This is a genomic window from Acinetobacter lwoffii (assembly GCF_019048525.1).
Lineage (GTDB): Bacteria > Pseudomonadota > Gammaproteobacteria > Pseudomonadales > Moraxellaceae > Acinetobacter > Acinetobacter lwoffii_K.
Window position 1 is genome coordinate 576,717 of the sequence record NZ_CP077369.1, and the last position, 115,343, is coordinate 692,059.

The 115,343-nt window shown below is 43.9% G+C and carries 82 protein-coding genes, 4 tRNA genes, 3 rRNA genes and 4 pseudogenes (2 of these 93 cut by a window edge); 39 read left to right on the forward strand and 54 right to left on the reverse strand.

The annotated features are described in order from the left end of the window. From I6L24_RS02815 to I6L24_RS02840, 6 genes are all read right to left on the reverse strand, one after another. Positions 1 to 792, reverse strand: partial view of an AMP-binding protein gene (locus I6L24_RS02815; protein WP_216986393.1) — the start only. 885 nt of this gene lie to the left of the window's left edge; 792 of the gene's 1,677 nt are visible here — the first part of the coding sequence; the start codon lies at positions 790 to 792; the stop codon falls past the left edge of the window. A gap of 150 nt (positions 793 to 942) precedes the next feature. Continuing rightward, positions 943 to 3,162 carry a DNA topoisomerase IV subunit A gene (parC, locus tag I6L24_RS02820; protein WP_085064599.1) on the reverse strand — a complete coding sequence of 740 codons (2,220 nt, stop codon included), beginning with the start codon at positions 3,160 to 3,162 and terminating at the stop codon, positions 943 to 945. Positions 3,163 to 3,327: 165 nt separating this feature from the next. Then, positions 3,328 to 4,647: a niacin transporter NiaP gene (gene niaP / locus I6L24_RS02825; RefSeq protein WP_085064598.1), complete on the reverse strand. Its 1,320-nt coding sequence runs from the start codon at positions 4,645 to 4,647 to the stop codon at positions 3,328 to 3,330. Between the two features lie 129 nt (positions 4,648 to 4,776). Continuing rightward, positions 4,777 to 5,421, reverse strand: coding sequence for a trimeric intracellular cation channel family protein (locus I6L24_RS02830; protein ID WP_004732549.1), 645 nt, complete (start codon positions 5,419 to 5,421; stop codon positions 4,777 to 4,779). A gap of 61 nt (positions 5,422 to 5,482) precedes the next feature. Beyond that, a complete protein-coding gene (locus I6L24_RS02835; protein WP_004732551.1) occupies positions 5,483 to 5,947 on the reverse strand; it encodes a YchJ family protein in 465 nt (154 codons plus the stop codon). A 73-nt stretch (positions 5,948 to 6,020) separates the two neighbouring features. Beyond that, entirely contained in the window at positions 6,021 to 7,598 is a 1,578-nt protein-coding gene (locus I6L24_RS02840) for a TerC family protein (RefSeq protein ID WP_085064597.1), read from the reverse strand. A 332-nt stretch (positions 7,599 to 7,930) separates the two neighbouring features. Between I6L24_RS02840 and I6L24_RS02845 the strand changes: the two genes are divergently transcribed. Further along, on the forward strand, positions 7,931 to 8,551 hold the full coding sequence (locus I6L24_RS02845) for an LOG family protein (protein WP_004281026.1): 621 nt from the start codon (positions 7,931 to 7,933) through the stop codon (positions 8,549 to 8,551). A 66-nt stretch (positions 8,552 to 8,617) separates the two neighbouring features. Here I6L24_RS02845 and I6L24_RS02850 read toward each other — a convergent pair whose 3' ends face one another. Both I6L24_RS02850 and I6L24_RS02855 read right to left on the reverse strand, forming a co-directional pair. Then, positions 8,618 to 9,592, reverse strand: a complete 975-nt coding sequence (locus I6L24_RS02850; RefSeq protein ID WP_085064596.1) for a hypothetical protein — start codon at positions 9,590 to 9,592, stop codon at positions 8,618 to 8,620. 153 nt (positions 9,593 to 9,745) lie between these two features. Then, positions 9,746 to 11,563, reverse strand: a complete 1,818-nt coding sequence (locus I6L24_RS02855; RefSeq protein ID WP_410550257.1) for a choice-of-anchor I family protein — start codon at positions 11,561 to 11,563, stop codon at positions 9,746 to 9,748. Positions 11,564 to 11,740: 177 nt separating this feature from the next. Here I6L24_RS02855 and mdtD point away from each other — a divergent pair, with 177 nt between their 5' ends. The 4 genes from mdtD to dinB all read left to right on the forward strand — a co-directional run bounded on the left by mdtD (position 11,741) and on the right by dinB (position 16,124). Next, positions 11,741 to 13,132, forward strand: coding sequence for a multidrug transporter subunit MdtD (gene mdtD / locus I6L24_RS02860; RefSeq protein WP_216986394.1), 1,392 nt, complete (start codon positions 11,741 to 11,743; stop codon positions 13,130 to 13,132). Between the two features lie 66 nt (positions 13,133 to 13,198). Then, complete coding sequence (locus I6L24_RS02865; RefSeq protein ID WP_216986395.1) at positions 13,199 to 13,978, forward strand: glycoside hydrolase family 25 protein; 780 nt, start codon at positions 13,199 to 13,201, stop codon at positions 13,976 to 13,978. Positions 13,979 to 14,031: 53 nt separating this feature from the next. Beyond that, positions 14,032 to 15,048 (forward strand): MBL fold metallo-hydrolase, encoded by a 1,017-nt coding sequence (locus I6L24_RS02870; RefSeq protein ID WP_005101532.1) that lies wholly within the window; start codon positions 14,032 to 14,034, stop codon positions 15,046 to 15,048. A 20-nt stretch (positions 15,049 to 15,068) separates the two neighbouring features. Beyond that, positions 15,069 to 16,124 (forward strand): DNA polymerase IV, encoded by a 1,056-nt coding sequence (dinB, locus tag I6L24_RS02875; RefSeq protein WP_216986396.1) that lies wholly within the window; start codon positions 15,069 to 15,071, stop codon positions 16,122 to 16,124. 78 nt (positions 16,125 to 16,202) lie between these two features. Here dinB and I6L24_RS16720 read toward each other — a convergent pair whose 3' ends face one another. After that, the gene (locus tag I6L24_RS16720; protein ID WP_004644884.1) at positions 16,203 to 16,331 is read right to left on the reverse strand and encodes a hypothetical protein; all 129 of its coding nucleotides are present in this window, start codon (positions 16,329 to 16,331) and stop codon (positions 16,203 to 16,205) included. 15 nt (positions 16,332 to 16,346) lie between these two features. Here I6L24_RS16720 and shiA point away from each other — a divergent pair, with 15 nt between their 5' ends. Both shiA and I6L24_RS02885 read left to right on the forward strand, forming a co-directional pair. Then, positions 16,347 to 17,657 (forward strand): shikimate transporter, encoded by a 1,311-nt coding sequence (shiA, locus tag I6L24_RS02880; RefSeq protein WP_216986397.1) that lies wholly within the window; start codon positions 16,347 to 16,349, stop codon positions 17,655 to 17,657. Continuing rightward, positions 17,647 to 18,003 (forward strand): RidA family protein, encoded by a 357-nt coding sequence (locus I6L24_RS02885; protein ID WP_005101539.1) that lies wholly within the window; start codon positions 17,647 to 17,649, stop codon positions 18,001 to 18,003. Before shiA ends, I6L24_RS02885 begins: the two co-directional genes overlap by 11 nt. 53 nt (positions 18,004 to 18,056) lie before the next feature. On the opposite strand, the gene I6L24_RS02890 is transcribed toward I6L24_RS02885, so the two are convergent. From I6L24_RS02890 to def, 11 genes are all read right to left on the reverse strand, one after another. Further along, positions 18,057 to 18,605, reverse strand: coding sequence for a DUF2726 domain-containing protein (locus tag I6L24_RS02890; protein WP_004732580.1), 549 nt, complete (start codon positions 18,603 to 18,605; stop codon positions 18,057 to 18,059). Between the two features lie 398 nt (positions 18,606 to 19,003). Then, the gene (locus I6L24_RS02895; RefSeq protein ID WP_005265472.1) at positions 19,004 to 21,412 is read right to left on the reverse strand and encodes a YgiQ family radical SAM protein; all 2,409 of its coding nucleotides are present in this window, start codon (positions 21,410 to 21,412) and stop codon (positions 19,004 to 19,006) included. Between the two features lie 222 nt (positions 21,413 to 21,634). Further along, the gene (locus I6L24_RS02900) at positions 21,635 to 22,828 is read right to left on the reverse strand and encodes an MFS transporter (RefSeq protein ID WP_004644878.1); all 1,194 of its coding nucleotides are present in this window, start codon (positions 22,826 to 22,828) and stop codon (positions 21,635 to 21,637) included. 154 nt (positions 22,829 to 22,982) lie between these two features. Continuing rightward, a 5S ribosomal RNA gene (rrf, locus tag I6L24_RS02905) occupies positions 22,983 to 23,097 on the reverse strand. 177 nt (positions 23,098 to 23,274) lie between these two features. After that, positions 23,275 to 26,169 (reverse strand): 23S ribosomal RNA (locus tag I6L24_RS02910). Positions 26,170 to 26,587: 418 nt separating this feature from the next. Continuing rightward, a tRNA-Ala gene (locus I6L24_RS02915) sits at positions 26,588 to 26,663 on the reverse strand. Between the two features lie 45 nt (positions 26,664 to 26,708). After that, positions 26,709 to 26,785: transfer RNA gene (locus I6L24_RS02920), tRNA-Ile, on the reverse strand. Between the two features lie 60 nt (positions 26,786 to 26,845). Further along, a 16S ribosomal RNA gene (locus I6L24_RS02925) occupies positions 26,846 to 28,383 on the reverse strand. Together the 16S, 23S and 5S rRNA genes with 2 tRNA genes alongside form the textbook arrangement of a ribosomal RNA operon. A gap of 756 nt (positions 28,384 to 29,139) precedes the next feature. Beyond that, a complete protein-coding gene (locus I6L24_RS02930) occupies positions 29,140 to 31,170 on the reverse strand; it encodes a TonB-dependent copper receptor (protein WP_216986398.1) in 2,031 nt (676 codons plus the stop codon). A gap of 72 nt (positions 31,171 to 31,242) precedes the next feature. After that, positions 31,243 to 31,653, reverse strand: a complete 411-nt coding sequence (locus tag I6L24_RS02935; protein ID WP_216986399.1) for a DUF2946 family protein — start codon at positions 31,651 to 31,653, stop codon at positions 31,243 to 31,245. Positions 31,654 to 31,745: 92 nt separating this feature from the next. Then, positions 31,746 to 32,276, reverse strand: coding sequence for a peptide deformylase (gene def / locus I6L24_RS02940; RefSeq protein WP_004644875.1), 531 nt, complete (start codon positions 32,274 to 32,276; stop codon positions 31,746 to 31,748). 120 nt (positions 32,277 to 32,396) lie between these two features. Here def and I6L24_RS02945 point away from each other — a divergent pair, with 120 nt between their 5' ends. The 3 genes from I6L24_RS02945 to I6L24_RS02955 all read left to right on the forward strand — a co-directional run bounded on the left by I6L24_RS02945 (position 32,397) and on the right by I6L24_RS02955 (position 35,393). Next, positions 32,397 to 33,551: a LysM peptidoglycan-binding domain-containing protein gene (locus tag I6L24_RS02945; protein WP_216986400.1), complete on the forward strand. Its 1,155-nt coding sequence runs from the start codon at positions 32,397 to 32,399 to the stop codon at positions 33,549 to 33,551. Between the two features lie 91 nt (positions 33,552 to 33,642). Beyond that, on the forward strand, positions 33,643 to 34,782 hold the full coding sequence (gene dprA, locus I6L24_RS02950) for a DNA-processing protein DprA (RefSeq protein ID WP_216986401.1): 1,140 nt from the start codon (positions 33,643 to 33,645) through the stop codon (positions 34,780 to 34,782). Positions 34,783 to 34,823: 41 nt separating this feature from the next. Next, positions 34,824 to 35,393, forward strand: coding sequence for an L-threonylcarbamoyladenylate synthase (locus I6L24_RS02955; RefSeq protein ID WP_216986402.1), 570 nt, complete (start codon positions 34,824 to 34,826; stop codon positions 35,391 to 35,393). Between the two features lie 445 nt (positions 35,394 to 35,838). Here I6L24_RS02955 and I6L24_RS02960 read toward each other — a convergent pair whose 3' ends face one another. Beyond that, entirely contained in the window at positions 35,839 to 36,735 is an 897-nt protein-coding gene (locus tag I6L24_RS02960) for a DMT family transporter (protein WP_216986403.1), read from the reverse strand. Between the two features lie 190 nt (positions 36,736 to 36,925). Between I6L24_RS02960 and I6L24_RS02965 the strand changes: the two genes are divergently transcribed. The 3 genes from I6L24_RS02965 to I6L24_RS02975 all read left to right on the forward strand — a co-directional run bounded on the left by I6L24_RS02965 (position 36,926) and on the right by I6L24_RS02975 (position 39,552). Beyond that, positions 36,926 to 37,471, forward strand: a complete 546-nt coding sequence (locus I6L24_RS02965; protein WP_216986404.1) for a glutathione peroxidase — start codon at positions 36,926 to 36,928, stop codon at positions 37,469 to 37,471. A 323-nt stretch (positions 37,472 to 37,794) separates the two neighbouring features. After that, a complete protein-coding gene (locus I6L24_RS02970; protein ID WP_005108413.1) occupies positions 37,795 to 38,394 on the forward strand; it encodes a hypothetical protein in 600 nt (199 codons plus the stop codon). A 141-nt stretch (positions 38,395 to 38,535) separates the two neighbouring features. Beyond that, positions 38,536 to 39,552 (forward strand): pirin family protein, encoded by a 1,017-nt coding sequence (locus I6L24_RS02975; protein ID WP_044112397.1) that lies wholly within the window; start codon positions 38,536 to 38,538, stop codon positions 39,550 to 39,552. Positions 39,553 to 39,581: 29 nt separating this feature from the next. Here I6L24_RS02975 and I6L24_RS02980 read toward each other — a convergent pair whose 3' ends face one another. From I6L24_RS02980 to I6L24_RS03035, 12 genes are all read right to left on the reverse strand, one after another. Continuing rightward, positions 39,582 to 40,958, reverse strand: a complete 1,377-nt coding sequence (locus I6L24_RS02980; protein ID WP_216986405.1) for an NAD-dependent succinate-semialdehyde dehydrogenase — start codon at positions 40,956 to 40,958, stop codon at positions 39,582 to 39,584. A gap of 338 nt (positions 40,959 to 41,296) precedes the next feature. Continuing rightward, positions 41,297 to 42,346: a PDDEXK family nuclease gene (locus tag I6L24_RS02985; RefSeq protein WP_216986406.1), complete on the reverse strand. Its 1,050-nt coding sequence runs from the start codon at positions 42,344 to 42,346 to the stop codon at positions 41,297 to 41,299. 93 nt (positions 42,347 to 42,439) lie between these two features. After that, on the reverse strand, positions 42,440 to 42,859 hold the full coding sequence (locus I6L24_RS02990) for a F0F1 ATP synthase subunit epsilon (RefSeq protein ID WP_004280998.1): 420 nt from the start codon (positions 42,857 to 42,859) through the stop codon (positions 42,440 to 42,442). A gap of 27 nt (positions 42,860 to 42,886) precedes the next feature. After that, entirely contained in the window at positions 42,887 to 44,281 is a 1,395-nt protein-coding gene (gene atpD, locus I6L24_RS02995; protein WP_004644863.1) for a F0F1 ATP synthase subunit beta, read from the reverse strand. Between the two features lie 26 nt (positions 44,282 to 44,307). Further along, a complete protein-coding gene (gene atpG / locus I6L24_RS03000; protein WP_004644862.1) occupies positions 44,308 to 45,177 on the reverse strand; it encodes a F0F1 ATP synthase subunit gamma in 870 nt (289 codons plus the stop codon). A gap of 89 nt (positions 45,178 to 45,266) precedes the next feature. After that, positions 45,267 to 46,811, reverse strand: a complete 1,545-nt coding sequence (gene atpA / locus I6L24_RS03005; protein WP_004644861.1) for a F0F1 ATP synthase subunit alpha — start codon at positions 46,809 to 46,811, stop codon at positions 45,267 to 45,269. Positions 46,812 to 46,856: 45 nt separating this feature from the next. Continuing rightward, a complete protein-coding gene (locus I6L24_RS03010) occupies positions 46,857 to 47,393 on the reverse strand; it encodes a F0F1 ATP synthase subunit delta (RefSeq protein ID WP_004644860.1) in 537 nt (178 codons plus the stop codon). Positions 47,394 to 47,405: 12 nt separating this feature from the next. After that, complete coding sequence (locus I6L24_RS03015; RefSeq protein WP_004280990.1) at positions 47,406 to 47,876, reverse strand: F0F1 ATP synthase subunit B; 471 nt, start codon at positions 47,874 to 47,876, stop codon at positions 47,406 to 47,408. Between the two features lie 39 nt (positions 47,877 to 47,915). After that, positions 47,916 to 48,161, reverse strand: coding sequence for a F0F1 ATP synthase subunit C (atpE, locus tag I6L24_RS03020; RefSeq protein ID WP_000424060.1), 246 nt, complete (start codon positions 48,159 to 48,161; stop codon positions 47,916 to 47,918). 85 nt (positions 48,162 to 48,246) lie between these two features. Further along, positions 48,247 to 49,122 (reverse strand): F0F1 ATP synthase subunit A, encoded by an 876-nt coding sequence (atpB, locus tag I6L24_RS03025; RefSeq protein ID WP_004644859.1) that lies wholly within the window; start codon positions 49,120 to 49,122, stop codon positions 48,247 to 48,249. Positions 49,123 to 49,232: 110 nt separating this feature from the next. Then, positions 49,233 to 49,625, reverse strand: coding sequence for an ATP synthase subunit I (locus I6L24_RS03030; RefSeq protein ID WP_004280982.1), 393 nt, complete (start codon positions 49,623 to 49,625; stop codon positions 49,233 to 49,235). A 174-nt stretch (positions 49,626 to 49,799) separates the two neighbouring features. Next, a complete protein-coding gene (locus tag I6L24_RS03035) occupies positions 49,800 to 50,636 on the reverse strand; it encodes a metal ABC transporter solute-binding protein, Zn/Mn family (RefSeq protein WP_004280981.1) in 837 nt (278 codons plus the stop codon). A gap of 146 nt (positions 50,637 to 50,782) precedes the next feature. On the opposite strand from I6L24_RS03035, the gene I6L24_RS03040 reads away from it, so the two are divergent. Genes I6L24_RS03040 through znuB form a run of 3 tightly spaced genes read left to right on the forward strand, consistent with a single transcriptional unit; the run spans position 50,783 to position 52,848 of the window. Then, positions 50,783 to 51,280 carry a transcriptional repressor gene (locus I6L24_RS03040; protein ID WP_004280980.1) on the forward strand — a complete coding sequence of 166 codons (498 nt, stop codon included), beginning with the start codon at positions 50,783 to 50,785 and terminating at the stop codon, positions 51,278 to 51,280. Further along, positions 51,262 to 52,044, forward strand: coding sequence for a zinc ABC transporter ATP-binding protein ZnuC (gene znuC, locus I6L24_RS03045; protein ID WP_004644858.1), 783 nt, complete (start codon positions 51,262 to 51,264; stop codon positions 52,042 to 52,044). The genes I6L24_RS03040 and znuC overlap by 19 nt, the downstream gene beginning before the upstream one ends. A 3-nt stretch (positions 52,045 to 52,047) precedes the next feature. Continuing rightward, entirely contained in the window at positions 52,048 to 52,848 is an 801-nt protein-coding gene (znuB, locus tag I6L24_RS03050) for a zinc ABC transporter permease subunit ZnuB (RefSeq protein WP_005105129.1), read from the forward strand. A 74-nt stretch (positions 52,849 to 52,922) separates the two neighbouring features. Here the strand turns inward: znuB and I6L24_RS03055 are convergent, their stop codons facing one another. Further along, positions 52,923 to 53,543 (reverse strand): LysE family transporter, encoded by a 621-nt coding sequence (locus I6L24_RS03055; protein ID WP_121980230.1) that lies wholly within the window; start codon positions 53,541 to 53,543, stop codon positions 52,923 to 52,925. 161 nt (positions 53,544 to 53,704) lie between these two features. On the opposite strand from I6L24_RS03055, the gene I6L24_RS03060 reads away from it, so the two are divergent. Then, a complete protein-coding gene (locus tag I6L24_RS03060; RefSeq protein WP_216986407.1) occupies positions 53,705 to 54,625 on the forward strand; it encodes a Dyp-type peroxidase in 921 nt (306 codons plus the stop codon). A gap of 43 nt (positions 54,626 to 54,668) precedes the next feature. Here the strand turns inward: I6L24_RS03060 and I6L24_RS03065 are convergent, their stop codons facing one another. From I6L24_RS03065 to I6L24_RS03075, 5 genes and pseudogenes are all read right to left on the reverse strand, one after another. Beyond that, the gene (locus I6L24_RS03065) at positions 54,669 to 55,541 is read right to left on the reverse strand and encodes a hypothetical protein (RefSeq protein WP_216986408.1); all 873 of its coding nucleotides are present in this window, start codon (positions 55,539 to 55,541) and stop codon (positions 54,669 to 54,671) included. Between the two features lie 9 nt (positions 55,542 to 55,550). After that, positions 55,551 to 57,737: a LysM peptidoglycan-binding domain-containing protein gene (locus tag I6L24_RS03070; protein WP_216986409.1), complete on the reverse strand. Its 2,187-nt coding sequence runs from the start codon at positions 57,735 to 57,737 to the stop codon at positions 55,551 to 55,553. A gap of 15 nt (positions 57,738 to 57,752) precedes the next feature. After that, positions 57,753 to 58,052, reverse strand: coding sequence for a hypothetical protein (locus tag I6L24_RS16885; protein WP_458773134.1), 300 nt, complete (start codon positions 58,050 to 58,052; stop codon positions 57,753 to 57,755). 48 nt (positions 58,053 to 58,100) lie between these two features. Continuing rightward, positions 58,101 to 58,445: pseudogene (locus tag I6L24_RS16890) on the reverse strand (DUF2345 domain-containing protein); the annotation flags it as partial. Then, a complete protein-coding gene (locus tag I6L24_RS03075) occupies positions 58,411 to 60,555 on the reverse strand; it encodes a type VI secretion system Vgr family protein (protein WP_458773135.1) in 2,145 nt (714 codons plus the stop codon). The gene I6L24_RS03075 and the pseudogene I6L24_RS16890, both read right to left, overlap by 35 nt. A gap of 246 nt (positions 60,556 to 60,801) precedes the next feature. On the opposite strand from I6L24_RS03075, the gene I6L24_RS03080 reads away from it, so the two are divergent. Both I6L24_RS03080 and I6L24_RS03085 read left to right on the forward strand, forming a co-directional pair. After that, the gene (locus I6L24_RS03080; RefSeq protein WP_044112380.1) at positions 60,802 to 61,956 is read left to right on the forward strand and encodes a methionine aminotransferase; all 1,155 of its coding nucleotides are present in this window, start codon (positions 60,802 to 60,804) and stop codon (positions 61,954 to 61,956) included. A 128-nt stretch (positions 61,957 to 62,084) separates the two neighbouring features. Next, complete coding sequence (locus tag I6L24_RS03085) at positions 62,085 to 63,449, forward strand: MATE family efflux transporter (protein WP_005108395.1); 1,365 nt, start codon at positions 62,085 to 62,087, stop codon at positions 63,447 to 63,449. Positions 63,450 to 63,566: 117 nt separating this feature from the next. On the opposite strand, the gene I6L24_RS03090 is transcribed toward I6L24_RS03085, so the two are convergent. Next, a complete protein-coding gene (locus I6L24_RS03090; protein ID WP_044112379.1) occupies positions 63,567 to 64,415 on the reverse strand; it encodes an SDR family NAD(P)-dependent oxidoreductase in 849 nt (282 codons plus the stop codon). Positions 64,416 to 64,638: 223 nt separating this feature from the next. On the opposite strand from I6L24_RS03090, the gene I6L24_RS03095 reads away from it, so the two are divergent. The 3 genes from I6L24_RS03095 (at position 64,639) to phoR (ending at position 67,660) form a co-directional block, all read left to right on the forward strand. Continuing rightward, positions 64,639 to 65,316, forward strand: coding sequence for a TetR/AcrR family transcriptional regulator (locus I6L24_RS03095; RefSeq protein WP_044112378.1), 678 nt, complete (start codon positions 64,639 to 64,641; stop codon positions 65,314 to 65,316). 249 nt (positions 65,317 to 65,565) lie between these two features. Then, positions 65,566 to 66,276, forward strand: a complete 711-nt coding sequence (phoB, locus tag I6L24_RS03100; RefSeq protein WP_004280972.1) for a phosphate regulon transcriptional regulator PhoB — start codon at positions 65,566 to 65,568, stop codon at positions 66,274 to 66,276. A gap of 25 nt (positions 66,277 to 66,301) precedes the next feature. Then, positions 66,302 to 67,660, forward strand: a complete 1,359-nt coding sequence (gene phoR, locus I6L24_RS03105) for a phosphate regulon sensor histidine kinase PhoR (RefSeq protein WP_005245337.1) — start codon at positions 66,302 to 66,304, stop codon at positions 67,658 to 67,660. A 46-nt stretch (positions 67,661 to 67,706) separates the two neighbouring features. On the opposite strand, the gene I6L24_RS03110 is transcribed toward phoR, so the two are convergent. Next, positions 67,707 to 68,357, reverse strand: a complete 651-nt coding sequence (locus I6L24_RS03110) for a glutathione S-transferase family protein (RefSeq protein WP_216986410.1) — start codon at positions 68,355 to 68,357, stop codon at positions 67,707 to 67,709. 160 nt (positions 68,358 to 68,517) lie between these two features. Then, positions 68,518 to 69,465, reverse strand: coding sequence for a pirin family protein (locus I6L24_RS03115; RefSeq protein WP_044112374.1), 948 nt, complete (start codon positions 69,463 to 69,465; stop codon positions 68,518 to 68,520). Positions 69,466 to 69,961: 496 nt separating this feature from the next. Here I6L24_RS03115 and I6L24_RS03120 point away from each other — a divergent pair, with 496 nt between their 5' ends. Together I6L24_RS03120 and I6L24_RS03125 are read left to right on the forward strand one after the other, a co-directional pair. After that, positions 69,962 to 71,284, forward strand: coding sequence for a GGDEF domain-containing protein (locus I6L24_RS03120; RefSeq protein WP_044112372.1), 1,323 nt, complete (start codon positions 69,962 to 69,964; stop codon positions 71,282 to 71,284). A 190-nt stretch (positions 71,285 to 71,474) separates the two neighbouring features. After that, a complete protein-coding gene (locus tag I6L24_RS03125; RefSeq protein WP_044112370.1) occupies positions 71,475 to 72,698 on the forward strand; it encodes a GGDEF domain-containing protein in 1,224 nt (407 codons plus the stop codon). Positions 72,699 to 72,706: 8 nt separating this feature from the next. Here the strand turns inward: I6L24_RS03125 and I6L24_RS03130 are convergent, their stop codons facing one another. Both I6L24_RS03130 and guaA read right to left on the reverse strand, forming a co-directional pair. Next, the gene (locus I6L24_RS03130; RefSeq protein ID WP_004280964.1) at positions 72,707 to 73,639 is read right to left on the reverse strand and encodes a restriction endonuclease; all 933 of its coding nucleotides are present in this window, start codon (positions 73,637 to 73,639) and stop codon (positions 72,707 to 72,709) included. 159 nt (positions 73,640 to 73,798) lie between these two features. Continuing rightward, positions 73,799 to 75,367 (reverse strand): glutamine-hydrolyzing GMP synthase, encoded by a 1,569-nt coding sequence (guaA, locus tag I6L24_RS03135; protein WP_005245345.1) that lies wholly within the window; start codon positions 75,365 to 75,367, stop codon positions 73,799 to 73,801. Positions 75,368 to 75,711: 344 nt separating this feature from the next. On the opposite strand from guaA, the gene I6L24_RS03140 reads away from it, so the two are divergent. Continuing rightward, positions 75,712 to 76,350 carry a DedA family protein gene (locus tag I6L24_RS03140; RefSeq protein ID WP_004644839.1) on the forward strand — a complete coding sequence of 213 codons (639 nt, stop codon included), beginning with the start codon at positions 75,712 to 75,714 and terminating at the stop codon, positions 76,348 to 76,350. 38 nt (positions 76,351 to 76,388) lie between these two features. Here the strand turns inward: I6L24_RS03140 and I6L24_RS03145 are convergent, their stop codons facing one another. The 5 genes from I6L24_RS03145 to I6L24_RS03165 all read right to left on the reverse strand — a co-directional run bounded on the left by I6L24_RS03145 (position 76,389) and on the right by I6L24_RS03165 (position 79,229). After that, on the reverse strand, positions 76,389 to 76,982 hold the full coding sequence (locus tag I6L24_RS03145; protein ID WP_004732653.1) for a hypothetical protein: 594 nt from the start codon (positions 76,980 to 76,982) through the stop codon (positions 76,389 to 76,391). A gap of 198 nt (positions 76,983 to 77,180) precedes the next feature. Further along, positions 77,181 to 77,573: a hypothetical protein gene (locus tag I6L24_RS03150; RefSeq protein WP_005105109.1), complete on the reverse strand. Its 393-nt coding sequence runs from the start codon at positions 77,571 to 77,573 to the stop codon at positions 77,181 to 77,183. 13 nt (positions 77,574 to 77,586) lie between these two features. Beyond that, a complete protein-coding gene (locus I6L24_RS03155; protein WP_004280959.1) occupies positions 77,587 to 78,423 on the reverse strand; it encodes a ParA family protein in 837 nt (278 codons plus the stop codon). A gap of 95 nt (positions 78,424 to 78,518) precedes the next feature. Then, a complete protein-coding gene (locus tag I6L24_RS03160; RefSeq protein WP_004644835.1) occupies positions 78,519 to 78,911 on the reverse strand; it encodes a SirB2 family protein in 393 nt (130 codons plus the stop codon). A 9-nt stretch (positions 78,912 to 78,920) separates the two neighbouring features. Continuing rightward, a complete protein-coding gene (locus I6L24_RS03165; RefSeq protein ID WP_004644834.1) occupies positions 78,921 to 79,229 on the reverse strand; it encodes a BolA family protein in 309 nt (102 codons plus the stop codon). 233 nt (positions 79,230 to 79,462) lie between these two features. Here I6L24_RS03165 and I6L24_RS03170 point away from each other — a divergent pair. Continuing rightward, positions 79,463 to 79,535 (forward strand) — tRNA-Gly (locus I6L24_RS03170). A gap of 48 nt (positions 79,536 to 79,583) precedes the next feature. Then, positions 79,584 to 79,659 (forward strand) — tRNA-Gly (locus I6L24_RS03175). A 391-nt stretch (positions 79,660 to 80,050) separates the two neighbouring features. Here I6L24_RS03175 and I6L24_RS03180 read toward each other — a convergent pair. Beyond that, positions 80,051 to 80,257, reverse strand: a complete 207-nt coding sequence (locus tag I6L24_RS03180) for a helix-turn-helix domain-containing protein (RefSeq protein ID WP_004280956.1) — start codon at positions 80,255 to 80,257, stop codon at positions 80,051 to 80,053. A gap of 110 nt (positions 80,258 to 80,367) precedes the next feature. Between I6L24_RS03180 and I6L24_RS03185 the strand changes: the two genes are divergently transcribed. The 12 genes and pseudogenes from I6L24_RS03185 to I6L24_RS03240 all read left to right on the forward strand — a co-directional run. After that, a complete protein-coding gene (locus I6L24_RS03185; protein WP_001054887.1) occupies positions 80,368 to 80,583 on the forward strand; it encodes a hypothetical protein in 216 nt (71 codons plus the stop codon). 13 nt (positions 80,584 to 80,596) lie between these two features. Further along, positions 80,597 to 81,781 carry a site-specific integrase gene (locus tag I6L24_RS03190; RefSeq protein WP_004883936.1) on the forward strand — a complete coding sequence of 395 codons (1,185 nt, stop codon included), beginning with the start codon at positions 80,597 to 80,599 and terminating at the stop codon, positions 81,779 to 81,781. Further along, on the forward strand, positions 81,771 to 82,019 hold the full coding sequence (locus tag I6L24_RS03195; RefSeq protein WP_001084944.1) for a hypothetical protein: 249 nt from the start codon (positions 81,771 to 81,773) through the stop codon (positions 82,017 to 82,019). The genes I6L24_RS03190 and I6L24_RS03195 overlap by 11 nt, the downstream gene beginning before the upstream one ends. A gap of 68 nt (positions 82,020 to 82,087) precedes the next feature. Then, entirely contained in the window at positions 82,088 to 82,630 is a 543-nt protein-coding gene (locus I6L24_RS03200; RefSeq protein ID WP_004883937.1) for a DUF1376 domain-containing protein, read from the forward strand. Positions 82,631 to 82,640: 10 nt separating this feature from the next. Further along, on the forward strand, positions 82,641 to 83,387 hold the full coding sequence (locus tag I6L24_RS03205; protein ID WP_002058176.1) for an ATP-binding protein: 747 nt from the start codon (positions 82,641 to 82,643) through the stop codon (positions 83,385 to 83,387). A 281-nt stretch (positions 83,388 to 83,668) separates the two neighbouring features. Then, positions 83,669 to 84,877 (forward strand): FMNH2-dependent alkanesulfonate monooxygenase, encoded by a 1,209-nt coding sequence (gene ssuD, locus I6L24_RS03210; RefSeq protein WP_004883940.1) that lies wholly within the window; start codon positions 83,669 to 83,671, stop codon positions 84,875 to 84,877. A 582-nt stretch (positions 84,878 to 85,459) separates the two neighbouring features. Further along, complete coding sequence (locus I6L24_RS03215) at positions 85,460 to 86,029, forward strand: hypothetical protein (protein WP_004280952.1); 570 nt, start codon at positions 85,460 to 85,462, stop codon at positions 86,027 to 86,029. 214 nt (positions 86,030 to 86,243) lie between these two features. Further along, positions 86,244 to 87,833, forward strand: a complete 1,590-nt coding sequence (locus I6L24_RS03220) for a Dyp-type peroxidase (protein WP_044112365.1) — start codon at positions 86,244 to 86,246, stop codon at positions 87,831 to 87,833. Positions 87,834 to 87,913: 80 nt separating this feature from the next. After that, entirely contained in the window at positions 87,914 to 89,068 is a 1,155-nt protein-coding gene (locus I6L24_RS03225; RefSeq protein WP_216986411.1) for a catalase family protein, read from the forward strand. A 268-nt stretch (positions 89,069 to 89,336) separates the two neighbouring features. Beyond that, a pseudogene (locus I6L24_RS03230) lies at positions 89,337 to 89,567 on the forward strand (transposase domain-containing protein); the annotation flags it as partial. Between the two features lie 58 nt (positions 89,568 to 89,625). Beyond that, a pseudogene (locus tag I6L24_RS03235) lies at positions 89,626 to 89,712 on the forward strand (hypothetical protein); the annotation flags it as partial. 31 nt (positions 89,713 to 89,743) lie between these two features. Continuing rightward, positions 89,744 to 89,905: pseudogene (locus tag I6L24_RS03240) on the forward strand (transposase domain-containing protein); the annotation flags it as partial. 195 nt (positions 89,906 to 90,100) lie between these two features. Here I6L24_RS03240 and I6L24_RS03245 read toward each other — a convergent pair. The 4 genes from I6L24_RS03245 to I6L24_RS16530 all read right to left on the reverse strand — a co-directional run. After that, positions 90,101 to 91,291, reverse strand: a complete 1,191-nt coding sequence (locus I6L24_RS03245) for an HlyD family efflux transporter periplasmic adaptor subunit (protein WP_044112084.1) — start codon at positions 91,289 to 91,291, stop codon at positions 90,101 to 90,103. Further along, positions 91,291 to 93,423, reverse strand: a complete 2,133-nt coding sequence (locus tag I6L24_RS03250) for a type I secretion system permease/ATPase (protein ID WP_000106054.1) — start codon at positions 93,421 to 93,423, stop codon at positions 91,291 to 91,293. Before I6L24_RS03250 ends, I6L24_RS03245 begins: the two co-directional genes overlap by 1 nt. Continuing rightward, positions 93,420 to 94,877 carry a TolC family protein gene (locus tag I6L24_RS03255; protein WP_025469530.1) on the reverse strand — a complete coding sequence of 486 codons (1,458 nt, stop codon included), beginning with the start codon at positions 94,875 to 94,877 and terminating at the stop codon, positions 93,420 to 93,422. The genes I6L24_RS03250 and I6L24_RS03255 overlap by 4 nt, the downstream gene beginning before the upstream one ends. Positions 94,878 to 95,091: 214 nt before the next feature. Beyond that, positions 95,092 to 115,343, reverse strand: partial view of a VCBS domain-containing protein gene (locus I6L24_RS16530; RefSeq protein ID WP_228733338.1) — the 3' portion only. The gene runs 5,926 nt beyond the window's last position; 20,252 of the gene's 26,178 nt are visible here — the last part of the coding sequence; its start codon lies off the right edge, out of view — the gene reads right to left on this strand; it ends in the stop codon at positions 95,092 to 95,094.

Genomic DNA, 115,343 nt, shown 5'->3' on the forward strand with positions numbered 1-115,343 from the left:
AAGCGGCAAAGCACAGAAAATACGGTCATCTGGCTGACCATCTTGCGCACCAAATTTACTCTGGAAGATCCCGTCACACTGCAACATGTTCGCAACTAGGTTACGATGTGTCAGTTCAGCACCTTTAGATACACCCGTCGTACCACCTGTGTACTGAAGAACTGCTGTATCGCTAAGGGTCAATTCAGGGCGTTTATAGTTGCTTGGATTAACTTTAGATAACGCCGTATTAAATCTCACATGGCCTGGAATATCCCAAGCTGGAATTTGCTTGCGTACAGAACGCAATACAAAATTTACCAGTGTTCCTTTCAAGGCACCCAGCATGTCACCGACAGAAGCTACTACGACATGCTTCACTGGTGTTTTACCAATAATTGCTTGATAAACAGAAGCAAAGTTCTCAATAATCACCAGCACTTCAGCGCCAGAGTCATTCAATTGATGCTCAAGTTCACGCGATGTGTAGAGTGGATTCACGTTGACCAGTACCAAACCTGCGCGGAACACCCCAAGTGCCACAACCGGATACTGAAGAACGTTTGGCATCATCACTGCCACACGTGAACCTTTTGCCAACCCCAAGCTTTGTAGATAAGTTGCAAACTTACGGCTCGCCTCTTCCAGTTCATTGAAAGTCATGGCCTTATCCATAAAGATAAAGGCATCACGCGAGCCGAATTTTTGGAAATTACGCTCAAAAACATCTACTAGAGAAGTATTTTCTGCTGGTAATTCTACTGTTTCTGGAATCCCTGTTTTTTGGTATTCAGCAAACCAAATTTTTTCCATAATGGCCATCTCTCCAATCATAATCCTTAGTATTTCAACTGTTTTTTTCAATATCACACGCCATTTTTAGACTTGTATATGTGCAATATTGCATCCATCTTGTTGAATCGTTGTTCATATATAACGTATTTCACAGGATGGATGCTAGTCTTATCTTTGAATCAACAGTTTATTTGCTTTTTGATATCCGCGTGGTAAAAGCTGTCCTTTCGCACCGCGCTTGCCGATATATTTGCGCAAATCATCCCCTTTTAATTTTAACTGCTGTTGTCCTGCAAGCACTTGAATTATTTCATCAAGCTTCAATATTGTCATGGACAAAATTTGATCACCATCTTCAAGTTGTATCAATTTATTTCCTTTACCTTTGTTCAATACAGGTAATTCTGCTAAATCGACAATCAACAGGCGTCCTGCCGAACTGAGCAGTGCAACATGCGTGGCATCATCGAGTGGCTGCAGGTTCATGACCTCTGCCCCTTCAGATAAATTCAGGAAAGCTTTCCCGGCTTTGGCACTGGTATCCAGCTGCTTGGCCTGGGTTTTAAAGCCATAGCCTTTGTTGCTTGCTGCTAGAATTTCAGTTTCATCCTCTGCCACCAGAACCTGTTTAAAACCTACCCCACTGCCAGGAGACAGTTTTGAACTGAGCGGCTCACCGAGACCACGTGCAGATGGCAATGTGTTGATGGCCAAGGCATAGCTACGGCCAGTGTCATCTAATACATAAACGCGTTGATTGGATTTGCCCTGTGCATGACTCAAGTACTGATCACCGGCACGGAAATTCAGATTTTCTGCATCGACTTCATGACCTTTGGCACAGCGAATCCAGCCAGCTTCTGATAACACTACTGTCACCGGATCGGCCGGCAACATTTCAGTTTCATTGATCGCAGCAGCTTCAGCACGTTGTACGATTGGCGAACGGCGATCATCACCAAATTTCTTGGCATCGTCTTTCAGCTCAGAAATAATTAGGCTTTTTAAAGATTCCGGATTGGCCAGTTGTTCACGAATCACTGCCGCTTTCGCTTCCAGTTCTTCCTGTTCGCGGCGCATTTCCATTTCTTCAAGCTTGGCCAGATGGCGTAATTTTAGTTCCAGAATCGCTTCGGCCTGAATCTCGTCAATATTAAAACGCTGCATCAGTACCGGCTTTGGCTGATCTTCTTCACGGATAATCTGAATCACTTCATCAATATTCAGATAAGCAATGATCAGACCACCGAGAATATGCAGACGTTTTTCGATCTTGTTCAGATGATATTGTAGACGACGCGTTACAGTGGTTTTACGGATCTCAATCCATTCCAGCAAAATACGACGAATCGATTTCACCTGTGGACGACCATCCGCACCAATCATGTTCATGTTGACGCGGTAGCTGGATTCCAGATCAGTCGTAGCAAATAAGTGACTCATCACCGATTCGGCATCAATACGATTCGAACGCAATACAATCACTAAACGGGTTGGATTGGCATGATCCGATTCATCCCGTACATCACTGACCAATGGCAGTTTTTTGGCCTGCATCTGATCGGCAATCTGAGTGATAATTTTGGAACCTGAGACCTGATATGGCAATTCAGTGATAATAATTTCGTTTTTATCGACGCTATAGACCGCACGCATGCGGTAGCTGCCACGACCTGTGGTCTGAATTTTTAACAGTTCAGCAGGCGGGGTGATAATTTCAGCTTTGGTCGGCAAGTCTGGCGCAGGAATATATTCTGCGATTTTTTCATCGGTCAGGTTCGGATTACGAATCAGGGCAATGGTACCTTTGACTACTTCACGCAAATTATGCGGCGGAATGTCAGTAGCCATACCAACTGCAATGCCAGTGGTACCATTGAGCAAGATATTCGGTACACGTGCTGGCAAGTTCACCGGTTCTTTCATCGAACCATCAAAGTTGTCCTGCCATTCACAGGTACCCTGACCTAGCTCAGACAGCAACAGTTCACTGTACTGGGAAAGCTTGGCTTCGGTATAACGCATCGCTGCGAAAGACTTCGGATCATCCGGAGAACCCCAGTTGCCCTGTCCTTCAATAAACGGGTAACGATAACTAAAGGGCTGCGCCATCAGCACCATGGCTTCATAACAGGCTGAGTCACCATGTGGATGGTATTTACCCAGTACGTCACCGACCGTACGTGCCGATTTCTTCGGTTTGCTGGTCCATTTCAGGCCCAGCTCACTCATGGCATAGACAATCCGGCGCTGTACCGGTTTCAGGCCATCGCTAATATGAGGGAGTGCCCGATCCATAATCACGTACATGGCGTAATTTAGATAAGCTTGTTCGGTAAATTCTGCTACGGAACGGTTTTCTGTCGCATGATGCGCAAGGCTTGTCATAACAACCTATAGTCCTAAATAATTCGTTTTTGTATCAATGTTTCTTATGCTAAGTCGTGGCTGTAGATGACACAAGGGCATCAAATCGTTCAGCGCGACAATTTGTGTCTTATGGCCTAAAAATATCCACTTTATAGGCCCTAAGCAACTAAAAAATCATTCTGTTTATAAGCCCATCGATTCCAGGGTCTTGCCTTTGGTTTCTTCACCCAGGACCAGAATCACAATCGCAACAGCGACCAGAACCGCAGTAAACATGGTAAAGACATAGCTGAAACCATTGGGCATGCCCATCAGATGGGTTACGGCAAAGGGTGCTGCGATGCCGCCAATCCGGCCAACAGCACCGGCCCAGCCTGAACCAAAGGCACGGATATTGGTCGGATATTGTTCCGGGGTATAAGTATAGAGCACGCCCCAGGCGCCCAGATTAAAGAAGGACATCAGACAGCCCCAAATCACGATTTCAGTAACACTACCCGACTGACCAAAGAAATAGGCAGAAATCGCGCACATGCCAATAAAGCCGGCCAAAGTCGGCTTACGACCGAGTTTTTCGACCAGCCATGCCGCCACCAGATAACCGGGCAACTGCGCCAGAATCATAATCAGCACATATTCAAAAGACTGGACAATGCTATAGCCTTCTTTGACCAGTAAACTTGGCAACCAGGTAAAGATGCCATAATAGGAAAAGATAATACCGAACCAGATCAGCCAGAGCATAAGCGTACGGCGCGCAAAGATACCCGACCATAACTGGGAAAATGAAATATTCTGCTTCTCTGCGACCGGTTTCACTTCAAAAATTTCATAGACTTGAACGCCACATTGACGCTCAATCTTTTTGACCAGTGCCGAAGCTTCCTCTATACGACCACGGTTAATCAGGAATGGAATAGATTCCGGTACCATTTTCCAGATTACAATGGCATACAGCGCAGGCAGGCCACCAATCATGAAAGCAGTTTGCCAGCCAAAATCAGGAATGACAAAACGAGATACCAAGGCAGCAACTAACCAGCCCAGTCCCCAGAAGCTTTCCAGCAACACAATAAAACGGCCACGCACATGTGCAGGAATATATTCACTGACCAGCGTTACGGCCACGGGTAACTGACCACCCAAGCCTAAACCGACAATAAAACGGAATACCAGCAGCCAGGTCAGATTCGGTGCAAAAGCGCAGGCTGCCGTGGCCAAGCTATAAATGACCAGAGTCGCAGCAAAGACTGTTTTACGGCCAAAACGGTCTGCCAGGCCACCTGAACAAATCGCCCCGATTGCCATGCCGACAAAACCGATCGACACTACCCAGCTTTTCTGATCGGCAGTCATCTGCCAGTCTTCAGCCATTTTTGCCAGGATAAAGGAAATCAATCCGGTATCCATGGCATCAAACATCCAGCCCAGCCCAATCACCACCAGCAAGGTATAGTGAAACTTACCAATCGGTAAGCGTTGTATGCGAGAAACTAAATCCATAACAAAAATCTCTGATCAGGTGGAACGGGAGATGCTGCTTTCTCAACAGGTGGGCTACTTTATATTTTTTATACTACGAATTGTGCCAAATACGGTTATTTTTATTACCGCATGCAACAAGATTAACCCTCAGGATTCGTCTTTGGAGGATGCCGAGTGTTCATCATCTTCTTTATAAATGAATTTTGGCATTTCCAGACCAAAATAGATGGCGATCAGACGTAAGCTAAAACCAAAAATCAGGGTAGAAATAATCGTCAGGTCCTGCGACAAGCCATAGTGGCTACAGAGCCAGTAAAAAATTACTGAAACAAAGGCAATACTGGCATACAGTTCACGACGGAATACCAGCGGTACGTCATTACATAAAATATCACGCAAAATCCCGCCAGACACACCGGTCAAGACACCCGCGACGGCGCTGACCACAAAACCATGTCCCATTTCCAGAGCAATCTGGCAGCCAATAATGGTAAAACCAATGAGGCCCAAGGCATCCAGGACCAGGAAGACATTACGTAACTGTCGCATCCATTTGGCAATCAGGATGGTGACGAAAGCAGCGCAACAGGTCAGCACCAGATATTCGGGGTGTTTGACCCAGGTTAAAGGATAATGTCCCAGCAGAACATCACGAACCGACCCACCACCCAGTGCCGTAACACAGGCAATGATCATGACACCAAACCAGTCCATGCTGCGCCGGCCAGCGGACAGTGCCCCGGTCATCGCTTCAGCGGTAATTGCAATAATATAGATGACGGTTAGTAACATCGCCCTGCTTCCACCTGAGGCTTTGAGATGGCGCTTATTCTAAGCTAAATCTATGTGAAAGTTATAAAAATCCGGCACAACATTGCTTAAATTTTTTCCCCGAGCCACAAATGCAAACCTGTTTCATGCTGAGTTTCTGCTCCGTGGTCGGGTCCAGAAAATACCAATGGCCTTCAAATTTTACAAAATGCGAAGCTTCATGATGCACTTGTGCCTGCTTGCCAGCATGAAAATGCGCCTTAAACTCGACTAAGGCATGATTTTTATCTAATTTTTCATTGGCTTGAACAATCTCAAGCTTTAACCACTGATTGGCTTTGCTCCAATCACTAATGGCTTGCAAATCCAGAGCCTGCTGCTGACCCAGCGCAGTCGTGGTTTTAATGTAATCGATTTCATGCTTGGCAAAGGCACTATAACGGGAACGCATCAGTTGCTGCGCAGTCTCTGCGACCTGTTGTCCAGTATGTAAGGGCTGACAACAGCTATGATATTCACCTTGTCCGCATGGACATGCTTCTGACATTTCAGTTCCATAAAAATAGCCCGACAATGCGGGCTATTTTAGCAAACTTTACCAACCTAACGCTGACTATAGTTTAGTCCTGCGCAGGAAGCTGCGGAATGATATGCACTTTATCAATCTTATGACCGTCCATGGTCACCACCTCAAAGATATGCCCGTCTGCTTCAAACTTTTCACCGCTGTGCGGTAAACGTGCCATATGGAACAATACATAACCAGATAAAGTCGAATATTCTTCGGTTTCATTCACCAAATCACGATCCAGCAGCAACGAAACATGACGGATATCAGTAGAACCATCCAGAATCAGGCTACCATCTTCCAGGCTTTCTGCGGCGGCTTGCAGTTCATCTTCATCAGGGAATTCACCAGCAATCGCTTCCAGTACATCAATTGGGGTGGCAATCCCTTCAATTGAGCCATATTCATTCAGCACAATTGCCATCTGTAAGGGTGCTTGACGCAATTGATCCATCACCATCAAGACCTGGGCATTTTCATGCACGATGACTGGCTCACGTAAATGCTTTTCAAAATCCAGCACCCCGGTTTCAATGTATTCGTTGAGGACTTTATGGGTCAGTACCACACCGGCAATATTATCCAGTTCACCCCGGGCGATAATCAGACGCGAGTGGCTCATCTGCAATAACTGTTCTTTGATACTGTCAGCGTCATTGTCCAGATCAATCCATTCCAGTTCAGGACGTGGCGTCATTACCGACTTGACCGGACGTTCAGACAGACCCAGTACCCCCTGCACCATGACACTATGATAGATGCCATTGTCATCATTAAAGACTTCATCGGCAAAGGCACGCGTGGCCAGAACATCTTCCGGTTCAGACGAGTCATTGTCCTGAGCAGGTTTACCACCCAGCATCCGCATTACGGCAGAAGCAGTACGGTAGCGCATGTCGGTGGTGGTCACCATTTTTTCCTGATTGCGTTTCATGGTCTGGTTAATAAATTCGACAATCACCGAGAAGCCAATTGCAGCATACAGGTAACCTTTCGGAATATGGAAACCGAAGCCTTCGACCACCAGCGAGAAGCCGATCATCATCAGGAAGCCCAGACACAGAATCACCACGGTCGGATGTCTGTTGACGAAATCCATCAGAGCTTTGGATGCCCAGAGCATAATCCCGATGGCAATAATCACGGCAATCATCATCACTGACAGGTCTTTGACCATACCAACCGCAGTAATCACGCTGTCTAATGAGAATACGGCGTCCAGCACCACGATCTGGACAATCACCATCCAGAATACCGCATGGACCGGATTTTCTTCTTTGATGACGGGTTTGGCTTCCAGACGCTCATGCAGTTCCATGGTGCCTTTAAACAGCAGGAACACCCCACCAAACAATAGAATCAGATCGCGGCCCGAGAAGGCATGATCAAAGATGTGGAATAGTGGATCGGTGAGGGTCACCACCCAGGCAATCGAGGCCAGCAAGATCAAACGCATCAGCAGGGCCAGCATTAAGCCGACAATCCGCGCGGTATTACGTTGTTCCGGGGGCAGTTTTTCCGCCAAAATGGCAATAAAAACCAGATTGTCGATCCCGAGTACAATCTCAAGAACAATTAACGTGAGTAAACCGACCCAGGCTGAAGGGTCTGACATCCATTCAAAGATCATACGCTTGGCTCCTGAAGCTCAGGACTGCAGCATGGAATCACCTGACGCTGTGACACAGCAAAACAGAATTTTTTATATTGAATAAGATCAATTATTTGGCGTAGATTTATAAAGTTAAACGGCCAACTACCACTACCCATCGTCGTTCTATTGTTGTGAAACCAATTTTCAGTATAGCAAGATCAATTTGAAATTCACCCTTTTTCATGGCTGTTTATCGATGAATTTTGCCTGGCTGTAATGCAGTGAAAATGCAGCTGCTCACAGAATTGTCATATTTATTAATTAAGCTAGAGTCACAAGAAAGAAAAATGATAAGGTGAAGAAAATAAATGCAAAGCGTAATTCAAATGACAGATTATTTTAAAGAAAACTCCCCAAAAACAACTCGCCCTCTAGTGGCACTCTATTGTGGTTCACGTGCAGGCAACAAACCGGTTTATTTAGAAAAAGCCATTCATCTCTCGCAAGGACTGGCAGAACATGGTTTCGGGCTGGTTTATGGTGGCGCCAGTATTGGCTTGATGGGACAGGTCGCGGATGCCATGATCCAGCACGGCGGTGAAGCCGTTGGGGTGATTCCCGAATTTATGCTGGATTATGAAATTGCCCATAACCAGCTCACTGAATTACATGTGGTGACCAGCATGCATCAACGCAAGGCTATGATGGCCGAGCGGGCCTGTGCCTTTGTGGCATTACCGGGTGGACTGGGCACGTTTGAGGAAATTCTGGAAATTGCCACTTGGGGTCAGCTAAACCAGCACCAGAAACCGATGATGCTCTATAACGTGAATGGCTTCTATGATGCCTTGATTGCGCAGCTGGACCGCGCCGTTGAAGATGGTTTTTTACCGCCACAGCATCGTGCCAAACTGATCATTTGCGAACACGAAGAAGAAATTTATACAACTTTAACCAATTTAGGCCATCCGCAAAGATTTGTGGTTTAAACCGTTCCAATTAAGAAAAAAGCGAGCACCTGGCTCGCTTTTTTATTGGATTTTTAATATCAGGACTTATTGACCATAATTCGTCACAAAGTCATAAAACATCGGCAAAGTTGTTGCCAGAATGACCGACATGGCCAGACCGAACATCAGTTTCATGGCATCTGCACTGACATTACGTGAAGTACGATGTTTGTTGACTTCATCCAGAATCATCGACATGGCAAATTCACGACCGGCCAGTAATCCCAGGAATACCCAGGTGGTACTCATTGGAATGTTGCTCCACTCTTTAAAAACTAACAGGATAATGGCATACATGAAGTCGATAATCGTTGCAGCACGAATGTCGGTCACACCGGTTTTGGTGTCGACAATGTTTTGGATAGCCCCGCCACGTTGATACAGAATCACACCCAGCAAGACTACGAATACCGTAATCGCAAACATCAGGAATTCAAACGGCACCTGACGTGGCACATACACGAAGATGTTAGCCAGATCCTGAATCAGCCATTGGCTCCACAGGAAACCGGTAGAGACCCATTGCAAGCCCATCCAGACCTTGGAGTGTTCCTGATGACGTGTCTTGGCAAAATGGCGTGCCAGCTGCTTGACCACAAAACGATAGATGACAATCGCTACAATAAAGGCCACCGCATAGCCCATCATCGATTTGACCATCATCGAGCCTAAGCTGGCAGGAGAGAAAATCGTAAGCACCAGGAAGGTGGTACTGACTGGAATCCCGTATTTGGTCAGCATCAACAGCAGAATTGGCGGCACAATGTACAGCCAGGTAATGCCACCTTCAGGGAAAGGAATCGTTTCTAAACGACCGTATGAGGCATCACCCACCCCAGATGCATACCAACCATAGACCAATACGACAATTAAAATTGAGCTGATATAAATCCACAATACCCACCATGGGCGATGTGAATTCGAAGAAATAAATGTCCCTAAGGTTTGAGGTACATCATTTCCGACAATAGAGTAAGCGGCCAAACAGAAGCCGATCACCATCAAAATCTCGATTGTCATAAAAACAAACCTATACGCGAGGAGATTTCAGCAGTGCTGAAAAGTTGGCCCAAGATTATGACGGTTTTATTTCATTTTAATGACAAGACTGTCATATATATGGTCACCTTACAAAAAAGAGCACCGAAGTGCCCTGAATTTAAAAGCTTTTGACTACTTGAGATTTACTTGATAAATCGTGGTACTGCCACTGACTTCATGGCCGACCACCAGGAGGGGTTTCTTATTCGGGGAGTCTTTGGCGGGGATAAATACCAAACCTTCCGGTCCTAAATCACCGGCTTGTCCCATTTCAATCTGCGCTGTAGTCGCTTTAAAATCACGTGAATTAATATATTGCACAAAGACTGGTGATGCAGGTGTAGACACATCATATACCATGATGCCACCGACACGCTCCAGCCCAATAAAGGCAAAGGTTTTTTGACCAATCTGCCCCAAGGTCACCCCTTCAGGTTCCGGCCCTTTATTGTCACTGCGATTATCCAGTCCGGCTTCTTCATGATTAAAGTTGAAAATCTCAGGATGATGTTTGGCAATATACTGCTCAAACTGATCGCCCGAATCCCATACCAGTTCTAAACCGGTCTGCTGATCATTTTCCACCCAGATACTGACCGAGCGTGTACCAAAGCTATATAAATGATCATAGACCAGATTGCCCCGTTCATTCAGTTTGGCTGTACCATCGGCATTTTTTTGATAGCCTTCGGTCCACGTAATATTTAAACGGCCCAACAGATGATCTTCACGGCAGTCTTTGGCATCCCCTACAATAGCACCGCAGTAGGCAAAGTTAGTTGGATTGAGTTCTGCACCTTTGGCCAATACCCGAAGATGGGCTGGTAAATCATCGCCCAGACGGCGGTCAAAACCTTTGGCATGGACCAAGTGTTTCACCCGCCATTCTTCTACAAAGCCCTGGCTGGTATCGTTATTGAAATATGCAGGATTGTTTTCACCCCAGGCACGGGCATCGCCTTCATTGGCAGACACAATATAGGTTTTGCCGGCGACCTCAAAACTTGCAATCGCATCTGGCATATATAAGCCTCGGACATTGGCCCAAGTTTGAATATTGATTTTGCCTTTACCGTCGACACCATCCACATCGCTGACATCCATACCATGACCCTTCATGCCATGATCTTTAAAGCCAAATGGATAAACAGCGAGTACTTTGGCAGAAGCCACATCAATTTTGGCCAAGGCATTGTTTTCCTGTAAGGCAACCCAAGCAGTTTTTCCATCTTTTGAAACAGTGATGTACTCAGGTTCAAAATCCTGAGCTGCGCTGGCCTTTGGTCCGAAAATGCGGATGCCCTGTTCACGCAATGCTGCTTCCCGTCCATTAAAGGCCTTAGAGTCTGCTGTACGAACGATCGGGGCTTTTAAATTGGCCAGACTAATGACAGATACTGAACCCTCTGGATCAACCTGATAATCATCAGAAGGCTCGCCTTCATTGGCCACCAGCAAAGTTTGACCATCCGGTGTGAAAGTCAGCATGTCCGGCAAGGCACCCACCTGTACGTGGGCCAGCTTGCTCAGGTCTTTGGCCTGATACAAGGCCACATAGCCAAGATCAGTTTTCACAGCAGCCTGAATCGCAATGGCGACGATGCCATTGTGAACCGCGACACTGTTGACCTCAGCCTCTGGCGCAATGTCATCGACATTGATGGAACTTATTTTTTTCGGCTGATCAGGTTGACTTAAATCCAGTACATCCAATACGCCCTCTTTGGCATTGACCACGAATAGGCGTTGACTCTCGGCATCAAAGGCCGGAATTTCTGCTGCACTTTGCGCAAACACACCCGATTCATAAGCAGCTAATTTGCTTAACTCGATCGAGTTCGGTGTAGCCTCAACGATTGGAACCGGCGTTTCATTTTCATTCTCAGTTCCACATGCCACCATCCCCACAGCCAGCATGGCCACTATCAATGACTTTAATTTTAATTTCATTTTTTTGTTGATCTATCATGAAGAATTCGTGACCAATTTATAACCAGAGCATTGCAGTGCCATGACAGATCGGTTGCAGTTCCTTGACACAACACCGCATAAAAGTTGAAACGCTTTATATACGACAGACTCGGCTGATTCCTTTAAACTATTCAAAATTTTCAGTTTTCCAGAATTATGAATGCCACGCCTACGCATCAAGCCTTAGATCCCGAGTTCAGACTGCTGGTCTTGTTGGTCTCGATTGGCTTTTTTATGCAGGGGCTGGACACCACCATTATTAATACCGCCCTACCTGCAATTGCCCAAAATTTGCAGGAAGATCCGCTACGCATGCACAGTGTGGTTGTGGCTTATGTGCTGTCTGTGGCGGCCTGCATTCCCTTAAGTGGCTGGCTGGCAGACCGGTTCGGGGTCAGAAATACCTATTTTGCTGCAATTATTATTTTCTCTTTGGCCTCTTTGGGCTGTGCCTGGTCAAGTAGCCTGAATGAATTATTGGTGTACCGGATCTTTCAAGGGATCGGTGGTGCACTATTGCTGCCGGTCGGCCGTTTGGCCATGCTGAAGATCATTCCCCGTACCCAGTTTCTGGCCGCCATGAGTCTGATGAGTCTGGCCGGCCTGATTGGTCCGTTGATTGGCCCGACTTTAGGTGGCTGGATGGTGGAATATCTGTCCTGGCACTGGATTTTCCTGATCAATCTACCGATTGGTTTGCTGGGCGCACTGATTACCTTTAAGGCCATGCCGAATGTACTTGAACCTACAGTCGCCCGTTTTGATTATTGGGGCTTTATCTTGCTGGTCGTGGCCATGGTGGGCCTCTGTCTGGGAATTGAAAATTTTGCCAGTCCACAAAACTCGCTGTGGTGGAGCCTGAGCCTGATTCTGGCCGGTTTATTGGCCACCCTGATTTATGCCTATCATTCGCATACCCATAGCAACGCCCTGTTTCGCAGCCGGCTGTTTAAAAATAAAATTTATGCGATTGGTATTTTGGGTAATTTCTTTGCCCGTCTCGGCGGCAACTCGATTCCATTTTTACTCCCCCTCATGTTGCAAGTCGCATTCGGTTTCGAGCCTTTTATTACCGGTTTATTGATGATTCCGACTGTGCTCGGTTCGCTGGCCTCCAAACCGATTATCCGCAAAATCATTCAGCGTTTTGGCTATCGCCGGGTCTTACTGGTCAATACTTTGCTGGTGGGTCTGTGTATTGCCAGTTTTGCCCTGACCACGGCAGAAACCCCAATCTGGCTGCGTGCGATTCATTTCTTTATCTTCGGCATTTTAAATTCACTGCAATTCGTGTCGATGAATACCCTCACCTTAAAGGACTTAAGCCAGCAGGATGCCAGTAGCGGCAACAGTTTCCTGTCGATGATCATGATGCTGTCAATGAGTATCGGGGTGGCACTGGCAGGAACACTGGTGAACATGCTGAGTGCCTATTACGGCGCTGACAATCTGGTGGCTGCTTTTCATGTATCACTGATCTGTTTAGGCTGCATCAATATTATTGCGGCCTATATTTTCTGGCATATTCCTAAAAATACCCCGGTTTGATGCGCTATATTCACTTTGGGCTGATTGTAAGTTTTAGGCTAAATCACATATAGGCAAGGACTGAAAATGCAAAAAAATCAGGCTCCGAACAGAGTTCATAAATCGCTCTTGATTGGGCTGGGCATCCTGATCACTGTGATCACGATCGCCATGGTCTATCTCTGCCTGATGAAAGCACCGTCTGCCCATGCAGCCGATTATCCTATTCAGGGTTTTGATGTATCGCATCATCAAAAAGAGATTCAGTGGCAGCAGATTTCGCCTGAAAAATACCGTTTTGTTTATCTGAAAGCCACTGAAGGCGGCGACTTTAAAGATACCCGTTTTCAGGAAAATTGGTTGAAAGCACGTGAACGCGGCTTTTTGGTCGGTGCCTATCATTTTTACCGGCTCTGCCGCGATGGCAGCATTCAAGCCCAGAATTTTATTGACTCCGTACCCAATAAACCGGATGCCTTACCGCCAGTAATTGATCTGGAATATGACAGCAAATGCATCAATACCTATTCTAAAGAGCAGCTTTTAAACGAAATTCAGGTGATGCACGATGCCCTGAAAAAGCATTATGGCAAGCAGCCGATTTTCTATATTTCTAAAGCTTTTTATAATATTGTACTGGCAGGACACTTTCCTAACGTACCACTCTGGGTACGTGAATACAAAGGTCTGCCTGATTTAAAAGATCAGCCTAAATGGACGTTTTGGCAACATACCAGTCAGGGGAAAATTCCCGGTATTACCACACCGGTAGACCTGAATGTTTTTTATGGCTCAGAACAGCAATGGCGGGATTTTCTCAAAAAGAATGCGATTGTAGTACCTTCATCTGAGAATAAAGCGAAATAAAGCTGATCGCCTGAAAACAAGTTCTTTATAAAAACAACAAGGAAATAAAAAGATTGAAATGGATAAAAGGCATTTTACTCGGTCTGGTGATTCTACTCCTACTCATCGCGGGTATGCTGGCTTATCTGTTGCAAGCTTCGGGCAAGGTTAGTGACTTTAAAGCGTGGCAGCCGCAAACCGGTATATCCGTTCACGGGCTTACAGTCAATTTTTTTGGTGTGTCCACCCTGTTACTCGATGATGGCCACGATCAGATCCTGATCGATGGTTTCTTTAGCCGGCCATCTTTGCGGCAAGTAATTACTCGACCTATTCAAAGTGATAAGCTGCTCTTAGAACAACTGGTACAATGCCATGAATTGAGCCGAACCCAAGCCATTCTGGTCAGTCATTCTCATTATGATCATGTTCTGGATGTCCCGGCTTTACTAGAGATGCTTCCCGAAACTGCTGTGGTCGGTTCGCAAAGCACCCTGAATATCGCCCGGGCAAATCCCAAAGTTACTCCACAGCAATTACAGCCGATTAAGCCTTGGCAAGTACAGCAATGGGGGCATTTCCAGATCACTGCAATTCCCTCACAACATACCCCGCCCACAGTGGTAAATGATGATTTAGGCAAAGAGCTGCTACAGCCTTTAACCCTTCCGGCCAAATTTTCCGAATTTAAAGAAGGCGGCAGTTTCGATTACCTGATTGAGCATGCGAGATATAAAATTCTGGTCAAGGCCAGTACCGGATTTATCCCGGATCAATTTAAAAACCTACAGGTCGATACTTTATTTTTAGGCATTGCCCAGCTTTCCAGACAATCTTCTGCCTATCAGCAACAATATCTAGCTGAAACCCTGAACATGCTCAAGCCCAAAGTGGTGATTCCAATGCATTGGGATGATTTTTTTCAGCCTTTAAACCAGCCGCTGCAATTTTTACCTCGTCTTGCCGATGACACCCCAAAAAGTTTGCAACTTCTGATTCAGGCTGCCGAGACACAAGGGACCAAAGTCGTTCTGCTCAGTGGACCGCAACCCTATTTACTCAACTCAGCCTTCGCTTCCCAATCCGATTAAAGCCCCTTAAGATAGCGGATATGCGCAAAATTATTCATATTGATATGGATGCGTTTTATGCCTCGGTAGAGCTGCGTGAACGTCCAGAACTGAAAGACTTACCTGTGGTGATAGCCTCGCATCATCCTCGGGCGGTGGTCGCGGCTGCCTCCTATCCGGCACGGTTTTATGGCCTGCGTTCTGCCATGTCCATGGGGCAGGCGCGCAAACTGTGTCCTCAAGTTATCGTGATTGAGCCAGATTTTGCCAAATACCGGCAGGTATCGGCACAGATTCATCAGATCTTCCAACAATATACTTCCCTGATTGAACCACTGTCTCTGGATGAAGCCTTTCTGGATGTCACAGAAAATTTAAAACAAATCCCAAGTGCTACCGAAGTCGCCATGCGAATTCGCGAGGATATTTTTCAAGCCACCGGATTAACTGCTTCTGCTGGTGTAGCGCCCAACAAGTTTCTCGCTAAAATTGCTTCGGACTGGCACAAACCGAATGGGATCTGTGTGATTAAGCCATCACAAGTTCAGGGATTCATCCAGGATCTGCCACTGAAAAAAATTCCTGGTGTCGGTAAAGTCACCCAGGAAAAACTGAAAAGCCTGAATCTAGAAACTTTAGGCGATTTACAGCAAATTGATGAAGCCTTACTGATTCAACATTTTGGCAAATATGGACGGCGGCTATTTTTGTATGCTCAAGGCATTGATGAACGACCGGTCGAAGTGGAACGGGAACGCCAGCAAATTTCCAAAGAAACCACTTTTGATGATGACCTGCATCTGAACCAATGTCACCCCTATTGGGAGCCTTTACTTGGACAAGTATGGCAAAGCCTGCAAAAGAAACAGCTTTCTGCTCGCGGCGTTACGGTCAAATTAAAACTCAAGAATTTTCAGGTGATGCAACACAGTAAAAGTTTTAAACAGGTGCTGCGTAGCCCACAGGAATTAGCCCAAGCCTTGGACTTACTGCTCGACGACCTGCATATTGCTCCGCAGATGCAATTTCGGCTGATCGGCGTCGGCGTGTATCAGCTCAGCGTCCCCGAAACTGAAACCCAGTTATTGCTACTCTAAACCTTTTTTGATCATGTTTTAGGCATCAGTTTAAAAATACGGCAACTTTGTTTTTACATTTTGATTTTTTAGAGTACTCTATCTGCGCAATGCATTATCCATGTATGTGCCGAGATGCTGAAAATCACCTTTACTTTCAGCATGATGTCCTGTGATTAGCGTGACGATCAAATCCGAATATTGCAGGGCAACTCTGATGTAACTCATGGAATCCCCTCCTGCATGTCTTCTGTAAATTCTTCTGTTGTTCAAGAACAACGCGCACGTAAAGCTGCGCTGTCTAGTTTTGTTGGTGCTGTTGTCGATTGGTATGATTTTCTCCTTTATGGCATTGTTGCAGCCTTAATTTTTAAAGATCAGTTTTTCCCCAGTATTGGCGAGAACATGGGTACCCTTGCGGCTCTGGCCACCTTTGGGGTCGGCTTCCTGTTTCGTCCTTTAGGTGGTGTGGTATTTGGTCACTTTGGTGACAAGCTCGGCCGTAAAAAAATGCTGGTACTTACGGTAATCCTGATGGGAATTTCCACGGTCGGGATTGGTCTGCTGCCAAATTTTGAAGCAATTGGCTGGTGGGCTCCGGTGCTGCTGGTGTTTTGCCGTGCCTTGCAAGGCTTTGCCGTGGGTGGTGAATGGGGCGGTGCAGCACTCATGGCCGTAGAAAATGCGCCAAAAGGAAAAAAAGCCTTTTATAGCAGTGGGGTTCAGGTCGGTTATGGCGTCGGTCTGGTCCTGGCGACCGGTGCAGTGTCGATTATTATTGCAACACTGGGTGAAGAAGCCTTTGCTGAATGGGCATGGCGTATTCCCTTTCTGGCCAGCATCGTACTGTTAGCTGTAGCGATGTGGATCCGACGTGATCAGGATGAATCGCAAGAGTTTGTGGAAAAGGTGGTGAAAGCTGATCATCAACCAGAAAAACTGCCGATCTTGCAGGCCATCAGTAAACACCCTAAAGCTTTCTTCTATATCATTGCTTTACGCTTGACCGAATTGCTGACCATGTATCTGGTCACCAATTTCGCCTTGAACTATTCGACCAGTAATCTGGGCATGGACAAACAGTTCTTCCTGAATATTACCTTGATGGTCGGGGCCATCAGCTGCTTCAGTATTCCCTTCTTTGCCTGGCTGGCAGATAAATTTAATCATCAGAAAATGTGTGTCTGGGGTGGTTTGATTGGTGCGCTTTCAGCTTTTCCCTTCTTTATGGCGCTCGATGCACAAAACACCTGGATGATCATTATGGGGGCAATTTTACTGGCGAACGTTGCCCATGATATGGTGGTCAGTGTCCATCAGCCGATTTTCACCTCATTGTTTGGCACCGAATACCGCTACAGCGGTGCCGGAGTTGGCTATCAGGTGGCGAGTATCATTGGTGGTGGTTTTACCCCATTTATTGCAGCGGCACTGGTGATTTGGGCAGATGGTTCATGGCATTATGTAGCCATCTATCTGGCGGTGGGTTGTCTGCTGACTGCATTGGTCGCAGCCCTGATGCCCAAAACTCAGGATGAACAACATGACAGTTGAACGTTTACACGTATCGAAACGCTTTTCGGAAATTGCCATTGCCGGTAATCTGGTGCATCTTGCCGGCCAGCTGGCCACAGATGTTGAACTGGATATTAAAGGGCAAACCCAACAGACTTTAGATATTATTGACCAGTTTCTGGCAGATGCCGGCACAGACAAAAGTCACATCATGTCGGTAACCATCTATTTGAAAGACATTGAAAAAGATTATGCAGCCTTCAATGAAGTCTGGGATGCCTGGGTCGCTGATATCGAAGCGCTGCCTCGTACCTGTGTAGAAGCAAAACTCTATGATCCACGGGTATTGGTCGAACTGACTGTCGTGGCGGTTAAACCGGAATAATGTTTCAAGATCGGTACTCATAAAAAAGCATGCTTCTGGCATGCTTTTTTGTTTTAGCCCACAGCTTTGATTTTACTGCGCTCTAAATCCGAATATAAATAATATTTTTTCAGATCATTGCTAACTGTATATTTGGGCATTTTCTGCATTTGGGCTTGCTCCTGCAAGAAGTCCTGGCGCAACTGATAATATTCCGGCACATCATCGTAACGAATTACCCGATAACCTGCCATGGTTAGTAATGCATCCTGAAAACCCGTCTGCTGGGGACGCTTCAAAATTAATGGGTCATCTACTCCCACCACGGCTAGAATCTGGTGCTGCTGATCCAGAATTACAAAATCTGCAGTCAGGTTGCGGTACTTATGTCGAGTCCGGTTAAATTTAGTCGTCATTAAGGCATCATAGGAAACATGTGCCAAAATGATGTATTCAGGTAATACTTCCCTCAAACGGGTGAAGGTCAATTGCTCATTCAGGTTAAAAATAGCACGTTGCTTTAACGCACTGTCTTGTGGTTTGGAATTATTTCCGAGCTTTTTCCATGCCATGAGCACGACACAGAAGAGCAGGAAACTCCCAATCATAATATAGGTGGTCATGCCTAAATCCTTGAATTCTTATAATCATTTTTGTTTTATTGTTGTGCAGTATAAACCCACGCTTTATTTTAAATAGATATAACAACCAATCTGTTTAAATACCCATACAACTGGTATCAAAACTCGATTCTGTGTTACCTAAAGTGACATCTCTCTAGATGCCAATGAAAGTGGATTTAAAGTACTGATAATGCACTCTAAAACATCCATGGAATTGACCGCAATACATATCTGCCCAACTGTAGGACAATTCCGACAAAGTGTTATTTTTATATCACTTTTTTAAAGAATTTAATTCAAATAATATATTCTTTTACACTTTCAACTGACAAGCTCAGGCTACGTTACTTTACCCAAGAGCTAAAAAAAGACACCGAAGTGTCTTTATATTAAATTAATTATGCACGTGATTTGGGCTTCGCTTTAGGCTTTGGCCCACCAAACGGTTTTTTGGCATCGCCTGTTTCACGTGGTGGCAAACCGGTGTGCTGGGTCAGAATTTGCCCACGTTCAGGACGTTTCTTGGTATTTGAAGGACGTGACTGAGCTTGTGCAGCCTTGCTACGATTCCCTTGCTCACCGGTACGTTTTTGCGAATCACCTGCAACCGTCGAGTTTTTCTTACGCGCCGATTGATACTGACCGTCTGTACTGCCTGCAGGCTGATAAGTCGGAATCAAATGCTGTTTCGAGTTACCAATCAAATCCTGACGGCCCATTTCTTTCAGGGCTTCACGCAATAACGGCCAGTTGTTTGAATCATGATAACGCAAGAAAGCTTTGTGCAGACGACGACGTTTCTCACCTTTCACAATATCGACATTTTCAGTATAACGCGCCACTTTCGCCAGCGGGTTTTTACCAGTGTAGTACATGGTAGTTGCAGTCGCCATTGGTGAAGGATAGAAGGTCTGTACCTGATCGGCACGGAAACCATTCTTCTTCAACCAAATCGCCAAATTCATCATGTCGTAATCGGTAGTTCCCGGATGCGCCGCGATGAAGTAAGGAATCAAGTATTGTTCCTTACCGGCTTCTTTACTGTAACGATCAAACATTTGCTTGAAGCGGTCATAGGTACCAATACCCGGCTTCATCATTTTATTGAGTGGACCTTTCTCGGTATGTTCAGGCGCAATTTTTAAGTAACCACCGACATGATGGGTGACAAGTTCTTTGACATATTCAGGGTTTAAAACCGCAAGGTCATAACGTAGGCCTGAACCAATCAGAATTTTTTTAATGCCTGGTAAAGAACGTGCTTTACGATATAACTGCGTCAATGGCGCATGGTCGGTATGCAGGTTTTGGCACACGCCCGGGAATACACATGACGGTTTACGACAGTTCTTTTCAATCTCAGGATCTTTACATGCCAGACGGTACATATTGGCTGTTGGGCCACCCAGGTCCGAGATAATGCCAGTAAAGCCTGGAGCCGTATCACGGATTTTTTCCACTTCACGCAGAATCGATTCTTCAGAACGGTTCTGAATAATACGACCTTCGTGTTCTGTAATCGAACAGAAGGTACAGCCTCCGAAACAGCCACGCATGATATTCACAGAGAACTTGATCATGTCGAATGCCGGGAAACGTGCATTGCCATAAGCAGGGTGCGGCAGACGTGCATAAGGCAGGTCAAACACGTAATCCATTTCTTCGGTAGTCAACGGAATTGGCGGTGCATTCAACCAGACATCACGTTCACCATGCTTTTGTACCATAGCACGCGCATTTCCCGGATTGGTTTCCAGATGCAGAATACGGTTGGCATGTGCATAAAGCACTGGATCTGCAGCAACTTCTTCAAAAGCAGGCAAACGGATTACGGCCAATTCACGCGGCGGTAACTTATGTTTAATCGCTTTAGAAGCCGGTTGCAGTTGCACAATTTGCGTATCAGGATCTAGGTCATCCCCTGCTCGCACAATCGGATTGGCGACATGTTCTTTTTGGAAACCTTGATACTGGCTAGAATCCTTCCCTTGTTCAATCTCACAACCATCGATATCTTCAGTCATGACATACGGGTTAATAATTGGATCAACACGGCCAATGGCATCGACATCATTCGATGCAATTTCAACAAATTTGGCTTTAGAGGCACGGTTGTGTTTATTCACAATGAACGCAGTACCGCGAACATCAGTAATCTCGTGAATTTTCTCGCCACGTGCCAGACGATGCATGATTTCAGTGATTGAGCGTTCGCCATTACCGTACATTAAAAGATCGGCTTTTGAATCCATCAAGACTGAACGACGGACTTTGTCTGACCAGTAATCATAATGTGCAATACGACGTAACGACGCTTCAATACCGCCGAGCAATACTGGTACATCCGGATAAGCTTCACGAACACGCTGGCAATACACAGTTGCCGCACGGTCTGGACGTTTGTTTGGCTGATTGTCTGGTGAATAGGCATCATCAGAACGGATTTTACGGTCAGCCGTATAACGGTTGATCATGGAATCCATATTCCCTGCTGTTACACCCCAGGCAATATTTGGTTTACCCAAAACGCGGAACGCATCCACGCTGGTCCAGTCTGGCTGTGCAATAATACCGACACGGAAGCCTTGTGCTTCTAGCGTACGGCCAATAATGCCTGAACAGAAAGATGGATGATCGATATAAGCATCACCACAAACTAAAATAAAATCACAGCTGTCCCAGCCGAGTTGATCCATTTCCTCGCGTGACATCGGCAAAAATGGCGCAGGGTCAAAACAAGACGCCCAATATTTGTCGTAATCAAACAACGCTTTTGGCGCAGTCTGCATGGTATAAGCAGTAGACATGGCTAGCAATTCTCGGCTGGCAGATGATAGGAGATCTAAAAATAAGATCAAAGATGAAAGCCGATTATTTTACCACGAATTAGGTCTAGCTTGCTTGATTATAATTTATACAAAATCAGAGACTAACTGAACCACTTTCTATTCGTCACTTGAATCTAAAGTTTAAATATATCAAAAAAGAAATTGATTCTATTTATGAGGAGGAAAGCTTGGAAATAATCTCTAATTTGAACGGAGTTTTAAACTGAATGACAAACCCGTCAGTAATAACGCGGCAATAAACACAGTTAATCCTATCCAGCCATAATTTTCCCACACCAATCCGCTTGAGCTCCCCAACACACTTGAACCCAAGTAATAGCAAAATAAATACAGCGACGAACCGACTGCCCGATACTGTAACGACTGGATCGACACCCAGCTACTGGCGGTAGAATGGGCAGCGAAGAAAGAAAAAGTAAAAATCAGCAATCCGGTAAAAACAACAACCAATTGATTGATCAGCATCAGCGACAAGCCCACAAGCATCATCAGGATCATGGCTGCCAATATTCTAAATTTTCCGTAATGCCGCCCCCAATGTGCTGCTCGAGGGGAACTATAAATGCCGGCCAAATAAGTAATCGAAATCACACCAATCCAGACATGAGATAGCTCAAATGGCGCTTGGATCAAGCGATAACTCAGATAATTAAATACCGAGACAAAGCAGCCCATCAAGATAAAACCTTGCAGGAATAAAACCCGAAGTTTTGGATCAGCTAGATTCTGTCTAAATGAGTTTTTAAAACGATTCAGCTTGATTGGATAGGCTTTAAAATGTTGCGAAGCGGGTAAGAGGTAATAAAATAAGCCTGCAATACAGAGATTTAAAATACCAATCAACAAAGTAGCAGATTGCCAAGAGATAAAATCAACTAAAACTCCGGCAATTAAACGCCCTCCCATACCACCTATCGCTGTGCCAGAAATATATAAGCCCATGGCAAAACCGATATCTTTTTCTGCAATTTCTTCCCCGATATAAGTCATCGCGACTGCTGCGACACCACTGACTGTCAATCCAATCATTACTCGTGTGGTCAGAAACACGGACCAGATCGGCAATATTGCACTTAATAGTAATAATACTGAGACTGAAAATAGAGACCAGACCATAATCGGCTTACGACCGAATCGGTCTGATATTAGTCCAGTAAAAATCAGGCCAACTGCCAAGGCAATGGTAGAAAAAGATAAAGGGAAACTGCTTTGAGTCGGGCTGACCTGGAAATAATCAGCCAGAATCGGCATCATCGGCTGTACGCAATACAGTGATGAAAAAATGGCAAAGCCAGCAAGGAATAAGGAAAAAAGCACTGCTTTAAAAGCAGAAGAGCCATATTCAATATGGCTTGAAGATGAATTTGAGGACATATCCGCTCCATAGACCGGTTCAGTATACGCCTCTCAATTTTATTTTTATGTGATGTTTCAGTCGAAATAGCACATAAATAACATTTATTTGACTAAATTCCACGCATAAAAAAAACACCCCCAATCTTTTGATTGGGGGGATTTTGGAATAATGAGCTGGCGATGACTTACTCTCACATGGGTAACCCCACACTACCATCAGCGCTAAGAGGTTTCACTTCTGAGTTCGGGAAGGGATCAGGTGGTTCACTCTTGCTATGGTCGCCAGCACAACTGTTTATGGATACTTGCTAGGTCTTATTGAGATGCCTTGCTTTCTACCAAATAGAATTCATTAACAGATTTATCTGAGTTGGGTATTTTGTTCTTTAGCGTTCACTAAATCAAGCTGTTTTGCTTAATATCGAATCGATTGATGCTTAATACAACAACTGTTTGGGTGTTGTATAGTCAAGCCTCACGAGCAATTAGTATTGGTCAGCTTCACATATCACTATGCTTCCACATCCAACCTATCAACGTCGTAGTCTTCAACGGCTCTTTAGGAGACATAAAGTCTCGGGGAAATCTTATCTTGAGGTAGGCTTCCCGCTTAGATGCTTTCAGCGGTTATCCCTTCCGAACATAGCTACCCGGCGATGCCACTGGCGTGACAACCGGTACACCAGAGGTTCGTCCACTCTGGTCCTCTCGTACTAGGAGCAGATCCTCTCAAATTTCCAACGCCCACGGTAGATAGGGACCGAACTGTCTCACGACGTTCTAAACCCAGCTCGCGTACCTCTTTAAATGGCGAACAGCCATACCCTTGGGACCTGCTTCAGCCCCAGGATGAGATGAGCCGACATCGAGGTGCCAAACACCGCCGTCGATATGAACTCTTGGGCGGTATCAGCCTGTTATCCCCAGAGTACCTTTTATCCGTTGAGCGATGGCCCTTCCATACAGAACCACCGGATCACTAAGACCTACTTTCGTACCTGCTCGACTTGTGGGTCTCGCAGTTAAGCGCGCTTTTGCCTTTATACTCTACGCGTGATTTCCGACCACGCTGAGCGCACCTTCGTACTCCTCCGTTACTCTTTAGGAGGAGACCGCCCCAGTCAAACTACCCACCAGACATGGTCCTCGTCCCGGATAACGGGACAGAGTTAGAACCTCAATATTACCAGGGTGGTATTTCAAGGACGGCTCCACCGAAACTAGCGTCTCGGTTTCAAAGCCTCCCACCTATCCTACACAAGTAAGATCAAAGTTCAATGTCAAGCTGCAGTAAAGGTTCACGGGGTCTTTCCGTCTAGCCGCGGGTACACCGCATCTTCACGGCGAATTCGATTTCACTGAGTCTCTGCTGGAGACAGCGCCCCCATCATTATGCCATTCGTGCAGGTCGGAACTTACCCGACAAGGAATTTCGCTACCTTAGGACCGTTATAGTTACGGCCGCCGTTTACTGGGGCTTCGATCAAGAGCTTCGCTTACGCTAACCCCATCAATTAACCTTCCAGCACCGGGCAGGCATCACACCCTATACGTCCACTTTCGTGTTTGCAGAGTGCTATGTTTTTAATAAACAGTTGCAGGGGCCTGGTTTCTGAGGCTGTCGGCCGCTCAAGGAGCAAGTCCTATCACAGACAACAGCGTACCTTCTCCCGAAGTTACGGTACCATTTTGCCTAGTTCCTTCAGCAGAGTTCTCTCAAGCGCTTTGGTCTACTCGACCTGACCACCTGTGTCGGTTTCGGGTACGATTCCTGTGTAACTGAAGCTTAGAGACTTTTCCTGGAAGCATGGTATCAGCCACTTCACTGTACAAGTACAGCTTGCTATCAGTTCTCAGCATAGAGTACCCCGGATTTGCCTAAGATACATGCCTACAACCTTCCACCTGGACAACCAACGCCAGGCTGACTTAACCTTCTCCGTCCTCTCATCGCATTACACAGAAGTATTGGAATATTAACCAATTTCCCATCGACTACGCCTCTCGGCCTCGCCTTAGGGGTCGACTCACCCAGCCCCGATTAACGTTGGACTGGAACCCTTGGTCTTTCAGCGTGCGAGTTTTTCACTCGCATTGTCGTTACTCACGTCAGCATTCGCACTTCTGATACCTCCAGCAGACTTCTCAATCCACCTTCATCGGCTTACAGAACGCTCCCCTACCACGCATAATAAATTATGCATCCGCAGCTTCGGCATATAGTTTTAGCCCCGTTACATCTTCCGCGCAGGCCGACTCGACTAGTGAGCTATTACGCTTTCTTTAAAGGGTGGCTGCTTCTAAGCCAACCTCCTAGCTGTCTATGCCTTCCCACATCGTTTCCCACTTAACTATAATTTTGGGGCCTTAGCTGGCGGTCTGGATTGTTTTCCTCTTGACTACGGACGTTAGCACCCGCAGTCTGTCTCCCGGATAGTACTCATTGGTATTCGGAGTTTGCATCGGTTTGGTAAGTCGGGATGACCCCCTAGCCGAAACAGTGCTCTACCCCCAATGGTATTCGTCCGAGGCGCTACCTAAATAGCTTTCGGGGAGAACCAGCTATCACCAAGTTTGATTAGCCTTTCACCCCTATCCACAAGTCATCCCCTGGCTTTTCAACGACAGTGGGTTCGGTCCTCCAGTTAGTGTTACCCAACCTTCAACCTGCTCATGGATAGATCACCTGGTTTCGGGTCTATACCCAGCAACTAAACGCCCTATTAAGACTCGGTTTCCCTACGGCTCCCCTATGCGGTTAACCTCGCTACTGAATATAAGTCGCTGACCCATTATACAAAAGGTACGCAGTCACCGGACTAAGCCGGCTCCCACTGCTTGTATGCATGCGGTTTCAGGATCTATTTCACTCCCCTCACAGGGGTTCTTTTCGCCTTTCCCTCACGGTACTGGTTCACTATCGGTCAGTCAGGAGTATTTAGCCTTGGAGGATGGTCCCCCCATATTCAGACAAGGTTTCACGTGCCTCGCCCTACTCGACATCATCATATAAGCCCTTTCGTGTACAGGACTATCACCGTCTACGGTCGCACTTCCCAGAGCGTTCCACTAGAACTTATATGACTTAATGGGCTCTTCCCCTTTCGCTCGCCGCTACTGAGGGAATCTCAATTGATTTCTTTTCCTAAGGGTACTGAGATGTTTCACTTCCCCTCGTTCGCCTTGCAACACTATGTATTCATGTTGCAATACCTACCTTATGGTAAGTGGGTTTCCCCATTCAGACATCTCCGGATCACAGGATATTTGCCGCCTCCCCGGAGCTTTTCGCAGGCTATCACGTCTTTCTTCGCCTCTGACTGCCAAGGCATCCACCACATGCACTTAATTACTTGACTATACAACCCCAAACAGTCGTTTATCCTTACAAGTAGGATAAGCAACAGATTGTGATGATCTCTCATCACGCTCATACAGTTGGCGTTTGTGCACTTAAGCACCGTACAGCTTCAATTAGATTCATATACCAAAACGCTTGATTCAGTTAATTTCGCTAGAACTCATTTCTTGTAGTTGCCTACTTGAAACGAGTTTGAACAAATTATTTCAACTCAAATATATTCTGTTAATGATTTTTCCAGCCTTCGTCAGGTCAGGAAACTGTGATAAATCACAGAGGTTATCAAGTGCGCGTATCATAACGCTTGTACTTGTTAATCTCTAGGATCTAAACACTTGATCGCTTAAGGACTAAACTAACAATCAACTGATTGTCTATTTATTAGCTTTTGTCTTTATACATTCCGTAGGAATGTATGGTGGAGACTAGGAGAGTCGAACTCCTGACCTCCTGCGTGCAAAGCAGGCGCTCTACCAACTAAGCTAAGTCCCCAGCTTATCAATAAGTCAATGTATCTTTTCTTCTGTAGTCAGATAGTGGTGGGTCTGACAAGACTTGAACTTGTGACCCCACGCTTATCAAGCGTGTGCTCTAACCAACTGAGCTACAGACCCTCAGATACATCGTATGAAGAACAACTTGTTGTGGATTCTTACCAATCGTCAATCTTTCGTTAAGGAGGTGATCCAGCCGCAGGTTCCCCTACGGCTACCTTGTTACGACTTCACCCCAGTCATCTGCCACACCGTGGTAAGCGTCCCCCCTAAGGTTAGACTACCTACTTCTGGTGCAACAAACTCCCATGGTGTGACGGGCGGTGTGTACAAGGCCCGGGAACGTATTCACCGCGGCATTCTGATCCGCGATTACTAGCGATTCCGACTTCATGGAGTCGAGTTGCAGACTCCAATCCGGACTACGATCGGCTTTTTGAGATTAGCATCCTCTCGCGAGGTAGCAACCCTTTGTACCGACCATTGTAGCACGTGTGTAGCCCTGGTCGTAAGGGCCATGATGACTTGACGTCGTCCCCGCCTTCCTCCAGTTTGTCACTGGCAGTATCCTTAAAGTTCCCGGCTTAACCCGCTGGCAAATAAGGAAAAGGGTTGCGCTCGTTGCGGGACTTAACCCAACATCTCACGACACGAGCTGACGACAGCCATGCAGCACCTGTATGTAAGTTCCCGAAGGCACCAATCCATCTCTGGAAAGTTCTTACTATGTCAAGACCAGGTAAGGTTCTTCGCGTTGCATCGAATTAAACCACATGCTCCACCGCTTGTGCGGGCCCCCGTCAATTCATTTGAGTTTTAGTCTTGCGACCGTACTCCCCAGGCGGTCTACTTATCGCGTTAGCTGCGCCACTAAAGCCTCAAAGGCCCCAACGGCTAGTAGACATCGTTTACGGCATGGACTACCAGGGTATCTAATCCTGTTTGCTCCCCATGCTTTCGCACCTCAGTGTCAGTATTAGGCCAGATGGCTGCCTTCGCCATCGGTATTCCTCCAGATCTCTACGCATTTCACCGCTACACCTGGAATTCTACCATCCTCTCCCATACTCTAGCCAACCAGTATCGAATGCAATTCCCAAGTTAAGCTCGGGGATTTCACATTTGACTTAATTGGCCACCTACGCGCGCTTTACGCCCAGTAAATCCGATTAACGCTTGCACCCTCTGTATTACCGCGGCTGCTGGCACAGAGTTAGCCGGTGCTTATTCTGCGAGTAACGTCCACTATCCAAGAGTATTAATCTCGGTAGCCTCCTCCTCGCTTAAAGTGCTTTACAACCAAAAGGCCTTCTTCACACACGCGGCATGGCTGGATCAGGGTTCCCCCCATTGTCCAATATTCCCCACTGCTGCCTCCCGTAGGAGTCTGGGCCGTGTCTCAGTCCCAGTGTGGCGGATCATCCTCTCAGACCCGCTACAGATCGTCGCCTTGGTAGGCCTTTACCCCACCAACTAGCTAATCCGACTTAGGCTCATCTATTAGCGCAAGGCCCGAAGGTCCCCTGCTTTCTCCCGTAGGACGTATGCGGTATTAGCATCCCTTTCGAGATGTTGTCCCCCACTAATAGGCAGATTCCTAAGCATTACTCACCCGTCCGCCGCTAGGTTAAGTAGCAAGCTACCTTTCCCCGCTCGACTTGCATGTGTTAAGCCTGCCGCCAGCGTTCAATCTGAGCCATGATCAAACTCTTCAGTTTAATACTATGTAGTGCCTTAAAGGGCACCAATCTTGGCTCATCAATTTTCTGACAAATATTTCTCAAATAAACTTCGAGTAATTTCTACCATCAATCAATGAAAATAATTTCGATCGATCAACCAGTAAAAATCCACACAAGTTGTTCTTCATAATCTCTTAATGATCTTCTTGCTAATTCGTCACCAGCAAGCTAGGTCGGCTATATTACTCTCTATCTCTAGAAAGTCAACCAGTAATGAAAACTATTTTTAAAATTTCTTTCTAAAACCCAACTTAATCAAACTTAACTAAGTCACTGTTTTATCAGAAGTTTTAATCTTCATCACCGCCGATGGATGTGCATTCTACAGCATTTCAGAGCCCTTGCAACACTTCTTGCAAAGATTTTTTATCGTATGTTTATTTTTCAAACCAATAAAAACATAAGATACTGTTATATATAGTTAATTTATTTTCATTATTTTTGAATTTTATTGAGCACATCCAACAAAATCCATCCATAAACACAATAAGATATTGTTTTATTTTAATTTAAATTATAAAAATCGTTATTACATGACTTATATCGTTCAATTCACATTCTATTCTTGTTTGATTCTTCAGCAATCTGGCGTTTATATACACAAAATTTGTTTTATTGGGTCTTCTTCCAATATACATAGGCCCGATTTAAATATGAAAAAATTGATTGCAACCCTAAAAATTAAAAAAGCCACTGCTATTTAGCAATGGCTTTTGGAATATTAAGCAACAATTAGAATTTCATACTGACACGTGCCCAGTAATTACGTCCCATATTATTAAACTGCTCGGTTGCTGGTAAACCTGTCCCGGAAGCACCCATTTTATTTAAGTGCTCGGTATAAGTCCGGTCTAGAACATTATCGACTCCGACTGATACATCCACGCTATCCATAACATGGTAGCTACCGTTTAAAGACAAAATACCAAAGCCTGCGCTCTGCTTGTTGTCATAACCCACAATATTACCTTCGTTAAGACTGATCCGGTTTTGACCATCTACTACACGCCATAGCAATCCAAAATTATATTTGTCTTGAACATAGCGCAAGTTAACACGGGCTTCTAAAGGAGAGATTTGTGGTAACGGCGTATTATCTGTGGTGTTTTCACCCCAGGCATACATGGCGCTGATATCGGCCTGCAGGCGGTCAGTAAACTGGTAACCAATTCCAGCTTCTGCACCAGCGATAATGGCATCGACATTACGGGTATGTGCTTCGAGCATTCCCATCATGCCAGTAGGTTTATATGTCGTTAACACATAATCATTAATCAAACCTGCGTATGCGGATGCCCATGAGTTGAAATGACCATGCTCATGTTGATAACCAAAATCTAGCTGTAATGTCTTTTCAATATCAATATTGGCAAAAGTATTGACGTTATCATTTCCCGTTTTAGGACTGAATAATTCCCAGTAATCCGGCATACGCTCGACATAACCCAGGCCAATATAGGTCTTGCCATCGTCATGATCGGGATGATGATTTTCAAAACGAATAAAAGCACTCGGTAAAGTTTCATTGCGTTCCTGTTGAGATTGAACAGCGTCTACATTGACCTGATCAAGACGAACACCAGACACCAGCTTATTGTTATCACTAAGCTGATAACTCAATTCTCCAAAAGCCCCCACAGACTGGAATTGCATATCTTTAGTACGCGGCTGAGTTTGATACGGCGTCATCAGACTTCCATTACGTTTAGTATGTTCGTTATTCTGACTATCGATACCAGTAATCAGCTGCAATTTATCCCACTCATTGGTCATTGCCATACGCGCGTTCAATGTTTTACGTGTCACATTGGTCGCCATTGGCATACTCATCATTCCTCCAGGCTGGAACTCGCGTAAAGTAAAATTATCCATGACATGATCATTAAAGTTGTAGTTCACTTGTGCTTCTATCTTTTGGATCACATCCGTGACGTTGTGCTTTTCCACACGTAAACCCAGACTTTCGCGTGCGAACTTGGAACCATCCATTGCACGGCCAGCATAAACCGCTTCACCATCCGCCTTACCACCTGTCAGCTCTACCCAGGTATCCTCATCCGGTGTCCAACCTAATGCGACATCCGCATTCCAGCGCTCCCAATCTGAAGGCACAGTGGTTCCATCACCATCTTGATAACTATTCGATACCGAACGATTGGTATTGAGTCGGACATATTTCTGATCATCGCCTGCTGCAACTTCGACATTATGATCAAGACGTCCGAAAGAGCCCATCAAGACACTGGCCTGACCGCGATAGTTTTGATCTTGATCAAACTGTTCCGGTGTACGTTCGAAAATCACCGTTGCCGCAGAGCCAGTATTGGCATATTGAACCGTCTGCGGGCCTTTAATCACCGAAATACGGTCATAGCTTTCCGGAGAAATATAAGAGGTCGGCGAATCCATACGACTTGGACAGGCGCCCAGGTTTTCGGTGCCATCAGTCAGGATTTTTATCCTTGAACCAAACATGCCACGGAAAGTGACATCACCATTGGTGCCGGCACCGCTATTGACCGAACTAAAGCCGACAATACTTTGCAAATAATCCGCACCATCACTGGCAGGAATCGGTTGAATCGGCTGTTTTGGATCAGCGCGGACAATCAGCCCATTGGCATCATTACCTGATGCTGACGTCACCACAATCGGGGCAAATGTCTGAACCGGCATGGCGTCATTGGCCATCACTATCGAAGAATAACAAGCAACACAAATCGCAGCCGCAAGTGGCTGTAAAGAAAATTTAGGCTGAGCCATTTCTCTATCTCACTAAATACATAAATTAGGCACGGCTTGAGTCAATACCAACCCAAGCTGAAAAATGCAGATTTATGCAGGCAGTGGTGGCGCTCGCCCCTGAGGAATTAAGAAGAGTTGCTGAAGGACAAACCAGACATGCTTAAAGGTTTTTTGATAGGCAATTAAACGGACATGAATCCGGTCAAGAACCTGTTTGATGTCTAGATCTGGTGGTAAAATTAAATTGGCATGAACCTTACAGTACTGACACTGATGATTGGCATCATGATGATCATGTTGAAGATGATCAGATTGGATAAGGTGACTATGCTCGCCAGCGCTATGCTGCGCATGAGCATCTGTCGCGATAAAAAGCGCACGCGTGATGGTTTCACAGACCGGAGCAACCTGATATTGCTTCGGTAACAAAGGCTGTAAAAATACAGCAATCTGTAGAAACACAGCTGCAAATGCAAATAGCAGCCCCGCGCGTAAAAACACAGGCTATTCCTAAAATATGCTTATGTTGATTATAGCAAAGCCCAATCAGAATTGGGCTTTGCTAGACCATTTAAATAAACTTTAAAATGATCCTAGCGCTTCACTGCCACCTTGTCTTTATTACGCTGGCGTACCAGTTTTTCCACTTTTTCACGTGCACGTTGACGTTTTAATGGCGATAAATAATCGACAAATAATTTGCCATTTAAGTGATCCATTTCATGTTGGATACACACAGCGAGAAGTCCGTCAGCATCGAGCTCAAATGCTTGACCTTCCAGATTAATTGCCTCAATTTTTACGCGTGACGGACGATCAACTTTATCGTATATTTGAGGAACTGATAGACAGCCTTCTTCGTAGGGCTGCGTTTCTTCAGTCAATGGTGTGATTTTGGGGTTAATAAACACCATCGGTTGATCTTTATTTTCAGACAGATCCATAACAATCAGCTGAATATGACGATCCACCTGAGTCGCGGCAAGTCCGATACCTGGTGCTTCATACATGGTTTCAAACATATCCGCAGCGAGCTGACGAATTTCATCAGTCACTTCTTCGACAGGTTGTGCAATGGTACGAAGACGGGGATCCGGGAAACTTAAAATAGGTAATAAGGCCATACTGCGTCCTCAATTATGCCATTGATCAAAAAACCAAATGAAGGGAATGCTTCATCAAAAAAATGTGTGTAAGATCGTTATTATAACGCAACTACGCACATAATTTTAGGAATTATGATAATGAAAAAGGTTTTGAAGGGCATGCCATTTTTTAGTGCCTTGGGGTTTAAAAATCAGATGCTGGCACTTGCAGTTTGTGTAGGCGTCAGTATGGGGACCATTCATTCTGCCGAGGCAGCACCTGCACGCAACGTCAATCCACCGGCATTAAAAGCCAATGCACCGAACGTTTATGTGGTGAAAAAAGGCGATACGCTTTGGGATATCTCGAAACGCTTCCTGAAAAATCCGGTCCGTTGGCCGGAAATCTGGGCGAGTAATAAGCACGTGAAAAATCCACACTGGATTTTCCCGGGTGACCGCCTGTTGATGTGTGATTACCAGGGCCGCCCGATTATTGGTAAAGACGAAGGTGATGGTTGTGAAGGTATTATCAGCCGCTATCTTGGCAGTACTTCTCTGCAGCCCCAGATTCGTGTTGAATCTTTAAATAATACGATTCCCGTGATTCCGCTTGAGCACATCAAGCAGTGGCTAGAACGCTACACCCTTCTGGCACCTGATTCAGTTCAGGGCACACCCTACATTCTCGGAACTGCAGATCAGCGCGTACTGGCTGGCAAAGGTCAGAAAGTCTATGCACGTGGTAACGGTCTGGAAGTTGGTCAACGCTATGCCGTGTATCGCGAAGCTGAACCGTATGTATTTACCGATGCGAATGGCAAGAAATATACGGCTGCACTCGAGCTGCAACAGGTGGCATCCGGTATTGCAGTACGTAGCGAAGGTGATGTGACTACCCTTGAACTGACGGATAGTTACAATGCGGAAGTACGTCGCGGTGACCGCGTACTCGCAGAATACGATCCGATGTTACCGACGCTGTTCTATCCAACCAATGCAGAAAATATTGCTGCCGGTGGTCAGATTGTGCGTGTATTGGGGTCGATTGGTACAGCAGCACGTCATAGTGTCGTCACCATTGACCGTGGTACGGCACATGGGGTTCAGACGGGTCATGTCTTTAGCGTGAATCAAAAAGGTGAAGTGGTGACTGATCCGAAAACCAAAGAACGGGTGCAATTACCGGGCGAGCGTATTGGTCAGGTCATGGTATTTAAAACCTTCGATCAATTGAGCTACGCTTATGTGCTGGAAAGTGAATTACCAATCAAGGTTGGTGCCAACATTCAGCCGCCACTATTAGAAGACTAAGCTTTTAAACGGGATGATGTGGATTGATCGGCATCATCCCTCTTGTTTGAACTCATACCCATAATAAGAAGACACCGAAATAGGTCTCACCATGTTGAATACATTGTCGACAGCGCAAATCCATGCCATTACGCTGTGGTATTTACTGCAACACTCCCTCAGCAGCTTTTATAAAATCAGTCAGCATTATGCAGACCTCGCCCATGCAATTGATGGTTCTCAAACCGAAACCTGGCGTAAGTTGGGCATTCATAAAAACCACATTCAGCGCCTGCAAGATTTCCAGTCAAGTGAGTCGCAGCTCCATTTTCAGCGCAGTCTTGAGCAGATCCAGTTGCACAGTGACTTTGTGCTTTTACATACAGATGCCGAATATCCACAGCAATTGAGCCATTATGCGCATAAGCCGCCAATCCTGTTCGGGCAAGGGTATGCAGATCAATTGCTGCAACCGCAAATCGCGATTGTGGGGAGTCGCAAGCCAAGTCTGCACGGCCGGCAAGTCGCTTATGACTTTGCTTTTTATTTGAGTGAACAGGGTTTTTATATTAATAGTGGCCTGGCACAAGGGATTGATGAAGCAGCACATCAGGCCGCATTACAACATCGGCGAACGATTGCAGTGATGGGCACAGGCATTGAACAGACCTACCCTGCCGCCCATCAAACACTACGTCAGCAAATCATCGAACATGGAGGTACGGTCATTACTGAGTTTTTGCCATTTACTCCCCCCTTACAGCAGCATTTTCCACGGCGTAACCGAATTGTCAGTGGCTTAAGCCTCGGGGTGATTGTGGCAGAAGCCGCCTTGAAAAGTGGTTCATTGCTGACCGCACAATGGGCAGCGGAACAAGGCAAGACCACATTCGCCATTCCGGGACATATTTACAGCGAGCATCATCAGGGCTGCCACCAACTGATTCGTGAAGGTGCAATTCTGATTGATCACCCGCAGCAGGTCATCGAAGAACTGGCACTGGCGACGCAATGGCAGGCTTTGGAAAATACTCCCAAACTAGAAGTCGCTGCAGCAGAATCACAACAGATCCCACCACATCTTCTTAGTCTATATAACCAGCTGGACTGGGTGGGACAGAGTCTGGATCAACTGGGAACGCAAGTGCAACAAGAGGTATCTTCCCTGACAAGTCAACTGATGGAACTGGAGTTACTCGGTTTTTGCACCCAGCAAGCCGGCCTGTATCTACGTTGTCGGATTCTTAAATAAGGTTCACAATAGTGCTTTGTTGTTTAATATAAGGTATCCACATGATCACTACCTCTGTTGCCGAAGCAGCAGCATGGCTTAAAGACGGACAAGTCTTGGCATATCCTACAGAGGCTGTTTGGGGCTTGGGTTGCGACCCCTATAATGAACAGGCATTTCATCAGATTTTGACCTTGAAGCAACGCCCGATTGAGAAAGGTGTGATTCTGCTGGCAGCTCATCTTTCACAGGTAGAACATCTGCTGCAGGATTTAAGCGAAGAAATGCGTGAAAAAGTGATTGAATCCTGGAACCATGACAGACCTGCTGATCGCGCGACCACCTGGCTACTTCCTGCCCATCAGGAGATTCCTGGCTGGATTAAGGGCAAGCATCCCAAAGTTGCAGTCCGCGTCACCAACCATCCACTCTGTGTGGCACTGTGTCAGGCCTTTGGCGGTTTTATCGTTTCGACCAGTGCCAACCCTGCCGGCATGGAACCTGCCCGCTCACTTCAGGATGCGATCCGCTATTTTGACCAGAACCTGAATTATCTAAATGGTGACCTCGGTTTAAGTCAGCAACCAAGCCGGATCATTGATGCAGTGACTGGTGTAGTTATTCGTGATTGAGTCCTGTCTGATTTAGTCGGGACACTCAAGCCCGACTAAAGTTTTAAGACAAAAAAAAGCTCAGCCATATAGGGATGGCTGAGCATAAAAAAGGATGTGCATAAATCACATCCAGAGGGTTCAGAAAATCTCTGGGAGTCTGATAAAACAAGGATTTTCTTGCTTGATCATTCTCGATGGGCGCATTATGAAAGAAACTGAATGCAACGACAAGTACAATAAAACAATCAAATAATACATATTTTCTATTAATAGCAAACATTTTTTGAGCAATATTCAAAATATCTTGCTCTTTCTATTCTCTTTTTAAAATAAAACGATATTTTTCTATTTGTTTTAACATTTGAAAATTAGCATTTAAAAGGGGATTTCAATTAAAAAAAAATTGTTCAAAAGATCAATATTTAATCAGACAAAATTCTTAATTAGCTCTTTTAATTCCTAATTAAGCGGATCTGCCGGGATATTGAGCCCAGAGGATTCCGAGTAAAATGATGCCACCACCAATACTGTGATACATGGTCCAGGCTTCACCCAGCCACAAATATGCCACTACTGCGGTAAAGATCGGCATCAGGTTCATAAAAATACTGCTGCGATTGGGACCAAGTTGCTGCACGGCCATCATCCAGAACAAGGGTGCGGCAATGGAAGGGAAAATTCCGGCATAGATAATACTGGCTGCATTAGCATGATTGATGCTGTCCAGACCTAAAAATAACACCAAAGGAATATGATAGAGAAAGGCCATAAAAATCTGAATATACAGGCTCACTAAGAGTGGAATCTGAATCTGCCATTTTTTCAGAAACACGCCATAACAGGCATAGAAAAATACTGCGATCAACATCAACAGATCGCCAATATAACTTTCACCGACAGTTAAAAACTGCAGGCCCTGCCCTTGTGCCATGACATACATCAAGCCAATAAAAGACAGAAGACTCCCCAGCACTGCAGCCTGTGTTGGGCGAATCCTTAAAACAAAAATACCCACGATAATGGTAAAAATAGGAATAAAGGCATTGATCAGGCCCATATTGGTTGCAGTGGTATAGTGTGCCGAACTATAAGCCAACCCCTGATACAGCACCATTCCCAGCGCACTCAAAACAGCAAAATGCCCGAGATGCGGACGAATCTGCGGCCACGCCGCTTTGACTTTGGGCAACATGAATGGAGTTAAAATCAGCAAGGCCAAGGCCCAGCGGTAGAAACTAATACTGATGGGAGAAATATAATCTGCCACATAACGGGTGACGGTCATATTCAGAGACCAAATCAAAACTGCGGCCAGTGGTAAGGCCATGGCCCACCAGACTGCCTTTTGTTGCTGTGTCATACTTTCATCCATGAGTCGCTGGTCTTGTTATTAAGCTATGCCTATTCGCGCATCCTAGCATAATAGATTTTTCACATAAAATTGAGGCAATTTGAAGCTTTAAGTAACTGAGCTCACCTGTTTCTACTTGTACTGAAAGCGAATACCCGTTAAAACAAATACCGTTCAGTCGCAATAAACAGGAAATCTAATGACTCGCTCTGTATATGACATTCCAGTCAAAACCATTGAAGGAACAGAAACCACTTTAAACCAGTACCAGGGTAAGGTTTTGCTGGTGGTTAACGTCGCATCTAAATGTGGCCTGACGCCGCAATATGAAGGCTTACAAAAACTGTATCAGGACAAAAAAACAGAAGGTCTGGAAATTCTGGGCTTCCCTGCCAATAACTTTTTGGAACAGGAACCGGGTAGTGAAGCCGAGATTCAGGAATTCTGTTCAGTGAATTATAAAGTCGACTTCCCGCTATTTGCTAAAATCTCTGTTGCAGGCGAAGACAAGCATCCTTTATATGCCACCCTTACGCAAGCGATCCCGGAACGCATCGGTGAAGGCCCTTGGTGGAAAGATCTGGTCGATTATGGCCTAACGCCAAACCAGCCACCAGAAGTGCTCTGGAACTTTGAAAAATTCCTGATCAATAAAAATGGTGAAGTAGTGGCACGTTTTGCTCCAGATATTACTGCAGATGATCAACGGATTGTCGATGCAGTGAATGCAGAACTTGCAAAATAATTCTCGATTATTCTCATAAGCTTCAAGCTTGAAATAAGTATCTATTTTCTTGATAGATACTTATTTTTTTTAAACCGCTATTTAGCTAAATTGAGATTAACCGGACATATCTTCAAAATGATTGCAGGCCGAACAAGCCAATTTGGTGAGAACAAAGTACTTCTTTACCAGTTTTTAATAATCTTTTTCCTGTTTTTAAATAAGGAAACATTCGGAACCCAGAAGAATTGTTATGAGTTTGCAACAATCTTTTTTATCTCCATAGTTTGTCCTTATATTAAATACTACTCAAATTCCATCACCTGTATCGAGACCCTGATTCCATGTCCAAGATTCTTGCCAATGCTGTCCTTCCTTTCGCATTATTTAGCTCTGGAATTTTACTGATGGGCTGTGAACAGGCTGTCGAAGCACCGGCTGAACAGGCAGATACCACGACCTCAGATCTGGAACCAGCCTCTCAGCAACAGAGTTCAGCAGCCCAAACCGAACTTAAATCGGGCAATATGTTTTATATGGTTCGTGATGTCGCCGACTTGCAGCTCAAGGCCGGCAGTTATGTGGAACAGTTAAAACAGACCCAGACCGAACTGCAAACGGCGGTCGAAGCTAAAGATACCCAGCAACTGCAGTCCACTGCGACCCAGCTACAACAGCAACTCAGCAGTTTTAATCAGGTGTTAGGCAACCTGAACTTGAAAAGTCAGGAAATTGACCAGATTCGTGACAACATTATGACCGCCAATCAGCAAGTTCTGGCTTCTCCTCTTTTAAATGGTCAGGTGGATTTCAGCCAAGTGAACTTGAAAAAGATTGAATCCCAGATGGTTAATGTGCAATCCGAAATGGTCAAACTGGCCGGCTTGCTGATCCAGAATCCAGATCAGGAATCAGAGAGCAATACTGATCAGGACAACACTTAAAATACTTAAAAATCTCATTTTGAGGCGATTGATCGAAACACATCTTCCTCAATCGTCTTGCAGGCTATACACTGTTATCGATTATAAAAATTATATTTAGATCAGGAATTTTCATCTAATCAGATCATCAGGAGTTCAATCATGTCGAATTCAGTGCTGTATTCTGTGGTTCCAGTCACATCCCGGCTTGATCTGAAAGATCCTTTTATTTTTACCGTTCACCATCAAGATCATTATCCGCAAGGCAATGCCGAATTAGGCCCAGTTTCCCCGCCACAGCAGCATGAATATGACATGTATTATGGCGAGAGTATTCCCGGCTTTCCGGAGCATCCGCATACGGGTTTTGAAACCATTACCATTGTCGAGCGCGGGTATGTCGATCATTTTGACTCGCTGGGAAACTCGGGACGTTATGGCGCGGGTGATGTGCAATGGCTGACTACCGGCAATGGGGTACAGCATTGCGAGATGTTTCCCTTAGTCCATCAGGATCAGAACAATCCTCTGGAGCTGTTTCAAATCTGGCTGAATTCCTCACCGGAACAGAAAAAGCAGCCGGCCGATTATAAAATGTTGTGGCGTGAACAGATTCCACATGTATTTTCAGCCGATGCGGCCGGACGTAAAGCGGATATTCGGGTCATTTCAGGACAGTTTAAACAGACTCAGGCACTGGATCGGCCGCCACATTCATGGGCAGCCATTCCCGAGAATCAACTCAATATTTATTTAATCACTTTAAAACCAGAAGCAGAATTAATCATTCCTGCTACTACTGCTACTGCAACGCGTTTTTGTTATTTTTATCAAGGTAGAAGCCTGGAACTTGAAGGACAGAAGATAGCGCCGAAGCATCTACTTGAACTCAAACCGGATGCAGATATTCAGCTCAAAGGTGGGCTGCTGGAATCACATATTTTATGGCTGGAGGGTGAGCCGATCGGTGCACCAGTTGCCATGCATGGACCTTTTGTTTTGAATAGTGCGCAAGAGCTGGATACTGCTTTTCGCCGTTATCGCGAAACCCAGTTTGGTGGCTGGCCTTGGCCAAGCGCTGAACCGTCATTTCCACCAGAACATCCACGTTTCGCCAGTTATGAAGGCGGTAAACGTGAAGAATATCCAGACCAACTAGACAAAGAAACCACTAAATAGTGGCTTCTTTGACATTGGATCAGCTCATATTATTCTTTCGGGCTTTTGACAACGACTAGTTTCTTCTGCACAAACTCTCTAAAACCATCAATCGACAGTTCATGTCCATAACCGGAATTTTTGATTCCACCAAATGGTAACTCAGGCGTGGTATCAGTAAACCAGTTGATCCAGATCATGCCAGTTTCTACCCGTGACGCTAGCTTTTTCGCCCGCTCGATATCCTGAGCATGAATCACACCACCCAGACCATAATTGGAATCATTGGCAATTTCGACAATTTCATCATCATCCTTCGCCACATAGATTTGTGCCACTGGGCCAAAAAATTCTTCATACCAGGCTTCATTTTCACGCGTGATATTTTCCAGAATGGTTGGTGCATAGAAATTGCCTTGATGTTCTACAGCTTTGCCGCCAGTGACCACAGTCGCGCCTTGTGCTACTGCCTTTTCGACCTGCTCGCTGAGTTTTTCCAGCGCATCTTTTGAAGACAGCGGTCCTAAAGTGGTTTCAGGATCGAGCGGATCACCCAGTTTTAACTGTTCAAAAGCTTTCAGCATGCCGGCCTTGAATTGTTCGGCAATTTTTTCATGCAAGATAAATCGCTTCGCCGCCGTACATACCTGCCCGGCATTATTGACACGCGCCTGACAGCCTAACTTGATCGCGCGTTCCAGATCTGCATCATCGAGTACGATGAATACATCATTACCACCCAGTTCCAGCGTTGATTTTTTAAGATGTTTTCCGGCCTGTTCAGCGACTGCACTGCCCGCACCTTCTGAACCTGTGAGTGCTACACCACGCACACGCTTGTCTGCAATTACTTCAGCGACCTGATCACCACTGATAAACAGATTGGTCCAGACACCTTTGGGTGCGCCTGCATCCAACACCAGTTGCTCAAAGGCTTCGGCACATTGCGGCACAATGCCGGCATGTTTTGCCAGAACCGGATTACCAATCGCACAGTTCGGCGCAAAGACCCGCATCAGTTGATAAAACGGGAAATTCCACGGTTCTACCGCCATGATAATACCCAGTGGATGATGCTCAACCCAGGCCTCACCCAGTTCCGTTTCATAGGATACGGGCGCTAAAAATTCTTCGGCATGATCAGCATAGTATTCTGCGATTTTGGCGCAGGTTTCGATTTCACCTTCACTCTGCTTGATCAGTTTCCCCATATCCAAAGTCATGAGCTTGGCCAGTTCAGATTTTTGCTCTCGCATACTGCTGGCCAGTTTTCGCAGTACTGCAATACGGGTATCGACCTGTTGTGACCATTCCGATTTCAGGATTTTTTCTGCGGTATCGAGTGCATTTTGAATATCTTGATCGCTATGGGAGGGGTAGTCTTTCAATTTTTGATTGGTAAATGGATTAATAGATTGATAAGCCATGATTTTCCCTTTTTAAATTATAAGTTTTGCCTGTTCAAAACCCAATCGCATCAAGTTATAACAAGCGAGTATCTGTTCGAATTATTTAACTTATCATTGATTTATTTATGGCGTGTGCCTGCTTACAGATTGGTTCAAAACATTACTGAGAAAGGGTAAAAGTTATATCGAGTGGTACAAAATAAAGTTTTCTAATAAATATTAAACTAAAGCTAATATTGCTGAAGTTAAGGTTCGAGTGGCATATAAAAAATTAGAATTACCAATTTTTGATGATGCTTTTAATCACAAGAGAACAATGAGTTTGCTATTAAATTAATAACAAACTCAAATAAAAATTAATCTCTAATATCCCAAATCTTTTTTAATCTCTGAACTGTATATTCCCATTTAGGAGTGACTGGTTTTGCTATTGTATTTTGATTACCAAAAAAACCTAATTCTTTAACTGGATTATCTGCTAAATATATCCATTTCACTGGTACTACATATTCAGCATTATCTTCTCCATTCTCTAGGCATGTAAGATATTTACCTTCTAATTCCTTATCTTTGGAAAAATCATCTATAGAAGTCTTTGGCCCTATCACTTCAGCAAAACCAATATAGCCCTTCTTCGGAATATTAACCCATACTCTATTACCCTCATTAAGAAGATTCAGTGTATTGGTATACCAGCTTCCTCCCCCGGCTGATATAAAGCCATATTTCTTTGCATCATCCAAACTACGTCCATCTTCCTCATAGCCAAAAGAACAATAAAACTCATTATTCCAGGGTAACTGATTTGTTTTACTTATTGCTCTTTCTTCACTTTCTTGAGGATCTATCAACCAAGAGCGACTGATGTATTTAGAATTATTATCCTCAAAGACTTTGAAAAACATGACATTAATATTAAGTGTGCTGTATTTATTCAAATAATTAATTATTCTTTCTGAGCTTGCATCTAATTCACTCGATACAATTACCATAGAATGATTCTGATTTAATGATTCTTCAGATAGCTCATTACCAAACTTGGCTTCAAATGCATTTGATAAACTTACGTTTTGGTTAATATATTTTAAATAAATCTCAGATAATCTTGTTGCATCCAAATCCATTACCCATGAGGCATAATCTAAGATTTGTGCAACTACCTCTTTTGAAGTCTTATCCTTTTTTAATTCAATAATAATGACCTTTCCCTCTGCATCAACAGCCAATAAGTCTATGTATTTATTAAAATCTGTATAGACTTGCTGTCCAATTAACATCCAATTTTCATTTAAAATAGATATATCTTTACGTATCTGATCTTCTAAGAGTTTTTCGCTATCAATAATTGAATTGCAAAGCAATTGAGGAGTATCCCCAACTTTCCAAATACCATGTTCAACTGCCATACCCTTTTCCTATAGAAATTTTTTAAATTTAAGAATCTTCTTATCATAAAAAAACCACCCTTTCGGGTGGTTTTTTCAATCTCAAACCGTCTCTTACTGAGCGCGGTTTTTGATTTTGCGGATCGTTTCCAACTGAGCAGCAGTTTCTGCAAGAGCAGCCAAAGCAGCAGCAGAGTCCAAATCGCTCTTTTGATTCGCAAGCAATGCTTCAGCGTGTTTACGCGCTTCAAGAATTGCAGCTTCATCTAAGTTGTCAGCACGGATTGCAGTATCTGCAAGAACCGTAACAACGTGCGGTTGAACTTCTAGAACACCACCAGATACATAGATCAACTCTTCTGTACCGTTTTCCAAAATAACGCGGATCGCGCCAGGTTGGAGCAAAGTTACCAGCGGAGCATGGCCAGGCATAATACCCAACTCACCACCAGCACCTTTTGCAATTAGCATCGTTACAGTGCCTGAGTACAAAGACTCCTGAACACTTACAACATCACATTGCATAGTCGCCATGAGAATCTCCTAAATTAGAGTAGCTAATTAAAGTTTCTCGGCTTTAGCAATAACTTCGTCAATACCACCAACCATGTAGAACGCTTGTTCTGGGATGTGATCGTATTCACCAGCTAGAAGACCTTTAAAGCCACGAATCGTTTCTTTAAGAGATACTAATTTACCAGGAGCACCAGTAAATACTTCAGCTACGTGGAACGGTTGAGAGAAGAAACGCTGGATTTTACGCGCACGGTAAACAACCAGTTTATCTTCTTCAGCAAGCTCGTCCATACCAAGAATCGCGATGATGTCTTTAAGCTCTTTATAACGTTGCAATACGTTCTGTACAGAACGTGCAATTTCATAATGCTCTTGACCAACAACTAACGGATCTAACTGGCGTGAAGTTGAGTCTAGTGGATCGATCGCTGGGTAAATACCAGAAGATGCGATGTCACGGCTCAATACAACAGTTGCGTCCAAGTGAGCAAACGTTGTAGCAGGTGATGGATCTGTCAAGTCATCGGCAGGTACGTATACCGCTTGGATTGACGTAATAGAACCAGACTTAGTCGATGTAATACGTTCTTGAAGAACACCCATCTCTTCTGCAAGTGTAGGCTGGTAACCTACTGCAGATGGCATACGACCTAGAAGTGCTGATACTTCAGTACCCGCTAGTGTATAACGATAGATGTTATCTACGAACAATAGTACGTCACGGCCTTTACCGTTTTCGTCTTTCTCATCACGGAAATATTCAGCCATGGTCAAACCAGTCAACGCTACGCGTAAACGGTTACCTGGTGGCTCGTTCATCTGACCGTAGACCATTGCTACTTTGTCTAGAACGTTAGAATCTTTCATTTCGTGATAGAAGTCGTTACCTTCACGAGTACGCTCACCAACACCAGCAAACACAGATAAACCTGAGTGAGCTTTCGCGATGTTGTTGATCAACTCCATCATGTTTACAGTTTTACCAACACCGGCACCACCGAACAGACCAACTTTACCACCTTTCGCAAACGGGCAAAGTAAGTCGATGACTTTAATACCAGTTTCTAAAAGATCAGTAGAAGCCGCTTGTTCTGCATAAGAAGGCGCTTGACGGTGAATTGGTAAACGCGCTTCAGTCGCAACAGGACCAGCTTCGTCGATCGGGCGACCAAGAACGTCCATGATACGGCCTAGAGTCGCTGTACCTACTGGTACAGAAATCGGCGCGTTAGTGTTAGTTACGTTCAAACCACGCTTAAGGCCTTCAGTAGAACCCATTGCAATAGTACGAACTACGCCATCACCAAGCTGTTGCTGAACTTCTAAAGTAGTTTCAGTACCATCTACTTGGAGAGCGTCATAGATCTTAGGAACGCTGTTGCGTTCAAACTCGACGTCGATAACCGCGCCGATGATCTGAATGATACGACCGCTATTCATTGCTGTCTCCTCAATTCAAAATAATGTTAAACGGCAGCGGCACCACCAACGATCTCAGAAATTTCCTGAGTAATCGCGGCTTGACGCAGCTTGTTATAAATAAGTTGCAGGCTCTTAATGATCTCGCCTGCGTTGTCTGTCGCTGCTTTCATAGCGACCATACGTGCAGACTGCTCACATGCGATGTTTTCAATCACACCTTGATACACCACAGACTCGATATAGCGAACCAACAAGCCATTTAAAAGCTCTTCAGCTTCAGGCTCGTAGATATAATCCCAACCGTATTGACGGTTCAGATTCTTGTCTTCTTCAGCAGCAGCCAAAGGAACAAGTTGTTCGATTTTTTGATTTTGAGTCATGGCATTGACAAAGCCGTTTGACACCAGATAAATACGATCTAACTCGCCTTTATCATAAGCGTCCAACATCACCTGTACAGAACCAGATAACTGCTCAAGACTTGGAGCATCGCCGACTTGCGTCGTCGCACCAAGCACTTTACCGCCGTAGTTTTTAAAAAACGAAACCGCTTTTTGACCAATTAAAGCAAATTGAACTTCAATTGACTGCTCTTGTTGCTGTTGAACGTGTTTAACCACTTTCTTGAACAGGTTAATGTTCAAACCACCAGCAAGGCCACGATCTGAAGACACAATGATATAGCCAACGCGCTTAACCGGGCGTTCAACCATATAACGGTGTTTGTATTCAGGATTCGCTTGGACCAAATGAGCAATTACACGGTGCATATTTTCGGCATACGGACGGCCTTGAGCCATGCGCTCTTGCGCACGACGCATCTTAGAAGCTGCTACCATTTGCATCGCTCGAGTAATCTTCTGCGTGCTCTTGATACTAGCTACTTTGGCGCGAATTTCTTTTAAATTTGCCATACGCTTAACCTAGTATTCGAAAGCCCTTGCGAGCTTCCGAAGGTTGATTCCGTGAACCAAACCGACACTAAATTCAACAGAGGTTGAAATTAGTAAGTTTGAGTCGCTTTAAAGCTTTCAATACCTGCTTTGATTGCAGCTTCGATGTCTTTGTTGTAATCACCAGAGGCATCGATTTGTTGCATTAACGCAGCATGTTCTGAACGGAAGTAAGAAATCAACGCAGCATCAAAGTCTACGATTTTCTTAACGTCTACGTCAGCCATGTAGCCTTCGTTAGATGCATAAATTGAAACAGCTTGGTCAGCAATTGAGTAAGGAGCATATTGTTTTTGCTTCATTAACTCAGTTACACGTTGACCATGTTCAAGTTGCTTACGAGTTGCTTCGTCAAGATCAGAAGCGAACTGAGCAAATGCTGCCAATTCACGGTATTGCGCCAAAGCAGTACGGATACCACCAGACAATTTCTTGATGATCTTAGTTTGCGCTGAACCACCAACACGAGATACAGAGATACCCGCGTTCACAGCAGGACGAATACCTGCGTTGAATAATGATGTTTCAAGGAAGATCTGACCATCAGTAATCGAAATTACGTTGGTTGGTACGAATGCAGATACGTCACCCGCTTGAGTTTCAATAATCGGCAATGCAGTTAATGAACCAGTTTGGCCTTTAACTTCACCGTTAGTGAATTTCTCAACGTAGTCAGCAGATACACGAGAAGCACGTTCAAGTAGACGCGAGTGTAGATAGAACACGTCACCTGGATACGCTTCACGACCTGGTGGACGGCGTAAAAGCAATGAAATTTGACGGTAAGCAACAGCTTGCTTAGACAAGTCATCATAAATGATTAACGCATCTTCACCGCGGTCACGGAAGTATTCGCCCATTGTACAGCCAGAATACGGAGCTAGATACAGCATTGCTGCTGGATCAGCTGCAGCTGCAGCTACAACAGTTGTATACGCCATAGCGCCAGTTTCTTCTAGCTTGCGTACCACGTTAGCGATAGTCGATTGTTTTTGACCGATTGCTACGTATACACATTTAATGCCAGAGTTTTTCTGAGCGATGATCGCGTCGATCGCCATTGCTGTTTTACCAGTTTGACGGTCACCAATGATCAACTCACGTTGACCACGGCCTACAGGGATCATTGTATCTACTGATTTATAACCAGTTTGTACAGGTTGATCCACTGATTGACGCCAAATTACGCCTGGTGCTACTTTTTCAACAGCATCAGTTAATTTTGCATCAATAGGGCCTTTACCATCAATCGGGTTACCCAAAGCATCTACTACACGGCCTAAAAGTTCTGGACCAACCGGAACTTCTAATACACGACCTGTGCAACGCGCTTTTTGACCTTCTTGAAGGCTTAAGTAGTTACCTAAAACAACGACGCCCACTGAATCCTGTTCTAGGTTCAGTGCCATACCGTAAAGGCCGCCGTCGAATTCGATCATTTCACCGTACATAGCGTCAGCTAAGCCGTGAATACGCACAATACCGTCGGAAACCATAACAATGGTTCCTTCGTTCTTAGCGGTTGCGCTGGTGTCCAGATCGCCGATACGCTGTTTAATGAGCGCACTGATCTCGGATGGATTCAGTTGTTGCATTGCGCTATACCTCAATCTTTTTAAAGTTCAGTCTTCTAAATGCAATTAAGCAAGAAGACGAGTACGCATTTTTTCAAGCTTGTTAAGCGCAGAATCATCTATCACTTGGTCGCCTGCACGAATAACTACACCAGCAATCAGCGCTGGGTTAACTTCTACAGAAACATTTACCGCCGCTTCGAATTTTTTCTCTAATGCGTGAGTAAGAAGTTGTTCCTGTACAGAAGTCAATGGGAATGCTGATTCAATCACAACATCCACAGTATTGTTATTCTGTGATTTAAGCTGCTCATATTCTGCTGCAATCTCAGGAAGAAGAACCAAACGGTTATTCTCTGCAAGCAATGTCAGGAAGTTAGACACTGCTGCAGTTTGGTCTTCACCTAAAACTTTCGCAAAAAGAGCCACCTGCTCAGCAGGTGTAAGCTCAGGGCGATTTAGATAAGCTGAAAATGCTTCGTCTTGCACCGCAGCACTGAGCAATTCAAGTGCTGTTGACCAAGAGTCAGTTGCACTTTGCTCAGAAGCGTAAGCAAATGCTGCTTTAGCGTATGGGCGTGCCAACGTCAAGAGTTCAGCCATAATCCGCCTCTCTTAAAGTTTAGCAGCCAGCTGAGTCAGCATGGCATTGTGAGCTTCTGCATCAACTTGCTGGCTAAGAATTTTCTCAGCACCAGTTACTGCAAGAGCAGCCACTTGTTGACGCAATTCTTCGCGAGCAGCATTGATTTCAGTATCAACAGCTTCTTTAGCCTGTTGACGAATACGCTCACCTTCAGCCGCAGCTTGGGTACGCGCTTCTTCGATCAATTGTGCACCACGACGGTTCGCTTGTTCGATCAATTGAGCCGCTTGTGCTTTTGCCGCGTCTAACTCAGCTTTCACTTGTGCTTGCGCATCTGCAAGGTCAGCCTTCGCTTTTTCAGCAGCATTTAAGCCATCAGCGATTTTACGCTGACGTTCACTAATCGCATTGATTAGTGGTGGCCATACAAACTTCATGCAGAATGCGACAAAAATCGCAAACGCAATCGCTTGGCCAAACAATGTGAGGTTGATATTCATTGCAAATTCCTCAAATAGTGAATTTCGGAATTAAGCTGATTAACCTACAAATGGATTAGCGAAGATGAAGAACAAGCCAATACCAACACCGATCATAGGCACAGCATCAAGAAGACCCGCGATTAAGAACATACGAGTTTGAAGTTGTGGAGCCAATTCTGGTTGACGAGCTACAGCTTCAAGGAAACGGCCGCCTAGAAGACCAAAACCAATCGCAGTACCTAAAGCACCGAAAGCGATCAAGATAGCAGATGCAATTGCAACTAGACCTAAAGTGAGTTCCATGATAATTCCTCAGAGGTTAGGTTTTATACCAAATTAAGTTAAAAAATTGTGTGCCCAACCATCCGTTGACAGTTAGGCAATACCATTAATGCTTTTCGCTTGCCATACTCATGTACACGATAGTCAACATCATGAAAATGAATGCTTGTAGCGTAATAATCAAAATGTGGAAAATCGCCCAAGGCACAGACAACGCCCACTGGATCCAGAACGGTAATAACGCGATAAGAATGAAGATTAACTCACCCGCATACATGTTACCGAACAGTCGTAGAGCCAATGAAACTGGTCGCGCCAAGAAAGTAGTCAATTCCAACAATAAGTTGAATGGAATTAAAAGCACTTTAGCAACTGGATTACTTGGGTTAAATGGGTTCAGTGCTAACTCACCAACGAAGCCGCCAACACCTTTCTCACGAATACTATAGAAAATAATTAAGAAGAATACAGAAATAGACATACCGAGGGTAATGTTTGGATCTGTAGTCGGAACAATTTTAAAGTAAACCTGATGAGGGTCTACACCCAGCATAGAAGCAATCGCGTGTTGAGCTACATAAGGAATAAAGTCAACAGGGATCAAATCCATCAAGTTCATGAGGAAAATCCACACGAAAATGGTTAATGCTAAGGGTGCAATTAATCGAGACTTCCCGTGGAAGGTATCACGTACACTTGAATCTACAAACTCGATAATCATTTCAATTGCAGACTGGAACTTGGTAGGAACACCAGCATTAGCTGCTTTCGCAACCAACCAGAACAACAAACAGAAAATCAGACCCAGTCCGATAGACCAACCCATTGAATCCAAGTGAATAGCAGTGAACCCCATCTGTTGAGCTTCAGCACCGCTCTCGGCCAATTTCCATGTACCGTCCGGCATTTTGCCATAGGTCATGTTGGTCAAGTGATGCTTGATATACTCGGTCGAAGTAAGGGCATGTTCTTCAGCAGCCATAAATCACACCTGGTCAATGTCAAAAAACTAATAGAATAAACGAATATCGCGTGCTGCTTGATATCTCGCCTGCTCCTGAAAAACTTTTCAATTTCTTGTTGTGCTTATACTCATTTTTGTAGACGTGACGCCCAAAACGGAGCGACCCACGACATGGCTTGAACAAGTATAAAACCACAAAACAACGCCACCGCTGACAACGGTTTAACATTGCTTAAAATTAAAATGAAACCAACAATCACAATGGCAAACTTTCCCATCAAGCCTTTATACATGTTCGAAAGAACTTGTTTAGACGCGCGGGCTCCTGCTGCTCGAAACGATTGCCACGAAAAATAACAAGTCGCGAGCCAACATACCAGTGCACCTAATGCTGCACTCAAGGCTGCGGTTGAGTCTTTCACGACCCAGCCGATCAAGGCTGAAACAGGGATCATACAGGCTTGCAGGAGGACCAAAGCTTTCGCTAATCGTCGGTCAATCAAGCGACTAGTTCGGCTCATTATTTATTCACTCACAGCAATCATGCTTGACAAGTTTAACAGGTGATTATTTTTAATCGCAGGCATTATAGAGTTACACCCCTGAACATGCAATCTTTTCCCGACCTTAGTCGTGTTTTTTTAAATCGGGTCACTGCTGTTAAACTAATCAAAATCTGTCTATTTTTTAAATCATTAGCGTGCATTTAGTACACATTTCTGGGTTTCGGCGGCCAATTGCTGCCAAGCCTGCACAAAGTCCCCTGCCCCGCTCATGCTTTCATCGACATGCTGGAACAGTACCGGATTGAGTTTGCGGTACTGGTTTTCACTGGCATGACCTTCGGCCAGCAGACACATTTTGCGCTGTGGACGATGATCCTGTAAAAACTTGATTTGCGCCACCGTTGGTGAAACATGTGGATCATCGGTCAATGCCCCCATGAATTTTAAATTGAGTGGGCGCTCAAGATACTGGTAGGCATCGTGATAAGACCAATAAGGTTTGGCTTTGTTACTTGAACTATAACGCTGAGCCGTAGCAAACATGTTTTGTGCAAAGTCACGGGCATTTTTCCAGTAGCGTTCACGATGTTCCGGCAGTTGTTGCGAACGTAACGCCGCAATAAAGAAGCCAATCCGTACGGCATTATTCGGATCGAGCCAGACATGCGTGTCTACCGTATTTTTCAAGGCCTCGCCACGCGGATTACGCATCGGCAAGGTGGTCAATATCCCCGAGTCTAACAGTGCAATGCCTTTATTACTTTCATTCAGCACTTTGGCCAAGGGTGCTTCATGCGCCTGACCCAGCCAGATCACCAGACCTGCATTCTGAATAGTTTTTCGATGCGCCGGAGTCAGACTCACATCATGTCCACTTTGGTTGGCCAGCAATAAAGTCGGCTGTTCCACACCTTGGGTAATTTTCTTGGCAATCAGATAGATCGGCTGCGTAGACACCACCAGACTTTGTGACCAACTGAGTGTACTGAACAATGCCAGCAGACTGATTGCAAGGAGACGGAACATGAGTAGAAATCACTTAAAAACGATAAAATCAGGAAGTGTTATAATATAACAAAAATACAAAAATACCTATGCCTAATCGAAACTCAGAACGCTTCATGTTAAGATTTGAAATCTATTAATTTTCAGTTTCGCACTTGAGGTGAACTATGGGTTCCTGTTCGCACGAACACCACAACGCATTGCACGGCGTGCACGACCATCCCAATGTCGCACAACGTCTTGCTGAAGCGGAAAGTCTTTGTGCAGCAAGCGGCGCACGCCTTACACCTTTACGTAAAGAAGTGCTGGAACTCATTCTAAATGCGCATGGCCCGATGGGCGCCTATGATCTGCTGGCACAAATGAAAAATGCCAGTGATCGTCCTGCAGCCCCACCAACGGTGTATCGCACTCTGGATTTTTTATTAAGCAAAGGGCTGATTCATCGCCTGACCTCGATCAATGCCTATATCCCCTGTTGCCATCCGCGTGAAGGTCATCAGGCTGCTTTTTTAATCTGCACCGAATGTAAAGCCGTGAAAGAAGCGTCGGCTCAGGGCTTACTCGATCAACTCGATGCACTGGCCAGCTCGGACGACTTCACGGCACATCACAGCATTATCGAAATTTCAGGAATTTGTCAGCAGTGCCGCAACAAAGCTTAAGTGCATCTCCCTTGATTCAGCTTTCCAAGATCTGGGTCAAAATCGATGAGCGCGATATCTTAAAAGCCATTGATTTCTCGTTACAAGAGAAAGAAATTGTCACACTGATTGGTCCCAATGGTGCTGGTAAATCGACCTTAATTAAAGTCATGCTGGGCATTTTGAAACCGCAATCAGGTGAGATCAAGACTGCGCGCAAACTCAAATTCTCTTATGTGCCACAGAAATTCAATCCCTCACATAGCTTGCCGCTACGGGTGAAAGATTTATTGGCACTAGAAAAGTGTCCGTCCGAGATTAAAACCGAAATTATTCGCGATACCGGCATTAGTAAACTGCAAGATTCTAAAGTGCAGCAGTTGTCTGGCGGTGAACGTCAACGGGTGCTACTGGCCCGCGCCTTATTACGCCAGCCGGATATTTTAGTCCTCGATGAACCGATGCAGGGTCTAGACATTCAGTCCGAAGCTGAACTGTATGAATATGTGCGTAACTTGCCGGAAAAATATGGCTGTGCCGTACTGATGGTTTCACATGACCTGCAATGGGTGATGCAAGGTACGACTCGGGTCGTGTGCCTGAACAAGCATATCTGCTGTAGTGGCCTGCCGGAAAGCGTGCAGCAACATCCCGAATATCAGGCGATTTTTGGCACCAATCGGGTGTTCTATCAACATCATCATGATCATTGCGCGCACGGCGATTCTGCCACCCCCTGTCAGCATGATTCACGCCCTCATATTCACCCCGAGCCGGAAGCTTAAACCATGATGGATTGGTTACAACTCCTTTTACCTGCATGGATCATGGGTACGCTATTGGTATTTCTGACTGCCCCATTGGGCTGTCTCATGCTCTGGCGACGTATGTCATTTTTTGCTGACACTATGGCACACGGTACTTTACTCGGTGTTGCCATTGCTGGGGCTTTAAGTTTACCGCTGTGGATGGGTGTAACTTTTATTGCCTTATTATTGGTAGGGATTTTGTGGGTACTGCATGATCCGCGCCTGCCGAATGATGCCTTGCTGGCGCTGTGTTCAGCAACACTGCTTTGCTCAGGTCTATTGTTCATTCAGCATTTACCGAGTTTAAGACCGGAACTTCTCAGCTATCTATTTGGTGATCTACTGACGATTTCCTGGGCGGACTTACCCACCTTTGCTATCGTGATTATTCTGGCCTTAGCCGTTCTCTATAAAAGCTGGCAAGCGCAGATTCAAATCGCAATTGATCCGGACATGGCGGTCAGTGAAGGTGTAAATGCCAAATGGCAACGCCTGATCTTTATGTTGTTATTGGCATTGTTTACCGTGCTTGCGCTGAAAGCAGTCGGTTCACTCTTGATGGGGGCATTACTGGTGATCCCTGCCCTGACCGCACGACTCCTTGCACACTCACCCAAACAAATGGTGATCTGGGCATTCGTGATTGCGCAAATTGGGGTGACCGTGGGCCTATGGTCGAGTGCCGGTCTCAATACTTCGACTGGTTTAACCATTGTACTGACCATGGCGGTGCTATTTGCACTGATCTTCTGTGTGCAGAAGTTTAAAAAGCTGAATTAATCTTTCTGTTAAATCATGATGATTTTCTAATGATCTATTCCGCCTCTCTCCTTTAAGGAGAGAGCAAAGACTCTTTATTGATGCACCAAACTCAATAAAAATGCAGCGCCGGCAAATAACCCGGCAAAAGTCCGGTTCATGACTTTTTGTTGTTTCGGCGATCTAAGCAGCCTTAAAACTTTAGCAGCCAATCCGGTATAACCCGCCATCACAATCAGATCAATCGTCACCATTGTCGCAGCCATAATCAAATACTGAATCCATTGTGGCTTAGACAAATCCAGAAATTGCGGCAAGACGGCCAGTAAAAATACGATGGCTTTAGGATTAGTGATATTAACCAAGAAACCATGCAGTACCAGTTTCCCTCTCGATTTTCGCGCCAATTCATGTTTAATTTCGATAGATTGTACAGGTGCTTTCCATTGCAAAATAGCCAAATACAATAAATAGCCGACACCAAACCATTTCACTACTAAAAATGCCCATGGGGTTGTCGCAAACAAAACTCCCACACCTGCCGCAACCACTGCAATCTGCACCAGTAACGCCAGTTGCAGACCCAGCGCATTCCAGTAACCATGCCGAAAACCATAATTTAGTCCGCTCGACATGGAAGCAATTGCCCCAGCGCCCGGGGAGACACTAATGACCCAACAAGCCAGCATATAGGCAAACCAAATTTGATAGGACATGAACATTTCACTCAGCAAAACCCACCCAATATTATATGAATTTTCCAATAAAATCAGGCTAAAAACTTGCTTAAATATAAGGCACTGCACTATTCACTCTGCATAGCTTCAGGCACAATATGTACATTAAAAAACAGGATCTTTCCTTACAGGAGCCATGAATGACAGCCCAATCGGTAATCTTGCCACTTCCTTCAGATCATGCCCGCTTTATTGTGTTACGTCTTAAAGATTTGAGTATTGAAAAATTAAAAGAACAACTCGAACATTTGTTTACTTCTCGTGATCGGCTGATCACGCAACACCCTCAAGCACAAATTAAAACGGCAGTGGCTTTCGGTCCTGAGCTTTGGTCAACCCTATATTCGCAAAGTCCTGCAGGGTTTAAACAGCTTGCGCCTATTCAGGGTTCATTTGAAATGCCAACAGTTCCAGCAGATATGATCATTCATATTGCCAGTGCCCGTGCTGATATCTGCTTTGCGCTCAGTCAGGCTTTTTTTGAAGGCATTCAGGATCAGGTTCAGGTGCTGGATGAGCGAGTTTGCTTCCGATATTTTGATGGTCGTGACATTACTGGCTTTATTGATGGGACTGAAAATCCACAATTCCCGGATGATCGTGCTGAAGTCGCATTATTAGGTGAAGATTCAGGTATTTTCCAAGATGGTTCATTTATTTTTGCCCAGCGTTACGCGCATAACCTGGAAAAATGGAAAAAGCTAAAAGTTGATACTCAGGAACAGGTTATGGGTCGCACCAAGCTTGAATCCATTGAATTGGATGATGAAGTCAAACCTGAAAATGCGCACGTGGTACGTACTGTAGTTGAAGATGAAGAAGGTGAAGAAATGGAAATCCTGCGTCACTCCTTGCCATATGGTGACGGACGTGGCGACCAGGGTCTATTCTTTATTGCCTACACCAAAGACCTGAAAATTATTGATGCTATGTTAGAACGTATGTTCGGTACATCTGGTGATGGAATTCATGACCGCCTGCTGCATTTTGTAACACCTCTGGATGGTGCCTATTACTTTGCACCGAGTGAGGAGTTACTGGAAGAGGTTTTGGAAGGGTAAAAGAAAAAAGCCGGTGGAAGCCGGCTTTTTAAATTAATTATTCTTAGAATGAGAATTCTTTTTTATTATTTCCTTCAAAATATTTTATGTTTAAATCACCATCAATATTTACATTTTTTCCTGCATAAATATATTTTTCTGAAATTAAATTAAAATTTTTAACTTTCATAATCCTTAAATTAGCTCCCCCTTCATCAAAAAACGGAGATACTATTAAAAAGAAATCTTTTTCCCCTTTCAGAAAAACACTCATTCCATCTTGAGGGTTAATAAAATTATACTTATTTAATATTTTTTGCGAAGATATTAATCTCAAGTTATTACATTGATTTAATTTAATATTATTTATACACTTAAAATGAATATCAGATGAATAGGGCAACTTAGAAAATTCTTCAATACCATTTAATCTTAAGCCCTCTATTTTATTTACACGTCCTTTTTCAAACTTATAACATTCATTTTCAATATTAATATTATTATTTTCTAAAAAGTAGGTAGTCCCTGATAAACAAAATTTATCATCTTTTTTATTATATTTTATAATAGCAGGATCATCATTAATTTCCCTTAAATTACCATCGATAAAATTACCTACCATCTGAGGCACAGGAATTACTTTTTTTTCTAGAGGATCTAATATAACTATCAGCTTAACAATTCTACTTTCACCTTTACCTGTACTTCTATTATGATTTAAAATTAATAATATTTTATCATTTGAAAAATTAGGCAAATCTTTAATATGTTGATTATAGATTTCAATCTTGTTTCTAGAACAAAAATCAACAACTTCACTTTCAAAATAACATCTTGATACATTATTTGATGTTATTAATATATTTTCTTTTGGGTATGTACAACTTGAAAATAATAAACCATTAAAAAACAATGATAAAATTAATTTGGATTTCATATTTAAAACCTATTTATTTGAATGATAAGCATGAATTTTTTCAAATATAACTTTAACTTTTTCGGTAGAATGTTTATTTGCTTTATTCGTTTTAGATTCATGATAACCGATACTACCATCAGAAATAATTCCATATTTATTCTTTTCTCCCTTCGGTAAAGCAATTGAAGCCCACTCTTTCGAAGCATCAACCATGGCCTGCTCTACAGTTTTATCACCTTTAATAATCAAGCTGTAGATAGATGAACGACCTCTTAATAAATGCTCCTTAAAGACTCTTTCTTGCATAGCAGGATCATATAATTCATTACCACTCAAATTTAGTCTCGCTTTAGCTGCTGCTAAAGTAGAAGGAATTGTTTGATATTTTCCAGTGGCAAATCTTCTTCTATTGTCATCCCATCTATATTTTTTCGCAGCGTCTAAAATTTCATCAATAGTTTTTTCAGTGATTGTACCTGGCAAGTCATTCATTTTTCCGTATTTAACTCTTTTTCCTTCTGGAGCTCCTGCATTCCAAGCTTCATAGCTACCTTCACCACTAGCAATCGCATCACCTAATTCTTTTACCAGAGCCTCAATAGTTTGATCTGTTATTTTAGAAATAGTAGAAGTATTTACGATTATTCCTGCACAATTTAAAATAGAATTCATATTTAGTGATTTAATAATCTCAACTACCGGATTTCCATTGAGATCTTTAATTTCTTTTTTGAAGTATTCATCATTAAAGTAAATACTTGAGAATCTTGTCACATCAAAATGAACCCAAGTAGTTGCTCCATTTGCTCCACTCTTAAATTTTTTTGGTTCTAAATATATTTTATCAGAAGCCCTTTCTTCACTTGCTCTCATTTTTATAGTCATAATTTTTTTTCTAATAAACTCTATATCTTCTATAGCCTTAGTCCTCTTCCCATTTTTATTAATATGTATATCTAATGCTAAACCCATATGATTTACTGTAGTTCTGCCTTTTTTCTTATTATCATTTATACATCTATAACCAGATTCTATATAAGCCACTTCAAGACCTTTATATTTAAATTCATTTTTTAAATAAAAATTTAATGCTTTTAATATCCATATTAAAGATCTATGCAATCCTGGATATTCATTAGCAGTATTCAAACCAGATTTAATACATCTTCTATTATTACCATAACCTGAACACTGACCACAGGGACAACTAGCTTTAGTCATAAAATTTGCAATTCCATATTCATCACGGAACTTATCTAAAGCTGCTAAAAAACTTCCGCATATTTTTCCAGTTTCAGGAACCCCCATATAATCCCGTTGAAATTGCTTTATACATTCCGCTGTTAAAGGAGTAAATTCATCTGTAGGTAATGCGCCACCAAAGCCTGCTAGCCTGATATTAACCTCTCTAATAAGTTCACTTTTGCCTTGAGATATACATTGAGGATTAGTTTTACATAAATTGGAAGTATCAGTTTTCGGTGTTCCGCCATCCTGACTGCGATCCTCTTTCATATCAATTTTTATTGCATCCGATAAAGCTTTCTTACCTTCTTCATACCATTCATTAAGCTGCTCTAATGCTTTCTTCTCATACTCTTCAACTGTATTCACAATTCCTTTATCAGCCTGTTTAGTCTCTTTTTTACTTTTCTCTGATGATTGAGACTTATTATTTTGAGAAGCATTTTTTTGAGGGTTTGGCTTTCTATCAATACTTGTATTATTTCCTGTAGCAGGCATATTAATTGGAAGTTTAATTACTTGTCCTATGCTGATTTTATTGACATCTTTTATCCCATTCAGCCTTTCGAGCACTCGGATTGTGGTGTGATACTGTTGTGCAATAGATGATAAAGTTTCACCTTTTTTAACCTTATGTGTTTTACGTTTATAACTTCCTTTATTTTCATTATTTTCTAATGTTTTTAAATCCAAGAGAATTTTAGGACTTATAACCGTAACCAGCATACGGTCTTTCGCCATTATGAAAGTCTGAACTTTTTTCATACCTCCACCTAAAAGGCTTTTGACATATATATCTAAAACCGTTCCTTTGTCTCTTTGAATTTCATAAAGGCACCCCTTGGAATTGGTAGAACCCCGTACTACATGTTGACCTGTCTTACTATTTTTGACTTCATATTGAACTTTAGGAATTGGATTTCCTAACAAATCTAGAATTTGTACTGTTGCTAAAGACTTATTTGTCATTTTTATTTTTATCTCCTATTTATTATTCTGCTCAATCAGGTCATCAACATCATAACCTTGGACACTTAATCCCCATTCATCATTGAGCCCTACCAAAATTTCTACTTTAGAGGAATCAGCTGTAGTAATTTTTCCAGTACGACCGTGCGCATCAAGCTGACCTGAAATATACGAATTAGTATCAGGAATAAAAGCTTTATAATTTATTGAACTGAAATCGGACTGCCAAAATAGATCATATATATCCAGCCTATTGCTATATAAAGCATTATTCGGAAGCTGAGGTATTTCATAAGAGACTTTAGCCCCTCCCATAAAATTATGTTGCCCCGCCTTACACTCAAATTTTCCGCCAGTCGTGAAAAATACCCCGCCACTATTTACCTTAATTTGAGACCCTCCAGCGGTCAGTACAATCTCCTTCGGACTAGTGATTTCGATTTTGTCTTCAGTCGAAATGAGCTTGATTACCTTACGAGCGATCGCTTCAATTGCATCATCTTGGGCTTGTAGTTCAATTTTTCCTTGAGCAGCATAGAGACTCGCACCCTCTTGAGCAGCAAATAAACTGATCTTGTCCTGTGCATGAGCAACTAAAGATTTCTGTGTGGATAAATGAATATTATTCCCGGCACTCTGATTGATTTGCTGATCAGCGGATAAATGAATATTTTCATTTGTGCTCAGTGCAATCGTTTGGGGGGGCAGTTAATAACATCACGGCCTGTTTAAATGCGGCAGCCTTGGCTTGATCTTCAGCTTCAATCTGATTCAAAAACTGTTTTAAACTATCAAAAAATTCCAATGGATCAGCCTGCTGTTTTTCTGCAATATCACTCAAGGCTTTACTATGATTGAGATTCGATTCAAGCTGTTCTTTGGCTGAGTCAGCATCCAGGTGATTGCCTGCGGCTGACTCTTGCCCATAAGTGGAAATCAGCAAGCCTTTCCCTGCACGTATGGCACCCCACTGGTCTGTCCTTAGTTCAAAACCTTCTCCTCGACCTTCGCTGCTTTCACTTTCTTTAGGATGGCTTAGATTTCCCAGATTGAGCTGACTGGCTGCATGACTACTTTGCAGCTGCGCACTAATCTGTTCAGGGGTATCATCGAAACGCAACTGGTTAAAGCCATCCCCATCGACCTCCTGAGAACGGATGCCACTGAGTTTTTTGGTCGCAGGAAGTTCTCCTTTTGCATCAAACATGGTCGGATGCCGTTCTGCTTCATGAATCCGTCCCACCACAAAGGGCCGGTCGATATCACCTTCAAAGAAGTCAATCACTACAATTTCGCCAATTCGCGGATGCAACCTGATGCCATAACCCTCACCCGCCCAAGGGGTCAAAACATCCACCCAAGCAGAATCGCTATCATTGTCATTGCTACCTGCGCCGCCATCATGCTGATGATCCTCACTCCGGGTAAACAGAAAACGAACTTTCACCCGCCCCCATGCATCGACATGAATCGTTTCACCTTCAGGTCCGACCACTCGAGCCCGTTGCGGATATGCAGCAGGCCGATGAATGAAGGGGTGGTACTCAGGAACAACCTGGATTTCACGGCGCACCATCTGTAGTTCATTGGCCTGTCGTTCCTCCTGTGTCATCTGCCAGCCGCTCTTCTCAAGCAAACTGTCCAGCTGAGATAAGATATCTTTGGGTAAATTGTTCTGGTTATAAAACCGCTTAGCTAAAATCAGAAATTCACGTTGATGGGCAGGATGCTGATCAATTTCAGGATGCTGTTGCAGTTCAAACCAGTATCCAACCTGAGCATCTCGTACGCTGCTACTGGCTTTAAAATATTTAGACTGCAAAGCATGATAGTCACTGAGCTGCTGATTGAGTCGATCCAGTTGGGCTATACCAGATGCTGTCACCTGATCCTCATGATTTAAGTCGCCGGTCCAAGCCGGACTGATGTTCCACGCATCTTCAAGCTGAAGAGTGGCATTTGCATGGATATCACTTTGCTGATGATTACTGAATAAAGGCTGGCTTTGATCCTGGGCAAGTTGCTGGGCATGCCAACGCTGGGACTGGGTACTATTCGGATTGAGCTGACGTACCGCAATCAGACTGTTCAGCGTGTCGAGCTGTTCGGTGGCATGACTGCGATGAAACCGGATGGAGCGGCGTTTTAAAGCTGAAAAATATTGGGAATGATCTACCAGTTTTAAAAGCTGATCTTGAATCTCGCTGGCTGATACAGGCACAGTTAATTGCCTTTCATCAATCAGCCAGTTAATTCCTTCGCTACGCCATAAACGGGTCAGAAAATCATAATCCGATTCATTCGACTGCATTACAAAAGGTCGGACATCATAGTCCCGGCTGAGTCCTGTCAAATCCAGGCTGAGACTGGCCGCGAATAATACACTTCTGTTTTGCCATTCACTGAACAGGATTTCACTGATCTCGCGCACCGTCTTGTTCATAAAAACCCGACTGTTACGGCGCTTCTGCCAGAGTGCAGTCGGATCATTTAGCGTCAATTTATACAGGGTCAAAGCTCCATCATTCTGCCCTTGACTGGCTGCAGTAATAATGCCCGTAGTCCGGAAAAGTTCACCCCGGTCTGTGACCTGATCAATGGCCACCCGACAGCCGATAAACTGTTTCAAGGCAATATGAGCATGAGTGGAAAGACAGATCAGTTCAGCCTGCAGGCCTTGATTGATCTGATGCTGACCCTCAATACGCTGAATCAAAACCTGATGATTTAAAGGAGGATGTGAAAACTGTAAATGTAGCGCACGATGCTGTCGCTTAAGCCCGAGCTGCTCCACCAGCATATGGATAGGTTTTGGCATTTTATAGTTATAATTTTAAGCTTTATTATTGTGCGGCAGATTTTAGGAAAAGTTATCCATTTCGTCCAGTTCACGATGCATTTCACATAATTAGGCCTTTAATTTATGGCCCTTCAATTAAAAATCTTAAATTGCATGTGGTACATCTTAATTAAAAATATTGCTCAATATTCCCTATTTTTCCGATTATCCTATACGGAACTTGCTGCTACACTCATTCAGCTCTCATTCTTCAAGGCCAAGGACATGGTGGAACTCCCTTCTAAATTACCAGATTTGGGCGTGACCATTTTTAGTACCATGTCGGCCTTGGCACAAAAACTCGGAGCCTTGAATCTTTCTCAAGGATTTCCAGACTTTGCAGCGCCTCCTGCCTTGATTGAAGCTTTAAACCGGGCCAGCCAGAATGGATTTAACCAGTACGCTCCGGGAGATGGTCTGCCAGTCTTGCGAGGTCTAGTGGCAGATCTCTATCAGCAGCGTGATCAACTGATTATTGATCCTTTCGAGGAAATCACGATTACGCCTGGGGCCACGATTGCGATTTTTTGTGCCATTCAAGCCACGGTGCGCGCCGGGGAAGAAGTCATTATTTTCGATCCCAGCTACGACAGTTATGGACCTGCGGTACAACTGGTCGGGGCAAAGCCAGTGCATATTGCTTTGCAGCATCCTGATTTTTCTGTAGACTGGAATCAGGTCAAAGATGCCATTAATGACCGTACCCGCATGATTGTGGTGAATACGCCGCATAATCCGAGTGGGAGTGTCTGGTCCAAGGCAGACTGGCAGCAACTGATCGAACTGATTCGCGAGCGCAATATTGTGGTGCTGTCCGATGAAGTCTATGAACATCTGGTTTTTGACGGCGTTCAGCACTATTCGGCCTGGTCATTTCCAAAACTTCGCGAGCGTAGCTTCGTGATTGGTTCTTTTGGTAAAACCTTCCATGTCACGGGCTGGAAAACCGGATATTGTATTGCTGCCCCGGCACTGATGAAAATGTTCAGACAGATTTATCAGTTTGCCAGTTTCTGCGGTGTGACACCCGTTCAGGTCGCCTTGGCGGAATATATGCAACTGCATCCTGAGCATATACGCGAACTGTCCTCTTTCTACCAAAACAAACGGGATTTATTTAACTCCTCCATTGAAATGTCACGCTTTAAGTGGACACCTTCTCAAGGAACTTATTTTCAGAACTTAGATTATTCAGAGATTCGGCCTGAGCTCGATGATCTGTCCATGTGTCATTTTCTGGCAGAACAACATGGGATTGTGGCGATTCCAGTCTCCGCGTTCTACCAACACCCCCCTGCAGATTTACGTCTGCTCAGGTTCTGCTTTGCAAAAAAAGAACAAACCTTGATCCAGGCAGGTCAAATTCTTTCAAAGATTTAACCCATTTTTTAACTAAAAATCTCATAAAATAAATGCCTTAGTTACTTAAAAGCTAAGGCTTTTTTTTATATTCTGCCGAATAATAGCTGCATCAATAAATAGATGATAATTCAATCACAGGATGTCGCATGGCACAGCACTCACTGATTCATCAACAGAATTTATGGAAAGCCTTTCTGGTATTTCTGTTGCCATTAATTGCGACCAATATCCTGCAAAGTCTCTCCGGCACGATCAATACGGTTTTTGTGGGACAAATGCTCGGAGTGAATGCGATTGCTGCTGTTGCCGTTTTTTTCCCGATCCTGTTTTGTCTGATGGCCTTTGTGATTGGTTTATCGGCCGGCTCTACCGTATTGATTGGCCAGGCTTGGGGCGGGAAAAATATAGAAAAAGTGCGCTGTGTGGTCGGTTCAACTTTATTTATGACCTTGATTGGCGGCAGCTTGATTGCACTTTTTGGGGTAATTTTTGCTGAGAATATTCTCTTGGCGCTTGGCACAGATCCGGATGTGATGCATTTATCCTTGCCCTATGTGCAATGGATGCTGGCGGGTAGCCCCTTAATCTTTATCTATATTATTTATACTTCCATCTTGCGCGGTGTTGGGGATAGTACCACCCCCCTGTTTGCTTCCGCACTTACCATTGGGGTCGGTTTGGTGGTGACACCGGTCCTGATTGCCGGTTATTTTGGCTTTCCTAAAATGGGCATTATCTCACCGGCGATTGCCACCATTCTGGGAAATCTGGCGGTTCTGTTGTTTTTAATCCTGTATTTGAACTATAGGCAACATCCGCTCAAGCTGGACTGGGCCTTATTAAAAAATATTCGTCATCAACCACAGTTGAGCAGAATGATCTTGAAACTGGGGGTTCCTACTGGTGTGCAAATGGTCACGACTTCAGTTGCCGGACTGGTAATTGTCGGATTGGTCAACCGCTATGGCGCAGAAGCAACAGCGGCCTATGGTGCAGTCAATCAGGTCTTAAATTATATTCAATTTCCGGCTTTGTCGATTGCAATTGCCGCATCTGTATTTGGTGCGCAAGCGATTGGCGCAGGTAAATCGGATCTGCTCAATAAAGTGACCCGGACTGCGCTGAGTATGAATATCCTGTTTACCGGCGGTCTGGTGATTCTGGCCTACCTGTTCTCCAAATATCTGATGGCGCTGTTTATTACCGATCCTAAGGTTGTAGTACTGGGACAACAACTGCTGTTTATTGTGCTGTGGTCGATTCTGTTCTTTGGTGCCAGTGCCATTTTTGCTTCGATCATGCGTTCAAGTGGAACGGTGACCATGCCAATGCTGATTAATATTTTTGCCATTCTCTGTATTGAAGTTCCCGCCGCTTATCTGTTTAGCCGGTGGTGGGGTCTGGAAGGTATCTGGTATGCCTACGCGTTGGCCTTTGTCAGCCTGTGTATTTTGCAGGGACTGTATTACCAGTTGGTCTGGAAGAAAAAAACGGTTGAAGCGTTGATTTAGATGCAGGTTTTTTTACGTGCCTAAAGCATTACAGAAGTTAATACTCTCATTTGCAAAAAATTAGCCCCTATCACAGCGATAAAAAAACCCGCTTTCGCGGGTCTGTTTTACAATTTCTTAAGCAGACTTTTTCTTTCTTTTACCAAATTGGGTCGCCAGTGCAGTGACATGCTGATAACCGGTCGGCAAGATTCGCTGAATCAGGTCTATCGCTTTGGCATCATTGCCGATGAGCAGACGGCGCTTGTCTTTTTGTACCGCCTCCAGAATTTGACGGGCAGCTTCTGCAGGTGGACAACGCAATAATTTATTAAAATTACGGGCCGATTTTTCCGGATTCATACCTAAAGTCAGCAGGCTGTTATTCATTTTTGCTGCATTGGCAATGTTGGTACGGATCCCGCCCGGATGCACACAGAGCGCACTGACTCCGCAATTTTCCATGTCCAGTTCCTGACGCAGGGATTCAGTAAAACCACGTACTGCAAACTTGGTCGCATTATAAGCAGACTGGGTCGGCTGAGCTGTTAAACCAAACAGGCTGGAAATATTGATGACATGACCATCGCCAGTTTTCTTGATCAATGGCAGGAATTCTTTGGTACCGTAAACCACGCCCCAGAAATTGATTCCGACGATCCATTCCAGCTCTTCATAAGATGCCCCTTCAACGGTTGAACCCAGTGCAACGCCGGCATTGTTAAAGATCATATTGATACTGCCATGATCCTGTTCGACCTGTGCCGCCCAGTTACGCACCTGTTCCAGTTCAGCCACATTTACTTTCTGAATGGTGACACGGACATCACTCTCTTTAAGCAATTCGAGCGTTTGTGCCAAACTCTGTTCATTGATATCACTGAGGGCCAAATGACAACCCTGCTGAGCCAGTAATACTGCCAGTTGCTGGCCAATACCTGAACCGGCACCGGTAATCGCAGCGACTTTATTGTTAAAATTTTTCATTCAATTTCCTTATGTAAAGAACTGCCATTCCATGACAGCAGGATCTTGTTCTGTTGTTTCAGGAGTTAGCACAGATCCTCAATATAGTTTTGACAATATGGATTGTCAATAATTATCCCCTATCTTTAAAGGCCAAATTTCAGGGCAGCATTTCCATATAGGTCTAAGCGTGATTTATTGCTAAGATATTCAAAATCTTCATGCAGATGAGCACATAGGCCTTATGACTGATTCAACCGACTCAGCAGCAAAATCACGACCCTCCAAAACCAAGGAACGTCAGTTTAAAGGCCTGTCGATGGCTGAACGGCAGCAGGCACGTCGTGAGAAGCTGATCGAAGCCGGAATTGAAGCCTATGGCAGTTATGGTTTTTTTTCAGTTACCGTCAAAGATATCTGCAATGAAGCCAAACTGACTGAACGTTATTTTTATGAATCTTTCAAGAAAAGCGAGCATCTGTTTCAGACCATTTTTTTGAAACTGATTGATGAACTGCAACAGAATGTGATGCACGCCATGATGCAGGCCTCGACCGATCCGAAAAAAATGATCGAAGCCGGTCTGACTGCTCTACTCACTACCCTGCGTGACAATCCGCGCATGGCACGGATCATTTATATCGATGCCATGCTGGTACAGGAGCTGCATAATCAGGCCACTATTCATGAAACCATGTCACGTTTCGACCGCATGATTCATGCCTTTGTCATGTTGATGATGCCGCAGTTAAATCGCAGCGAGCAGGAAATTTCATTGGTGTCGACCGGTTTAAATGGCTATGTCACCCAAATTGCCATTCGTTGGGTGATGAGTGGTTTTAAGCATTCGCTTGAGGAAGTTTTATCGTCGTGCAGTGTGGTTTTTTTGGCGCTGCTCGAGTCATTTTCCGAGAAAAAATAGCTGTTAAATCCTGTGCTTAATCGGCTTTCCTGCATTTACCAGTGAGTTGAAGATTTATGCTGTACTACGGAAATGAGTAAAATTAATTTATGATTTTTTAACAAGTTTCTGCATTATATTTGTCACAAATCTTTGCGAATATCAGCAGTTTTTCCCTTTCTGCAATGATACTGTCATAATTAGTCTTTGTAATAAGCCTGTCATAAATATAAAACGGTTCACCGTTTACATGAAATAGGGTATTGCGTTGTGAAAGATGACTACATATTAATCGTCGATGACGAGCTCCCGATTCGGGAAATGATCCATACCTCTCTGGATATGGCCGGTTTTCAGTGCTTGCAGGCAGAAGATGCCAAGCAGGCGCATCAGATGATTGTGGATCAGCGTCCGGCACTGATTTTGCTGGACTGGATGATGCCGGGTGGTGTCAGCGGTGTGGACCTGTGTCGTCGTCTGAAACGTGATGAAAGCCTGTCAGAAATTCCGGTGATCATGCTCACAGCGCGTGGTGAAGAAGACCATAAGGTACAAGGTCTGGATGCCGGTGCCGATGACTACATGACCAAGCCATTCTCGACCCGGGAACTGGTCTCGCGGATTAAGGCAGTACTGCGCCGCGCCAATGCCCTGAGCGGTGAAAAAACCATTGATGCCAATGGACTGATTCTGGATCCGGTCAGCCAGCGGGTGAATTTTGGCAATAATATTCTGGAAATGGGGCCGACTGAATATCGTTTGCTGGCATTCTTTATGACCCATCCGGAACGTGCCTATACCCGTGCGCAATTGCTGGATCAGGTGTGGGGCGGTAACGTCTATATTGAAGACCGGACTATCGATGTGCATATCCGTCGCCTGCGTAAAGTGCTGGAACCTTATGGTGTAGACCGTTTTGTACAGACCGTTCGCGGAACGGGCTATCGTTTCTCGACCCGTTCAGATGTCGCTTTAGGTTAATATCTTTTAAGGTAAATCTTGTTTTATGTATGAACCCTACCCTGTCCCCGAACTGGCACGCGAACACAAAAGAATCCGTTACAGCAGTTTATGGGATTTTGCGAAGCAGGATTTACGCTTACTGGCTTTTTTCCTGATTATCGCCAGCTTTATCGGTTTTGGGATTGGGTATTTCTGGGTTTGTATCGTAATTGCTTTCGTGGCGTTCTTTGCGACCCAAATGCGTTCCTTATATCTGGTCAATGAATGGATTTCCAATCGCCCTTATGATGTTCCACCAAATATTGGCGGGATTTGGGGTGCGCTACTTTTCAATGTTTACCGCGCCCAACGTCAGGAACGGATTGTTCAGGCGGAAATGGTCGAACTGATTGATCGTGCACAGTCTTCACTGGTGGCCTTGCAAGAAGCTGTGGTACTACTTGATGAAAACCAGCAGATTGAATGGTGGAATCCGGCAGCCGAACGTCTGCTCGGAATCTCCAGTGACGACCGTCGCCGTAATATCCTGACCTTGCTACGCCAACCAAGCTTTATCGAATACTATCACCATATTGATGAATCTCCCGACGGCCTGAAAATGCGTTCTTCGCTGTTCGAAGACCATTATGTGCAGGTCAAAATGACCCGTTTTGGTGGAGAAAGCCGGGTACTGGTCGCTTATGATGTGACCAGGATGCATAATCTGGAACAGATGCGAAAGGATTTTGTCGACAATATTTCACATGAACTGCGCACTCCTTTGACCGTGCTCAGTGGCTATATTGAAACCTTTACCGATCAGGAAGATATTAATCCACGCTGGAAACGCGCTTTTGATCAGATGCAGTCGCAAACCCGACGCATGAATGCTCTGGTCAACGACCTGCTGCTGCTGTCACGTCTGGAAAATGATAAGAATATTGCCAAAAACCAGATCATTGAAATGCCGAGTCTGATGAACCAGCTATTCGATGATGCCCAGGCCTATAATATTGATTATGGTCATACCCTGAATCTGGACATTGACAGTCATTGCGATCTGATCGGTTCAGATATGGAATTGGCTAGCGCCTTTAGTAACCTGATCACCAATGCCATCAAGTACACGCCTAAAGGCGGCACCATCACCATCGGCTGGCATGATGATGGTGAATCGGCTTATTTTGTGGTGCAAGATAACGGTATCGGGATTGATCCTAAGCATCTGCCACGTCTGACCGAGCGTTTTTACCGCATCGATTCAGACCGCAGCCGCCGTACTGGCGGTACCGGTTTGGGATTGGCAATTGTCAAACATGTGCTGATGCAACATCAGGCACATCTGGAAATTGAGTCCAAGGAAAACCAAGGCTCTACCTTTAAGGTGATTTTCCCCAAAGAGCGTCTCAGCTTTCCAGAGTAAGATACCCATCAAAAAAGGTGCCATCGGTACCTTTTCTTTTAAGTACTTAAGAGCTGATCTGTTTTTCTTTGGACAGTGCACGCGCATAGGCTGCACGTTGTGAGACCCGTTTCAGATAGGCTTGAATCGCTGGATAGCTTTGACCCGTCCGGCTCTGCATCGCTTCCAAAGGAAAACTCATCTGAATATCGGCAAAACTGAAATGCCCGGCAAAATAATCATGCTCGCTCAAATAGCTTTCCAGAAACTGGATATGATCTTTTAAACGGCTCTGTACAAACTGTTTTTTCACTCCATCACAGATTTTCTTGGCCACCGGCCGAATCAGCAACGGGGTATGTTTTGGTACAGTGGTCATCACCAGTTGCATTACCAGCAGCGGCATCAACGAGCCTTCCGCATAATGCATCCAGTAACGGTACTGGGCCTTGTCGGCAATATCTTCTGGGCGAAACTGCTGCTGTTCATCATAAGTTTGCTGCAAATATTCCAGGATCGCCGCAGATTCTGCCAGTACCTGCGACTGATCGACCAGAATCGGAGCCTTACCCAACGGATGGATCTGTTTTAAGGCCGGTGGCGCAGAAAGGTTGGGTTGACGTTTATAGTATTTAACCTCGTAATCCAGTCCTAATTCTTCCATGGCCCACAGGATACGAAATGATCGTGATTGTTCGAGATGATGTAAAACACGCATATTAGACTCATGATTTTATTGTTCTTACTTTTCGAGCATAGCAAAAAGCAGCAGACTCTAGCTCATTTTTTGATGACTGTAATGATATGTATCCTATGTTGTAGATTCACTATTTGAGTTCAACTCAGACAGCGCTCCATATTCCCATCATTTTTAGCATTTATCGGGAAGCACGCATCTGGTCTGGAAATGCAGGCGCTTCTAAACGTGGCCCATCATAGGCAGGAATGGAACCAAAACGTTCATGACCTTCAATCCATTGTTCCCGCGCAATTTTAAGTTCCTCTGTCGTACGCCCGACCAGATTCCACCACAGTAAAATCGGGCTTTCAAATGGTTCCCCACCAATCAATAGCACCCGGCTCCCGGTATGAATTTCAGCATTGACTTGCTGCAACCCCGGCTCCAGGATCAGCATATTATCTTCAGTCAGTTCATGCCCATTAATGCTGGCCGTCCCTTCAAGCACCATAAAGCCATATTCAAATTTCGGATTCAGCGGCAAGCGCGCACTGGTACTTTGAGCTGCATACAGGTCTACTCCGAGCAGTTCGCTATGCACTTTAACTGGTGATCTCGTTTTTAAATATTCTCCGACCAGCACGGTAAACTCAATGCCTTGCTCATTTATGACCGGCAATTCAGGATAATGTTCAAAACCCGGTGCCATATTGATCTTGTCATCCGGCAAGGCAATCCATAACTGCGCTGCATGCATATGCGTTTCACTTTCAGGAGAGACTTCGGTATGTGAAATGCCATAACCCGAGGTCATCAGATTGACCTGCTTGGGACGAATCAATTGCTGATTTCCCAGACTGTCATTGTGCATCATGCTGCCTTCGATCATCCAGGTAAAGGTCTGCAGACCAATGTGTGGATGAGGGCCGATATCCAAACCATCTCCTTGCGGGAAACTGGCCGGACCCGCATGATCCAGAAAACACCAGGCACCAATCATGCGCTTATGCCGGCTCGGCAAGGCGCGTTTAATCACGGTGCCCTGCCCGATTTCCGCGCGACGTAAAGGAAACTCCTGAATAAACTGATTCACGTACTTTTCACAATCATCGGAATTCGACAGTTCAATATCACTATTATTCGACATGGCTGAGCTTACCTCGGCATTTTCATTCTACTTTTGAGTGGCTGAGACATGCATTTGACCGATTCAAGATGCCTCTCTGTTCAGGACAATGTACAGGGTCTATGGGCAAAATCTATCCTTGGAAATATTTAGATACGTATAAAACTCCTCATTAGTTCCATCAATTTAAATCCTGAAAAGCTGATGAGATTTGTATCCAAAGCCCCAAACTTGAGTTTTAGCAAGTCAATCATGATTTAGGTACATGGCGTTATGAGTTTAAATAAACTGAAGGTCAGGAATGTCATTTATGTTTCACGTGAAACGAATCAACAACATCCAAAGCCCCCATGAATAAGATGATTATTCATGTATTTCAATCACTTTCCATTTAACAAAACACAAATTTTGTTACGTTTTAGCATTAAAAACTTCCCGGATACCCAATTTTTGGGAGGTTATTTTTTACTCAACCACGGCATAATAGGCACCTATAAAAATAATACTGGACCAGGACATGTCTGCTCAGAATGAGAATATATATTCAACGGCGAATGTATCTTTTCAAAATTCGACGACCGATAAATCACTGAAATTATCTGAATGTGATCTGCAGAACCGTCAGCTGATTGAACAGGCGCTAACAGATCCTCATGCCCGTATTCCTGCCCCGTTTCAGCAGTATTTTCATGATTATGTCTATACGCATAGTCATCATAACTTGCGTCAAATTAACTATCTGGCGCAAATAGCCTTTTTACTGTATTTCTTTGCCGATATCCTGATTATTCCAGACATGTTTTTTATTTCTGGTCTGATGCGCGTCGTTCTGGTTCTGGGCGCGATGTTTTGCTGTTATTACCTGTTTAAAAGACATAAAAACATTCAGATTCTGGACAGAATCTTGCCGATAGGCACCACTGTGGCTGCAGCGGCCTGGATTGGCTTACTCGCGCTTTCAACCAGTCCCCATGTTGCTACCTATATTTATGCCTCTGCGATCTTTATTCTCATCGCCAATCTCTGTGTGCAGACCCAGTTTAAAGTCGCAGTCTATTGCTCCATCTTGATTGCCCTGTTTATCATGCTTGGGGTGACCCAGTTCATGAGTGCTTCTCAAGCCTTTATTTTTAGTGTGGTCTTTAGTCCACTGTGGTTTTTTAGCATTTATATTAACTGGAATAATATTCTGAATATACGGCGTTCTTTTCTGCGCTCCCTACTTGATGAATGGAACTATCAAACCTTAAAGAATCTGGCACATACCGATGATTTGACCCAGCTCTACAACCGTCGCCATTTTGTCGATATGGCTGAACGCTCTATTCATCAATGGCCTAAACATGCCAGTAGCTGCCTGCTGATGTTTGATGTGGATCATTTTAAAAATATTAATGATAGCTATGGGCATGATGTTGGTGATCGGGTACTACAACTGATTGCTGAAGTGACCCGTAAAGAAATGCGGCATAGCGATGTACTGGCACGTTTTGGTGGGGAGGAATTTATCGCCCTCCTAGAAGATACTCAGCTGCAAGACAGCTGGGTGATTGCAGAACGAATTCGTTGTGCAATTCAAAAGCAGTACATTTATGTCGAACCCAATCATGCCATCCGGTTCACCATTTCGATCGGTGTAGCAGAACTGGAATCCCATACCCAACCCCTGGAAGACCTGATCAAACAAGCCGATATTGCCTTGTATCAGGCCAAGAAGTCTGGCCGAAACCGGATTGAGGTCTATCATCCAGATATGCTGAATAAGCCCAAGCCTGCGACAGAAAATCCCTGGAATGTATTTAAGCCAGACACTCAACCAGCCCAGTCAACGGCGAATTAAAGCTGGATCATTAGTCTGTTCTATAAGCTAGGATCATCCTTAGAATGCACTAATCGGGGATTTCATTTTATAAAATAAATTTGATTCTTCCACTTTTAAAATATCCAACAAAAGAATAGAATATTTTTTATACAACTATATATAAATTTCATCTTATTCATTTTTATATATTTTAATTTGGGAAGGCTGCATGCCGCATGATAACGAAAAAGAATCACGTACCCTGATTCAGGAGGCTCTTCAAGATCCGCTTATTCGTATTCCTGCGCCTCTAAAACCGGCCTACTATGCCCATCAAAAGAAGCTCACTTTAAAATACCTATTACAGGTTAATTTATTCGCACAGTTGGCTTATGCCTCTTATACCATCGCCGATATTCTGGTGCTGAATGACATTCTCAAGTTACTCATTTTGACCAAAATCAGCTATACCATTCTGATCGTACTGATCACGATCTGGATGTATCACTCTTATCGCAATTTACCTGTGTTTGATTTACTCTTGCCTACCTCAATTATTGGCGCAAGTGCCATCTGGTTTTTTAATCTAAACCAGTCTGAAAGTGCTTATACCCTCATTTATCAATATGCCTCCTTGGTCTTTATTGTGTTGGCCAATTTATGTGTGCAGATCCGGTTCTGGCCGTCTTTGATTACTTCGAATCTGATTACCCTGATAATTTACATCGGCGTATATTTCAATACTCGGTCTGACCTGTACCAGATGTTTTTATTTTCCCTGATTTATCTGCCGGTATTGACCTTCAGTCTTTATATTAGTTGGAGCTCAACCTTAAAATCACGCATGGTATTCTTGCAGCATACCCTGAATGAATATAACCGGCAGGCCTTTGAAAATATGGCCCATACCGATTCCCTCACCGGCCTGAATAACCGTCGCTGTTTTGAATATCTCGCGCAACAACTGGTACAACAGAATTTTGATCAACCGGTACCTATGAGTTTACTGGTATTTGATGTGGATCATTTTAAGCAGATTAATGATCGTTATGGTCATGATATCGGAGATCAGGTCTTACAGACGATTGCCCTGAGCACACGCAGTGAAATGCGACAGCATGATATTTTGGCACGCTATGGCGGTGAAGAATTTATTGCATTTTTACCCGAAACCTCTCTGGATGAAGCGCTAAAAGTTGCCGAGCGTTTAAGGCATAACATTGAAAATATTGTGATCGATCTAGACAGCCAGCATCGTTTCAGTTTTAGCATTTCGATTGGTGCTGCCATTCTGGAAAGCTGTGAAACAGATTTAATGACCCTGATTAAACAGGCCGATATTGCCTTATATCAGGCTAAAGCCAATGGACGGAATCGGGTTGAAGCTTATGATCCAGATCTGGAGCAAAGTTTAGCTGGGGAGCTGCAAAACTGGCAGGTTAAACCGGCTTAAATTACCCGTTAAAAATTATCTTCATCAAAACGATCTTGGTCGATTTTATAGATATGAAAACTACGTTCTATTTGTACACCTAAACCAAATTCAATCATTAAAGACGTCAGCTTATCGCCATCAATTAAAACAATACCGGATTTTCTTGCCGACTCAATGGCCTCTTTACTGAAACTTGACGTAGTAATGAATACACCCTTCTTAGCAACTTGATCGGCCAAAGCACCTTTAAACTGTTGAATGTCGGGACGACCAACAGTATCTTTCCAACGTTTCGCTTGGATGTAAATTTTATCTAGCCCTAATCGATCTTCACTAATTACACCATCAATTCCACCATCGTTGGTTTTACCAATCGCTTGAGCTGCATCTTGATGTGAACCGCCGTAGCCCATTGCCACCAGAAGATCGACAACCAGTCTTTCAAAAAATGAAGGAGATTTATCTTTTACCATCTGAAGCAAATCACTTTTCAAATCAGATTTTAATAATTCCGTTGTGTTCTGGATTGTTTCTTCTGGAGTCTGAGTTTCTTGGTAACTATTTAGGCTTTCAATAACTTGTAGATTCCCGATCCCAAACTCATCTTTATTTTTCTTTCCTAATTTAAAATCTGAAAATCCGTTGAACTGTGCTAAATATTCATTTGTTATAGCATCTAAACTTTTTAAATCAACCTGTCTACCCAAGCTACTAATCTCACAATATGCTCTCTTCGGTTGTTGAACTAAGCCCGCCTTAACTAAGTAGGTCTTTGCCCATGCCACTCTATCTTTAAATATATTTTTCCCGCTCGGAAGAATTTTATTTAAATCCTCTTCGTGTAAATTGGAACGTTCAGCTAGGATATTCGCAGCATCCGAAATTTTTATTGGCTCATTTAATTCTGATAATAATTTCATTAAAGGCAGCATTAATTGATCATAAGTAGGTAAAGGCATTTTTTAGCTTTTAAAGGTTTATTTTTATTCAGTATAAATCAAAAAAAGAGCGCCGAAGCGCTCTTTTTTATTAGGTTATATCTGATAAACCAGATACTGCCACGCGCATAGCGCTTGGCGTAATTTAGGCGGACAGCAGTGCTGTCCGAAACCCCTAAATTACTCCCATTCAATTGTTGCTGGTGGTTTAGACGATACGTCATACACAACACGAGAAACTTCAGCAATTTCATTCATGATACGGGTCGAGATCTTATCGACTAAATCATAAGGAAGATGCGCGAAACGAGCCGTCATAAAGTCCACGGTTTCTACCGCACGCAGTGCAATCACCCATGCATAACGACGGCCATCACCGACTACACCCACCGATTTTACTGGCTGGAATACTGCAAATGCTTGAGCAGTCTTGTCATACCAGCCGCTGGCACGCAGTTCTTGCATGAAGATGTCATCTGCAAGACGTAAAATGTCTGCATATTCTTTTTTCACTTCACCCAAGATACGCACACCTAGACCTGGGCCTGGGAATGGATGACGATAGATCATGCTGTGTGGCAAGCCTAAAGTCGTACCCAATTTACGTACTTCATCTTTAAACAAGTCACGTAATGGTTCAACCAGTTCAAATGCTAGGTCTGCTGGTAAGCCGCCCACATTATGGTGTGATTTAATCACATGCGCCTTACCCTGCTTGCTTGCAGCAGATTCAATTACGTCCGGATAAATCGTACCTTGTGCAAGGAATTTTACGCCATCTAATTTACGTGCTTCTTCAGCGAAGACAGCAATAAATTCACGGCCAATAATTTTACGTTTTGCTTCAGGATCAACTTCACCTGCAAGCGCAGTCAAGAAACGCTCTTCAGCATCAGCACGAATCACGCGGATACCCATGTTGTCAGCAAACATTTGCATCACTTGATCGCCTTCGTTCAAACGAAGCAGACCATTGTCTACAAATACACAGGTCAGCTGATCACCGATCGCTTTATGCAACAGCGCTGCCACTACAGATGAATCCACACCACCAGAAAGTCCTAGTAATACTTTTTCATCACCAATCTGTTGGCGAAGCTGTTCTACACGTAGATCAATAATGTGTTCTGGCGTCCACAGACCGCGACAGCCACAAATTTGATGAACGAAGTTCGACAGTAATTCTGCACCTTTAGAAGTATGTGTCACTTCAGGATGGAACTGAATACCATAGAAACGGCGAGTTTCGTCAGAAACCATCGCAATTGGACAGCTTGGCGTCTGTGCAGTGATTTGGAAGCCTTCTGGAATACGGGCAACTTTATCGCCATGGCTCATCCAGACATGCAGCTGGTTTTCACGGTCCTGTAAATTACCGATCAGCTTGTCACGTACAACAATATCTACTTCTGCATAGCCAAACTCATGCACAGTACCTGGCTCAACTTTACCGCCAAGTTGTTCGCACATGGTTTGCAGACCATAACAAATACCCAATACCGGCACACCCAGCTCGAATACCACTTGTGGCGCACGCGGGCTGCCTTCAAGGTGAACGCTCTCAGGTCCACCAGACAAGATGATACCGTTTGGATTAAATGCACGAATGTCTTCTTCAGACATATCATAGGCATACATTTCAGAATATACACCAGCTTCACGGACACGACGTGCGATGAGCTGACTATATTGAGAACCGAAATCCAGAATCAGGATACGATCTTCAGTAATTTGAGTATTGGTAGTCATGACGAACAACTATGAAAGGCAAACGAAAGATAAGCGCCGTATTCTAACATTTTTCAGCGCATTAAGCACACAATTCGCATGAGGTATGCATTTAGTTGATTGCATTATATTTCTAGCAGAATAAAGCATCCCTTTGGATGCCTTGATTGGTCTGTCATTTTTATATTTTTAAGCCCAAGATTTAATTCAATTAAGCCTGTTTTTATAAAAATCCGAAGATAATATGTAAGAGAAATTTTTGCTTAATTGAAGATGGATGAAGCCTTAATTATTTTACTTTCTGGTACTGACTTTCATGCCCCGGGCTGTTAGGATTTGACCACACTTTTGCTTGTACTGGGCTCATGGAACTGATTGATTTTATCTTGCATGTTGATGATCACTTGCTTGAATTTATCACTAATTACGGGATCTGGATTTATGCCATTCTTTTCCTGATTATCTTTGTAGAAACAGGTCTGGTGGTCATGCCGTTCCTGCCTGGCGACAGCTTGCTATTTGCAGCAGGTGCACTGGCAGCCTCTACTGGTGCAATGGATCCATGGGTGCTGATTCCACTCTTGTTTGTTGCGGCAGTTCTGGGTGACACCCTGAATTATCATATTGGTAAATATATTGGTCCTCGGGTTTTCGAGATCGAATCGCGCTTCATCAATAAAAAACACTTATTGGCGACCCAGCAATTCTTTGCCAGACATGGTGGTAAGACCATTATTTTTGCGCGTTTTGTTCCTTTTGCCCGTACCTTTGCACCCTTCGTTGCCGGTGCTGGCAGCATGAATTACAAATATTTCCTGACCTATAATGTAGTAGGTGCATTTGCCTGGATTAGCTCATTTGTCATTTTGGGCTATATGTTTGGCAATATGCCGATCGTCAAAGACAACTTCACCTATCTAATTTTTGGCATCATTATTTTAAGTGTATTGCCAGGTGTGATTGGCTTTATTCAACAAAAGCTCAAAAAAAGTAAAACAGCTTAAGAACTTTTTACATTAAGATTCTTTTACAGCCTGTGCGTTTAATCCCAGAGCTTGATCAAGAGTGGGATGAGACAAAGCAGGACAAATAGAGCCGCGCCTTTATAAATGAGGCCGGCTTTTATTTTTTCAGATGGACTGGTCAATATGGCCTGACCAAAGACCATCCAGAATATCCCGACCGGAACGGTACTCAAGCTAAAGGCAGCAAAAACCAGAACGAAGTTGGTCGGGCTTTGCCAGGTTTCCATCGGTAAAATTCCAGAGGCCAACAATGCTGCTTTAGGATTTTTTAGGGTAGTTGTAAACATTTGCCAGGGGCGAATCTGCGGATGGTTCTTGCTGTAGCGTTCTAACTGCTGGGCCTTATATAAATGCAAGGTCATCCAGCCCACACAGATGGTACTCAGCACATAGACCAAGCCTTTAAAATTTGGCCAGATCGGTGACGCCAGATGAATCACCAAGGCCCATACATTAATTGCATAAAAATAGCCGAGCAAAATGGCAGGAAGATAGAGACTGGTTTTGGCCTGCCCCTGCTGATGAGCAGAACTAGCCACCAAGGCATTGGCGGGCCCTGGAACCATCAGTACAGCAATGAGTCCTAAAACAAATAACCAATTTTCAATCATCGCAATGAACTTTTCCGGGCCAAGGTTGTAGCTTAATCAATATGAGAGTGTGATAACAAGCTTATAAATTTCAGATTTATATACAGTCTGGTCAATTTCCCGTGAGTTTTATCTTAATGTAAACCGCCCTATTCTTGGTGAAAGCAATAAAAAAATGCCGACCCGAAGTCAGCATTCATCCGTTTAATGTTGAATGATTTATTTAGGCGTCGCCTGCCGAACAATGATCGGACAGTTCTTATAACGCGCGGCCTGTACAATCGCTTCCTGCTCGCCTAAAAGCCGTGCCAGTTCGGTTCTTTTGGTATCGGATGATTGTCCCATATTGACTGAAACACTCGGGCCAATACCCCAGCCACCGCGACTGCCCCAGCCACCGCCAAGACCAACGCCCACACCGACGCCTGTACGTTTCGGTGGCTCAACGCCATTGTCGATATACTGCTGAATACGGTTATATTCACCCTGTAGTTGCGAACAACCCAAAGTCTGATACAGGGTTGGCGACACATAAGTCGGTTTTACCGGCGTTGCACAGGCACTCAGTAATGCAAGTGCAGCAATACTCAGGCTTATTTTCACAAGTTTCATAGCTAACTCGATCTTAATTCTGCTCTATCTCATTGAACAACGATTGATAGGCCTGAGTCAATTTATGATCAGTAGCCAAATGAATCAAAGGCTGATTTTTCTGATGAGATTCTTTCATCAAGATCGACGGCGGCAACATACTGTCAAGCACCGGTAAGCCTTCATCTTTGAGCTGCTGTACCACTTCACGCGGCAATTTGGCCTGTGCCTGAAACTGGTTCACCACAATCCCTTCAATTTCCAGACCTTCATTATGGTCATCCTGGGTTTCAATGACATTTTCAATCAGGGTCTGTAAGGCACGTTTAGAAAATACATCACAGTCAAATGGAATCAGCACGCGGTTTGCCGCAATGAGTGCAGAAAGGGTAAAGAAATTAAACGCAGGTGGTGTATCAATAAACACCCGATCATAATGTCCCGATAGCTGTTGCAAGGCATCTCTTAACTTGTAGATCTTGTGCTTGGACTCCAGTGCATGGGCCAATGCACCCAGCGTTGGACTAGCCGGAATGACATCCAGATGTTTAAAAGAGGATTGATGCACATAACTTTCCAAGCCTTTGCTACGACTTTTTAAAATCGAGCCAATCGCATTGCCGAGTAGGCCCTTGCTTTGCTGATTACCGAGTACATCTTCAAAATAGTTTTCTATATTTGGTTCGAGTGCCGGCTTGTCACTAGAATACGTCGCATCATCGCCCAGCACATACTGGCTAGAGTTGGCCTGCGGATCCAAGTCAATCAATAAGGTTTTTAAGCCCTGATGTGCACTGATTGCTGCCAGATTGACAGTAATACTCGACTTGCCTACCCCACCCTTTTGATTAAATACCACACGTGTACGCATGTCCCCTCCTCACATTTTTAATTACTTTTACCACATTTGTATTTTTTAATTATTTGCATGGACTGGCTGTGCTGATCATCACAGCCAGCTTGCTTTTAGCCAAAATTCGGCTTGATCATTACCAAAGCCAGAATAGACACCAACGAAACTACAGCAATAACTAAGCCAGCCCGACGCTGCGATAGCAAGATAGAATCATCTTTTTTATAGGCTTTGCCTAACGAGGACACCAGTACCAAAAATAAAATGACTTTGGCATAAAACCAAGGCTGTACATCAAAGTCTTTGAGGACGAGCGACACAATGCCGGTCAGTGCAATCACCGTGATAGCTAAATGCTGTAAAGCGACTAGCGCTATACGTGCCACCGGATTAGGTAAATTCCCTTGTGTACCGACAAACAAGGTCAAGGCACGGGCAAAAATGGCGACAATGGCCAGTCCTGCTGCCGACATATGAATAATCTTGACTAAAAGTTGGGTTTCCATCATGTCCTCTTAGTTTTTAGGTGCATGTGCACAAGCCGGACTGGTGGTGTCCTGACCAGCCCATTCTTCAGGCAAAAATGCATGAATGGCCAGCGCATGAATTTTGTCTTTTGAAAGCAGATCACCTGCAGCAGCATAAACTTTCTGATGACGCTGGACTGGACGTAAACCGGCAAAAGCCTGACTCACAATCACGGTTTTAAAATGCGATTCTTTTCCCGGGAAATAACCGCCATGACCCGAAGATTCATTCACCACTTCCAAATAGGTTGGGGATAATTGCGCCAAACGGTCTTTCAGTTGTTGTTCTAAGCTCATGGCCTGACTCCGATCTGCAAAAATATAGTCTCAGTATACCTTGTTCTGTCGAGTATTTCGGTAATCTGTACAGGTGCAATCCGTTGATTGTGGCCAAGTTTCATTGATTTTTATATGAATATTGGTTATTTATTGGCTAGTCTACAGCATTTTGCTTTTATTTTATGCAATTGATGCAAGATTTTTAACAAAGGTGTTGACCACATTTTTGCATGCTGTATTATACACGGCATGCGGGAATAGCTCAGTTGGTAGAGCATAACCTTGCCAAGGTTGGGGTCGGGAGTTCGAGTCTCCTTTCCCGCTCAAAATTTTTTCATTTAGTTTTTTCATTTAAAAAACTTTATAGACTCCGCGGGAATAGCTCAGTTGGTAGAGCATAACCTTGCCAAGGTTGGGGTCGCGAGTTCGAGTCTCGTTTCCCGCTCCAAATTCAAAAAGCCCTGATCGAAAGATTGGGGCTTTTTCGTTGTTGATTTTAAATAACATTTTTTCTTTCAGTCTATAAAGCTATCAGCTTCAAAGTGAGTAAAAAGTTAAGTTAGATCAGTTAAGAGTGGGCTTACGTGACCAAAAGTGACCAAAACGTGCCCTATCAATGTCAACTATAGATCAACATGTTTAAGTTTTTGCATGAATTCTACTCAATATGAACTGAGTAATTTTTAAAAAAACCTGAAGCACTCCCTTATGGCTTTCATTAAAGCTTTTTAATCTCTTATAAAAAATGGTGACCAAATTTGGTCACCAAAAATACTTAATAAAAACAATATACTAACTAGAAAATTATTAAATTATATGACGCTTTTTATTAGCAATAATTATTCATCTGGCTTGAACTTTAATAAATCACCAACGTCTACATTTAACAATACGCACAATTTTTCTAATGTTTCAAAATCAATACGAGTTGATTGACCATTATAAAGCTTATGTAAAGTCGTCTTACTCATTCCGGTTGCCCGAGCTACATCTGCCACTTTCATTCTTCGTTCCGCCAAAAGAACAGGCAAGTTACAAACTATCATTAATTACCACCATTGTGTAATAAAGTACTTGCATGATGTATTAAACGCATTTATTATTGCATTATGATCTTAAATAACACCATTGTGATACTTTATAAAAGGATACAAACATGAATCTTACTTATATTACTACAAAAGAATTGGCAGAACGAATCCATTATAACGAACGTACCATTCGTAATCAGTTAAAGGATAGCGTTCTAATCGAAGGTATTCATTACATCCGCCCTTTTGGTGGACGCAAAATTTTATATGTATGGGAGCGTATTGAAGAAGATATGACTAAAACCACTTTAGGCTCGCTACACAGCCTACAACTTCAATAAGGAGGATATTATTATGGCTGCCATCCGTACTAGATACGGTAAGTTATGTGTCGATTTTCGATACTTAAACATCCGTTGTCGTGAAACAACAGCTCTTGAAGACAATGCTCCGAATCGCAAAAAGCTTGAAAAAGTGATTGAGCGAATGGAAGCGGAAATCTTATTGGGTATTTTTGACTATGCTAAGTACTTTCCAAAAAGTTCTCGTTTGAAAGAAATCAAAAATGCAGAAAACAGAGTAAATGAAATCAGCTCTAAAACACCTCTATTTTCAAAGTTCTGTGAAATCTGGTTCACTGATAAAGAAATAGAGTGGCGTACAAGTTATAAGGAGAAAATTCAAATTGTAATCAAAAAGTACTTGATCCCTTTTTTTGGCGCAATTCCTGTTATTAATATTAAAAAGTCAGACATTCTTGGATTCCGTTCATCCCTCGCCAAAGTGACTCACGGAAAAAACCAAGAATGCCTTTCACCATCAAGAATCAACCAGATTATGATAGTGCTTCGTATGATACTCGATAGTGCTGCCGAACGATATGAATTTGATAGCCCTTATAAAAATATCAAGAACTTAAAGCAAGGAAAGATTGAAGTAACACCTTTTTCATTAAAGGAAGTACACGCAATCCTTGCCACAGTTCGTGATGATTTTAAGCCTTATTATACTGTTCGATTTTTCACAGGTATGCGCACCAGTGAGATCGATGGCTTGCAATGGAAAAATGTGGACTTACAACGTCGGGAAATCCACATTCGTGAAGCATTGGTGAATGGGGAGCTTGGTGGAACCAAAACTTATGGTTCTGACCGCACGATCCAGATGAGTGATCGGGTTTATCAGGCCTTTCTGCAACAAAAAAGCTTAAATTCTGGAAAATCAGAATTTGTATTTTGTAATCGCGATGGTGGGCCGCTTGATTATCGCCTGGTCAATAAGCGTGTCTGGCATCCCCTGCTACGCTATTTAGGGCTAAAACCTCGTCGTGCTTATCAAACACGTCATACTGCAGCTACGCTCTGGCTGTCGGCAGGCGAGAACCCAGAATGGATTGCACGCCAGCTGGGACATTCAACGACTGAAATGCTATTCCGGGTCTATAGCCGTTACATCCCTAATGTTACGCGCCGCGATGGTAGTGCTTTTGAAGCCATGCTGGAGAGACTGAATACAGAGAAGCTTGTCCATGAACAGTAAAGCTTTTTTTGGCGGCGTAGTCGTTAGCCCAGAAGCAGATATGGTCGCTCGTGAATTAATCCATGAGCTACACATTCCCAAACTGCACAATCTGGCCTTTTTGCTGGAAATCAATAAATGCTTCGATGATCACCAAGCATTAAGACTCTGGCTACAGCGAATGCTGGATGAAGGGCAAGCTCATTACGATGACTTGGCTCAACAGGCCCGTTTCCGGTTAATGAGCCTAGCTCACTAATAAAACAATCATAAAAGGTCATCAAATCGATGACCTTAGCCCCTCTATACCTATAAAAAGGTGAACACATGCATAAAGATATTTCAATTTGGATGCCACTCTATATTGGCGACCTACAGGCAAAATTTGCACGAATGACGGCAGAACAAATTGGTGCGGCACTGCTGTTAATGATGGATTTCTGGAAAAATGGTGCCATTCCTCACGACCTAGCGACTGTTTGTAGCATCACGAAATTACCGCAGCACACCAAGGCTAAAACTTTGTTAAATACGCTGATGGCCCTAGAATTGTTTGAAGTCGAGTCTGAGCAGATTCATTCAAATTTCTTAAGCAGTTTAAAAAGCCAAGCATTGCAAAATCAGCAAATGAAATCTGATAAAGCTAAAAATGCAGCTCAAGTACGTTGGGGGAAATCCGCAAGTAATGCTCAAGCATCAGCCAAGCAACGAAAAGTAAATGCTCAAGCAGCTCCTGAGAAGAACCCGAGTATTACTCAAGTCATGCTTGAACCATGCCCTTCATCTTCATCTTCATCTTCATCTTCATCTTCATCTTCAAATTTTGAAGAAAAAAATGAGGATTTTTTAGAAAATTCCAAATGGATTTAGGAGAGTGATCATGAATACCATGCTTAAAACGCTCCAGTTTCGCACAGAAACAACGGAAACACTTTGCCCTACCCATCATATACCCCTGATGGAAATCGCTGGTCACAAGCTATGTAAATTGTGTGCCAAAGAAACCGTCCATCACTCACATGCAGCCTATGCAGATGAGTTGCAACAGCGATTGCTACAACAGAAAATCAAAAACTCAGGGCTCAATAAACGCTACCTGGATCGTGGCTTCAAGAATTATGTAGTTGCATGTCCTGCACAAGACAATGCCATCAAACTATGTCAGGCTTTTGCACAGCAGATTATTTCTGACCATTATCCAAACCTACTGCTCATTGGTACACCGGGTACAGGAAAGACTCATCTGAGTGCGTCAATCATTCGCAACATTCTGCATAACAGTACAAAATCTGCACGCTACTATACCAGCGCAGAAATTGCTCAAAAAATGATGGATACCTGGTCAGATGCTTCACGCTCTGAGAAAGAAGTCATCGACCATTTCTCCAGTTTTGATTTATTGGTGATTGATGAATATGGCCTGCATGACCGGCATGAAAAACGCCTGGAGATGGTGCATAAGGTCTTATATAGCCGTTATGACAACATGAAATCTACTCTGCTGATTTCCAACTTCACAGTCCAAAATATGCAGCGAGATTTAGGTGTCCGATTATGGTCACGATTACATGAAAACAATTTGATTGTAGTACCGTGTTATTGGGATGATAGACGCATCACCGGATAAAAGAAGTCTTTACTACCGCCAATTATCTTATTGATATAATTGGCATTTTTTATAATTAATTTCTAAAAATCTCAACTTTATTCTCTAAAATATAGACAGAAAAATTCTAGAAAAAGAGAGGAAATCCTATCATTTTATGTTGAAAATCATAAAGTTCATTAATGAATTACCGGTATCAAAATAATTACTACCGAATAGCGTACTTATTAATAGGACTTACGCAAAGACGACCGAAGGCGAGTTATCTTAATCAATTTTTGAGCTTACAAGCAGGGGTTACGATGAAAATTTTTTGGTTTATACCGACACATGGCGACAGTCGTTATTTAGGCACGAGTAAAGGGGCAAGAACCGTTGACCATACCTATATGAAGCAAATTGCAGTGGCAGCCGATAACCTTGGCTATGAGGGCGTGTTGATTCCGACAGGTCGCTCATGTGAAGACCCTTGGTTGGTCGCCGCTAGTCTCATTGATGCGACCACTCGCTTAAAGTTTTTGGTGGCATTACGCCCTGGGGTGACGACACCCGCGCTTGCTGCTCGCATGACAGGCACCTTTGATCGATTATCAAATGGTCGATTGCTGCTTAATCTGGTCACAGGCGGCGATGAACAAGAGCTTAAAGGCGATGGCATCTTTGAAGACCACGCGACGCGTTATCAGACAGCCAGTGAATACACCACGATTTGGCGAGAGATTTTGACTCGCTCGCACACAGGCGAATCCTTTACTTTTAACGGTGAACGCTTGCAAGTAGAAGATGCTAAATTGCTGTACCCCCCTCTACAACAGCCATATCCGCCCTTGTGGTTTGGCGGTTCATCTGAGGCGGCGCAAACACTGGCTGCCGAACAAGTTGACAGTTATTTGACGTGGGGTGAGCCGCCTGCCGCCGTCAAAGAGAAGATTGAGCAGCTTAAAACCAAAGCCGCTGCCAAAGGTCGTACATTAAGCTATGGTATTCGTCTGCACGTGATTGTGCGTGAAACCAATGAAGCCGCTTGGCAAGCCGCTGATGAATTATTGAGTCATGTGAATGACGACACCATTGCCGCTGCCCAAGCCAAATTTGCCCAAATGGACTCGGTGGGACAACAACGTATGGCAGCCTTGCATGGCGGTCGCCGTGATAACTTAGAAATTTCGCCCAACTTATGGGCAGGGATTGGACTGGTACGTGGTGGCGCAGGCACCGCACTGGTGGGCGACCCACAAACTGTTGCCGCGCGTATTCAAGAGTATGCCGATTTGGGCATTGATAACTTTATTTTTTCAGGCTATCCACACTTAGAAGAGGCGTATCGGTTTGCTGAATTGGTTTTCCCATTATTACCGAAAGACACCCAAAACACCTTGGTCAAGCCAAATTTGACAGGACCGTTTGGTGAGATTGTCGCTAATAACTATGCACCACCGCAACAAACCCGTGACACTGCAACCCCAAAAACACCTACCACTGCTGCACCTAAACACGCCATCGCCTCTTAAATTCATCTTAAAGACATATTAAAGGCGTCTTCAATGCTTGTGATAAAACGTGCTAATTAAAGCACGTTTTTCGCTTCGTCTATACCTATCATTAGACACCTATCATCCGACAGGGTGTGTGGAATCCACCCTAGCCATGATAAACATCTTTTAACTGATAAACCTTTTAACTGATAGACTTTGTTTTAAAAAGTGGTAGCCAGTTATACGGTGAGATTAGACCAGCAAGCTACTTTGCTAAAGTTAATCATCAAGGTGTCAATATCCCAACTTTTTTAGCAAATGCAACACAGGAAAAATGACTTCTCTATAGCTAGGTTATATTCGGGATGTGAATAACCTATTGATAGTAATGAATATTTTTTAAGCCAACACTGTTAGTTTTACGGTCTCTAGTATGTCATTTTTTAATCAATAGCTTAGTTGTGTAATTTTATGGGTGATAAAAGTTATTTTAACGCTTTTGCTTTTTGCGGCTTATATAATAAAAAAGATTTAAATTTTAAATCATAAAACAATGGGATAAATAAATTTAAATCATGCACTTCAATTAATGATCAACTAACTATAAGGGCAATAAATATGACAACTGAAAACAATGAAAAACTTTCTTTATTAGACGATGTGGCATTAAAAGCCCAAATGCTCATGGCAAATCTAAAAGAGGGCGCTAATGATGGCTATGACCATTCTGTCACCAGTGCCGGTGAAAAGGGCTTAAAATCAGGCAAAGTGTCTGAACTCACCGCCATCGCCCCCTTAACCAAAGATGGGGCAGCTCGTATCAAACGAATTTTAGAAATCACCAAAGGCAATCTTGCAGGGGCGACCAATGTAGGCACCTTGCATGATTTGCGGTTGGTGTTTTTAGACAATGACACCAAGCTACTGTTTTGTACCGCCTATGATGGCGATTGGGACGCCTACATCAATGACTTTGCTACCAAAATTCCAGAACTCATGGACTTGATTTTTGGCAATGTAGAGGGTTGGCCTGGGATTAAAAGCCCGACTGTCAAGCAATTTATCCTTGACCATCAGATTACCGCTACCGGTTGGTATGTGGGTGTACCGCATCTGACGGTTCGTGATATTGCGCGTAATGACAAAATCGTGCGTGGCATTAATAAAGCCATTGAACAAGCCCAATAAGCCTGCTTAGAACCTGTATTCACCCTATCACGTTTATCGTACTATTATAAGGGTACTATTCCAAGCGTACTCTGAATGGGCAAGCTTTAGGTTAAAATTTCGGTACAAAAGCCATTTGTTGCGTGATTTTTACCATAAGCGGTATTTTTTAGCGTGTTGCATTGTGAACAGGTTCTTAGCATCAAATTTTTAAAATTCCCTGCTAGGAACGACCATGAATAACGACAACCCAGCGAATGAAAGCCTACTTGGCAAATTAAAAACCCATCTACAAGATGGTATCGAGCATGGCATAGATGCCATTAAAGACAAATTTGAACACAGCGATATACCCGCTGAAAAAGTCAGTGTCAAAGAACGGGTACACGAAGCGAAACAAAAAATCGGCACGCAGCTGCACAGCGTCATGACACGGGCAACGAACGCTATCTATCCCAATATCGCCACGATGGAGCTTGAGGATATTCAAGCTATTATTTTGCATGACCGCCCTGCGCCTTACTACGGCACGCTTGTCGCGCTAAAAGTCAATGACAGCAACGCAGGTCGTGAATTATTAAAAGCGGTATTACCAAACGTCAAAGGCTCAAAAAATTTCCGAAAAGACATGGATGCCAATTTGACCATTGTGATGACGTATGAGGGGCTAAAAGCTTTAGGCTTACCGCAAAGCTCGCTTGATTCTTTCCCAGAAAATTTCAAAACAGGGATGGCAGGCCGCTCCGATATCTTGGGTGACAAAGGTGACAATGACCCGAGTAACTGGCTTGCGCCATTTGGTGATAAAGGCGATATTCATATTTGCGGCGCGGTGATTGCCAATAGCCAAGAAAAATGGCAAGCCAAACTTGCCGAACTTAAACAGGCGTTTGCCCCTTATCTAGATACCAGCCGTAACGCGATCGAAATCTTGGTGGAACATGATTTTGGCGTAGATGGTGACGTCAAAAACGTGTTTGGTTATCGCGATGGCATCAGTAACCCAGAAGTGGATGGCAGTGGTATCACCCTTGAAAATAACACCGAACGCCCGATTGCGGCAGGTGAATTTGTGTTAGGTTATAAAGGTGAGGCGGGCGTGGTACCCCCCATGCCACAGCCTGAAGTATTGGGAAAAAACGGCTCATTTATGGTACTGCGAAAATACCGCAGTAATGTGGCTGACTTTCACCGCTATTGCCTTGAACAAAGCGACAATGACCCAGCTAAAGCCGATAAATTGGGGGCAAAAATGTTTGGCCGCTGGCGTTCGGGTGCCCCCATCACCCTAAGCCCAGACCATGATGATGAAGCCCTCGGTAAAGACAATGTAGCAAACAATAAATTTGACTACACGGACGATCCCTATGGCAAAGGCTGCCCATTTGGTGCCCATGCTCGCCGTATGAACCCCCGTAATACCAAAGATTTTATTCTAAGCGATGTGCGTCTTCACCGTATCATCCGCCGTAGCGTTTCGTATGGCGATATCGTGCCGCCCAACGTGACCCAAGACGATGGTCAAGAGCGGGGTCTATTTTTTATCGGTATCAACGCGCATGCCATGGACACGCTTGAGTTTTTGCAAAGTCAATGGATTAATGACGGTAACTTTATGAACCTTGGGGAAGAGCGTGACCCAATGCTAGGCGTACACGCAGGTAGTGACGCTGATAGCGATGTGTTCACCGTACCCGATGAGCCAATTCGTAAGCGTCATACCAATATTTTGCAATTTAATACCCTACAAGGCGGTGAATATCTTTTTGTACCGAGCTTGTCGGCACTTAAATGGATTAGTGAGCTTAACGAAAATTCATATTAGTGTAAAACTAAATAAAAAAGGTTAGGCGTTTTAGTACACTTAACCTTATAAAATAATGAAAATAACAGAGGACAATCATCATGCTAAATAAATTATTCGGTGGTCGTTATGCCAAGTTTGACCCAGCCATCGACCAGCTTACGAGCGACGATGAAAAAGCCATCGACCAAATCACCGCAGATATTCGTGACTATATCGGCAAATCAGACACGGTTAACAAAATCAATTATCACACCCGAGATGCCCATGCCAAAGGCTACTGTGCGTTAAAAGCCAACTTTGAGATTTTACCAAAACTGCCCAAAGAATATGCCCAAGGTATCTATGCCAAACCCGCTCGCCATGAAGCGGTGATTCGTTTTTCTAACGGTTCATCTCGTGTGGCTGCCGACAACAAGTTGGGACTTTCTCAAGGGTTGGCGATTAAAGTCTTTGGTGTCAAAGGCGACAAATTACTGCCAGATGAGCCAGATAGCCCAAACTTTGACTACAATCTGATTAATTTTCCTATTTTCTTTTGTAATACTATCCAAGACTATAGTTATATTTCACGGCTATTTTTACAATTAAATGATTATTTTGCCAAAGGCGCGAAAGGGCAAGCCAAATTTGCCTTTGACTGGATTACCCAATATGGCAAAAAACTGCCATCCAAAGAATCCCTCAAGACTTTTAGGGCTTTTAGTAAGTTTAAAACCATCAAACCGCAAAATACCTTGTTATACAGTTTTTACTCACAAGGGGCGGTGCGTCATGGCGACTATATGGCGAAAATCCGTGTCGCCCCGACCAAAGCGTCACAAGCCAAAATCAAACGCCGAGATCTCGATGTCAATGCCACCAGCGAGGCGATTCGTCCTCTGATTTTACAAGAAATCCGTCAGCACGATTATGAGTTTGATGTGCAAATCCAGCTGTGCCGTAACTTAAAAGACCAACCCATTAATGACTTGACCAAAGAATGGGATGAAAAAGACGCCCCGTTTGTGACAGTGGCAAAACTCACCATCCCTTGCCAAGATGTGCCGGATGACGGTAATTTTGACATTATGGAACACTTGTCATTTACCCCGTTTCGCTGTATTGAAGCCAACCGTCCGATTGGTAATTTGCAACATGCGCGACTGCGTGCCTATCAGACCGCCTCGACCACTCGCCATCGTTTAAATCATAAAAAACGTGCCGAGCCAATCAATCTAAAACAGGCATTTGATAAAGATTTTTATAACCTTTAAATTTGGCAAAAAACCAGTAGCGGGGCGGTTATGGGGGCATTGTTTGGGGTAAAATTTCACCCATTGGGTAAAAAACTACATCGCCTTTAATCATTCAAAAACCGTTAGCCTGTGACTGGGCTAACGGTTTTTTACCTTTTTACGCCATTAAACTGGCTTTGTTGCACAAATATGTAAGCATCTGATTTAAATAAATTTAATTTTGGATCAAAAAATAATCAAAACTTTTAAAATCAAATAGTTATGAAATCTTTGTGCAACAAAGCCGATTGAAAATCAGATGCGTCCCTGGGCGTTGGGGCGCAAGAACTGGCTGTTTGCAGGTTCGCTGCGCAGTGGTCAGCGAGCGGCAAACATCATGACGTTAATCCAGTCAGCAAAGCTGAATGGCTTGGATCCGTATGCCTATTTAAGTGATGTGCTGAAAAGGCTGCCGACACACAAAGTGACCCAAATTGAAGAGTTACTGCCACACCGCTGGAAACCTAAATCGAATTAAAAAATAGGCATGGGGTTCAGCGGACGCTTACGTTCAGCGGACGCTTACTGCCTATTTAAGTGATGTGCTGAAAAGGCTGCCGACGCATAAAGCGACCCAAATTGAAGAGTTACTGCCACACCGCTGGAAACCTAAATCGAATTAAAAAATAGGCATGGGGTTCAGCGGACGCTTACGGTCAGCGAGCAGCCAATATCATGACATTAATCCAGTCAGCAAAGCTGAATGGCTTGGATCCGTATGCCTATTTAAGTGATGTGCTGAAAAGGCTACCGACGCATAAAGCGACCCAAATAGAAGAATTACTGCCACATCGCTGGAAATCCAACTCAAATTAAAAAATGGGCATGGGGTTCAGCGGACGCTTACACTCAAACTTATCTGGTTTTAACTAAACTCATATTTTTGAGCTGTGCGACAGGTATTTTTTTATTGATTGGGTATTATCGGCTTGTGGTTCGTGCGCGGTAATGAGATATCTAAAATTAAAAAAAGGATTTTGTATCACTACAAAATCCATAAAATTTAAGACTTTATCTTTCTCTTAACGCTTCTCTGGCTTTATTGAATGGCTTAATCAAATAGTCCAGCACTGTTTTCTGTCCAGTGCGAATATCAACTGTCGCCACCATTCCAGGCGTAATCGCAAAAGTCTTACCCTGTTTATTTCGCAGCTTATCTGAATCAGTGCGAATATAAACCCGATAGTAAAATTGATCCTGTTTAACTTCATCTCGAATCGTATCAGGAGATATCACGGTCACTTTGCCATGTAATCCGCCATATATCGCATAATCGTACGCTGTAATTTTGACTAAAGCTTGTTGGTTTGGACGAATAAAGGCAATATCTCTTGGCGAAATTCTAGCTTCGATCAGAAGCTGTTCATCTAACGGCACAATCGTCATAATCTTGCCATTAGGAGGAATTACGCCACCTAAAGTCATTACATCGATTTCTTTTACCACACCGCGAACAGGCGCTCTAAAGACTGTACGATTTAATGTATCTGATTTTCCTTTCACAATCTGCCGTTGTGTTTCTACGTCGGTATTGGCTTTGGATAATTCTTCCCTTGCTTTTACATAATACTGACTACGTGTATCATTAATTTGCTTTTGTAAATCAGAAGCTTGACGTTTTAACCTTAAAACCTCTACCTCACTTGCAGCTCCTTTAGCAACTAACGGCTCAGTCATTCTTAGCTCTTGCTGTACCAATGTTAAAGAAGTCGTTAGATCTGATATTGACTCTTCTAAATTTTTCCGTCGTGTATTATACAACTGTGTTTCTTCACGAACCAATTGCGAATCTTTTTGAACTATCTCGGGAAATTGTAATGCAGTTCCATTTACTTCTGCCCGTAAACGTGCCGAAGTGGCCAATGAAGAAACGAGCAAAGACTGCGATTCACCTACATTAGATGCAAAGCGAGTCGGATCAAGTTGTGCCAATATGGTGCCTTTTTCTACAATATCACCTTCTTTAACATCGAGTTTGGTCAAAATACCACCCTCTAATGACTGAATAATTTGCTCTTTAGAAGATGGAATAACTTTACCCGTACCTGTAGAAACTTCTTCCAATTTAAATAAAGCAGCCCATATAAAGAACACCAAAAGTCCTAAGCCAATAATCCAGATGACCATACTCGATTTAGGTAAAGGTGGTTCATGAAATGAAGCTTTAGCAGGACGTTTTGTTTGTTGTGGTTGTTCATTCATTATTGTGCCCCACTGGATGGATGAGTTTGATTATTTGATTGACTCAAAATCTGATCGCGTGGACCATCCATCACAATTTTCCCCTCATTCATGACAATAATTCGATCAACTAATGCCAAAACAGCTCGCCGATGAGTTGCAACAATTAAAGTCCGATGCCCCATCCAATTCATTAGATGATCAATAAATTGTTTTTCTGCTACATCATCAATCGACGCTGTTGGCTCATCTAACAATACAATATTAGGTTGGCGAATAAGCAAGCGTGACAGCAACAAAGCCTGCCGTTGTCCACCAGAGAAACCTAAGCCACCCTCAAGTACAAGATGATCAAGACCTTCTTTTTTATCTTGTACAAATGACCAAGCTCCTGTCATTTTGAGCGCCTGAATCAAGTCATCATCTGAGGCTAAAGGTGCGCCTAAAGTTAGGTTTTCCCTGATTGTGCCATAAAACAAATGCGCACTCTGATTAAGTAACCCTGTATCACGACGAATATCAGCAGGATCAATCAGTGATAAATCAAGACCATCAAGATAAATATTACCTTGCTGCGGCATTTGCATGCCTGATAATAATTGCAATAATGTGGATTTCCCCGCGCCATTTCGGCCTAAAATTGCAATTTTCTCTCCCGCCCGAATTGCTAGTTGAGCAATCGCTAGATTGGGTTTTGCATCATCTTGATTATATTTAAATAAAGTGCCATTCAATTGATAATCACCCAACAATACTGAGCGATGGATCAAATGCGCCCGATCAGGTTGGTCAACTGGCTTTTTCATTAACTCATCAAGACTACTTTTTGCGACTTTGGCTTGCTGTAATCGTCCCAAAACACCCGTAATTTGTGCAATTGGTGCCAACATTCGTGAAGATAAAATTGAGCATGCAACCAATGCACCTGTGGTCATTTCTCCACTAATCACGGCAAAACAGCCAACAAGTACCACAAGAGCATAAGTCAGACCTTGGACTTTTTGCGTCCATGCAGTCATCACGCCCACTATTTTACGCTGCTTCATACTAATATCGGCAGACATTTCATTCATATGATTCCATTGATTCTGGAATCTGGATTCAGCGCGTAACAGCTTAATGTCCTCTATGCCTTGCACTGATTCCACCAATATTGCATTACGAATCGAAGACTCACGCATTCCCTCTCTGGCAAGTTTAGCCAGTGGTCTTTGTGCCAATATGGCTGGAATAATCATAAGCGGTACAACAAGTACCATGACCCAGAAAAGATTGCCGCCAATGATCCAGAATATAACCAAAAATAAAAAGAAAAATGGCAAGTCGGCAATGGCGCTAATCGTCGTTGAGGTGACTAGCTCCCGCACCCCTTCCAACTCCCGAATTTGGGAAATAAAAGTACCTGTTGATTTGGAACGCTCACTATTTTTAATTCTGAGCGTATGACCAAAAACCCGATCTGAAATACGCAAGTCTGCTCGTTTACCAATAATATCTGATAAATAGATACGCGCTACACGTAAAACAAATTCAAAAATTGCCGCAATCAATACACCACCTGCCAACACCCATAACGTAGGAATTGACTGAGAAGGCACGACTCGATCATAGACTTGCATTGAAAATATAATGGTTGCCAGTGCCAGAATATTTGCAATTAATGATGCAAACATAATATCGATATATCGTTTCCAGTCACGTAACACGATCGACCAGAACCAACTACTCTCATAAGGTTTGATATATTCATCAATACGCGCATCTGCAACTGATTTTTCAGGTCGCAGGATATAAACACTTTCAATTTCATGTTGAAGGTCAGAAGCAACAAAACTTTGCGCAAGCCCCTGATCACCACTCATCTGGATACTGACATTATGATCGACATCTGCCTGATCAACCACACCAACTTGACCATCCTTGAATACCACGATGACTGGTAAACGCCATGGATTAAGCATCTCTTTTGAAAATTTACTTTTACGTACACTTAAGCCAATCTGACGTGCAATCGTTTTCACGACCTCATCTGCTGCACTAGCCCCTGCCCAATCCATCTGCAAACGGATACGTTCTTCAGAGGTTTCGATACGATAATGTTTGGCAATCAATAAAATTGCCTGAAGATATGGCTGGTAATTCATCGTACTCATGGCTGAACCTCAACCCCCTGAATGGATAGACGATTAAGATGATAAACATCTCGTGATTGACCTGTAGTCGAGATAAGTTGGACTAGATTTGCATAAATATCATAACGATTATTTTCAATTTCCATATTTGCACTATGAATGGCTTGTTCAGCATTAAGTAAGTCCACTACTGTCCGCGTACCAAGCTTATATTGCTCCTGATATAATTCTTTTGTTCTGGTGGTGGTTGATTGTCTGGCAACCAAAACCTGCATCTGCCGTTGTTTATTTGTGACTTGTTCCTCAGTCATGCGAATCTGTTCCAGAATATCCATATAACTATTTTGTACTTTGGCTTTGGCAGCTTCTTCTGCATAACTTGCAGCGCGACTTTGCGCCCCCACTGATCCACCCTGAAAGAAGTTACTGCTTGCTTCAAATTTAATTGAACTATCAAATCCGTCATCCTTGTTATTGTTTGGATTGACACCATTCAGTGCCTGACTTAGCGTTCCAACTAAATTTAAAGTAGGGTAACGACTGAGATCTGTCTGAGTTTTCTGTGCTTTTGCGACATTTACTTCTGCTTGAGCAGACATAATCGTAGGAATCGTATTGATTTTAGGTGCTTCAAAAATCTTTGATTCAGTGACTACATTTTCAGGTATTTTCCAGTTGATCCGACTGATATCAAAGCCCAGTAAAGTCCGTAATTTTTGTTGATACAGTCTTAATTGTGTTTGTTGAGCAATTAAATTTGATTGGGAAGCTTCAAGATACGACTTCGCCTGCACGGGATCTGCCTGACTGCTAATGCCAGCATTTGCACGCAAATTGGCAATCTCAGCAATACGTGCAATCCCATCTACTTGCTGCTGTGCAATGCGACAGACTTCCTCATAGCGTTTTAGATTCACGATTGCACTTGCAACCTCAAGTGCAACCTCATCAATCTTGACCAGCACTTGCGCCTGCTGCAATGCTAATCTGGCTTTTTGAATATCCACACTGGATTTGACCTTACCAAAATCATAGACCATCTGTGTCGCATTAAGACTTAATAACTGCCGACCGCGTTCGCCAGAAGTCATATCTCCAGTCGAAATACCACCCGATAATTGAGGATAATATGCAGCTTTAGCCACATCAATATTGGCATTTTGAGAAGCAAGACTCGCAATATTTTGACTAATTTCAGGATGTCGCTGAACCGCAATTTTCACTGCCTCAGAAATATCAAGCGTTCTTGAAGTGGGGCTTACCAAGCTCAATCCCGCAGTATTGACCGTATTGGAATGTGTTGAACCGATAACAGGAAGTTCATCAAACTTTGAGGTATCGACATCAAAATTTGAGAGCTGTTTAAGATCTACTTTATTAAAATGATCATCCGATTTTGGGGTAAATACACCTTGTAAATTATCTTTTAACGAAGTTGCAATTTCCTGACCAGACGCTGCATAAAGTAAAGGCATATAAAGGCTAAGAAGTGAACATAAACTCGTCTTTATTAATACATCCCGTTTATTCATGATATTGTTTCACGACTATAATAATGATGAGGAAAATCAAAACTCAAGCATTGTACTGGAATTTTGTTTTGCCATTAAATGATTTAGCGAAATTATTCACATCTAGCATAAAAATTGCCCCACGGATGGGGCAACTTTTATTCATAAACACGATAAGTTAGCCAATCGTAATTTGATGATTATTTAACAGCTCTGCAAGCGTTACATTCGAAGTTTGATGTTCTAAGACCAAAAGATCCTGATAATTTGAACCATTTGCTTCACCATCACGATCTACTTTCACGGTTGCAGATTCAGTTGCTGCATCATAGTCAACCTTAATGAATTTTTCGACTTGTGAAAGATGAGATGATGTCAAATCACTATCACTAAGCAAATCATTAAAGAATTCTGATGAGAATTGAATCGTTTCGGCATTGCTATCTGTTGCGGTAGAACCAAAACCGAAATCTGTCCAATGATCAATACCATGCCCCGCTTTGGCATCACTCGCATCTAGCACATTATAAATCAATGTATCGTGACCCTGACCCGTCGTAATGGTATCGTTACCCGCTTTGGCCACAATCACATCATCCGAACTGGTTTCAGCTACGCTGAAGCTTCTCGCTGATAATGGATTTACTCCAGATTGGGTATGAACATTTTCACTCACCAGCAAAGTGACAGCCGTACCCGATACGGTACTGATGTATGTCACATAACCATTATTGGTTGCACTTTGTGTCCAGCCTAAACCAAGTTCAACAGTATCCTCAGCAGTACCATTGATCTTCAAGGTATGTGCCGCATCAGTCATGGTCAATACATGTGATGCTGTCAGGTTAGTGATATTATTTGCTCCATTTACAGACAAATCCAGCACTTCAACATTCTTCAGATTTGCTGCCAAAGTAGCACCTGATACAGTTTCACCAGAACGGAGCTGAATCGTATCTGTACCTGCTCCAGCATTAATACTACTTGCTGTATATAGCAAGGTATCATTACCTGTTGTAGCCTTTTGGGCCGTCATATTTACAGTAATGTTCGTAAAAACATGAGCAGATTCACTATTTCCAGCACCACTTTCAACTGTCCATGCTTCTACCCCGATTTGTGTACCTGCAGTCGCTGAATCCTGATCAGTTAAAGCTGCTTTCGCCTGTTTAAAGCCTAACTTATCTATATTGCTTTGGGTTAAACCTGTAATGGTATAAGTCGTACTTGATCCAGTTCCACTTACTGTAATTTGACTAGATGAAATCTGTACACCATCGATATAAAAAGAGGCATATTGACCCAGACCTGTGAGTTTAATGGTCATAGTTTCAGTACTGCTGTCATTTGCAACTTCTGAAACTTTTGGATCATGCATCGATGCATTCAGGGTAAGTGGAATAATCTCATTTTCTTTACCGAAAGTTTGAGTCGGTTTGATATCAACGCCATTGGCTAAGGCATTAACCACCAAATCTCCAATGTCTTTGGTTTCAGTTAAAGGAGATAAGCTACTTTCACCAGAAGTTACAACCAACTGTAAGTTTCCAACAGTACCACTCCAGTGTATCGGCGGTAATATCGCAACATAAGCTGGTAGTCCACCACTTTCTGAGAGTACCCAAGTGTTGGTTGTGCCATCACCACCTGCATTACTTGCAAGCGTTGCGGATGCCGCATCATTTCCGACATAAACCAAGAAGCCATTTGGAACATCAGATAGCAAAATTGCACCATAAGACTCTGAACCATCTGAATCGTTCAAACTCACGCTTAGTCCACCTGCACCAGTCAGCTCAATTGCATTGGCTTTAGTTGCCAGTTTTGACTCATTACCAATAAAGTTTTGTGAAACAACATTTACACCATTATTGATCAGTTGAACTTCCACAGAACCCTTGACACTGACTGCTTTAACATCTGCACCGTCTTCTTGTACTTTTGCATAAGCAGTAAATGATACATTACCTGGTACAGTTTTCTCACCATTTGGCATGGTATACGTTAAGCCTACTGTTCCGCCATTTTCATCAATGTCAATGACGTAGAACTCACCATCAGTTGTACCATCACCATCAATATCTACACTTTGTAAAACAAGTGGTGTTGTACTACCCGTGATGTATAGCTGACCACCTTCCATGGCATCGGTTGTATCAGCAGCATTGACTTGCACATACATTTTACCATCGACAACCTTACCAAAACTTCCATCGGCAGGGTCGAGTGTAATAGAACTTGTGATTGCTGTCGCACCTTCACCCACCATACTATCTCCAGACATGGTGAATATCGGATTATCCGTCACAGGAGCGATTGGAATCGTCATGTCTTGAATCGGAATCGTTGCCTCTTCGGTAGCGCCACCCAAGACCGAAGTCGTAAGTGTCGCAACGAAATGGAACTGTCCAGATTGACCATTATCATTCCAGTCTGCTGGTGGCGTGATCACAATACTGTCTAACAGATTTTGCAAAGCAGCTTCGGCTTCGGCATCAGTGGCATTCGGATCTACCGTAACACTTGCTGTCCATACTGGGGTATCAGGGTTACCATCATTATTTGTATCGATCATGGTTTGTACCATACCATTGACGATTGTACCTGCTGGTAAATCTTTCAAGGTGACAGTAAACAATTTGCTTGCCGAATTATCCTGAATGGTAATGGCTTGATCTACCACATCGCTTAATTTAAATGGTGTATCTTCCGTAGCAGATGCACCATTATATTGCCATTGGTCAATAAGCGGTGCTTTACTGCCTGGAGCCTCAGCAAAATCTGTATTTAGATACCATGTCACTGAATCAGATTTGATGTCTGTTATAGCAGTCAAATCAGACCCTAGATCTTGTGTCTGTACAGTTATCTTAATCGGATGGTCTGTTAAGCCATCCGCGTCGGAACCAATCTTGAAAGTGACTGGTACATCAATACCACCCTGTGCGTTGATTGAAGGTGCATTATTTGCCTGATAGACCAGTACCCATGTACCAGCACCTATCTGTTGAACATTTGCACCTTGTACAGTTACACCCTCTGGCACATTTTCGATCAAGATACGAACCACGTGTTCACTGCCATCATGGTCAATCGAAGCGACGTTCAGATTAACGGTCACAGTATCCGTTGCAGTCAATGTTGCGGTATCTGGATTAGCATCATCATTTGCATCTTGATCTGATGATGAAGTGGTATTGCTTATTCCAGAAATACCAGTAACAGATAACTCAACAGCATCGGTAACTGCACTCGCCGTTAATTTTAATTCTCCATCTTTAACCACCGTGTCCGCTGGTGCGGTTTGCACCGAACCATAATGATTATCGGTCACTTCATATTTGTAAGTGAAGAAGCCCTGATCACCATCAAGCTGATCACCACCTTTAGCTGCAAGGGTTTGACCTTGTTCAGCAGTCAGTTTATAGTAAGTCTTCCCATCAATCATTTCAGTTGGTAAGCCTGCATTACTTAAAAGAACAGCCGATGTGCCAGTACCCAGATATAAAGTATAGTTTGCTCCTGCCGCCTGATTCTGTGCAATCCAAACATGTCCCAAAGTTTCGTCATTGTCACCATTTACATGAACAATGCCAAAATTCAGGGTCGTAATTTCATCTTCAACCAGTGTCGCACTGGTCGTTGCTTCTGCTTCGGCAGAAGGTGTCACTGTGAAATTAACGTCAGTTAATACACCAGTTTTGGAATCACCATCATTTTCAGTAGAAACGCCTGCAACTTTGAAATTCACATTGCCACTGTAATTCTCTGGTACTGTGATAAATACATTATTTAAATCTGTTGGTTTAATCACCCAGACACGTTCTTCACCTGTGCCAGTGACCAAAACAGTGGCTGGTCCACCCAGATTGAAATCTTTGGCTAAGCCAGTGATACGAAGGGTAAAGCTTTCTGAGCCATCTGTATTATCAATCGATGAAACATTTTCAATCAAATTAGAGAGTGACACTTTATGCTGGGCAGTACCATCCAGATTAGCTTCAGTGGTTGTATAAGACTGTACACCAGGCTGATTACTGTCATAATCTTTTAAGGTAATTGTCGGTGTATCTGCTACACCATAAACTGTAACAGGTATAGAGAGCGGACTAGATGAAGCAGATGTGACGTTACCATCCGTCGCCGTCGCAGTAACACTTAAGGTAAAGTTTACATTGCTGTTAAAAGGTGGAGTAATCGTCAGTGGCGTAGATGTACTAAAGTTAGAGATCGTGACTGAACCGTTAGTAATCGTTTGTTCTACGCCGCCATAGATAATTTTTGCACCAGCAGGAATATCTGAAATGGCGATATTAAAGGTTTCTGATGGATCAGAACTTCTTGGCGTAATAGACAGTGGGATTGGCGTATCTTCCAAACCAATCGCACGACCATTTAATGACAAGGTATTAATACCATCAGCAACAGGTTCGATGATAATATTTTCTAACCAAGCTTCACCTGATACTGCTGTCGTTGGTGTACCCGTCCCTTCATTGTCATCATCATAGTCTACTGTATAAGCTTCAACTTTGATTTTAAAGGTACCCGATACATTTTCAGGAGCCAAGAACTGTAATGTTGACAATGCACTAACAGGTACATCAATTGGTGTGCCTGTATAAGTTGCAGTATAGTCAACACCAGAAACTGTCCATTTGAATTGTGATCCGATGACTGTCGCATAGCTATCCCCTGAAACTAACTCAGGAGTTAAATGTGCATAAGTCAGTTCATCTGCGTCCTGATTCGTCCAGCCATTGGCAAGGTTAAATCCACTCTCAGTACCCAGTGTATACCATGTGTCTTCTGCACCTGCTGTCGTGTAAGTGTGACCACCTGTCATGGTCAGGTCAGCTGTACCATCTTTATCAGAATCACCTGAACCAGGAAGATTACCCCCGATTTCAGCAACAGGATTTACAGTGACTTTTATTGGCAAAGTTTTAGTCTGGGTATCTGTATCCGAACCATTGGTATCAGTTGATGTTACACTTACTTGAATGGTTGCATCTTGACTACTGTGTGCTGGCGGCAAAATTGTGAAACCATCCAATATAGCTTCACGGTCTGCTTCAGTCACATTGCTGTTAAAAGTGATGGTATATGGAGAGCTGCTCGAACCATCTCCACTAATACTCCATTCTCCGTTATTGGTTGGAGCAGTCACGACCCAACTTGTCGGAATTTCAAATGCGACTTGTGTAATGACTTCTGTACCAGTAGTCGTATCCGTCACTCTTACATTTTGCAGGAAAGCAACTGCTGTGTCTTCATTGGTAGAAACATCACCTGCTGCGACATCACCTGCTACTGGCGTAACTTGTAGATTTAAATAAACACTGTCAGTACTTTTAGTTCCAGTAGTCGGCCCATTACCTACACCATCACTATCTTGGTCCTGCGCATGTAGCGTGATCTGGATATTGTTAATGTCACCACTAAAGTCTTTTGGTGGTGTCACTGTAATCGATGGTAAGCTTGGTGAAACGCCATTGTAATTATTTGGAATGTCTATTCGATAGCCATTCAACGATTCTGTTGCAGTAATGGTGTGAGGCTGTCCACTTACAGTTAAGGTTGCACCTTCTGGTAACCCCGTAATGGTCATCCAGCGTTGCTCACTACCATCGGTGTCGGCAATCGAATTACCATCGCCACCAGTCGCCAATGTCACTTGCAACAAATTAGTCAAATTAAGTGCAGTATCTTCCGCAATCTCTTTAATCACAGGTGTCGTACTGCTTGTATCAACAAAACTAGTGCCATCTGAAATTTTCAGATCGATACCGTCCGTAACCGCCCGAACATTGACCACGACTGTTGCAGTACTGGTTTCACCGTTAACACCAGAAACTTTAGCACCGTTATCGTCAACTTCATAACTGGTTACACTTACCGTTACGGTAAAATTGGCATGACTTTCCGCAGGTGGTAAAACCTTTAATGCTTCAAACTGAGCAGACGTCATCTCCAAAGCATTTGCTGGTCTGGTTTCATCAGTCGGATGATTAACATCGGTTAACCAAATGGAGATATTGCCGCCATTCGATGTGAATAATGTAGCATCAGTACCAGATAAGAGCGCTGCGCCAGCAGGAATACCGCTTAAAGTAATCACGCCTAGACGTTCTGGGCTATCACCCGTTGTTGTATTGATATTTTGATCAATAGCATCGATTACACGTGGTGCTTTCAGACCCAATATAACAGCCGTATCTTCATTCGTAGTCACATTTGCTAGTGTTACATTACCACCCACACCCGTTGTTCCGGCTAAATTTGGTGCATCTGCGACTGGATTTACATTTACAGTCACATTGGTTGTTGTGGTTTGCCCACTGTCATCAGTAACTAGTACTTTAAATGTATCGGGACTGGTCGAAGAGCTTCCATCATAGTTACTATAGTTATCGGCAGGTTTATAAGTAATTCGACCAGCCTCATCTACAGTCACAGTGCCATGTGCAACACTGAAACTTTTGCTTCCATTACCGTTATCTGTTCCAGCAATGGTATTACCATTCGCATCCTGAATGGTAATATTCTCAAGTCGTGAATCAGCTGAGGTGGTGAACGGACCATAACTATGATCCTCATCCATCGTGATCACAATCTCAGTTTTTGGTGCATCATCAATCACTTGAACAACGAAACTACCAGATGCCGTATCGCCATCACCATCTTTGGCAATAAAGTCAAAATTCAGATTCAATGGTGTAGTATGACTTGGATGGTTTAATGAACCCAATAGTTCAAAGGTATATTTGCCTGTAGTCGTATCCAAAGTGACTTTGAACACATCACTGCCGCCACGCTTGGCTGTCAGTACGTTACCTGCCTCATTAATACTAAAGCTTATACCGCTATTACCTGTACTATCTAGCACTGCCTTTAAAGCAGTTTGATTTGCAGCAAAGCTTAAACCGCCGCCATTACCTGACCCGTCCTGACCATAACTCACACTCAAATTGCCTTCTGCGGTGAGTAACGATGTGTTTGGTTCACTTCCTGTCGCTAGACCTTTTTCATCTACAGAAGTTACTGCTGGCGCAGAACCAATTGATGGCCCATCATCCTTAAAGATAAAACGATCACCTACCGCAACAGGATCACTGGTGACCGCATCACCATCACCATCTGTAGCAGTTGCAGTTAGGGTAATTAAACCTGCATTGCTGATAGAAAGACTTTCATCATAAGAAGAACCGCCCACGGGATGTTTAAGTGCTTTTGATTGAGTTAAGATAACAGCACCCGTGGTCGGAGCAATGGAGATACGAAATACCACATCGCCTGATTCACTACCCGCACGTCCTTCAATCTGATTACCTACTTTATACAGCAAGACATTTTGGCCACTGGTGGTATCTAATCCGCTATCCACACCTTTGGAACTAATGTTAAGTGTATAAATCAACGCATTACTTGTAGCTTGACCATCCGCACCATACACAGGGGTGAATACATCTTTGACAAAATTAGCATCTGTTGCAGAAACAGAACCTGAGCCAAAATTAGTTTCATCAACAGTTATACGACCAACTTTTGCATCGTTCTCACTGATTTTAGGTTTATCGTCAACAATGCTAATGGTTACGGTATTGGTGACCTTATTACCATATTGGTCTACAGCAGTGTAAGTGAAGCTATTGGTTTCATTGCCTGCTAAATCTTTGGTTGCTGAAGTTAAAGTAAAGCTATAAGTACCATCTGAATTGACGGTATACGTTCCATTTGCTGTAGTGCCTGTTTTTGCTTGTGCTGTCCAACCCGTCTGTAGATTCAAATCACCATTAATAATATTGCTAGAACTACTCGCATCTGTTCCCGCAGGCTGAGTACCATTGGCATCGATCCCATCCTCACGTACGCTACCCACTGTAGTTAATGGATTGGCTGTAACGTCCTGCACATTAATGGTAAGGGTAGATGTTTTTAAGTCACCATCAGCATCACACACTGTATAAGTAAATACATCCTGTGCATTGGCTGTTATTTTGTTTGGATCCGCTTGATAGCTATAACTACCATTGGCATTTAATGTAAGCGTACCATAATCACCTGTGATGCTTGTTCCTACTCCAGTACTCGAAGTTGTACCTGTATTGCCTTTAGCAACACCGACTACACCACCACCAATAGCCCAACCATCTGCACCTGACTGGTCGCTAGAAAGTACACCACTGGCTGCATCTTTGGTCAAAAGCGCGCCTTCTGTAACACTTCCTGTATCCGCTACGGTGATTGGTGCATCATCAACAATATTGATGACCAAATTCCCTGCTGTTGCACTATCTCCATCAGCATCCTTGATTTCAACAGCGAAAGTAGCTGTTGTATTATCGCCACTCGTTTTTGCAGGCAAGGTATAACTATAATAAATCGTACCCGTTCCAGTTGCTGCATTGTATTCATAACGCGCAGTTAGACCATCTGAAAAGGTCTGATTCGTGGTAGTTAAAGTATGTCCACCCAGCTTAATGGCATCACTGGCTGCCAGACCGTCTGGAGAGGTAAAGCTAATTGTGCCACTGGTGGTTTCTTTATTGGTTGAAGCTTCTGTACCACCATCATTTAAACCAGATTCATAGACTGTCGTTGTTGCACCACCAGCCGTTGGTATTGTACTGGTCGGGGTTGCATCAGCAATGTTGATTGTCAATTGTGCTGTTGATGTGTCGTTATCGCCATCCGTTAAAGTATAAGTAAATACGTCAATTACACCACCAGCTGAACCTGCATTACGTGCATAACTATAACTACCATCAGAATGGATCGTTAATGTGCCATATTTACCAACAACCGGATAGTTACCAACTGGATCAATCGTGACATATAACCCATTAGCAGTATCTGCTTTTACTGTAGTTACTCGTGCGCCATCTGCACCTTTCGTGTCAGTACTGACCACATTACCAGTAACTACTGCCAAACTACCTACAGGAATGCTATTGCTATCATTCACAGCAGTCGGAACATCATCAATCACTTGTACAACCAGACTACCTGTTGTGGTTACCCCTCCTGCATCTGTGACACTCAGTGGAATGCCACTCAGAAGTAAACCATCATTTCCAACAACGCTATGTGTCTGGGCGTTGTTCAAAGTATAGGTATAACTCAAACTACCTGAAGTTGGGATACCACCTACACTGCTATTTGCCGTAAAACCATTTAGAACGATGGTTCCACCAGCGACGTTGATCGCTGCCGATGGGTTGCTGCTACTCAGTGATTGTAATTGTGAAAGGCTAAAGGTCTGTCCGCCTATGTTAATACTGCTTAAGCCATCTCCTGCATTGATCTGAATCGTTCCACTGGCAGATTCGCTCGCTGCACTTGCGTTGCTACCTGTACTTAGACCACTTTCATACACTGTAATCTGACCACCAACACTGCTACCGTTCTGATCGTTCGGTGTAATGCTTGGTAGGCCATCGGTATGTCCGTTAATGGTGATGGTTAATGTCGTGGTACTCCAGTCCCCATCTGCATCTTTAATGGTGTAGCTAAATGTTTCTGTGAGCTTGCCTCCATCTTTTAATGCATTCACGGTTGCGTTATTTGGGTCAACGGTATAGCTGTAACTACCATCGCTATTGAGTATCAGTGTGCCGTAGTCACCTGCAAGTCCTGTTCCACCAACATTATCTGTTTGTTCTGTTGTTGAGCTTCCTTTGCTGACTCCTGTCACTTGTGTTGCATCTGCACCTAAACGGTCAGCAACATCTGCACTATTGCTACTACCACCTGTGATCACGTTTCCTTCAAGTGCTGTACCGTCTTCTGTCACTGTGCCTGTGTCAGCTTTCGCTTCTGGGGCGGTATCTGTGATGAGAATGACCAGATCAGTCGCTACTGAGCTTTCATCGGTATTGTCTGTCACTATAATTGGGAAACTATCACTTACGCTGCTATCACCACCGCTGTGGTTTTTGCTGGTGCCACTTTGTTGGTAGCTATAACTGACTTTGCCTGTTACTGGATCATAGTCGGTAAGGGTCAGTGTTCCTTGTGTACCTATGATTGTTTTTGGTGTGGTCGGGGATAGACCCAAGAGTTCGCTGGTCAGAATGGTCGTGACACCAATCGTGATAGATTTCAGTCCATCTGCTGCGTTGACGGTAAACTCGCCTTGTACTGGGGTCGTTGCATTTTCGGCAATGCTGTTCGCACCAAGCGCTGATCCATTATGATCAGTGATAACCACGTTAGGTGCGCCATCGGTATGTCCGTTAATGGTGATGGTAATGGTCGCTGTCGATTTATCTCCATCTCCATCGGTAATGGTGTAACTAAATACGTCTTGGAGGCTTTGGTTATCTTTAAGGGCATTTACATCCGTATTGTTATTATTTAATTGGTAGGTGTAACTACCGTCAGCACGGAGAATTAATGTTCCGTATTCTCCATTCACTGCTGTATTCAATGCGCCATTTGCTACGTGTTCACCTGACGCAACTGTTCCAGCCTGTACTCCACTGACGTTAGCTTTGTCTGCGCCTTGGGTATCAGCTGTATCTCCACTAGATACGCCTCCTGTCAGTACGTTGCCACTGACTGGATTAGGTACGCTGTCTTCTGTAATGCTATTCGTGTCAGGCTTCGCAACAGGTGCGTCATCTATAATCGTAATCGTTACGGTATTCGTTGTACTATTGCCCTGAGCATCCTTAGTTGTATAGCTAAACGTATCCTCAACATTATCGCCATTTGATGGTTTAGTCAGTGTGTATGTGTAATGACCATCTTCATCAATGCTGAACGTCCCATATTGAGTCGAACCATTAGTAACGGGTACTGCTTTGACCTCGGATGGTAGGTTCACTGTATCTGTTACGGTATGACCAGTACCCGCAGTTGAACCACCCGCAAGACCACTTTCATTGACAGTATTGCTAATTGGGGCTGGTGTTAGATTGACATTTGCCACATTAATCGTAAGCGTTGAATGAGTTAAATCACCATCCGCATCACGTACCGTATAAGTAAATACATCCTGTGCATCAGCTGTTACTGCATCAGCGGTTGATACATAGGTATAACTGCCATCGGCATTTAAAGTGATATAGCCATATTGGCCATCTATCCTGCCTCCAACGCCACCAGCGCTGTTCGTTGCAGTATCACCCGATACCACACCAACCACTGCACCAGTATTCACCCAACCATCTGCGCCAGCAGTATCATTTGTTAATACACCGTCAGCAGCAAGTACGCTCAGCACACCACCTTCACTAAGGCTACCAGTATCTGCCACAGCAGTCGGAACATCATCAATCACTTGTACAACCAGACTACCTGTTGTGGTTACCCCTCCTGCATCTGTGACACTCAGTGGAATGCCACTCAGAAGTAAACCATCATTTCCAACAACGCTATGTGTCTGGGCGTTGTTCAAAGTATAGGTATAACTCAAACTACCTGAAGTTGGGATACCACCTACACTGCTATTTGCCGTAAAACCATTTAGAACGATGGTTCCACCAGCGACGTTGATCGCTGCCGATGGGTTGCTGCTACTCAGTGATTGTAATTGTGAAAGGCTAAAGGTCTGTCCGCCTATGTTAATACTGCTTAAGCCATCTCCTGCATTGATCTGAATCGTTCCACTGGCAGATTCGCTCGCTGCACTTGCATTGCTACCTGTACTTAGACCACTTTCATACACTGTAATCTGACCACCAACACTGCTACCGTTCTGATCGTTCGGTGTAATGCTTGGTAGGCCATCGGTATGTCCGTTAATGGTGATGGTTAATGTCGTGGTACTCCAGTCCCCATCTGCATCTTTAATGGTGTAGCTAAATGTTTCTGTGAGCTTGCCTCCATCTTTTAATGCATTCACGGTTGCGTTATTTGGGTCAACGGTATAGCTGTAACTACCATCGCTATTGAGTATCAGTGTGCCGTAGTCACCTGCAAGTCCTGTTCCACCAACATTACCTGTTTGTTCTGTTGTTGAGCTTCCTTTGCTGACTCCTGTCACTTGTGTTGCATCTGCACCTAAACTGTCAGCAACATCTGTGCTGTTGCTACTGCCACCTGTGATCACGTTTCCTTCAAGTGCTGCACCGTCTTCTGTCACTGTGCCTGTGTCAGCTTTGGCTTCTGGGGCGGTATCTGTGATGAGAATGACCAGATTCGTCGCTGCTGAGCTTTCATCGGCATTGTCTGTCACTATAATTGGGAAACTATCACTTACGCTGCTATCACCACCGCTGTGGTTTTTGCTGGTGCCACTTTGTTGGTAGCTATAACTGACTTTGCCTGTTACTGGATCATAGTCGGTAAGGGTCAGTGTTCCTTGTGTACCTATGATTGTTTTTGGTGTGGTCGGGGATAGACCCAAGAGTTCGCTGGTCAGAATGGTCGTGACACCAATCGTGATAGATTTCAGTCCATCTGCTGCGTTGACGGTAAACTCGCCTTGTACTGGGGTCGTTGCATTTTCGGCAATGCTGTTCGCACCAAGCGCTGATCCATTATGATCAGTGATAACCACGTTAGGTGCGCCATCGGTATGTCCGTTAATGGTGATGGTAATGGTCGCTGTCGATTTATCTCCATCTCCATCGGTAATGGTGTAACTAAATACGTCTTGGAGGCTTTGGTTATCTTTAAGGGCATTTACATCCGTATTGTTATTATTTAATTGGTAGGTGTAACTACCGTCAGCACGGAGAATTAATGTTCCGTATTCTCCATTCACTGCTGTATTCAATGCGCCATTTGCTACGTGTTCACCTGACGCAACTGTTCCAGCCTGTACTCCACTGACGTTAGCTTTGTCTGCGCCTTGGGTATCAGCTGTATCTCCACTAGATACGCCTCCTGTCAGTACGTTGCCACTGACTGGATTAGGTACGCTGTCTTCTGTAATGCTATTCGTGTCAGGCTTCGCAACAGGTGCGTCATCTATAATCGTAATCGTTACGGTATTCGTTGTACTATTGCCCTGAGCATCCTTAGTTGTATAGCTAAACGTATCCTCAACATTATCGCCATTTGATGGTTTAGTCAGTGTGTATGTGTAATGACCATCTTCATCAATGCTGAACGTCCCATATTGAGTCGAACCATTAGTAACGGGTACTGCTTTGACCTCGGATGGTAGGTTCACTGTATCTGTTACGGTATGACCAGTACCCGCAGTTGAACCACCCGCAAGACCACTTTCATTGACAGTATTGCTAATTGGGGCTGGTGTTAGATTGACATTTGCCACATTAATCGTAAGCGTTGAATGAGTTAAATCACCATCCGCATCACGTACCGTATAAGTAAATACATCCTGTGCATCAGCTGTTACTGCATCAGCGGTTGATACATAGGTATAACTGCCATCGGCATTTAAAGTGATATAGCCATATTGGCCATCTATCCTGCCTCCAACGCCACCAGCGCTGTTCGTTGCAGTATCACCCGATACCACACCAACCACTGCACCAGTATTCACCCAACCATCTGCGCCAGCAGTATCATTTGTTAATACACCGTCAGCAGCAAGTACGCTCAGCACACCACCTTCACTAAGGCTACCAGTATCTGCCACAGCAGTCGGAACATCATCAATCACTTGTACAACCAGACTACCTGTTGTGGTTACCCCTCCTGCATCTGTGACACTCAGTGGAATGCCACTCAGAAGTAAACCATCATTTCCAACAACGCTATGTGTCTGGGCGTTGTTCAAAGTATAGGTATAACTCAAACTACCTGAAGTTGGGATACCACCTACACTGCTATTTGCCGTAAAACCATTTAGAACGATGGTTCCACCAGCGACGTTGATCGCTGCCGATGGGTTGCTGCTACTCAGTGATTGTAATTGTGAAAGGCTAAAGGTCTGTCCGCCTATGTTAATACTGCTTAAGCCATCTCCTGCATTGATCTGAATCGTTCCACTGGCAGATTCGCTCGCTGCACTTGCATTGCTACCTGTACTTAGACCACTTTCATACACTGTAATCTGACCACCAACATTGTTTCCGTTCTCATCGTTCGGTGTAATGCTTGGTAGGCCATCGGTATGTCCGTTAATGGTGATGGTTAATGTCGTGGTACTCCAGTCCCCATCTGCATCTTTAATGGTGTAGCTAAATGTTTCTGTGAGCTTGCCTCCATCTTTTAATGCATTCACGGTTGCGTTATTTGGGTCAACGGTATAGCTGTAACTACCATCGCTATTGAGTATCAGTGTGCCGTAGTCACCTGCAAGTCCTGTTCCACCAACATTACCTGTTTGTTCTGTTGTTGAGCTTCCTTTGCTGACTCCTGTCACTTGTGTTGCATCTGCACCTAAACTGTCAGCAACATCTGTGCTGTTGCTACTGCCACCTGTGATCACGTTTCCTTCAAGTGCTGCACCGTCTTCTGTCACTGTGCCTGTGTCAGCTTTGGCTTCTGGGGCGGTATCTGTGATGAGAATGACCAGATTCGTCGCTGCTGAGCTTTCATCGGCATTGTCTGTCACTATAATTGGGAAACTATCACTTACGCTGCTATCACCACCGCTGTGGTTTTTGCTGGTGCCACTTTGTTGGTAGCTATAACTGACTTTGCCTGTTACTGGATCATAGTCGGTAAGGGTCAGTGTTCCTTGTGTACCTATGATTGTTTTTGGTGTGGTCGGGGATAGACCCAAGAGTTCGCTGGTCAGAATGGTCGTGACACCAATCGTGATAGATTTCAGTCCATCTGCTGCGTTGACGGTAAACTCGCCTTGTACTGGGGTCGTTGCATTTTCGGCAATGCTGTTCGCACCAAGCGCTGATCCATTATGATCAGTGATAACCACGTTAGGTGCGCCATCGGTATGTCCGTTAATGGTGATGGTAATGGTCGCTGTCGATTTATCTCCATCTCCATCGGTAATGGTGTAACTAAATACGTCTTGGAGGCTTTGGTTATCTTTAAGGGCATTTACATCCGTATTGTTATTATTTAATTGGTAGGTGTAACTACCGTCAGCACGGAGAATTAATGTTCCGTATTCTCCATTCACTGCTGTATTCAATGCGCCATTTGCTACGTGTTCACCTGACGCAACTGTTCCAGCCTGTACTCCACTGACGTTAGCTTTGTCTGCGCCTTGGGTATCAGCTGTATCTCCACTAGATACGCCTCCTGTCAGTACGTTGCCACTGACTGGATTAGGTACGCTGTCTTCTGTAATGCTATTCGTGTCAGGCGTCGCAACAGGTGCGTCATCTATAATCGTAATCGTTACGGTATTCGTTGTACTATTGCCCTGAGCATCCTTAGTTGTATAGCTAAACGTATCCTCAACATTATCGCCATTTGATGGTTTAGTCAGTGTGTATGTGTAATGACCATCTTCATCAATGCTGAACGTCCCATATTGAGTCGAACCATTAGTAACGGGTACTGCTTTGACCTCGGATGGTAGGTTCACTGTATCTGTTACGGTATGACCAGTACCCGCAGTTGAACCACCCGCAAGACCACTTTCATTGACAGTATTGCTAATTGGGGCTGGTGTTAGATTGACATTTGCCACATTAATCGTAAGCGTTGAATGAGTTAAATCACCATCCGCATCACGTACCGTATAAGTAAATACATCCTGTGCATCAGCTGTTACTGCATCAGCGGTTGATACATAGGTATAACTGCCATCGGCATTTAAAGTGATATAGCCATATTGGCCATCTATCCTGCCTCCAACGCCACCAGCGCTGTTCGTTGCAGTATCACCCGATACCACACCAACCACTGCACCAGTATTCACCCAACCATCTGCGCCAGCAGTATCATTTGTTAATACACCGTCAGCAGCAAGTACGCTCAGCACACCACCTTCACTAAGGCTACCAGTATCTGCCACAGCAGTCGGAACATCATCAATCACTTGTACAACCAGACTACCTGTTGTGGTTACCCCTCCTGCATCTGTGACACTCAGTGGAATGCCACTCAGAAGTAAACCATCATTTCCAACAACGCTATGTGTCTGGGCGTTGTTCAAAGTATAGGTATAACTCAAACTACCTGAAGTTGGGATACCACCTACACTGCTATTTGCCGTAAAACCATTTAGAACGATGGTTCCACCAGCGACGTTGATCGCTGCCGATGGGTTGCTGCTACTCAGTGATTGTAATTGTGAAAGGCTAAAGGTCTGTCCGCCTATGTTAATACTGCTTAAGCCATCTCCTGCATTGATCTGAATCGTTCCACTGGCAGATTCGCTCGCTGCACTTGCATTGCTACCTGTACTTAGACCACTTTCATACACTGTAATCTGACCACCAACATTGTTTCCGTTCTCATCGTTCGGTGTAATGCTTGGTAGGCCATCGGTATGTCCGTTAATGGTGATGGTTAATGTCGTGGTACTCCAGTCCCCATCTGCATCTTTAATGGTGTAGCTAAATGTTTCTGTGAGCTTGCCTCCATCTTTTAATGCATTCACGGTTGCGTTATTTGGGTCAACGGTATAGCTGTAACTACCATCGCTATTGAGTATCAGTGTGCCGTAGTCACCTGCAAGTCCTGTTCCACCAACATTACCTGTTTGTTCTGTTGTTGAGCTTCCTTTGCTGACTCCTGTCACTTGTGTTGCATCTGCACCTAAACTGTCAGCAACATCTGTGCTGTTGCTACTGCCACCTGTGATCACGTTTCCTTCAAGTGCTGCACCGTCTTCTGTCACTGTGCCTGTGTCAGCTTTGGCTTCTGGGGCGGTATCTGTGATGAGAATGACCAGATTCGTCGCTGCTGAGCTTTCATCGGCATTGTCTGTCACTATAATTGGGAAACTATCACTTACGCTGCTATCACCACCGCTGTGGTTTTTGCTGGTGCCACTTTGTTGGTAGCTATAACTGACTTTGCCTGTTACTGGATCATAGTCGGTAAGGGTCAGTGTTCCTTGTGTACCTATGATTGTTTTTGGTGTGGTCGGGGATAGACCCAAGAGTTCGCTGGTCAGAATGGTCGTGACACCAATCGTGATAGATTTCAGTCCATCTGCTGCGTTGACGGTAAACTCGCCTTGTACTGGGGTCGTTGCATTTTCGGCAATGCTGTTCGCACCAAGCGCTGATCCATTATGATCAGTGATAACCACGTTAGGTGCGCCATCGGTATGTCCGTTAATGGTGATGGTAATGGTCGCTGTCGATTTATCTCCATCTCCATCGGTAATGGTGTAACTAAATACGTCTTGGAGGCTTTGGTTATCTTTAAGGGCATTTACATCCGTATTGTTATTATTTAATTGGTAGGTGTAACTACCGTCAGCACGGAGAATTAATGTTCCGTATTCTCCATTCACTGCTGTATTCAATGCGCCATTTGCTACGTGTTCACCTGACGCAACTGTTCCAGCCTGTACTCCACTGACGTTAGCTTTGTCTGCGCCTTGGGTATCAGCTGTATCTCCACTAGATACGCCTCCTGTCAGTACGTTGCCACTGACTGGATTAGGTACGCTGTCTTCTGTAATGCTATTCGTGTCAGGCTTCGCAACAGGTGCGTCATCTATAATCGTAATCGTTACGGTATTCGTTGTACTATTGCCCTGAGCATCCTTAGTTGTATAGCTAAACGTATCCTCAACATTATCGCCATTTGATGGTTTAGTCAGTGTGTATGTGTAATGACCATCTTCATCAATGCTGAACGTCCCATATTGAGTCGAACCATTAGTAACGGGTACTGCTTTGACCTCGGATGGTAGGTTCACTGTATCTGTTACGGTATGACCAGTACCCGCAGTTGAACCACCCGCAAGACCACTTTCATTGACAGTATTGCTAATTGGGGCTGGTGTTAGATTGACATTTGCCACATTAATCGTAAGCGTTGAATGAGTTAAATCACCATCCGCATCACGTACCGTATAAGTAAATACATCCTGTGCATCAGCTGTTACTGCATCAGCGGTTGATACATAGGTATAACTGCCATCGGCATTTAAAGTGATATAGCCATATTGGCCATCTATCCTGCCTCCAACGCCACCAGCGCTGTTCGTTGCAGTATCACCCGATACCACACCAACCACTGCACCAGTATTCACCCAACCATCTGCGCCAGCAGTATCATTTGTTAATACACCGTCAGCAGCAAGTACGCTCAGCACACCACCTTCACTAAGGCTACCAGTATCTGCCACAGCAGTCGGAACATCATCAATCACTTGTACAACCAGACTACCTGTTGTGGTTACCCCTCCTGCATCTGTGACACTCAGTGGAATGCCACTCAGAAGTAAACCATCATTTCCAACAACGCTATGTGTCTGGGCGTTGTTCAAAGTATAGGTATAACTCAAACTACCTGAAGTTGGGATACCACCTACACTGCTATTTGCCGTAAAACCATTTAGAACGATGGTTCCACCAGCGACGTTGATCGCTGCCGATGGGTTGCTGCTACTCAGTGATTGTAATTGTGAAAGGCTAAAGGTCTGTCCGCCTATGTTAATACTGCTTAAGCCATCTCCTGCATTGATCTGAATCGTTCCACTGGCAGATTCGCTCGCTGCACTTGCATTGCTACCTGTACTTAGACCACTTTCATACACTGTAATCTGACCACCAACACTGCTACCGTTCTGATCGTTCGGTGTAATGCTTGGTAGGCCATCGGTATGTCCGTTAATGGTGATGGTTAATGTCGTGGTACTCCAGTCCCCATCTGCATCTTTAATGGTGTAGCTAAATGTTTCTGTGAGCTTGCCTCCATCTTTTAATGCATTCACGGTTGCGTTATTTGGGTCAACGGTATAGCTGTAACTACCATCGCTATTGAGTATCAGTGTGCCGTAGTCACCTGCAAGTCCTGTTCCACCAACATTACCTGTTTGTTCTGTTGTTGAGCTTCCTTTGCTGACTCCTGTCACTTGTGTTGCATCTGCACCTAAACTGTCAGCAACATCTGTGCTGTTGCTACTGCCACCTGTGATCACGTTTCCTTCAAGTGCTGCACCGTCTTCTGTCACTGTGCCTGTGTCAGCTTTGGCTTCTGGGGCGGTATCTGTGATGAGAATGACCAGATTCGTCGCTGCTGAGCTTTCATCGGCATTGTCTGTCACTATAATTGGGAAACTATCACTTACGCTGCTATCACCACCGCTGTGGTTTTTGCTGGTGCCACTTTGTTGGTAGCTATAACTGACTTTGCCTGTTACTGGATCATAGTCGGTAAGGGTCAGTGTTCCTTGTGTACCTATGATTGTTTTTGGTGTGGTCGGGGATAGACCCAAGAGTTCGCTGGTCAGAATGGTCGTGACACCAATCGTGATAGATTTCAGTCCATCTGCTGCGTTGACGGTAAACTCGCCTTGTACTGGGGTCGTTGCATTTTCGGCAATGCTGTTCGCACCAAGCGCTGATCCATTATGATCAGTGATAACCACGTTAGGTGCGCCATCGGTATGTCCGTTAATGGTGATGGTAATGGTCGCTGTCGATTTATCTCCATCTCCATCGGTAATGGTGTAACTAAATACGTCTTGGAGGCTTTGGTTATCTTTAAGGGCATTTACATCCGTATTGTTATTATTTAATTGGTAGGTGTAACTACCGTCAGCACGGAGAATTAATGTTCCGTATTCTCCATTCACTGCTGTATTCAATGCGCCATTTGCTACGTGTTCACCTGACGCAACTGTTCCAGCCTGTACTCCACTGACGTTAGCTTTGTCTGCGCCTTGGGTATCAGCTGTATCTCCACTAGATACGCCTCCTGTCAGTACGTTGCCACTGACTGGATTAGGTACGCTGTCTTCTGTAATGCTATTCGTGTCAGGCTTCGCAACAGGTGCGTCATCTATAATCGTAATCGTTACGGTATTCGTTGTACTATTGCCCTGAGCATCCTTAGTTGTATAGCTAAACGTATCCTCAACATTATCGCCATTTGATGGTTTAGTCAGTGTGTATGTGTAATGACCATCTTCATCAATGCTGAACGTCCCATATTGAGTCGAACCATTAGTAACGGGTACTGCTTTGACCTCGGATGGTAGGTTCACTGTATCTGTTACGGTATGACCAGTACCCGCAGTTGAACCACCCGCAAGACCACTTTCATTGACAGTATTGCTAATTGGGGCTGGTGTTAGATTGACATTTGCCACATTAATCGTAAGCGTTGAATGAGTTAAATCACCATCCGCATCACGTACCGTATAAGTAAATACATCCTGTGCATCAGCTGTTACTGCATCAGCGGTTGATACATAGGTATAACTGCCATCGGCATTTAAAGTGATATAGCCATATTGGCCATCTATCCTGCCTCCAACGCCACCAGCGCTGTTCGTTGCAGTATCACCCGATACCACACCAACCACTGCACCAGTATTCACCCAACCATCTGCGCCAGCAGTATCATTTGTTAATACACCGTCAGCAGCAAGTACGCTCAGCACACCACCTTCACTAAGGCTAC

Coding starts and splice junctions, on each gene's coding strand:
- parC (WP_085064599.1), bottom strand. CDS start 3,162: ATGACAAGCCTTGCGCATCATGCGACAGAAAACCGTTCCGTAGCAGAA.
- niaP (WP_085064598.1), bottom strand. CDS start 4,647: ATGGATTTAGTTTCTCGCATACAACGCTTACCGATTGGTAAGTTTCAC.
- I6L24_RS02830 (WP_004732549.1), bottom strand. CDS start 5,421: ATGTTACTAACCGTCATCTATATTATTGCAATTACCGCTGAAGCGATG.
- I6L24_RS02835 (WP_004732551.1), bottom strand. CDS start 5,947: ATGTCAGAAGCATGTCCATGCGGACAAGGTGAATATCATAGCTGTTGT.
- I6L24_RS02840 (WP_085064597.1), bottom strand. CDS start 7,598: ATGATCTTTGAATGGATGTCAGACCCTTCAGCCTGGGTCGGTTTACTC.
- I6L24_RS02845 (WP_004281026.1), top strand. CDS start 7,931: ATGCAAAGCGTAATTCAAATGACAGATTATTTTAAAGAAAACTCCCCA.
- I6L24_RS02850 (WP_085064596.1), bottom strand. CDS start 9,592: ATGACAATCGAGATTTTGATGGTGATCGGCTTCTGTTTGGCCGCTTAC.
- I6L24_RS02855 (WP_410550257.1), bottom strand. CDS start 11,563: ATGAAATTAAAATTAAAGTCATTGATAGTGGCCATGCTGGCTGTGGGG.
- mdtD (WP_216986394.1), top strand. CDS start 11,741: ATGAATGCCACGCCTACGCATCAAGCCTTAGATCCCGAGTTCAGACTG.
- I6L24_RS02865 (WP_216986395.1), top strand. CDS start 13,199: ATGCAAAAAAATCAGGCTCCGAACAGAGTTCATAAATCGCTCTTGATT.
- dinB (WP_216986396.1), top strand. CDS start 15,069: ATGCGCAAAATTATTCATATTGATATGGATGCGTTTTATGCCTCGGTA.
- I6L24_RS16720 (WP_004644884.1), bottom strand. CDS start 16,331: ATGAGTTACATCAGAGTTGCCCTGCAATATTCGGATTTGATCGTCACG.
- shiA (WP_216986397.1), top strand. CDS start 16,347: ATGTCTTCTGTAAATTCTTCTGTTGTTCAAGAACAACGCGCACGTAAA.
- I6L24_RS02885 (WP_005101539.1), top strand. CDS start 17,647: ATGACAGTTGAACGTTTACACGTATCGAAACGCTTTTCGGAAATTGCC.
- I6L24_RS02890 (WP_004732580.1), bottom strand. CDS start 18,605: ATGACCACCTATATTATGATTGGGAGTTTCCTGCTCTTCTGTGTCGTG.
- I6L24_RS02895 (WP_005265472.1), bottom strand. CDS start 21,412: ATGTCTACTGCTTATACCATGCAGACTGCGCCAAAAGCGTTGTTTGAT.
- I6L24_RS02900 (WP_004644878.1), bottom strand. CDS start 22,828: ATGTCCTCAAATTCATCTTCAAGCCATATTGAATATGGCTCTTCTGCT.
- I6L24_RS02930 (WP_216986398.1), bottom strand. CDS start 31,170: ATGGCTCAGCCTAAATTTTCTTTACAGCCACTTGCGGCTGCGATTTGT.
- def (WP_004644875.1), bottom strand. CDS start 32,276: ATGGCCTTATTACCTATTTTAAGTTTCCCGGATCCCCGTCTTCGTACC.
- I6L24_RS02945 (WP_216986400.1), top strand. CDS start 32,397: ATGAAAAAGGTTTTGAAGGGCATGCCATTTTTTAGTGCCTTGGGGTTT.
- dprA (WP_216986401.1), top strand. CDS start 33,643: ATGTTGAATACATTGTCGACAGCGCAAATCCATGCCATTACGCTGTGG.
- I6L24_RS02955 (WP_216986402.1), top strand. CDS start 34,824: ATGATCACTACCTCTGTTGCCGAAGCAGCAGCATGGCTTAAAGACGGA.
- I6L24_RS02960 (WP_216986403.1), bottom strand. CDS start 36,735: ATGACACAGCAACAAAAGGCAGTCTGGTGGGCCATGGCCTTACCACTG.
- I6L24_RS02965 (WP_216986404.1), top strand. CDS start 36,926: ATGACTCGCTCTGTATATGACATTCCAGTCAAAACCATTGAAGGAACA.
- I6L24_RS02970 (WP_005108413.1), top strand. CDS start 37,795: ATGTCCAAGATTCTTGCCAATGCTGTCCTTCCTTTCGCATTATTTAGC.
- I6L24_RS02975 (WP_044112397.1), top strand. CDS start 38,536: ATGTCGAATTCAGTGCTGTATTCTGTGGTTCCAGTCACATCCCGGCTT.
- I6L24_RS02980 (WP_216986405.1), bottom strand. CDS start 40,958: ATGGCTTATCAATCTATTAATCCATTTACCAATCAAAAATTGAAAGAC.
- I6L24_RS02985 (WP_216986406.1), bottom strand. CDS start 42,346: ATGGCAGTTGAACATGGTATTTGGAAAGTTGGGGATACTCCTCAATTG.
- I6L24_RS02990 (WP_004280998.1), bottom strand. CDS start 42,859: ATGGCGACTATGCAATGTGATGTTGTAAGTGTTCAGGAGTCTTTGTAC.
- atpD (WP_004644863.1), bottom strand. CDS start 44,281: ATGAATAGCGGTCGTATCATTCAGATCATCGGCGCGGTTATCGACGTC.
- atpG (WP_004644862.1), bottom strand. CDS start 45,177: ATGGCAAATTTAAAAGAAATTCGCGCCAAAGTAGCTAGTATCAAGAGC.
- atpA (WP_004644861.1), bottom strand. CDS start 46,811: ATGCAACAACTGAATCCATCCGAGATCAGTGCGCTCATTAAACAGCGT.
- I6L24_RS03010 (WP_004644860.1), bottom strand. CDS start 47,393: ATGGCTGAACTCTTGACGTTGGCACGCCCATACGCTAAAGCAGCATTT.
- I6L24_RS03015 (WP_004280990.1), bottom strand. CDS start 47,876: ATGAATATCAACCTCACATTGTTTGGCCAAGCGATTGCGTTTGCGATT.
- atpE (WP_000424060.1), bottom strand. CDS start 48,161: ATGGAACTCACTTTAGGTCTAGTTGCAATTGCATCTGCTATCTTGATC.
- atpB (WP_004644859.1), bottom strand. CDS start 49,122: ATGGCTGCTGAAGAACATGCCCTTACTTCGACCGAGTATATCAAGCAT.
- I6L24_RS03030 (WP_004280982.1), bottom strand. CDS start 49,625: ATGAGCCGAACTAGTCGCTTGATTGACCGACGATTAGCGAAAGCTTTG.
- I6L24_RS03035 (WP_004280981.1), bottom strand. CDS start 50,636: ATGTTCCGTCTCCTTGCAATCAGTCTGCTGGCATTGTTCAGTACACTC.
- I6L24_RS03040 (WP_004280980.1), top strand. CDS start 50,783: ATGGGTTCCTGTTCGCACGAACACCACAACGCATTGCACGGCGTGCAC.
- znuB (WP_005105129.1), top strand. CDS start 52,048: ATGATGGATTGGTTACAACTCCTTTTACCTGCATGGATCATGGGTACG.
- I6L24_RS03055 (WP_121980230.1), bottom strand. CDS start 53,543: ATGTCCTATCAAATTTGGTTTGCCTATATGCTGGCTTGTTGGGTCATT.
- I6L24_RS03060 (WP_216986407.1), top strand. CDS start 53,705: ATGACAGCCCAATCGGTAATCTTGCCACTTCCTTCAGATCATGCCCGC.
- I6L24_RS03065 (WP_216986408.1), bottom strand. CDS start 55,541: ATGAAATCCAAATTAATTTTATCATTGTTTTTTAATGGTTTATTATTT.
- I6L24_RS03070 (WP_216986409.1), bottom strand. CDS start 57,737: ATGACAAATAAGTCTTTAGCAACAGTACAAATTCTAGATTTGTTAGGA.
- I6L24_RS16885 (WP_458773134.1), bottom strand. CDS start 58,052: ATGGGAGGGGCTAAAGTCTCTTATGAAATACCTCAGCTTCCGAATAAT.
- I6L24_RS03075 (WP_458773135.1), bottom strand. CDS start 60,555: ATGCCAAAACCTATCCATATGCTGGTGGAGCAGCTCGGGCTTAAGCGA.
- I6L24_RS03080 (WP_044112380.1), top strand. CDS start 60,802: ATGGTGGAACTCCCTTCTAAATTACCAGATTTGGGCGTGACCATTTTT.
- I6L24_RS03085 (WP_005108395.1), top strand. CDS start 62,085: ATGGCACAGCACTCACTGATTCATCAACAGAATTTATGGAAAGCCTTT.
- I6L24_RS03090 (WP_044112379.1), bottom strand. CDS start 64,415: ATGAAAAATTTTAACAATAAAGTCGCTGCGATTACCGGTGCCGGTTCA.
- I6L24_RS03095 (WP_044112378.1), top strand. CDS start 64,639: ATGACTGATTCAACCGACTCAGCAGCAAAATCACGACCCTCCAAAACC.
- phoR (WP_005245337.1), top strand. CDS start 66,302: ATGTATGAACCCTACCCTGTCCCCGAACTGGCACGCGAACACAAAAGA.
- I6L24_RS03110 (WP_216986410.1), bottom strand. CDS start 68,357: ATGCGTGTTTTACATCATCTCGAACAATCACGATCATTTCGTATCCTG.
- I6L24_RS03115 (WP_044112374.1), bottom strand. CDS start 69,465: ATGTCGAATAATAGTGATATTGAACTGTCGAATTCCGATGATTGTGAA.
- I6L24_RS03120 (WP_044112372.1), top strand. CDS start 69,962: ATGTCTGCTCAGAATGAGAATATATATTCAACGGCGAATGTATCTTTT.
- I6L24_RS03125 (WP_044112370.1), top strand. CDS start 71,475: ATGCCGCATGATAACGAAAAAGAATCACGTACCCTGATTCAGGAGGCT.
- I6L24_RS03130 (WP_004280964.1), bottom strand. CDS start 73,639: ATGCCTTTACCTACTTATGATCAATTAATGCTGCCTTTAATGAAATTA.
- guaA (WP_005245345.1), bottom strand. CDS start 75,367: ATGACTACCAATACTCAAATTACTGAAGATCGTATCCTGATTCTGGAT.
- I6L24_RS03140 (WP_004644839.1), top strand. CDS start 75,712: ATGGAACTGATTGATTTTATCTTGCATGTTGATGATCACTTGCTTGAA.
- I6L24_RS03145 (WP_004732653.1), bottom strand. CDS start 76,982: ATGATTGAAAATTGGTTATTTGTTTTAGGACTCATTGCTGTACTGATG.
- I6L24_RS03150 (WP_005105109.1), bottom strand. CDS start 77,573: ATGAAACTTGTGAAAATAAGCCTGAGTATTGCTGCACTTGCATTACTG.
- I6L24_RS03155 (WP_004280959.1), bottom strand. CDS start 78,423: ATGCGTACACGTGTGGTATTTAATCAAAAGGGTGGGGTAGGCAAGTCG.
- I6L24_RS03160 (WP_004644835.1), bottom strand. CDS start 78,911: ATGGAAACCCAACTTTTAGTCAAGATTATTCATATGTCGGCAGCAGGA.
- I6L24_RS03165 (WP_004644834.1), bottom strand. CDS start 79,229: ATGAGCTTAGAACAACAACTGAAAGACCGTTTGGCGCAATTATCCCCA.
- I6L24_RS03180 (WP_004280956.1), bottom strand. CDS start 80,257: ATGATAGTTTGTAACTTGCCTGTTCTTTTGGCGGAACGAAGAATGAAA.
- I6L24_RS03185 (WP_001054887.1), top strand. CDS start 80,368: ATGAATCTTACTTATATTACTACAAAAGAATTGGCAGAACGAATCCAT.
- I6L24_RS03190 (WP_004883936.1), top strand. CDS start 80,597: ATGGCTGCCATCCGTACTAGATACGGTAAGTTATGTGTCGATTTTCGA.
- I6L24_RS03195 (WP_001084944.1), top strand. CDS start 81,771: ATGAACAGTAAAGCTTTTTTTGGCGGCGTAGTCGTTAGCCCAGAAGCA.
- I6L24_RS03200 (WP_004883937.1), top strand. CDS start 82,088: ATGCATAAAGATATTTCAATTTGGATGCCACTCTATATTGGCGACCTA.
- I6L24_RS03205 (WP_002058176.1), top strand. CDS start 82,641: ATGAATACCATGCTTAAAACGCTCCAGTTTCGCACAGAAACAACGGAA.
- ssuD (WP_004883940.1), top strand. CDS start 83,669: ATGAAAATTTTTTGGTTTATACCGACACATGGCGACAGTCGTTATTTA.
- I6L24_RS03215 (WP_004280952.1), top strand. CDS start 85,460: ATGACAACTGAAAACAATGAAAAACTTTCTTTATTAGACGATGTGGCA.
- I6L24_RS03220 (WP_044112365.1), top strand. CDS start 86,244: ATGAATAACGACAACCCAGCGAATGAAAGCCTACTTGGCAAATTAAAA.
- I6L24_RS03225 (WP_216986411.1), top strand. CDS start 87,914: ATGCTAAATAAATTATTCGGTGGTCGTTATGCCAAGTTTGACCCAGCC.
- I6L24_RS03245 (WP_044112084.1), bottom strand. CDS start 91,291: ATGAATGAACAACCACAACAAACAAAACGTCCTGCTAAAGCTTCATTT.
- I6L24_RS03250 (WP_000106054.1), bottom strand. CDS start 93,423: ATGAGTACGATGAATTACCAGCCATATCTTCAGGCAATTTTATTGATT.
- I6L24_RS03255 (WP_025469530.1), bottom strand. CDS start 94,877: ATGCCTTTACTTTATGCAGCGTCTGGTCAGGAAATTGCAACTTCGTTA.